93 protein-coding genes (1 of these 93 running past the window's edge) are annotated in these 115343 nt (G+C 67.5%); 18 read left to right on the top strand and 75 right to left on the bottom strand.

All coding sequences use genetic code 11. The features are described 5' to 3' along the window. The 7 genes in view from tsaD to ACFVJ3_RS10475 are tightly spaced (at most 50 nt apart) and all read right to left on the bottom strand, a layout consistent with a single transcriptional unit that may run on beyond the window. Nucleotides 1-64 carry the start of a tRNA (adenosine(37)-N6)-threonylcarbamoyltransferase complex transferase subunit TsaD gene (gene tsaD / locus ACFVJ3_RS10505; RefSeq protein WP_378451990.1) on the bottom strand. Its footprint begins 974 nt before the window's first position, so only the first 64 of its 1038 coding nucleotides appear in the window; its start codon is at nt 62-64; its stop codon lies beyond the left edge, outside the window. Next, entirely contained in the window at nt 61-540 is a 480-nt protein-coding gene (gene rimI / locus ACFVJ3_RS10500) for a ribosomal protein S18-alanine N-acetyltransferase (RefSeq protein ID WP_378451989.1), read from the bottom strand. Before rimI ends, tsaD begins: the two co-directional genes overlap by 4 nt. Beyond that, entirely contained in the window at nt 537-1196 is a 660-nt protein-coding gene (gene tsaB, locus ACFVJ3_RS10495; RefSeq protein WP_378451988.1) for a tRNA (adenosine(37)-N6)-threonylcarbamoyltransferase complex dimerization subunit type 1 TsaB, read from the bottom strand. The genes rimI and tsaB overlap by 4 nt, the downstream gene beginning before the upstream one ends. A 50-nt stretch (nt 1197-1246) precedes the next feature. Beyond that, nucleotides 1247-1735: a tRNA (adenosine(37)-N6)-threonylcarbamoyltransferase complex ATPase subunit type 1 TsaE gene (gene tsaE / locus ACFVJ3_RS10490; RefSeq protein ID WP_378451987.1), complete on the bottom strand. Its 489-nt coding sequence runs from the start codon at nt 1733-1735 to the stop codon at nt 1247-1249. Then, nucleotides 1725-2789, bottom strand: coding sequence for an alpha/beta fold hydrolase (locus tag ACFVJ3_RS10485; RefSeq protein WP_378451986.1), 1065 nt, complete (start codon nt 2787-2789; stop codon nt 1725-1727). Before ACFVJ3_RS10485 ends, tsaE begins: the two co-directional genes overlap by 11 nt. Nucleotides 2790-2792: 3 nt before the next feature. Further along, nucleotides 2793-3998 (bottom strand): alanine racemase, encoded by a 1206-nt coding sequence (alr, locus tag ACFVJ3_RS10480; RefSeq protein ID WP_378451985.1) that lies wholly within the window; start codon nt 3996-3998, stop codon nt 2793-2795. Between the two features lie 20 nt (nt 3999-4018). Continuing rightward, nucleotides 4019-5497 (bottom strand): NAD(P)H-hydrate dehydratase, encoded by a 1479-nt coding sequence (locus ACFVJ3_RS10475; protein WP_378451984.1) that lies wholly within the window; start codon nt 5495-5497, stop codon nt 4019-4021. Nucleotides 5498-5549: 52 nt separating this feature from the next. On the opposite strand from ACFVJ3_RS10475, the gene ACFVJ3_RS10470 reads away from it, so the two are divergent. Beyond that, nucleotides 5550-5924, top strand: coding sequence for a cupredoxin domain-containing protein (locus ACFVJ3_RS10470; RefSeq protein WP_378451983.1), 375 nt, complete (start codon nt 5550-5552; stop codon nt 5922-5924). Between the two features lie 33 nt (nt 5925-5957). Here ACFVJ3_RS10470 and glmS read toward each other — a convergent pair whose 3' ends face one another. Continuing rightward, a complete protein-coding gene (glmS, locus tag ACFVJ3_RS10465) occupies nt 5958-7820 on the bottom strand; it encodes a glutamine--fructose-6-phosphate transaminase (isomerizing) (protein WP_378451982.1) in 1863 nt (620 codons plus the stop codon). A 97-nt stretch (nt 7821-7917) separates the two neighbouring features. On the opposite strand from glmS, the gene ACFVJ3_RS10460 reads away from it, so the two are divergent. Beyond that, the gene (locus ACFVJ3_RS10460) at nt 7918-8754 is read left to right on the top strand and encodes a dienelactone hydrolase family protein (protein WP_037245016.1); all 837 of its coding nucleotides are present in this window, start codon (nt 7918-7920) and stop codon (nt 8752-8754) included. A gap of 9 nt (nt 8755-8763) precedes the next feature. Here ACFVJ3_RS10460 and ACFVJ3_RS10455 read toward each other — a convergent pair whose 3' ends face one another. The 8 genes from ACFVJ3_RS10455 to ddaH form a co-directional block, all read right to left on the bottom strand. Next, a complete protein-coding gene (locus ACFVJ3_RS10455; RefSeq protein WP_378451981.1) occupies nt 8764-8988 on the bottom strand; it encodes a hypothetical protein in 225 nt (74 codons plus the stop codon). Beyond that, nucleotides 8985-11141: a hypothetical protein gene (locus tag ACFVJ3_RS10450; protein WP_378451980.1), complete on the bottom strand. Its 2157-nt coding sequence runs from the start codon at nt 11139-11141 to the stop codon at nt 8985-8987. Before ACFVJ3_RS10450 ends, ACFVJ3_RS10455 begins: the two co-directional genes overlap by 4 nt. Continuing rightward, entirely contained in the window at nt 11138-11446 is a 309-nt protein-coding gene (locus ACFVJ3_RS10445; RefSeq protein WP_378451979.1) for a hypothetical protein, read from the bottom strand. Before ACFVJ3_RS10445 ends, ACFVJ3_RS10450 begins: the two co-directional genes overlap by 4 nt. 85 nt (nt 11447-11531) lie before the next feature. Next, entirely contained in the window at nt 11532-12869 is a 1338-nt protein-coding gene (gene glmM / locus ACFVJ3_RS10440) for a phosphoglucosamine mutase (protein ID WP_378451978.1), read from the bottom strand. A gap of 137 nt (nt 12870-13006) precedes the next feature. Next, nucleotides 13007-13543 (bottom strand): 30S ribosomal protein S9, encoded by a 537-nt coding sequence (rpsI, locus tag ACFVJ3_RS10435; RefSeq protein WP_005239729.1) that lies wholly within the window; start codon nt 13541-13543, stop codon nt 13007-13009. Then, nucleotides 13540-13983: a 50S ribosomal protein L13 gene (rplM, locus tag ACFVJ3_RS10430; protein WP_005239728.1), complete on the bottom strand. Its 444-nt coding sequence runs from the start codon at nt 13981-13983 to the stop codon at nt 13540-13542. The genes rpsI and rplM overlap by 4 nt, the downstream gene beginning before the upstream one ends. 168 nt (nt 13984-14151) lie before the next feature. After that, nucleotides 14152-15378, bottom strand: coding sequence for an ornithine--oxo-acid transaminase (rocD, locus tag ACFVJ3_RS10425; RefSeq protein ID WP_378451977.1), 1227 nt, complete (start codon nt 15376-15378; stop codon nt 14152-14154). 6 nt (nt 15379-15384) lie between these two features. Then, nucleotides 15385-16302, bottom strand: a complete 918-nt coding sequence (gene ddaH, locus ACFVJ3_RS10420) for a dimethylargininase (protein ID WP_378451976.1) — start codon at nt 16300-16302, stop codon at nt 15385-15387. Between the two features lie 81 nt (nt 16303-16383). Here ddaH and ACFVJ3_RS10415 point away from each other — a divergent pair, with 81 nt between their 5' ends. Continuing rightward, nucleotides 16384-16836 (top strand): Lrp/AsnC family transcriptional regulator, encoded by a 453-nt coding sequence (locus ACFVJ3_RS10415; RefSeq protein ID WP_005239716.1) that lies wholly within the window; start codon nt 16384-16386, stop codon nt 16834-16836. A 78-nt stretch (nt 16837-16914) separates the two neighbouring features. On the opposite strand, the gene ACFVJ3_RS10410 is transcribed toward ACFVJ3_RS10415, so the two are convergent. From ACFVJ3_RS10410 to eccCa, 4 genes are all read right to left on the bottom strand, one after another. Next, a complete protein-coding gene (locus tag ACFVJ3_RS10410; protein ID WP_005253873.1) occupies nt 16915-17202 on the bottom strand; it encodes a WXG100 family type VII secretion target in 288 nt (95 codons plus the stop codon). A 43-nt stretch (nt 17203-17245) separates the two neighbouring features. Further along, nucleotides 17246-17563: a WXG100 family type VII secretion target gene (locus ACFVJ3_RS10405; protein ID WP_025432240.1), complete on the bottom strand. Its 318-nt coding sequence runs from the start codon at nt 17561-17563 to the stop codon at nt 17246-17248. 131 nt (nt 17564-17694) lie between these two features. Continuing rightward, on the bottom strand, nt 17695-19104 hold the full coding sequence (locus ACFVJ3_RS10400; RefSeq protein WP_378451975.1) for a type VII secretion-associated protein: 1410 nt from the start codon (nt 19102-19104) through the stop codon (nt 17695-17697). Next, the gene (eccCa, locus tag ACFVJ3_RS10395; protein WP_378451974.1) at nt 19086-23087 is read right to left on the bottom strand and encodes a type VII secretion protein EccCa; all 4002 of its coding nucleotides are present in this window, start codon (nt 23085-23087) and stop codon (nt 19086-19088) included. Before eccCa ends, ACFVJ3_RS10400 begins: the two co-directional genes overlap by 19 nt. Nucleotides 23088-23371: 284 nt before the next feature. Here eccCa and eccD point away from each other — a divergent pair, with 284 nt between their 5' ends. Together eccD and mycP are read left to right on the top strand one after the other, a co-directional pair. After that, nucleotides 23372-24844, top strand: a complete 1473-nt coding sequence (gene eccD, locus ACFVJ3_RS10390) for a type VII secretion integral membrane protein EccD (RefSeq protein ID WP_378451973.1) — start codon at nt 23372-23374, stop codon at nt 24842-24844. After that, entirely contained in the window at nt 24841-26232 is a 1392-nt protein-coding gene (gene mycP / locus ACFVJ3_RS10385) for a type VII secretion-associated serine protease mycosin (protein ID WP_378451972.1), read from the top strand. Before eccD ends, mycP begins: the two co-directional genes overlap by 4 nt. A gap of 9 nt (nt 26233-26241) precedes the next feature. Here the strand turns inward: mycP and eccB are convergent, their stop codons facing one another. After that, the gene (gene eccB, locus ACFVJ3_RS10380) at nt 26242-27720 is read right to left on the bottom strand and encodes a type VII secretion protein EccB (protein ID WP_378451971.1); all 1479 of its coding nucleotides are present in this window, start codon (nt 27718-27720) and stop codon (nt 26242-26244) included. Nucleotides 27721-27832: 112 nt separating this feature from the next. Here eccB and eccE point away from each other — a divergent pair, with 112 nt between their 5' ends. Further along, nucleotides 27833-29479 carry a type VII secretion protein EccE gene (eccE, locus tag ACFVJ3_RS10375; protein ID WP_378451970.1) on the top strand — a complete coding sequence of 549 codons (1647 nt, stop codon included), beginning with the start codon at nt 27833-27835 and terminating at the stop codon, nt 29477-29479. Here the strand turns inward: eccE and ACFVJ3_RS10370 are convergent. From ACFVJ3_RS10370 to infA, 9 genes are all read right to left on the bottom strand, one after another. Further along, entirely contained in the window at nt 29476-30042 is a 567-nt protein-coding gene (locus tag ACFVJ3_RS10370) for an NADPH-dependent FMN reductase (RefSeq protein ID WP_378451969.1), read from the bottom strand. The genes eccE and ACFVJ3_RS10370 overlap by 4 nt on opposite strands. Before the next feature lie 82 nt (nt 30043-30124). After that, nucleotides 30125-30937 carry a tRNA pseudouridine(38-40) synthase TruA gene (gene truA, locus ACFVJ3_RS10365; protein ID WP_378451968.1) on the bottom strand — a complete coding sequence of 271 codons (813 nt, stop codon included), beginning with the start codon at nt 30935-30937 and terminating at the stop codon, nt 30125-30127. A gap of 86 nt (nt 30938-31023) precedes the next feature. Beyond that, nucleotides 31024-31587 (bottom strand): 50S ribosomal protein L17, encoded by a 564-nt coding sequence (rplQ, locus tag ACFVJ3_RS10360; RefSeq protein ID WP_378451967.1) that lies wholly within the window; start codon nt 31585-31587, stop codon nt 31024-31026. Between the two features lie 27 nt (nt 31588-31614). Continuing rightward, the gene (locus tag ACFVJ3_RS10355) at nt 31615-32676 is read right to left on the bottom strand and encodes a DNA-directed RNA polymerase subunit alpha (protein ID WP_005239684.1); all 1062 of its coding nucleotides are present in this window, start codon (nt 32674-32676) and stop codon (nt 31615-31617) included. A gap of 116 nt (nt 32677-32792) precedes the next feature. After that, nucleotides 32793-33398, bottom strand: coding sequence for a 30S ribosomal protein S4 (gene rpsD / locus ACFVJ3_RS10350; RefSeq protein ID WP_005239683.1), 606 nt, complete (start codon nt 33396-33398; stop codon nt 32793-32795). A gap of 22 nt (nt 33399-33420) precedes the next feature. After that, complete coding sequence (gene rpsK / locus ACFVJ3_RS10345; RefSeq protein WP_009479376.1) at nt 33421-33834, bottom strand: 30S ribosomal protein S11; 414 nt, start codon at nt 33832-33834, stop codon at nt 33421-33423. Next, a complete protein-coding gene (gene rpsM, locus ACFVJ3_RS10340; protein WP_005239677.1) occupies nt 33834-34208 on the bottom strand; it encodes a 30S ribosomal protein S13 in 375 nt (124 codons plus the stop codon). The genes rpsK and rpsM overlap by 1 nt, the downstream gene beginning before the upstream one ends. Nucleotides 34209-34428: 220 nt before the next feature. Continuing rightward, on the bottom strand, nt 34429-34542 hold the full coding sequence (rpmJ, locus tag ACFVJ3_RS10335; protein ID WP_003938068.1) for a 50S ribosomal protein L36: 114 nt from the start codon (nt 34540-34542) through the stop codon (nt 34429-34431). Nucleotides 34543-34629: 87 nt separating this feature from the next. Beyond that, nucleotides 34630-34851, bottom strand: a complete 222-nt coding sequence (gene infA / locus ACFVJ3_RS10330) for a translation initiation factor IF-1 (protein ID WP_003418601.1) — start codon at nt 34849-34851, stop codon at nt 34630-34632. A gap of 265 nt (nt 34852-35116) precedes the next feature. Here infA and dtd point away from each other — a divergent pair, with 265 nt between their 5' ends. Beyond that, nucleotides 35117-35554 (top strand): D-aminoacyl-tRNA deacylase, encoded by a 438-nt coding sequence (gene dtd / locus ACFVJ3_RS10325; protein WP_378451966.1) that lies wholly within the window; start codon nt 35117-35119, stop codon nt 35552-35554. Nucleotides 35555-35578: 24 nt separating this feature from the next. Here the strand turns inward: dtd and map are convergent, their stop codons facing one another. The 24 genes from map to rpsJ form a co-directional block, all read right to left on the bottom strand. Then, a complete protein-coding gene (gene map / locus ACFVJ3_RS10320; protein WP_378451965.1) occupies nt 35579-36373 on the bottom strand; it encodes a type I methionyl aminopeptidase in 795 nt (264 codons plus the stop codon). Next, nucleotides 36373-36918, bottom strand: coding sequence for an adenylate kinase (locus tag ACFVJ3_RS10315; protein WP_009479373.1), 546 nt, complete (start codon nt 36916-36918; stop codon nt 36373-36375). Before ACFVJ3_RS10315 ends, map begins: the two co-directional genes overlap by 1 nt. Continuing rightward, the gene (secY, locus tag ACFVJ3_RS10310; protein WP_378451964.1) at nt 36915-38228 is read right to left on the bottom strand and encodes a preprotein translocase subunit SecY; all 1314 of its coding nucleotides are present in this window, start codon (nt 38226-38228) and stop codon (nt 36915-36917) included. Before secY ends, ACFVJ3_RS10315 begins: the two co-directional genes overlap by 4 nt. Before the next feature lie 191 nt (nt 38229-38419). Then, nucleotides 38420-38863 (bottom strand): 50S ribosomal protein L15, encoded by a 444-nt coding sequence (gene rplO / locus ACFVJ3_RS10305; protein ID WP_378451963.1) that lies wholly within the window; start codon nt 38861-38863, stop codon nt 38420-38422. Nucleotides 38864-38865: 2 nt separating this feature from the next. Continuing rightward, nucleotides 38866-39045 carry a 50S ribosomal protein L30 gene (gene rpmD, locus ACFVJ3_RS10300; protein WP_378417741.1) on the bottom strand — a complete coding sequence of 60 codons (180 nt, stop codon included), beginning with the start codon at nt 39043-39045 and terminating at the stop codon, nt 38866-38868. Further along, nucleotides 39045-39701, bottom strand: coding sequence for a 30S ribosomal protein S5 (rpsE, locus tag ACFVJ3_RS10295; protein ID WP_280782636.1), 657 nt, complete (start codon nt 39699-39701; stop codon nt 39045-39047). The genes rpmD and rpsE overlap by 1 nt, the downstream gene beginning before the upstream one ends. A gap of 31 nt (nt 39702-39732) precedes the next feature. After that, the gene (gene rplR / locus ACFVJ3_RS10290) at nt 39733-40140 is read right to left on the bottom strand and encodes a 50S ribosomal protein L18 (protein ID WP_072945701.1); all 408 of its coding nucleotides are present in this window, start codon (nt 40138-40140) and stop codon (nt 39733-39735) included. A 1-nt stretch (nt 40141) separates the two neighbouring features. Continuing rightward, a complete protein-coding gene (gene rplF / locus ACFVJ3_RS10285; RefSeq protein ID WP_378451962.1) occupies nt 40142-40681 on the bottom strand; it encodes a 50S ribosomal protein L6 in 540 nt (179 codons plus the stop codon). 14 nt (nt 40682-40695) lie between these two features. Next, a complete protein-coding gene (gene rpsH, locus ACFVJ3_RS10280; protein WP_005239657.1) occupies nt 40696-41094 on the bottom strand; it encodes a 30S ribosomal protein S8 in 399 nt (132 codons plus the stop codon). 151 nt (nt 41095-41245) lie between these two features. Beyond that, nucleotides 41246-41431 carry a type Z 30S ribosomal protein S14 gene (locus ACFVJ3_RS10275; protein WP_005239644.1) on the bottom strand — a complete coding sequence of 62 codons (186 nt, stop codon included), beginning with the start codon at nt 41429-41431 and terminating at the stop codon, nt 41246-41248. Nucleotides 41432-41435: 4 nt separating this feature from the next. Then, the gene (rplE, locus tag ACFVJ3_RS10270) at nt 41436-42002 is read right to left on the bottom strand and encodes a 50S ribosomal protein L5 (protein ID WP_005239642.1); all 567 of its coding nucleotides are present in this window, start codon (nt 42000-42002) and stop codon (nt 41436-41438) included. A 1-nt stretch (nt 42003) separates the two neighbouring features. Then, a complete protein-coding gene (rplX, locus tag ACFVJ3_RS10265) occupies nt 42004-42321 on the bottom strand; it encodes a 50S ribosomal protein L24 (protein WP_005239640.1) in 318 nt (105 codons plus the stop codon). Next, the gene (rplN, locus tag ACFVJ3_RS10260; protein WP_005239639.1) at nt 42321-42689 is read right to left on the bottom strand and encodes a 50S ribosomal protein L14; all 369 of its coding nucleotides are present in this window, start codon (nt 42687-42689) and stop codon (nt 42321-42323) included. The genes rplX and rplN overlap by 1 nt, the downstream gene beginning before the upstream one ends. A gap of 170 nt (nt 42690-42859) precedes the next feature. After that, on the bottom strand, nt 42860-43141 hold the full coding sequence (gene rpsQ, locus ACFVJ3_RS10255) for a 30S ribosomal protein S17 (protein WP_005239638.1): 282 nt from the start codon (nt 43139-43141) through the stop codon (nt 42860-42862). Then, nucleotides 43138-43374: a 50S ribosomal protein L29 gene (gene rpmC, locus ACFVJ3_RS10250; protein ID WP_005239637.1), complete on the bottom strand. Its 237-nt coding sequence runs from the start codon at nt 43372-43374 to the stop codon at nt 43138-43140. Before rpmC ends, rpsQ begins: the two co-directional genes overlap by 4 nt. Continuing rightward, a complete protein-coding gene (gene rplP / locus ACFVJ3_RS10245) occupies nt 43374-43790 on the bottom strand; it encodes a 50S ribosomal protein L16 (protein WP_005239636.1) in 417 nt (138 codons plus the stop codon). The genes rpmC and rplP overlap by 1 nt, the downstream gene beginning before the upstream one ends. Before the next feature lie 3 nt (nt 43791-43793). Continuing rightward, complete coding sequence (rpsC, locus tag ACFVJ3_RS10240; protein WP_005239635.1) at nt 43794-44600, bottom strand: 30S ribosomal protein S3; 807 nt, start codon at nt 44598-44600, stop codon at nt 43794-43796. Continuing rightward, nucleotides 44600-45004, bottom strand: coding sequence for a 50S ribosomal protein L22 (rplV, locus tag ACFVJ3_RS10235; protein WP_005239634.1), 405 nt, complete (start codon nt 45002-45004; stop codon nt 44600-44602). Before rplV ends, rpsC begins: the two co-directional genes overlap by 1 nt. Continuing rightward, complete coding sequence (gene rpsS, locus ACFVJ3_RS10230) at nt 45001-45282, bottom strand: 30S ribosomal protein S19 (protein WP_003940820.1); 282 nt, start codon at nt 45280-45282, stop codon at nt 45001-45003. The genes rplV and rpsS overlap by 4 nt, the downstream gene beginning before the upstream one ends. A 13-nt stretch (nt 45283-45295) precedes the next feature. Continuing rightward, on the bottom strand, nt 45296-46132 hold the full coding sequence (gene rplB / locus ACFVJ3_RS10225; protein ID WP_005239633.1) for a 50S ribosomal protein L2: 837 nt from the start codon (nt 46130-46132) through the stop codon (nt 45296-45298). A 41-nt stretch (nt 46133-46173) separates the two neighbouring features. Continuing rightward, entirely contained in the window at nt 46174-46479 is a 306-nt protein-coding gene (gene rplW, locus ACFVJ3_RS10220) for a 50S ribosomal protein L23 (RefSeq protein WP_005239632.1), read from the bottom strand. Next, nucleotides 46476-47165 (bottom strand): 50S ribosomal protein L4, encoded by a 690-nt coding sequence (gene rplD / locus ACFVJ3_RS10215; RefSeq protein ID WP_378451961.1) that lies wholly within the window; start codon nt 47163-47165, stop codon nt 46476-46478. The genes rplW and rplD overlap by 4 nt, the downstream gene beginning before the upstream one ends. Beyond that, nucleotides 47162-47818: a 50S ribosomal protein L3 gene (gene rplC / locus ACFVJ3_RS10210; RefSeq protein WP_009479366.1), complete on the bottom strand. Its 657-nt coding sequence runs from the start codon at nt 47816-47818 to the stop codon at nt 47162-47164. Before rplC ends, rplD begins: the two co-directional genes overlap by 4 nt. A 20-nt stretch (nt 47819-47838) precedes the next feature. After that, nucleotides 47839-48144, bottom strand: coding sequence for a 30S ribosomal protein S10 (rpsJ, locus tag ACFVJ3_RS10205; protein WP_003938093.1), 306 nt, complete (start codon nt 48142-48144; stop codon nt 47839-47841). Between the two features lie 466 nt (nt 48145-48610). Between rpsJ and ACFVJ3_RS10200 the strand changes: the two genes are divergently transcribed. From ACFVJ3_RS10200 to ACFVJ3_RS10185, 4 genes are all read left to right on the top strand, one after another. Beyond that, entirely contained in the window at nt 48611-49087 is a 477-nt protein-coding gene (locus ACFVJ3_RS10200; RefSeq protein WP_378451960.1) for a hotdog fold domain-containing protein, read from the top strand. 288 nt (nt 49088-49375) lie between these two features. Next, nucleotides 49376-50344: an ATP-binding cassette domain-containing protein gene (locus tag ACFVJ3_RS10195; RefSeq protein ID WP_378451959.1), complete on the top strand. Its 969-nt coding sequence runs from the start codon at nt 49376-49378 to the stop codon at nt 50342-50344. Further along, nucleotides 50341-51156, top strand: a complete 816-nt coding sequence (locus ACFVJ3_RS10190) for an ABC transporter permease (protein WP_378451958.1) — start codon at nt 50341-50343, stop codon at nt 51154-51156. Before ACFVJ3_RS10195 ends, ACFVJ3_RS10190 begins: the two co-directional genes overlap by 4 nt. After that, a complete protein-coding gene (locus ACFVJ3_RS10185; protein ID WP_378451957.1) occupies nt 51153-52001 on the top strand; it encodes an ABC transporter permease in 849 nt (282 codons plus the stop codon). The genes ACFVJ3_RS10190 and ACFVJ3_RS10185 overlap by 4 nt, the downstream gene beginning before the upstream one ends. An 8-nt stretch (nt 52002-52009) precedes the next feature. Here the strand turns inward: ACFVJ3_RS10185 and ACFVJ3_RS10180 are convergent, their stop codons facing one another. From ACFVJ3_RS10180 to ACFVJ3_RS10125, 12 genes are all read right to left on the bottom strand, one after another. Continuing rightward, nucleotides 52010-53197, bottom strand: coding sequence for an MlaD family protein (locus tag ACFVJ3_RS10180; protein ID WP_378451956.1), 1188 nt, complete (start codon nt 53195-53197; stop codon nt 52010-52012). Next, nucleotides 53194-54231, bottom strand: coding sequence for an MCE family protein (locus tag ACFVJ3_RS10175; RefSeq protein WP_378451955.1), 1038 nt, complete (start codon nt 54229-54231; stop codon nt 53194-53196). Before ACFVJ3_RS10175 ends, ACFVJ3_RS10180 begins: the two co-directional genes overlap by 4 nt. Nucleotides 54232-54239: 8 nt before the next feature. Next, on the bottom strand, nt 54240-55331 hold the full coding sequence (locus ACFVJ3_RS10170) for an MCE family protein (protein WP_378451954.1): 1092 nt from the start codon (nt 55329-55331) through the stop codon (nt 54240-54242). Continuing rightward, nucleotides 55328-56368 carry an MCE family protein gene (locus ACFVJ3_RS10165; protein ID WP_378451953.1) on the bottom strand — a complete coding sequence of 347 codons (1041 nt, stop codon included), beginning with the start codon at nt 56366-56368 and terminating at the stop codon, nt 55328-55330. Before ACFVJ3_RS10165 ends, ACFVJ3_RS10170 begins: the two co-directional genes overlap by 4 nt. Continuing rightward, nucleotides 56365-57381: an MCE family protein gene (locus ACFVJ3_RS10160; protein WP_378451952.1), complete on the bottom strand. Its 1017-nt coding sequence runs from the start codon at nt 57379-57381 to the stop codon at nt 56365-56367. Before ACFVJ3_RS10160 ends, ACFVJ3_RS10165 begins: the two co-directional genes overlap by 4 nt. Then, complete coding sequence (locus ACFVJ3_RS10155; RefSeq protein WP_378451951.1) at nt 57378-58430, bottom strand: MCE family protein; 1053 nt, start codon at nt 58428-58430, stop codon at nt 57378-57380. Before ACFVJ3_RS10155 ends, ACFVJ3_RS10160 begins: the two co-directional genes overlap by 4 nt. After that, entirely contained in the window at nt 58430-59290 is an 861-nt protein-coding gene (locus ACFVJ3_RS10150) for an MlaE family ABC transporter permease (RefSeq protein WP_378451950.1), read from the bottom strand. Before ACFVJ3_RS10150 ends, ACFVJ3_RS10155 begins: the two co-directional genes overlap by 1 nt. Then, nucleotides 59290-60099 carry an MlaE family ABC transporter permease gene (locus ACFVJ3_RS10145; RefSeq protein ID WP_378451949.1) on the bottom strand — a complete coding sequence of 270 codons (810 nt, stop codon included), beginning with the start codon at nt 60097-60099 and terminating at the stop codon, nt 59290-59292. The genes ACFVJ3_RS10150 and ACFVJ3_RS10145 overlap by 1 nt, the downstream gene beginning before the upstream one ends. 64 nt (nt 60100-60163) lie before the next feature. Further along, the gene (gene fadD5, locus ACFVJ3_RS10140; RefSeq protein ID WP_378451948.1) at nt 60164-61756 is read right to left on the bottom strand and encodes a fatty-acid--CoA ligase FadD5; all 1593 of its coding nucleotides are present in this window, start codon (nt 61754-61756) and stop codon (nt 60164-60166) included. 126 nt (nt 61757-61882) lie between these two features. Next, on the bottom strand, nt 61883-62674 hold the full coding sequence (locus tag ACFVJ3_RS10135; protein WP_378451947.1) for an enoyl-CoA hydratase: 792 nt from the start codon (nt 62672-62674) through the stop codon (nt 61883-61885). Further along, on the bottom strand, nt 62671-63660 hold the full coding sequence (locus ACFVJ3_RS10130; RefSeq protein WP_378451946.1) for an NAD(P)H-dependent flavin oxidoreductase: 990 nt from the start codon (nt 63658-63660) through the stop codon (nt 62671-62673). Before ACFVJ3_RS10130 ends, ACFVJ3_RS10135 begins: the two co-directional genes overlap by 4 nt. Before the next feature lies 1 nt (nt 63661). Further along, nucleotides 63662-63817 (bottom strand): hypothetical protein, encoded by a 156-nt coding sequence (locus ACFVJ3_RS10125; protein ID WP_378451945.1) that lies wholly within the window; start codon nt 63815-63817, stop codon nt 63662-63664. Nucleotides 63818-64095: 278 nt separating this feature from the next. Between ACFVJ3_RS10125 and ACFVJ3_RS10120 the strand changes: the two genes are divergently transcribed. Then, a complete protein-coding gene (locus tag ACFVJ3_RS10120) occupies nt 64096-65328 on the top strand; it encodes a TetR/AcrR family transcriptional regulator (RefSeq protein ID WP_378451944.1) in 1233 nt (410 codons plus the stop codon). Between the two features lie 38 nt (nt 65329-65366). Here the strand turns inward: ACFVJ3_RS10120 and ACFVJ3_RS10115 are convergent, their stop codons facing one another. Next, nucleotides 65367-66299, bottom strand: coding sequence for an oxygenase MpaB family protein (locus tag ACFVJ3_RS10115; protein ID WP_378451943.1), 933 nt, complete (start codon nt 66297-66299; stop codon nt 65367-65369). 23 nt (nt 66300-66322) lie between these two features. Continuing rightward, nucleotides 66323-67855 (bottom strand): aldehyde dehydrogenase family protein, encoded by a 1533-nt coding sequence (locus ACFVJ3_RS10110; RefSeq protein ID WP_378451942.1) that lies wholly within the window; start codon nt 67853-67855, stop codon nt 66323-66325. Nucleotides 67856-68013: 158 nt separating this feature from the next. Here ACFVJ3_RS10110 and ACFVJ3_RS10105 point away from each other — a divergent pair, with 158 nt between their 5' ends. Then, nucleotides 68014-69156 (top strand): acyl-CoA dehydrogenase family protein, encoded by a 1143-nt coding sequence (locus ACFVJ3_RS10105; protein ID WP_378451941.1) that lies wholly within the window; start codon nt 68014-68016, stop codon nt 69154-69156. A 47-nt stretch (nt 69157-69203) separates the two neighbouring features. After that, complete coding sequence (locus tag ACFVJ3_RS10100; protein ID WP_378451940.1) at nt 69204-69899, top strand: GntR family transcriptional regulator; 696 nt, start codon at nt 69204-69206, stop codon at nt 69897-69899. Between the two features lie 27 nt (nt 69900-69926). Here the strand turns inward: ACFVJ3_RS10100 and ACFVJ3_RS10095 are convergent, their stop codons facing one another. After that, entirely contained in the window at nt 69927-70862 is a 936-nt protein-coding gene (locus ACFVJ3_RS10095) for an esterase/lipase family protein (protein ID WP_378451939.1), read from the bottom strand. A gap of 230 nt (nt 70863-71092) precedes the next feature. On the opposite strand from ACFVJ3_RS10095, the gene ACFVJ3_RS10090 reads away from it, so the two are divergent. From ACFVJ3_RS10090 to ACFVJ3_RS10075, 4 genes are read left to right on the top strand one after another with little or no spacing between them, the layout of a single operon-like run. Further along, nucleotides 71093-71530 (top strand): chorismate mutase family protein, encoded by a 438-nt coding sequence (locus ACFVJ3_RS10090; protein ID WP_378452076.1) that lies wholly within the window; start codon nt 71093-71095, stop codon nt 71528-71530. Next, the gene (gene pabB / locus ACFVJ3_RS10085; RefSeq protein WP_378451938.1) at nt 71530-73602 is read left to right on the top strand and encodes an aminodeoxychorismate synthase component I; all 2073 of its coding nucleotides are present in this window, start codon (nt 71530-71532) and stop codon (nt 73600-73602) included. The genes ACFVJ3_RS10090 and pabB overlap by 1 nt, the downstream gene beginning before the upstream one ends. Then, entirely contained in the window at nt 73599-74531 is a 933-nt protein-coding gene (locus tag ACFVJ3_RS10080; protein ID WP_378451937.1) for a prephenate dehydrogenase/arogenate dehydrogenase family protein, read from the top strand. Before pabB ends, ACFVJ3_RS10080 begins: the two co-directional genes overlap by 4 nt. Continuing rightward, entirely contained in the window at nt 74528-75487 is a 960-nt protein-coding gene (locus ACFVJ3_RS10075; protein WP_378451936.1) for a diiron oxygenase, read from the top strand. Before ACFVJ3_RS10080 ends, ACFVJ3_RS10075 begins: the two co-directional genes overlap by 4 nt. Nucleotides 75488-75549: 62 nt before the next feature. Here the strand turns inward: ACFVJ3_RS10075 and ACFVJ3_RS10070 are convergent, their stop codons facing one another. From ACFVJ3_RS10070 to ACFVJ3_RS10045, 6 genes are all read right to left on the bottom strand, one after another. Continuing rightward, nucleotides 75550-109281: a non-ribosomal peptide synthase/polyketide synthase gene (locus tag ACFVJ3_RS10070; RefSeq protein ID WP_378451935.1), complete on the bottom strand. Its 33732-nt coding sequence runs from the start codon at nt 109279-109281 to the stop codon at nt 75550-75552. 1334 nt (nt 109282-110615) lie between these two features. Further along, on the bottom strand, nt 110616-112559 hold the full coding sequence (locus ACFVJ3_RS10065) for an acetoacetate--CoA ligase (protein ID WP_378451934.1): 1944 nt from the start codon (nt 112557-112559) through the stop codon (nt 110616-110618). A gap of 48 nt (nt 112560-112607) precedes the next feature. Continuing rightward, entirely contained in the window at nt 112608-113453 is an 846-nt protein-coding gene (locus ACFVJ3_RS10060; RefSeq protein ID WP_378451933.1) for an HpcH/HpaI aldolase/citrate lyase family protein, read from the bottom strand. Beyond that, nucleotides 113450-113935, bottom strand: a complete 486-nt coding sequence (locus ACFVJ3_RS10055) for a MaoC family dehydratase (protein ID WP_378451932.1) — start codon at nt 113933-113935, stop codon at nt 113450-113452. The genes ACFVJ3_RS10060 and ACFVJ3_RS10055 overlap by 4 nt, the downstream gene beginning before the upstream one ends. Then, on the bottom strand, nt 113932-115092 hold the full coding sequence (locus ACFVJ3_RS10050; protein WP_378451931.1) for an acyl-CoA dehydrogenase family protein: 1161 nt from the start codon (nt 115090-115092) through the stop codon (nt 113932-113934). Before ACFVJ3_RS10050 ends, ACFVJ3_RS10055 begins: the two co-directional genes overlap by 4 nt. After that, the coding region (locus ACFVJ3_RS10045; RefSeq protein ID WP_378451930.1) for an acetyl-CoA carboxylase biotin carboxyl carrier protein subunit at nt 115089-115343 on the bottom strand (255 nt) is incomplete at its 5' end. The genes ACFVJ3_RS10050 and ACFVJ3_RS10045, both read right to left, overlap by 4 nt.

Here is a 115343-nt window from a genome sequence, read left to right as displayed (position 1 = left end):
CGGTCCATCGGACGATGCCGACTCCGGTCTCGTCACAAGAGCTTTCGATCCCCATGACGATCATTGCACCGGCTCCTCACCCGATCCGGGGCGACGCATCGTGAAGGCGTCCGCACCGCTCGGTTGGTAGTACTTCTTACGGGTTCCCACGATCTCGAATCCTTCACGTCGGTAGAGGGCGATCGCCGCGTCGTTGTCGGTTCGCACTTCGAGAAACACCGGGCCACCCCGGGTGTCGGCCACCCGGAGGAGCTCGTCGAGGAGGGCCCCGCCGATCCCCCGGCGCTGACACTCCGGATCCGTTCCGATCGTGTGTATCTCGGATTCGGGATGTGAACCGTTGCCCAGCAGGGCGATTCCGGCGTACCCGACGACGTGACCGGTCTCGTCCCGCGCCACGGTGTAGTGCACGTGCGGGGCGGCGAGTTCCGCCCTGAATGCGCCTGCGCTCCAGGGTCCGTCACCGGCGAAGAGGAGTGTCTCGAGCTCCGCGCACCGTTCGGCGTCGGCGACCGCCATCGGTTCGATGCGGAAGGTCATTTCTTCCGGTCCGCCAGTTCGACCGCGTCCGGACGCCGCAGGTAGAGCGGTACGAGCGCCGCCGGGGCGGTATCACTGAACAAGGCCTCCGCGGCCACCGCGACCAACCCTGCGGGCGACGGTGTTTCCACGGGCTCGACCGGCAGATCGAAGAAGTCGACGTGTGACGGCGACCCCGCCACCACCTCGGACGGCATCGGCTCGAGCTCGCGCGGCTTCACCACCGCGGGACCTTCCACCCGCACCCCTGCCGAGTATCGCGCCCAGTACACCTCACGCCGGCGCGCATCCGTGACGACGAGCAGATTCCGGTCACCGTCCACCTGTGCGGCGATGGCGTCGAGGCTGCACACGCCGTGGGCCGGAATACCGAGGGCGTCGGCGAACGCGGCGGCGGTGGCCATCCCCACGCGCAGTCCGGTGAACGGCCCGGGTCCGGCGCCGACCACCACCGCGTCGAGGTCCGCGGCGACGTGACCCGACTCGGTGAGGCACTCGAGGATGTGCGGGGTGAGCACTTCCGCGTGGGCGCGCGGGTTGACCGTCACGCGCACCGCGAGGGTGTCCACCGCCTCCACCGATGCGGAATCGGCCGAAACCCGGACGACTCCGGCGGTCACGGCAGGCGTGGACGTGTCGATGGCGAGAACAAGCACGGTAACTGAGGGTACTCGCACGTCAGAACCGCTCCCGACACCCGACCCCGTCAGGAAATCCACTCCCAGTGGGCGGTGCGGACGTCCGTCTCCGGTTCGCGGCGCAGGCGGACCCGCAGGTGACGATCGGCCAGCTGCTCGGCGATGCCCTCGCCCCATTCGACGACGACAACCGCTGCAGCCAGGTCGGTGTCGAGGTCGAGCGCGTCGAGCTCGTCGAGCGCGTGCGGGCCGCTTCCGCCCAGCCGGTACGCGTCCACGTGCACCATTCCGACCGGTGCGCCCCCGTCGGGTCGCGTGCCTGCCCGGTGCTCCCGCGCGATCACGAATGTGGGCGAAGTCACTCGCCCCTGCACGCCGAGCCCGGCTCCGATTCCCTTCGTCAGTGCGGTCTTCCCCGCACCGAGGGGTCCGTCGAGGACCACGAGATCACCGGCGACGAGCCCCCGGGCGAGGTCCCGGCCGAACTGCTCGGTGTCCTGAGCCGTCGGCAACACCACGGTCCCGCTCACGGGCAACACTCCCTCTTCAGCCGACATCGGACTGCTCACGCGACTCGTGCGTCGCCAGGCCACGATGCAGCACCCGGTCGACGGCGTCCGACACCACGGACGGGAACTCGAGCTGCACCAGATGGCCGGCCCCGCGCACCCGCACCAGTTCGGACTCCGGAAGGTCCGCTGCCAGTTTCCGGGAACTGCCGAACGGGATGATCATGTCGCTGTCCCCGCACACCACGACGGACGGGGTGTGCGCGATCGCCTCGAGTGACGCGGACTCGTCGTGCAATTCGAGTGTGCGCAGAAAGTTGACGATGGTCACCACCGACGTCCGGTCCAGCATGGAGTCGGAGAACTGGTGCAGCCGCGGACTCACGTCCGTGCCGTACGACGCCGCCCGCAGAATCGGGGTGATCAGGACGCGGGCCGCGCCGCGCGCGTGCTGGACCAGTTCGGGCGAGGTCCGGACGGCAAGCCGGAAGCCGTCGATGACCGGGTTCTGCAGGTTCCGCGTCAATCCGGTCTCGCTGAGACCCGCAGCGGCCGTGGCCACCAGGCACACGGCGACCACCCGTGACGCCACCAGTTCGGGCCGCTGCCCGGCGAAGGCCAGCACCGTCATCCCGCCCATCGAATGCCCCACGAGCACAACCGGTCCGGTGGGAGCCTTCGCCTCGATCACGGTCGCGAGATCGGCGCCCAGCTGAGCGATGGTGCAGCTCGCCGTGGACGGCACACCCGAATCGCCGTGCCCGCGTTGGTCGTAGAACACCATCCGCACGTCGTCGCCCCACCGCTCGGCGAGCTGGCGGCGCTGGAAATGCCACGACGTCATGTCCAGGCAGTAGCCGTGCACGAACACCGCCGTCACCGGCGCGTCCTCCGGGCCGACCTCGCGGACCGTGAGCGCGACGCCGTCCTCGGTGACCACGACGCTGCGCCGGTCCTGCGACATCAGGGTGAAGTCCTCGTCGCCGTAGATCTCGCGGCCGGGCCGGGTCGCGCTGCGCAGCGCGTTGACACCGGCAACCGAACCGAGCGCCAGCGCGCTCAGCACGCCGCCGACGAGCCCCAACCGCTTCGACAACCCCATGATCTAGGTGCCCGTTCCGCCGACGTAACTGCGGACCGTGCGTCCGCGGACCCCCGTCACCACCTCGTAGTGAATGGTGTCCAGCTCGTCGGCCCACGCCTGCGCGTTGGGCTCGCCGAGATCTCCGTTGCCGAAGAACACCGCGGTGTCCCCCTCCCGGACTCCGCCGCCGTCCGGTCCGAGATCCACGACCACCTGGTCCATGCACACACGCCCGATCCCCGGCCGTCGCTCCGAACCCAGCTGGACCTCGAATCGGCCGCTGAGCGAACGTGGGAGCCCGTCGGCGTACCCGAACGGCAGCAGCGCCACCGTCGTATCCCGTGGGGCCACCCACTGGTGCCCGTAGGACACGCCCTCACCTGCCGCCACGTTCTTCACCAGAGCCACCCTCGATCGCAGTGTCATCGCCGGGCGCAACCCGAACTGACCGAGTTCGGGAACGGGCGACAACCCATATATCGCGATTCCCGGGCGAACCATGTCAAACCGCAGGTCGGGACGGGTCAGGGTGGCCGCCGAATTGGACAGGTGCACCACTTCGGGGACCAGTCCCTGACGCTTGGCATCTGCGATCGCGCTGACCAGTCGATCGCGCTGGGAATCGATCCAGGCGTGGTGCGGCTCGTCGGCGTGGGCCAGATGCGAGAAGATCCCGCGCAGCCGCACCGAGCCCTCGACCTGCGCGCGCGCCAGATCGACGAGGACCTGCGCCAGCTCGTCGGGTGCCACCCCGTTGCGGTTCAGTCCGGTGTCGACCTTGATCGTGACGATCGCCGTGGTGCCGACGCTCCGGGCGGCAGCGACCACCGCGGCGAGGTGGCGGGGCGAGGAGACGCCGAGTTCGACACCGGCCGCGATCGCGGGGGCGAAATCGGCGTCGACGGTGTGCAGCCAGGCGAGGACGGGTGCGTCGATGCCCGCGCGGCGCAGAGTCAGCGCCTCCGACACCGTCGTCACGCCCAGTTCCGACGCTCCGGCGGCCAGCGCCGCGCGTGCCACGGGAACCGCGCCGTGGTTGTAGCCGTCCGCCTTCACGACGGCCATCATCGCCGCGTCCCGGGCGCTGTCGCGCAGGATGCGGACGTTGTGCGCAATCGCGTCCAGATCGACCACGGCTTCGGCCTGCGGTGCCGGCGCCGCCTGTGCGGGCGCTGCGGGTTCGCTGTGTCCGTGGTCGTCGGCCGGTACTGCTTCAGCAAGCGTCATATGTTCGATCCTGCCATTCACTATGAGGCCGGCATTTCCTCGGGTGACACCCCCGCACGGAGGACTCTGATCGACTCCCTGAGGTGTGCGAGCAGCGTCCCGGCGGAGATCGGTGCTGTTCCGCGCCCTGCGGAGAGGTCCGCGCCACCGCCTCGGGCCGCCAAGTTCGCGGCCAGCGAGTGTGCTCGCGCACCCACCGCGGCGGCCCGGGCCGGGGCGATGCCCGCGGCCATGAGTGAGCCGATGATCCCGGCGAGCACGTCGCCGGCCCCCGCGGTGGCGGACCACGACCCGCCCGCCTCGTTGACGAAGACCCGGCCCCCGGGTTCCGCGATCACCGTGGCCCGCCCCTTGAGCAACAGGTGAATATTCCAGTCCGCAGCGAGAGCGCGTGCCGACGCCACCCGGTCCGGACCCGGATCCTTCCCCGTCAGCCGGGCGAACTCCCCGGCGTGCGGGGTCAGCAGTGTCGCTGCGGTCCGCGAACGCACCAGGTCCGGGCCCTCGGCGAGCAGGGTCAGACCATCCGCGTCGACCAGCACGGGCACGTCGGAGTCGAGCACCGTCCGCAGTGTGCGACGGGCGGCGTCGTCGGTTCCCATACCCGGCCCGACCACCCACGACTGGACGCGTCCCGCCTTCGCGAGATCGGCGGTCGCGATCACCTCCGGCGAGTGCGCGAGCACCTCCTTCGTGCACGGCCCGGCGTAGCGCACCAGCCCCGACGTGGCCGTGACCGCGGCGCCCGTGCACAGCACACCGGCGCCCGGGTAGCCGTCACTGCCTGCGACCACCCCCACCACGCCCTGCGAGTACTTGTCGTCGTCCGCTCCCGGCACCGGCCACGCGGCACCCACGTCAGCGGCGTCGAGGGCGGCGATCCCGGCATCCCCGAGCGACAGTCCGATGTCCACGAGCTCGACTCGGCCGCAGTGCGCCGCGCCGAGCGCGTGGACCGGTTTGAGGGCACCGAATGCCACGGTGACGGCGGCGCGCACGGCGGGCCCGTCGACAGCCCCCGTGTCCGGGTCCACACCGCTCGGCAGGTCCGCCGACACGATCGGCGCCTCGATCCGGTCGACCAGCGCCGCAGCATCGGGTCGCAGTGGTCCCCTGCCGGAGATCCCTACGATCCCGTCGATCGCCAGATCGGGCAGGCCCAGCTCGTCGGAAGGCGCGGCCACCCGGCCACCGGCCTCGGTGAACGCCGCCAGCCCGGCCTCGTGCGCCTTCTCCGGTTTCAGCAGGACCGCGGTGGCCGCGACACCGCGCTTGCGTAGCATCGACGCCGCCCACAGCGCGTCCCCGCCGTTGTCCCCCGACCCCACCAGCACCGTGATCGTGCGACCGGCGACGCCCCCGGTCCGCGCTCGCAGCTCCGCCGCCACCACCGCGGCGAGTCCGTGCGCTGCGCGTCGCATCAGTGCGCCGTCGGGAAGAGACGCCAGCAACGGCGCCTCTGCGGCTCGAACCTCGTCAGCGGTGTAGTAGCCCCGCATGGGAACTCCTCGTCGAGAAGGGTCGGTACCGGGCCAGACTACGCTCGACGTCATGCGTGGACGTGGAAGCTCGTGGATCGCCGGAGTGGCTCTCGCCGCAAGCATTTCGATGGCGGGCGTCGTGTCCGGGTGCAGTTCGCCGGACACCGCGGCACCCGAGGCCCCGACCGGACCCGTCGTGCAGGTCGCGAACATGGCGTACGCGCCCGCGACGCTCACCGTCAAGGCCGGAGACACCGTCACCTGGAATTTCGACGACCGGGGTGTCACCCACGACGTAGTGGGCGTCGGCACCGCGAAGAGTGTGCTGCGGAGCCGGTTGATGCAGACCGGCACGTTCACGCACACGTTCACCGAACCGGGGACCTACGAATACACGTGTTCGCTGCACCCCGAGATGACGGGCACCGTCGTCGTCACGCCGTAGGGGCGCGGCCCTTCCACCCCCCTACGGTCGCTGCTATTCGACGGTGACGGACTTGGCGAGGTTCCGCGGCTTGTCGACGTCGTAGCCCCGGGTCTGCGCGACCTCCGCAGCGAACACCTGCAACGGCACCGTCGACAGCAGCGGCTGCAGCAGCGTCGGCGCCGCCGGGATCTCGATCAGGTGGTCGGCGAACGGACGCACGGCCTCGTCGCCCTCCTCCGCGATCACGACGGTCCGCGCACCGCGGGCCTGGATCTCCCGGATGTTGCTCAGCAGCTTCGAGTGCAGCACCGCGCGCCCCTTCGGCGACGGCATCACGATGATCACCGGCAGCCCGTCCTCGATCAACGCGATCGGCCCGTGCTTGAGCTCGCCGGCCGCGAAGCCCTCGGCGTGCATGTACGCCAGCTCCTTGAGCTTGAGCGCACCCTCGAGCGCCACCGGGTAGCCCACGTGGCGGCCCAGGAACAGCACCGTCGACGACGACGCCAGCTCCCGCGCCAGTGCCCGCACCGGCTCGACCGTCTCGAGGACCCGGCTCACCAGATCGGGCATGGCCTCGAGATCGGCGTACTCGCGTGCGACCTCGTCCGGGTACTTGGTGCCGCGGGCCTGGGCGAGGGCCAGGCCGACCAGGTAGTTCGCCGTGACCTGCGCGAGGAACGCCTTGGTCGACGCGACACCGATCTCCGGACCTGCCCGGGTGTAGAGGACGGCGTCGGCCTCGCGCGGAATCTGGGCGCCGTTCGTGTTGCACACCGCCAGCACCCGCGCCTTCTGGTCCTTGGCGTGGCGCACGGCCTCGAGGGTGTCTGCCGTCTCACCGGACTGCGAAATGGCCACGACCAGCGTCGACCGGTCCAGGACCGGGTCGCGGTAGCGGAACTCGCTGGCGAGCTCGACCTCGACGGGCAGCCGGGTCCAGTGCTCGATGGCGTACTTCGCGAGCAGCCCCGAGTGGTAGGCGCTGCCGCAGGCGACGACGAACACCTTGTCGACGTCGCGCAGCTCCTGATCCGACAGTCGCTGCTCGTCGAGAACGATCTTCCCGTCCGCGAAATGCCCCAGGAGGGTGTCCGCGACCGCGGCCGGCTGCTCTTCGATCTCCTTGAGCATGAAGTAGTCGTGGCCGCCCTTCTCGGCGGCAGCGAGATCCCAGTCGATGCGGAACGGGCGGCCCTGCGCCTCGGATCCGTCGAAGTTCAGAATCGAGTACCCGTCCGCCGTGATCACCACGACCTGGTCCTGCCCCAGCTCCACCGCGTCACGGGTGTGCTCGATGAACGCCGCGACATCGGACCCGAGGAACGTCTCTCCCTCGCCGACACCGATGACGAGGGGCGTCGAGCGACGCGCCGCGACGATGGTGTCGGGGTGATCCGAGTGCGTGAAGACGAGCGTGAACGCGCCCTCGAGCCTGCGCAGCACACTCAGCGCGCTCGCGACGAAGTCACCGGCCGTCTCGCCCGAGGCGTACGCCCGCGCGACGAGGTGCACCGCGACCTCGGTGTCGGTGTCGCTGGCGAAGTCGATTCCATCGTGCTCGAGTTCGGCCCGCAGCGGGGCGAAGTTCTCGATGATGCCGTTGTGCACGACCGCAACCGTGTTGCCCGCATCACGGTGCGGGTGCGCATTACGGTCGGTCGGCCTGCCGTGCGTGGCCCACCGCGTGTGACCGATCCCGGTGTTCCCGGTGAAGTGCTCGGCCCCGACCTCGTCGAGTTCGGCCTCGAGATTCGCGAGACGACCCGCCTTCCGCTCGACCGCCATGCCGCCGCGTCCGTCGAGCACGGCGATACCGGCAGAGTCGTATCCGCGGTACTCCATTCGCCGCAAGGCCTCCACCACAACAGTCAGAGCCTGCCGGTGGCCGACGTATCCCACGATTCCGCACATGGTTAATCAGGGTACTTGGACCTGGCGACGCGGCGAAGTCGGAGTGTGGGCCGCATCGGCTCTCTCGCCGGACCGCGAATCGGATAACGTTCTCCCCGTGGCGCCGAAACCGAAGACCCTGGCCCGTGAACTGTCCAAGCGAGGACCGCACCGCGTGCTGCGGGGTGACCTCGCACTCGCCGGACAGCCGGGCGTCGTATACACGCCCGAATCAGGCTTCAACCTGCCCGCCGTCGCGTTCGCGCACAGCTGGATGGCAGGTGCCGACCACTACCGGAAGACGCTCGAGCATCTGGCTTCGTGGGGAATCGTCGTGGCCGCCCCCAACAGTGAACGCGGTCCCGTGCCCTCCCACCTGGGCCTCGCCACCGACCTGCGGGCCACCCTCGATATCTGTGTGGGTGTCCGCCTCGGTCCCGGCCAGATCAGCGTGCAGCCCGACCGCGTCGCGTTCGCAGGACACGGGATGGGTGCGGGTGTGGCAGTGCTCGCCGCCGCGCAACGGGACGTGTCGGCGGTCGCCGCCCTGTTCCCGGCGCCGACCGCGCCGAAGGCCGAGAAGTATGCGTCCAAGATCACAGCGCCGGGTCTCGTCGTCGCCGGTGCCGACATCGACACCATGAACAGCAACGCCAAGGCGCTGGCCGAGGCATGGGGCGGGGAACACGTCCTGCGCGCCGTCAACGGCGCCAAGGAGTCCGGGCTCACCGAAGGACGCCGCCTCCTCGGTGCACTCGGCATCGGCGGTTCCGAGCGGAAGACCCAGCAGATCACGCGCGCGCTGCTCACCGGCTTCCTCCTCTATCACCTCACCGAGGACAAGAAATATGAGGTGTTCGCGAAGGCGGATGCCGAACTTCCCCACACCACGCTCGTCGATCCACACGAGGAGCACACCGACGCCGGCTTCGAGGGTGTGCTCCCGCACATCTGAGGTCGCCGGTCACACCAGCCAGCTGCGGGGACGATAGAACTCGTCGTCGTCGACTGTTGTCGGTCGCGGAGCCGCGGGCGGTGCCGCTGCAGCCTCGGGCCGGCCGCGGCCGGCCCGGCTTCCCGCGGCGTCCTCGTCTCTGGCTCTGCGCTCGTCGATCCGCTCCCGGAACATTTCGAGGTCGGCTCGCATCTGCGCCCGTTGTGCACGCAACTGCGCGGCTCGGTGGCTCACAGCGGCCCGGCCTCGGCCAACTCGGCACCGCTGTCGAATCCGGCAACGGGACCTGTCGCCAGTTCGGGTGCGGACCGCGGTTCGCCCAGCGGCGGGGGCTCGGGAACCGGCTCCTGCTGAACTGCCACCACCTGTGGTTGCGGGACGGCTGCGGCTTCTCCGGGCGCAAGGGCCGGTGTGTTTTCTCGGTCCGGCACGGCGCCCGCGGCAGGTCGGCCGGGCGTCGCTGCTTCTTCCGGTGGTGCGTCCGGAACGTCTTCGGCACCACCGCTGACCGGCGATTCCGGGGTCGGCGAGGCGGGTGCGCAGTCGGCATCGCCGGAGACTCCTTCGCCCGCAGCGGTTTCCGCCGTGATCTGCGGCAGACCGTCCGGGCCGATCACGACGCCGAAGCGGGCCGTCCCGCCCTGTCCGTCGCTCATCTCGAGATGAATCCCCTGACCGTCGGCATCGACGGCGAGCGTCCACGACTTTCCGTCGAGGTTCAGTTCGAGGCTCTTGTCGTGTGACGTGCCGCCCACCGACTCGCCGTCGTCCTCCCGCGGATCACCGAGTTCTTCGCCGAGGTCCTCGGTGTTCCGTTCCTCGTCGTCCCTGCCGGTGAGGGCCGAGACGGTGTCCTCGATCAACGGGCGAAGAATCGAACCGAGATCCGCCAGACCTCCCACGAGACTCTGACGCGCCAGATCACCCGGACCGGGAATGCTCCCGAGGCCCGGGGCAGTCGTCATCGGAGGCACGGTGACCATCGGAGGCACGGTGACCATCGGAGGCACGGTGACCATCGGAGGCGCAGGCGCAGGGGCAGGGGCAATCGGAGGCGCAGCGGACGTCGGAGGTGCGGTTGCCGGTGGTGCAGCGGACATCGGAGGCGCGGCGCTCATCGGACTGGTGGCCGCAGCGTCCCCATCACCGGCTCGAGGCGGGACGCACGCCGGGACGTCCGTCTCCGGTGCCGCGGCGGGCGCCGTCGGCGCGGCAGGTGCGAGAGCAGGCGCCGGCGCAGCGGCGGGGACGGTGCCGGCGTTTCGCACCTCGGGCGCCATCGGCGCGGGTGCCGGATCGGGAGTGTCCTCGGGACGAAAGCCGGGCTGCACCTCGATCGACCGCGCCTCGGCGACGATGGCGTCGTAGGCGGCGTGCACCGCTTCGGTGCAGTCCGCACACGCAGCGGTGAACTCCTGCCGCTTCTCCTCGTACACGTGTCGGAAGTTCGCGTCGAGCCAGTCCTTGGTAATTCCGGCGGCCCGCCGCACCACGTCGTCGCGGTCGAGCCGCCGGAGCGCGCCGGCGCCCCCGTCCTTGTACAGGCCGTTGACGTGCCGGTAGTCGTCGTCGGCGAGTTCGGGGAACCAGTAGGACGCGTCTTCCATGCCGTCCTTCGCGACGGAGTTGTCGCCGTCCTTGCCGTCGGCGTAGATCTGCGCGAGAACGTCGATCTGGGCCGCGCTGTACCCCCCGACCGTCGGCTGGTGCAGCGACACCACTTTGTACGCCTTGTTCGTCACCGCGGCGCTCAGCGTGAGGTTCGCCTCGAACAGCACCTCGGCGAGTCCGTGGAGCCGACCGATGGTGGCGTCCGCCTGGACGTTCTGTCGGTCGGCGGCGTCGATCGCTGCCGTGGCGGCGACTCCGCTCCACCCGGTTCGCACTGCGGCGATGCATCTCTCGTTCTCGTCGAGTTCGGTGCGGGCCGCGTCGAGGCTGCGTCCGAGGGTGTCGACGTCGCGGGCGAGCGTGTGCAGGCGCATCCCCCGCTCGGCGTCGAACCTCGCGTAGTAGTCGGTGAGTTCGCGAGACTCGTATCCCAGTTTTCTCGCAGCGGGGAGGAACAACTCGAAGAATTCGAGGCCCCGCGCGCCGAGATCGAGCATGTCGTCGGGAACATTGAGGGCATTCGGGCGCAGGTGCTCCCCCAGCGCGGTCCGGGATGTGTTCGCGGTCTGGGCGTCGCTGCCGTGCTCCAACAGTGCGGCGTACCGCTGGTCGGCGTACGGAGTCCGGTCACGCTTGTCGAGCCCGTACTCGTCGAAGTACGGCTGCCATGAAGCCTCGTCTTCCTCGCGGGAGGCGGCCCAGGCCTGGAGGAGTTGCTCTTTGTATTCGCGGCTCAGGGTCGGGTCGGCGATCAGCGATCTCGGATCCGTGGTCACCACCGCACCCCGTTCACGTCGGCGGTGACGTTTGCGTCCGTTCCCGAGTAGCGCGCCGCGGCGGCCCGGAACGCGTGCCCGAACGATTCCGCGTCCGTGGCCCACTGCCCGAGCGCGATCCCGATGACGCCGAGGGCGTCACGCACCGCGTCACCCTCCGCGGTGTAGTCGCGGCCCGCGTGCGCCCCGCCGAATTCCAGCCGGGCGGTCTCGGCGGCCTGCTGTCGCAGGATCTCAGCCGACCTCAGCAGCCTCGCGCCCGCGTCCGTCACCACCGCGACGTCCACCTCGAGCCCATCGCTCATTGCCCCACCCTCTCTTCGCGACCTACTGCATTAGACGCGACAGCGCACCGATCGGTTCCCCGGCCGATCGGTGCGCTGTGTCCGCTCACACGGAGGCGACCGTGCCCGCCAGTTCGTCGGCGAGCTTCCGAGCCACGTCGATGTCCGAAGCTTCGACCATCACGCGTACGAGTTGTTCGGTGCCCGACGGCCGCAGCAGTACCCGGCCGTTGTCGCCCAGGCTGCGCTCGGCGGCCACGACCGCGTCCAGCACGACCGGGGACGCGGCGACGGCGCGCTTGTCGGCGACCTTCACGTTGACCAGAACCTGCGGGAGCGTCGTCATCGCCGCCGCCAGATCCGCGATCGGCTGTCCGGTCTCCGCCATCCGGCCCATCAGCCGCAGTCCCGTCAGCACTCCGTCGCCGGTGGTGCCGAAGGCGGGGAACACGACGTGACCGGACTGTTCGCCGCCCAGGCTGAAGCCGCCGGACCGGAGCCCTTCGAGGACGTAGCGGTCACCGACGGCCGTGGTGACCAGCGAGATCCCGGCCTCGCGCATCGCGATGTGCAAACCGAGATTGCTCATGACCGTCGCGACGAGGGTGTTGTCCACCAGTTCGCCTGCGTCGCGCATACCGAGGGCGAGGACGGTCATGATGGCGTCGCCGTCGATAAGGGAACCGGCAGCATCGACGGCGAGGCATCGATCCGCATCCCCGTCGTGCGCGAGCCCCAGGTCGGCGCTGTGCTCGACGACCGCCTTCTGCAGGCTCTCGAGGTGCGTCGACCCGCAGTTCTCGTTGATGTTGAGTCCGTCGGGTTCGGCGTTGATCGCGACGACGGTGGCGCCGGCGGCCCGGTAGGCGGCGGGAGCGACCCCCGATGCCGCGCCGTGCGCACAGTCCACCACGACGGTCAGCCCGTCGAGGCTGTTGGGGAGGGCGGTGGCCAGGTGCTGCAGATACCGTTCCGCGGCGTCCGGCACCGTGCGGACACGTCCGATCCCCGCGCCGGTCGGCGCCCGCCGTGTCGTGGTTCCGGCAGCGACGGCCTCGATCCGGTCTTCCACCTCGTCGTCGAGTTTGTGCCCGCCGGCCGCGAAGATCTTGATGCCGTTGTCGGGCATGGGATTGTGCGAGGCGGAGATCATGACACCGAGAGCTGCGTCCAGCTCCGCGGTCAGGTAGGCCACCGCGGGTGTGGGCAGCACCCCGACGTTCAGAACGTCGACGCCGGCAGACGTCAGGCCCGCGACGACCGCCGCCTCGAGCATTTCACCGCTGGCTCTCGGGTCACGGCCGACCACAGCCGTCTTACGTCCCCCCGAACCCGGCGACGCCAGCACCGTCGCGGCGGCGGAGGCCACCTGCAACGCCAACTCGGCGGTCAGCTCGGTATTCGCGAGACCACGAACCCCATCCGTCCCGAACAATCGACCCACAGACCAGACCCCTCGCACCTAGGAAACCCACTACATCTCGGATAAAGCACGAGAGCAGGCGTCCGGTAACGATGGACGCCTGCTCTCGGGAAGAACAGGTGCCGAAGCCGACCCCGGAGGGCGGCTTCGGCGACACATCAGCGCTTCGAGTACTGAGATGCCTTGCGGGCCTTCTTCAGGCCGTACTTCTTGCGCTCGACAGCGCGGGCGTCACGGGTGAGGAAGCCGGCGCTCTTGAGAGCGGGACGGTCCTCGGGGGTGACCTCGATGAGCGCGCGGGCGATGGCGAGACGCAGTGCGCCGGCCTGTCCGGACGGTCCGCCACCGTGCAGCAGCGCCACGATGTCGAAGGACTCGGCACGCTCGACCGTGACCAGCGGAGCCTTGATCAGCTGCTGGTGCACCTTGTTCGGGAAGTAGTCCTCGATGGTGCGGCCGTTGAGCTTGAAGTCGCCCGAACCGGGGGTCAGACGGACGCGGACAACCGCTTCCTTACGACGACCGACGGTCTGGATGGGGCGATCGATCACGATCGGGGCCTGCGGCGCAGCAGCGGCCTCGATGTCCTCGGCGACCTCGGGCTCCTCGACGGACACGTACTCGTCCGCCGCGACCTCGACAGCCTCGGTGATCTCTTCGGGGTTGGACACGTTCTGCTCCTCCGGCGCCGTCACTGGGCCACCTGCTTGATCTCGAATGGCACCGGCTGCTGCGCGGCGTGGGGGTGGTTCGGGCCCGCGTAGACCTTCAGCTTGCTGCTGATGGCGCGACCCAGCTTGTTCTTGGGGAGCATGCCGACGATGGCCTTCTCCACGAGGCGGTCGGGGTTCTTGTCGAGAACCTCACCGACGGAGCGGGACTTCAGACCACCGGGGTGTCCGGAGTGGTGGTAGAGGAACTTGCCCTCACGCTTGTTGCCGCTGATGGCAACCTTCTCGGCGTTGATGATGACGACGAAGTCGCCGCCGTCAACGTGCGGTGCAAAGGTGGGCTTGTGCTTGCCGCGCAGCAAGTTGGCTGCCTGGACGGCAAGGCGGCCGAGCACCACGTCAGTGGCGTCGATGACGTGCCACGTGCGGGTCACATCTCCGGCCTTCGGGGTGTACGTAGACACAGAACTTCCTCGTCTTGTTCAATCCGCTGCTGGCCATTGCGTATCGTCGAGCGATTCCCGGCGGCCAGTTGAGACCCGAGAACCGCCAGCCACTGCGACACGAGGACACAGCGGCGCACGGCACGCCAACGGAGAACAATACCGGTCGGTGAGGCCCAGGGTCAAAACTCACTCGGCAAGCGCATCGGCGAGCTGTTCGACCGCCCACGTCAGCTCGTCCCGCTCGACCACCAGCGGCGGGGCGATACGGATCGTTCCTTCGTGCGCATCCTTCGCGAGGACCCTGCGAGCGAGGAGTCGCTCACAGATCGTTCGGGCGGACGGCATACCGTCGGCCAGCTGCACACCGGCCCACAGTCCGCGCCCACGCACCTCCGACACGTGGTCGGGCGGCAGTTGCGACAGCATGCTGTGCAGGTAGGCACCCAGATCACGGCTTCGCTGTTGATATTCACCGGTCTCGAGCAGGTCGACGACCGCGCTCCCGACCGCGCAGGCGAGGGGGTTGCCCCCGAACGTGCTCCCGTGTTGTCCGGGGCCGATCACCGCCATCACCGGCCAGTCCGCGACGACGGCGGAGACCGGCATCAGACCACCCCCGAGCGCCTTGCCCAAGACATACACGTCGGGGATCACGTTCTCGTGGTCGCATGCGAACGTGTCGCCGGTCCGCCCGAGCCCGCTCTGGATCTCGTCGGCGACCATCAGGATCCCCCGACGGGTGCAGATGTCCCGGACCGCCGCGAGGTACCCGGGCGGTGGCACCAGGACTCCGGCCTCCCCCTGGATCGGTTCGAGGAGCACCGCCACGGTGTTCTCGGTGACCGCCGCCTCGAGGGCGTCCGCATTCCCGTATTCGACCGACGCGAAGCCCGCCGGGAACGGACCGAATCCGGTGTACGCGTCCGGATCGGACGAGAACCCGACGATCGAGATGGTGCGACCGTGGAAGTTCCCGGCGCACGTGATCACCTCGGCACGCCCCGGTGCCACTCCCTTGACGTCGTAACCCCATTTGCGGGCCAGTTTCAGCGCGGTCTCCACGGCTTCGGCGCCCGTGTTCATCGGCAGCACGGCTTCCTTCCGGCACAGCCGGCTCAGGTCCTCGCAGAAGGACGCGAACCGATCGTGCTGGAAGGCGCGGCTGGTCAGAGTGAGCCGGCCGAGCTGTTCACGCGCCACCCGGACCAGGGTGGGGTGCGCGTGGCCGAAGTTGAGCGCCGAGTATCCGGCGAGTACGTCCAGGTAGTCGACGCCGTCGATTCCCTTCACCCACGAGCCCGCGCCCGACTCGATCACGACCGGCAGCGGCGAGTAGTTGTGTGCGCTGTGCTCGTCGGCCCTGCTCAGCTGCTCACGTGTGGCATCCGACACGGAAACGACACCGTCCGACATTGCTGGTCACCCCTGATCTTCCGCGACCCGGAGCCCGCGGAAACCGCGGAGCTCCAAAGTGCTGCACTTGATTCCACCACCGGATTTGAGGAACTCCGAATAGTCGACCGGCACCGGCTCGTACCCGCGGGCGGACAACTGGTCGGCAAGGTGCGAAGCCTGGACGGGTAGCACCACATTGGCGCCGTCGCTGACCAGGTTCAGTCCGAGCCAGTCGGTGTCCGTCTCGGCCGCGATCACCGCGTCGGGATACATCTGCGCGAGCAGAGCGCGACTGTCCGGCGAGAACGCCGCGGGCAGGTAGGCGATTGTCGAGTCGTCGAGCACTCCCAGCGCGGTGTTGAGGTGGTAGTAGCGGGGATTCACCAGGTTCAACGTGATCACCGGACGGCCGAGGTGCGCCGACGCCTCGGCGTGCGATCGCGGGTCGGACCGGAACCCGGTTCCAGCGAGGATCACGTCGCCGACGACGAGGAAGTCGCCCTCCCCCTCGTTCACGTACCGCGGCAGGGTGGGCCTGATCAATCCCTTGTCCCGGAACCACCGGAACACGTGTTCGGCCTCGGCCCGCCGCTCGGCGGACCGGTAACGGGCACCGAGCGCGACACCGTCGACGACGAGCCCGCTGTCGGTGACGAACACCATGTCCGGGAGCCCCTCGACAGGGTCGATCGTGAGGACCTCGTGTCCGAGTCGCCGGTAGGTGTCCGCAAGCGCGGACCACTGCGACATCGCACGATCCCGGTCCACGGGCTCCTCGGGACGCATCCAGTCGTTGATGGCATAGACGACGTCGAAATACGTGGGCGGGCACATCAGATAACTGCGCGGATAGGCCCGCCGGACCATGCGGGCGGCGTCGCCCCGCACCTCCACTGTCTCCTCGTACGGGTTCTCGGACTCGATACCAGCAGTGGGCGCCATCTCCACTCCCCCTCGATCGGTGTCGGTGAAATCAGTATCCACCCACCAAAAGTCCTGATCAATGCGCTAGCGTTCCATCACATGGATGATTCGTTGCGTCTGGACGGGCTCGATCGGCGGATCGTTGCGCGGCTGGAGCGCAACGCCCGGTCCAGCTTCGCCACTATCGGCGCCGAGGTCGGGCTGTCCGCACCCGCCGTGAAGCGTCGGGTCGATCGACTGGTCGAGTCCGGAGTGATCACCGGATTTCATGCGGCACTCGATCCGCGTGCTCTCGGCCACGGGGTCGAGGTCTTCGTCGAGTTGTATTGCAGTGGCCGCACCTCGGCCGTCGAGATCGCTCGGATCGTGTCCCGTCACACCGAGGTGCAGGAGGCGTACACCGTCACCGGCGATGCCAACGCCCTCCTCCGCGTCCGCACCACCGACACCGCACACCTCGAACGCACACTGGAGAACCTGCGGTCGGAGCCGGCCGTACTTCAGACCAAGAGCAGTGTCGTCCTCAGCCGGCTCATACCGCCCGCAGACTGATCCACTCGATCCACTGTCGGAGACCACAGTGCCCCAGCAACCGTGGACTGCTGGGGCACTCGACGTGTCACGCGAAGATCAGAGCCACGCCGTGGCGTTCCGGTCTTCCGCAGTCTGCATGTCGACGGCGCCGTCCTGGACGACCTTCGAGATCGTCTGCAGAACCTGGAGCAGATCCTCGTGAGAGCTGTCCCACTTCGCCTGCACAGCTTGGTAGTTCTCCCGCGCACCGCTCTCCCACTGCGCCACGAGCCCGTTGACGTAACCCCGGAGCTCGTCGTGCGTCTCGCGCAGCTTCGCTTCGTTCGACTTGATGTCGCTCGCCAGCGCCTGCAACTCGGCAAATCCGTACTTCAATGAAGACATTCGGTGCTCCCCTCGAGCTTCGTAATTGTTCTCGGCGCCGGCGTTAGATATCGAGCGATCCCGAAGCTCCGGCCGCATGGATCGCGTCCTGGTTGGCCTGCTCGGCGGCGTCGTATCCCTTGCCGTTCTCGCGGATCTTCACCGCAATCTCGTCCAGCGAGTCCTGCATTCGGCGCGCAGCATCTCCGTACCGAGCCATCAGCTCCATGAACGCCGTCTGAGCTCCACCCTGCCAGGCCGAAGAAGATTCCTCGCAACGGCCCTTCAGACTGTTGATCGTGCCCTGCAGCTGGCTGTTCACCGTCTGCACATGATTGGCCGCGACCTCCATCTGGCCGACATCGGTAACAACTCCCGCCATTGTGACTCCTTCTGTTCTCGGTGCGGCGGCCCCCTCTGGACTGCCCGAATTCACCCCTACACAAGATTGGACGTATCAACCGCCCAATCGGTTCCACCACGGTGGAAGATTTTCCGGCGGCGAGAACGGGGTCACCGAACGATCACCAGCGACCGCACGACTCCTTCGCACACGCTCTCGATCGACTCCCATTCCTCCGCCAGGAACTGACAGCCGACGCTCACCTGGAGATCACGCTCGACGAGTACGTGCCAACGCACCACGGAGCTCTCGTCGGGAAACTCGCTGTACGCGATGCCGGGTCGACCGCCGAACACGACATCGCGCTCGAGTTCCCCGAACAGCTCGGGACGGCCGCGCTGTGCAATCTTCGCCGCGAGCGTCGCCGCCACCTCGTCGTATCCGGCACCCTCTCGAACTGCGTTTTGCGTGATGATGATTCGCCTGTCGGCTCCGCCCGCAGGCACCAACTCCACCCGGGATCCGGAAGAAGACGACGCGGCGGGCGCCCGCTCCTTCCATCCGCTCGGCAGTGTCACGCGAATACCGCCCACCTCCAGGCCCCCCGCCGCGGTGGCGGAAGTGGTGGTCGTCGCCGAGATCCGGGTGGGCGTCGTGGTCGGCGCCGCCGGTGCCGCGCTCGCGTCCAGCGCGCGGACGGATTCGGTGCCGGTACCGGGCTCCCGAAGAGTGAAGACGAGAACAGCTCCGACGACGACGGCCAGTACCGCAGCGACCGCGAAGAATGTAGGCCGCGCGCTCCGCCGGCCACCGCGCTCCGTTCCCTGCAGTGCCGGTTCGAGCCAGTTCGCCTGCGGCACAGTCATCGCCGTCGGCTCGTCGGTAGCCTCGACCAGGCTGGACGCGAGTGCGCGCGCGATCTCTTCACCGGTGAGGATCCGGACGTCGGCGTTCGGGGACGCGGCGGCGATCACGGCGTCACGCATCGATGTACGCTCTTGCGAATCTCCGACGAGGAGGAGTATTCCGTCGACCGGCCGATCACCACGGGCTCGCGCACCGAGCTCCACGATCGCTGCCGCCCACTCGTCGATCCCTTCGTCGGCGCAGAGTGACGGATCGTGCTCGCATTCGACGACCCGGTATCCGCCGACCTCGCCGACCACGTAACTGGCCGTTGCACCCACGGTCCGGCTTTCGAGCACCATCCATCGGCCACCGGACACCGCGGCACCCTCGGCCGCCGCCACGGCAACGGGAACCAGCACCGTGTCGGCGGCAACGCGCGCACCCGCGGCGGACAGCACGCTCTGCCTCGCGGAACCCCACTCCGTCGGGTGGGACAGTACGGCCGTCGCGATCGGCGCCGCGTTCCCCGCACGGTCTGTTACAGACCGGAGCACCGCTTCCAAGGCATCGGACACCAAGAGAACTCCACCGTCGACGTCGACGTACTCGTCGTCGACGAAGCACAGCGGCGTCATCTCGTGAGCTGCCGTCGTCGCGCCCTGAGCGCAGGACCACATGCCGGATTCAGTGAGATGAATCGCGACCGACGACATCACAGCGGGGGCATCCACGCGAGCTGGATCAGGCCGGTACCCGCACGGTTGACCAGCGTTCCGCGCCCGGGAGGCATCGCACTCGGACGAACAGTGCCGATGAGATTGCCCTCCTCCCTGTTGCCACTCATCACGAGGCCCGTCGACTGCAGATCACGCAAGCGCGCGATGACCGGCTCGTACATTGCCCGTGCCGCACCGCCGGAGCGTCGCGCGATGATCAGGTGGAATCCGATGTCACGGGCGTGCGGCAGGAATTCGACAATCGCAGCGACCGCGTTTCCGCTCGAGGTCACGACGAGGTCGTAGTCGTCGATGACGACGAAGACTTCGGGCCCCGTCCACCAGGACCGGTCGCGCTGCTGCTGGCGATTGAAGCCGGGGCCCGGCATGCGCCCCTTCAGCAGGATCGCGAGATCCCTCATATTCGTCGTCAGCACGTCCTCGGACGGCGCGTACGAAGCCAGGTGCTCCGTCTCGACGACACCGAGCATCGTGCGCCGGTAGTCGCCGAGAATGATCTTCGCCTGTTTGCTCGTGTTCGACGCCATGATGCCCTCGCAGATGTTCCGCAGGAGCGTCGTCTTACCGCATTCACTGTCGCCGAACACCAGGAAGTGGGGCTGCTCGGCGAAGTTCAGGAACGTCGGAGCCAACTCGGCCTCGTCGAGCCCGATCGGAATCTGAAGACATGCCTGCGCCGGATCGAGGTAGGACGGCCACCCCCCGGCCGCATGGAGCACGTCGTCGCGGGCGATCTGTGCAGGCAGCATTCGCACTGCCGGAGCGGGCCGACCGTGTGACGCGGCGGCGATGGACGACACGGCCTGCGCCACACCGGATGCCAGGTCGGTCGGATCCGAGCTCCCGTCGACCCTCGGCAACCCGACGAGAAGATGCAGGCTGTCGCGGGTCATGCCGCGTCCGGGTCGGCCTTCGGGAACGAGTGCCGCGGTCTTGCGACCGAGGTCGGAATCCGAGGGATCACCGAGACGCAGCTCGATCCGCGTGCCGAGCTGATCCTTGAGCGCCGGCCGGACCTCGCCCCACCGTGAGGCGGTGAGCACGACGTGCACACCGTACGACAACCCCTGGGACGCAAGGTTGGTGATCTGCTGTTCGAGAGCCTCGAAGTCCTGACGAATGCTGCCGAAACCGTCGATCACCAGGAAGACGTCCCCGAACGGATCCTGCGCGACCCCGGCCGCCGCGCCGCCGCTGCCCGGGTCGGTTGCGCGTAGTCGCCGGAACTCGGCCATCGACTCGACCCCGAGTTCGCGGAAACGCTCCTCACGCTGACGCACGATGGTGTTCATCTCCGCGATGGTGCGACGCACCCGGTCGATGTCGAGGCGGTTGGCGACCGAGCCGACGTGCGGGAGTCCCGACAGTCCGGTGAGCGTGCCGCCACCGAAGTCGAGGCAGTAGAACTGCACCTGCTCCGCGGAGTGAGTGGCGGCCAACGACGTGACGAGCGTGCGGATCGCAGTCGACTTGCCCGACTGCGGTCCGCCCACCACCGCCATGTTTCCGGTGGACCCGGACAGATCCACGACCAGGGGGTCGCGCCTCTGGTCGTAGGGCCTGTCGATGATCCCGATCGATGTACGCAGCGAGCTCAGCGCGGGAACCGGTTCGGTGAGAACCGACCTCGGCAGCATCTGGTCGAGGCTCGGCGCGGCGTCGAGGGGTCGGAGCCATACCTCGTGGGCTCGCGGTCCGCGACCCTTGATCCGTTCCACCACGACGTCGATGGTGGTGCGGACCTCCGTCGGCTCCTCGGCCAGGTGGAGCGACTGTGGTTCGTCGAGGCTTTCGACGACGTCGACGGCGACCGGTGCAGCCGTGAAGATCTTGGGCCGCAGCTCGACAGCCGCCTCACCCGGCCGTCGGACGCTGTCTTCCCGTCCGCCCTCGTAGGTGCCGGACACGTACGAGGCCTGGAAGCGGACGATCTCCGCAGAATCGCACTTGAGGTATCCGGCGCCCGGGGTCGCGGGCAGGTGGTAGGCATCCGGAACGCCGAGCACCGTACGCGATTCGTTGGCCGAGAACGTCTTGAGACCGATGCGGTACGACAGGTGGCTGTCGAGCCCCCGCAGTTTGCCCTCTTCGAGCCTCTGACTTGCCAGCAGCAGGTGGATGTGCAGAGACCGACCGAGCCTGCCGATGGCGACGAAGAGGTCCGCGAACTCCGGCTGCTGACTGAGCAGTTCGGAGAATTCGTCGACGACGATGAACAATGCGGGCAGCGGGTCGAGGGCGGCGCCCGCCTGGCGCGCCTTTTCGTATTCGGTGACGTTCGCGAAGTTCCCGGAAGAGCGCAGGAGTTCCTGACGCCGGTTCATCTCACCGGCGAGGGCGTCCCGCATCCGGTCGACCATCGCGAGTTCCTCGGCCAGGTTGGTGATCACCGCGGCGACGTGCGGAGCCTCCTCGAGGCCGAGGAAGGTGGCGCCGCCCTTGAAATCGACGAGGACGAGGTTGAGCGCGTCGGGCGAATGCGTCGCGATCAGGCCGAGCACCAACGTCCGGAGGAACTCCGACTTACCCGAACCGGTCGCCCCGATACACAGACCGTGTGGCCCCATGCCGTTCTCGGCCGACTCCTTGAGGTCGATCTCGACGGGGTGGCCGTCCACTCCGACACCGATCGGGACCCGAAGCCGGTCGCGGCCGTGGCGGGGCAGCCACGCGTGATCCGGGTTGAGACGGCCGACGTCGCCGATCCCCAGCATCTGGCTCCACGTCTGCAACGGCTGGTCGTCGTCGCCCGCGTCCACTGCCGTCTGCGACGCCGTCCGGTACGGCGCGAGGCGCCGGGCCAGCGTTTCCGCCTGATGGGCGCTGACGAGGTCTGCTGTCGCGAACATCTCCACGCCGGCTCCGCTGCGGGCGCCTAGGGATCCGTCCTGCGCCACGAGCTGGAGTCCTCGTGTGGCCGTCAGTCGCGGGCAGAAGCCGCTGATGTCGAGAACGGAAACCGAGTCGACCCCACCGTCGGTGATCATCCCCGATTCGCCCTCGAGAATTCCACCGTCGACGACGATGACGAACTGTGGGACACCGGGGGCGGCGGGGGCATTGCGCGAGAATCGGTTTCGCATCGACAGTTGGGGACCGAGCGAAGATTCGAGTTCGAGGATCGAGCCGTAGATCATGCGGGAGGAACCGACACCGTCGGACGAATCCGGATGCTGCACGTGCGGCAGCCATTTGGCCCAGTCCCACTCGTGCTCGGTGTCGGGGCCGCACACGACCGCGACGAGGAGATTGTCCGGGCCGTGGAATGCGCACAACTGCATGAGCATCGACCGCACCAGGGACCGTGCCGTACCGCGTTCCCCTTCCACGGAGATGGCCGCGAAGCCGCGCAGCGACACCGCGGTGGGCAGATCCTGGACGACGGAGTGCGCGCGGACGAAGCGACGAAGCGACACCGCGGCAACCGGTTCCAGATCCTCTACCGGTCCGGTCTCCGGTGCGATCAGGCGGGTTGCGAGGCGCTGGCTTCCCCGGCCGACGCGCACATGGCAGTAGTCGGGGTCGGTGATGCGGCGCTCCCACATGCGCGCCGTGCCTGCGATGGTCCACAACAAACCGGGTTCGGGGTGACTCCAGTCGAGCGCCTTTCGCTGCTGCTCGGCTGTCTCGTCGACGTCGCGGCGCAACTGATCGAGGTAGCGCAGGTAGTCCTTGCGGTCTTCGTTGGCCTCCGCCGCTTTCGGGCCGCCACGGCCGCCACCGGCGAGCATGCCGAGCATCGACACCATCATCATGACGGGAAAGAGCATCGACATCGGATTGCGGGCCATACCCGACGAGAACATCAGGGCCATCATCCCGACCATCGCGACGACCATGACCACGGGAAGGAGCTTGGTCAGAAGGTTTCCCGGTACCAGGCGTGGAATCTCGGGCGGAGCCTGCAGGCTCACTTCGCCGCCCGGAATCCGCGGTACTTCCCGTCGCGCCTTGCGCACGAACCGAATAGTGCTCACTACTCGCCCCCCCATGACTACAACCGCCCCGAAAAAAACGTGCAGCCGATCCGATCCCGGAACTCCGGGTCGCCCCCCTGGGCTCGATCCGCGAAATCAGACACTAACCCATGGAGGGTGATCGGGCATATAGGAGGTCCGCGCCCTGCCGGACACTGGAGGCGGCGCCCGCCGTGTCGTAAGGTCACCGGTGATCAAATCGGATGACGATCTGTGAGCGGTCGTCGATCGGTGTCGTAACGGCGCAGATGGGGTTGTGCGTCGCAGAGTTGGGGGAAATCGCAGTGTCCATCACCCATGACGAAACGCGGGGATCCGCCTCGTCCACCCGTCCCGGTGCCGCAGCAGATCTCTGCCGGATCACCGTCCTGTCGACGCATTCGCAGGTCGACATGGCCGTGCCGTTCGGTGTGCCGCTGGCCATCCTCGTTCCGGGCATTGTCGACACCATCCGCACCCATCGCAGTACCAACGACTTCGACGACTCGCCCGAGCAGCACGAACCCAGCGAGTGGGTTCTCGCGAAGATCGGGCACTCGCCGCTCTCGACCACGTTGACGTTGCACGAGCACGGAATCCGCGACGGTGACCTCCTCGTGCTGCAGAGCGTGCACGCCACCGCGCCGCCGCCGCTGTTCGACGACATCATGTACAACGTGGCGATCGCCGACGCCGAGGGCGACCGTGAGTGGACCCGGGGTTCCGCACGGATCGTGGGCTCCGTCGCCGCGGTGCTCGGCACCGTCGTCGGATCGTTCGCGCTGCTCTGGTCCGGGGCGGGGACCGAAGGATTCCTGGGGGCGGGGTGTGCACTCGCGACGGCCTTACTGTTCCTGGTCGCCGGCGCGGTCACCGGTCGCATCTACGGCGACGCGCCAAGCTCCGTCGTCCTGAGCGGATGCTCGGTACCCCTCTCGTTCGCCGCGGGGATGCTTTTCGTGCCCGGCGATTTCGCCGCCCCGCACCTGCTCCTCGGACTCGTGCTTGCGGGCACCACCGCCGTCCTGGCGTTGCGGCTGGGCGGTGTCGGACTGCGACTGTTCACGGCCCTGTCGGTGACGTCCCTGTTCGGTTCGTTCGCCGCCCTCGTGGCGACGCTGTTCGACAATCCGATTTCTGCTGTCGGCGCTGGCGTCGTGGCGGCGGCGCTGGTCGGACTCGCCTTCTCGGCCCGTGTGTCGATACTGCTGGCCAAGCTTCCACTGCCTCCCGTCCCGGCGCCGGGGACCTCGGTCGATCCGTCCGAGGACGACCCGGACGACGAGGCGACAATGCCGTCGTTCGACTCTCTCGCACAGCGTGCGGCACGCGCCCGCAAGTACCTCACCGGCCTGGTCGGCGCGATGACAGCACTCGCCGTGGCCGGTGCCCTCGTCGCGGCACAACCCGGTGTGTACGGCGGAATCTTCTGGCCCGGGCTCTCTCTCGCCGTCGCCACCGCCGCCGTGCTGATGTTCCGGGGACGCACATACAGCAGCGCCGAGCAGGCGGTACCGCTGATCGCGGGCGGGGTGACGGTACTGGTTCTGCTGCTCACTGCCGTAGCCGTTGCCGTGCCCGACTTCGCGATCGCCTCGTTTGCCGTCGCGATCCTGTTCGCCGCCGGTGGGCTGGTGCTGGGAATCCTCGCCCCCCGCCAGACGTTCTCGCCCGTGATGCGACGGGTAGCCGAGCTCATCGATCTGGCGGTGATCGCGTCGATCGTTCCGCTGGTGTGCTGGGTGACCGGTCTCTACTCGCTGATGCGTGGACTGTGAGGCGCCGGCTCACTCGCGTCGTCCTGGCTACAGCGGTCGTGGCGGTCGCCGCCGCCGTGGGGCAGGGCGAGGCCGCTGCTGTGGTGCCCGCTCCCGTGGACGCCGGACTCATTCCACCGAAGGACAGCACGAAGGTCGAGAAACGCCGGCCGTGCAAAGATGCTGTGCGCGTGCCGGACGGCCCCGATGTTCCGGCGGCCCAGCGAGATCTCGACTTCCAATCGGTCTGGCCGATCAGCAGGGGTGCTGGTCAGCTCGTAGCGGTGATCGACACCGGCGTCTCACGGCACCCCCGTCTCCCCGGCCTCATGGACGGCGGCGACCTCGTGGGGACGGAGAGCGGGACGGTCGACTGCGACGCGCACGGCACGCTCGTCGCCGGGTTGATCGGCGCCGCGCAGGTTCCCGGTTCCGGTTTCTCCGGTGGTGCACCGGATTCCCGGATCCTGTCCATCCGGCAGACGAGTAGCGCGTACAACGCCGCGGGCCAGGCTGATCAGGTCGACAACGCGGGCAACTCGGTCGGCGGATACGGAAACGTTGCGACGATGGCGACGGCGATTCGGCGTGCGGCAGACATGGGCGCCACCGTCATCAACATCTCCGAGGTCGCGTGCAAGACCGCCGCCGAGGGAATCGGCGATGGCGACCGGTATCTGGGGTCGGCCGTGAAGTACGCCGTCACGGTGCACAACGTCGTAGTGGTCGCGGCGGCAGGGAACTTCGGTTCCGGAGAATGCAAGATTCAGAATCCGGCAGACGACCCCCTCCGTCCCGGCGCCGATCTGTGGGACTCCGTGAGCACCATCGCCAGTCCCGCCTGGTACGACGACTACGTTCTGACCGTCGGCTCCGTCGAGGCGAACGGATCCTCGAGCGACTTCAGCCTGGCCGGCCCGTGGGTGGACGTCGCAGCTCCGGGATCCGGTCTGACATCGCTGCACCCGACCAACGGCGATCTGACTGATACGACGTACGGCGCACAAGGCAACGCGGAGCCGGTGAAAGGAACGAGTTTCGCGGCCCCCTACGTCTCGGCGACCGTCGCGCTGGTCCGCTCTCGGTTCCCGCAACTGTCCGCACAGCAGGTCATGGCCCGGATCGAGGCCACGGCGCATGCGCCGGCCGAGGGGTGGAATCCGTCGGTCGGGCACGGGATCATCGATCCGCTGGCGGCGGTCACCGCCGATGTTCCACTCGACGGTGCCGCCGTCGATCAGTCGAATTCCGTCGCGATCGAGCCGCTCCCGGCCGCTGCTCCCCCGGATCATCGGCCGCGCGACGTCGCTGTCGCGGCAACAGGAACGCTGGGCGCGCTGCTCGTGCTCGGCGTGCTGGCGTCGTTCCCACTCCGCCGCCGGTTCCAGTCGGCGACCGATCGGAGCTGACCGAACCGCTCAGTTCGACCCTGCCGCGACAGCGGCCGGGGCGGCGTCCGGGGCAACCCCGTCGTGCGCGACGAGCGCCGACGACTTTCCGAGCGCCGGGCCCTGCGCCAGGAGGCCGAGAATTTGCCACGGCGCGAGAGGGCGGGCGCCGTCGACGCCCAATGCCTCGGCGGACTCTTTATCCGGAATACCGAACCGGACTCCCGTGTCCGCGAGGAAGAAGGTGCTGTCGCGTCGCGTGCTAGTCGGCTCGATGCCGGTCGACTGCACGAAACCGCTCGTGCCCGGCCGAACGTAGACCGAGTCCGCGTTATCGCCCGCGTCGTCCGCCTGGGCCAGCTGGACCGCGCGAGCGCCGTCGGGTATCGGGAGAGCGCGTCCCGCTACCAGGGACAGCTCGGCCGCCGGACCGCTCGAGCCCGACTCGTCCGGTGCGCGGAGGGGCTGCCAGGACAGGCAACTCACGGGGCTTTCTGCGGCATCGACGATCTTCGGCGCCGACTCCGGGAAGCTTTCCACCGCAATCTGTTCCACGGAAGGGATCCGGTTCATGGTGTCGGGCGTGATGCTCGACATCTCGGTGTCTCCGTGCGAGTCCGACAGGAAGATCAGGTTCGCGACCGCCGAGCTGATCTTCTGGATTCCGTCGCGGAGGACTACGTAATGCGTCGTCTCGGAGCCGATCAGCACCTGGAAGACGGATCCCACGACCTTGTCCTGCAACGGATACCGTGGGCTGCTCCCGGCCCCCGGGATGACGGGCGCCGCGAGAGGCGGCACCTCGGGGACGGCGTTGACGAAGCCCTTGCTCACCGGGCGTGCCCGGGTACCTTCGAGGCCCAGCGCCCGGGTGACCGCCGGATCGTCCAGGTCGATCCTGGCCCGCTTGCCGTCATAGATCAGGTACGACGCATCGGAAGTCGACGCGAGCAGCGCCTGATCTCCCGTGAGAGTCCTGCCGCCCTCGGAGCTCTCCGTCTCGCCGACGATGACCGATGTTGTGACGGAACGATTTCCGTCGGCTTCGATCGAGTCGCACACCGTCCACGGCGTCTTCGCCGCGGGGTCTCCCGCCGGCAGCGCGGACGGCGCGCCGGGGATCCCGACGAGGGCACCGCGGGGGCGGGTGTCGAGTTCGGATTCCTTGACGATCACGGGATCCTCGGACTTTCCGACGATGAGCCGGGCGGACGCGAGATTCAGGACGGGACGGAGGGTGTCGCCCATGACGACGAACATCGCGCCCGAATCCTTGCCGACGACGATCGACGCGTCGCCGATCTTGTCCTGCGGACGGAACAGCGCCAGCGCGGCGCACGCGGCGAGTCCGAGCGACGCGATCACGACCCCCACCGCGAGTGCGCGCGACTGCGACCGCATGGGGTCGTGCAACATTCGGACATCGCGACGCACCAGGGCGTGCTCCATCCGTCTGACCAGAAAGCGATACCCGTTGACCTGCCACCGGGTGGTGGGTGTTACAGCCATTGTTCCTCCCCCGTGCTGCACAGCGCTCGGGGTGACACAGTACAGTTCCATCGACAATCTTCACGGCGGACGGGTACGGGTCTGCTGGGTTCAGGTATTCGGGGGAGGAACCATGGACCGTTCGCGCGTCACACGTCGGCCGTCGTCTCTTCGGTTTTCGGCGACCGAGATGATCGTTGCGCAACTTCTGGGGGTGACCGGCGGGGTCGTGGCCTCGCTGTGCGGGCTGGTGTGGTGGGGCGCCGTCGTCGTCGCGGTCGTCGTCGCTCTCGCCGCGCTCGTCCGCGTGGGCGGCTGGTCGAGCCTGGACTGGGCCCGGACGTTCTGGCGATATTGCACCAAACCCGTTCGGACGCAGACCCGCACCGTCGGCTTCCAGGCACCGACAGGCCAGTCCGTCGGGCTTCGCTGGGACGGTGGCAGCGTGGTCGCCGTCGTCGAGGTCCTTCCACCCGCGGGGAGCCTCACGCAGATCACCCGGGACGGCTTCCAGACGACGCACGAACTCCCGACCGACGCGCTCGCCACGTGCCTTGTTCAGCACGACATCTCGCTGAGCGGAATCGACATCGTCAGCCACGGTTATCGCGCCGCGGCGGGCTCTCCCGCAACCGATGTGTACGACAGGCTGGTCGGCCCGCTCCCGGCGACGGCGACCCGGATGGTCTGGCTCGCTCTGCGATTCGACGCCACCGAGAGTGTCGCTGCCGTAGCTCGGCGCGGCGGCGGCGAGGAAGGTGCGTCGCGCGCGATCACGATCGCGGCAAGCCGCGTCGTGCGTGCACTGGCCGATTCCGGCTGCCGTGCGCGCATTCTCACCGCCCCGGAGATCGAATCTGCCGCGCTGCAGATCAGTCGGGGCGTCGATCCGAAGGCCTTCACGGAGACATGGAAGCATGCACCGCTGCCCGGAGTGTGCAACACCGGCTACGGCGTCGACCCGCGATACCTGACGCGAGACCTGCTCGCGAGGCTCTGGGTTCCGTCGAGCCTCGGCACGACCGTGACGATCCGGCTGCGCCCCAGCGGACACGACGGGCAGGTGAAGGTCGGTGCGGCCTGCCGGGTGACCACCCGGACGTTGCCCGAGCCGCTCACGATTCCCGGGCTCGTCTCGATGCAGGGCAGGCACCGGGACGGGCTGCTGTCCAATCTCCCGGTCGGGATGCCGGACCTCGACGACGTGATGCCGTTGACCGACATGTCCGTCGAGGACCTGCGTGCGCTGCAGTTACCCCCAGCGGGGTGCGGCCAACTCATCGGCTCCGACGATTACGGTCACGGAATCACCGCCCGCATCGCAGGTCCCGGCGTCGGCATGGTCTACGTGGCTGGTGAACTGTATCTCGCCCAGCAACTGGTGTTCCGCGCCGTCGCAACCGGCGCCCGAGTGCTCATTCACACCGATCGGCCCGACGCGTGGTCTTCGTTGATCGACTCCATCGCCACACCCGACCGGTTGCGCATCGCGGGCCACAATCCGCAGTCCGACAACAGGTTCAACACCGTCGTGTTCGACGGCGTCAACGCGCTGCCGCCCCGCGCCGGGGTCACCGCGATCTACCTCCACGGTGAACCGAGCCAGTGGCCCGGTGCCGAACCGGACCTGTCGATCGTCCAGCCGGATGCGCTGGGCGACCGCATTCTTCTGTCGACCGGAGGGACGAGCATCGAACTGATGCTGGTCACGATCTCCTCCGAGACGGCGTTCATCGGCCGGCCTCGCGCGGCCGAGTACCGGCCGGTCCACCAGTACTAGCCGGGGTACGGGGTGGTCCCGCGCTGAACACGGACCGCGTCGGCCCACCACGCCAGCTGCGCCAGCATGCGGTCCGCCGAGTCGATGGCGGCGCCGTCGGTCGTCTGCCCCTGGTCGTCGAATCGCTTGCGCACCCGGTGGAAACTCACGCTCTGCCGCACCGACACCATGTGCAATTCGGCCACCACCTGACGCAGCTGTTCGGTGGCTCGGAGTCCGCCGGCCAACCCGCCGTACGACACGAACCCGATGGGCTTCGAGCGCCATTCGTGTTTGACGCTGTCGAACGCGGTCTTCAGCGCCGCAGGGTAACCGTGGTTGTACTCGGAGGTGACGGCCACGAACCCGTCGGCTCGGCCCACTCGCTCCCGGAATTCGTCCGTCACCGGGGATGCGCCGAGATCCTGCGGCAACGGCGTATCGGCGAGATCGATGATGCCCACGTCCAGTCCCGGGTAGGCGCGAGCGCGTTCGGCGAACCAGCCGGCGACGACGGGAGCGATCCGACCCACTCTGACGGATCCGATGATGATCTCGATCCGGACGGGTGCGACTGCGGTCATGAACAGGCTCCTTCTCTTCCGGAGCCATCGTAGGTGCTGGTGCCTCCGCGACCGCGGTGGTGATCGACGCCGCGGGTTCCGATCAGTCGCCGCAGCAGCCGCCCGGCACGGTCCGAACGTCTCGGGTGATCTTGTTGCGTGCCGCCAGATCCGCGTCGTCCGGGTAGTCGACGCGCACCAGGGACAGTCCGTGCGCCGGGGCCACCAGGATCGAACTCGACCGCGACTTCTCGCGGAGGAGCCCTTCGATCCAGCCGAGGTCGCGACGACCCTCCCCCACGGCGAGAACCGCACCGACGAGACTGCGCACCATCGACCAGCAGAAGGCGTCGGCGCTGACGAAGGCCGTGAACACGTCGCCGTCGCGCTCCCAGTCGAAACGTTGGAGATCGCGGACAGTCGTGGCGCCTTCCCGGCGTTTGCAGAACGCCGCGAAGTCGTGCAGCCCCAAGAGCGTCGAAGACGCCAAGCGCATGAGTTCGAGGTCCAGGACCTTCGGATACGAGACGGTGTCCCGGGCTCGGAGCGGATCGGCGCCGTAGGCCGCCGACGTCAGGCGGTACTCGTAGTGCCTGCGCATCGCGGAGAACCGTGCATCGAAGTGTTCGGGAGCAAAGGCGATCTGCTTGATCCGCACGTCCTTCGGCAGGAACCGCGCGAGCCTGCGGACGAGCCGGGACGGGTCGTCAGGAAGGGCGTCGACCGGAACGTCGACGTGCGCCACCTGTCCGGTGGCGTGGACGCCGGCATCGGTGCGCCCCGCCACCGTGAGCTGCAGCGGCGTGCGCAGGACTGCGCCGAGCTTCTCCTCGATCTCCCCGCACACTGTGCGCAACGCGTTCTGGCGGGCCCACCCGGAGAATTCGGTTCCGTCGTAGGCGATGTCGAGGCGCAAGCGACGGGTCTCATACGAAACGGGCCCGCCGTCCCTCGGGGGGACGACGGGCTCGTTCGATTCAGCGTGTGCCGAAGCCAAGTGGACTAGTCCTTCTTGGCCTCTTCGGCCTCGGGAGCGTCGGCCGCGGTCTCGTCCTCGATGGCCTCGACGACGGCGTCAGCGTTCTCGACCTCGGCGTCGGTTGCCTCGGCCTCGACGGCCTCGACGACGTTCTCCTCGGCGGGAGCAGCAGCCGGCGCATCCTTCGATGCCTTCACGCGACGAGCGCGGTCGGCCTCGGAGGTGACGGTCTTCTCCTTGACGAGCTCGATGATCGCCATCGGCGCGTTGTCGCCCTTGCGGGGGACTGTCTTGATGATGCGGGTGTAGCCGCCGTCACGATCGGCGTAGAACGGGCCGATCTCCGCGAACAGGGTGTGCACGACATCCTTGTTGCGGATGACCTTCAGAACCTCGCGACGGTGAGCCAGGGTTCCGGCCTTGGCGTGCGTGACGAGCTTCTCGGCGTACGGGCGCAGGGCCTTGGCCTTGGACTCCGTGGTGGTGATGCGGCCGTGCTCGAAGAGCGCGGTAGCCAGATTGGCGAAGATCGCCTTCTGGTGCGAAGCCGACCCGCCGAAGCGAGCACCCTTCTTGGGCTTGGGCATGATGATCTCCTAGTAAAGGACCGTGAGCTACAGCTGTTCGGTCTCGGCGTAGTCCTCGGTGCCCTCGGCATCACCGAAGGAACCGGCGTCCGTGTCGCTCCACGTCCCGGTGGCGGCGTCGTAGCCGGCAACGGTGGTGGGATCGAAGGACGCGGGGCTGTCCTTGAGGGCCAGGCCGAGCGAATGCAGCTTGACCTTCACCTCGTCGATGGACTTCTGTCCGAAGTTGCGGATGTCGAGCAGATCGGACTCGGTACGGCCGACAAGCTCACCGACGGTGTGAACACCTTCGCGCTTGAGGCAGTTGTAGGAACGGACCGTCAGGTCCAGGTCCTCGATGGGCAGTCCGAACGAAGCAATGTGATCGGCCTCGGCGGGCGAGGGTCCGATCTCGATGCCTTCTGCTTCGACGTTCAGCTCACGGGCCAGGCCGAAGAGCTCAACCAGGGTCTTGCCCGCCGAAGCGAGCGCGTCCCGAGCGGTGATGGAGTTCTTGGTTTCCACATCGAGCACGAGCCGATCGAAGTCGGTGCGCTGCTCGACACGGGTGGCCTCCACCTTGTAGGTGACCTTGAGCACCGGCGAGTAGATCGAGTCGACCGGGATACGGCCGATCTCGGCGCCGGACGCCTTGTTCTGGACGGCGGGGACGTAGCCGCGACCGCGCTCGACGACGAGCTCGATCTCCAGCTTTCCCTTGTCGTTCAGGGTGGCGATGTGCAGATCCGGGTTGTTCACGGTGACGCCGGCCGGGGGCACGATGTCGCCTGCAGTCACAGCGCCGGGGCCCTGCTTGCGGACGTACATGGTGACCGGCTCGTCCTCTTCGGAGCTCACGACGAGGCCCTTGAGGTTCAGGATGATGTCGGTGACATCTTCCTTCACACCGGGAACTGTGGTGAACTCGTGCAGAACGCCGTCGATGCGGATGCTGGTGACAGCAGCGCCGGGAATCGACGAGAGCAGCGTGCGGCGGAGCGAGTTGCCGAGGGTATACCCGAAGCCTGGCTCGAGGGGCTCGATGACGAACTTCGAGCGGTTGTCAGCGATGACCTCTTCGGTCAGCGTGGGTCGCTGAGAAATGAGCATTGGAGTTCCTCCTGTACGGGCGTCCGCTATTTGACGCCCACGATGGGAAAGGCACTTCGTGCCCGTGCGCCTTTCCGGTAGTCGGAACTACCGGAAAGGCGCACGAGCCGTCAGGCCTACTTCGAGTAGTACTCGACGATGAGCTGTTCCTGCAGAGGAACGTCGATCTGCGCACGCTCGGGAAGCTGGTGAACCAGAACCCGGAGACGTCCGCCGACAACCTGCAGCCAACCCGGGATCGGGCGATCGCCCTGGGTCTCGCGCGCGACCTGGAAGGGAAGCGTCGACAGCGACTTGTCCTTGACATCGATGATGTCGTACTGCGAGACGCGGTAGCTGGGGATGTCGACCTTCTTGTTGTTCACAAGGAGGTGGCCGTGGGTGACCAGCTGACGGGCCTGGCGGCGGGTGCGAGCCAGTCCGGCGCGGTACACGACGTTGTCGAGACGCGACTCCAGGATGCGGAGCAGGTTCTCACCGGTCTTACCGGGGCGGTTGTTCGCCTCCTTGTAGTACAGGCGGAACTGCTTCTCCATGACGCCGTAGGTGAAGCGAGCCTTCTGCTTCTCCTGCAGCTGGAGCAGGTACTCGCTCTCCTTGATCCGCGCGCGGCCGTGCTGGCCCGGCGGGTAGGGACGACGCTCGAACGCCTGGTCGCCTCCAACGAGGTCGACGCGCAGACGACGCGACTTGCGGGTGATGGGTCCGGTATAACGTGCCATTTTTTTCTACCTATCCTTCCCGCTAGACCCGACGCCGCTTGGGCGGACGGCAGCCGTTGTGCGGCTGGGGGGTGACATCGGAGATGGTGCCGACCTCGAGGCCTGCAGCCTGAAGCGAGCGGATCGCGGTCTCACGGCCGGAGCCGGGGCCCTTGACGAAGACGTCGACCTTCTTGACGCCGTGCTCCTGCGCCTTGCGGGCTGCGTTCTCGGCGGCCAGCTGAGCGGCGAACGGGGTCGACTTACGCGAACCCTTGAAGCCGACGTGTCCCGAGGACGCCCAGGAAATCACGTTTCCGGCGGGGTCCGTGATGGACACGATGGTGTTGTTGAACGTGCTCTTGATGTGAGCGGCGCCGTGCGGGACGTTCTTCTTGTCCCTGCGACGCGCCTTCTGGGTCTTCTTCGGACCGGTGCCACGTGACTTGGGGGGCATTACTTCGCCTTCTTCTTGCCTGCAATGGTGCGCTTCGGACCCTTACGGGTGCGGGCGTTGGTCTTGGTGCGCTGACCACGCACGGGCAGACCACGACGGTGGCGCAGGCCCTGGTAGCAGCCGATCTCGATCTTGCGTCGGATGTCGGCCTGGACCTCGCGGCGAAGGTCACCCTCGACCTTCAGCGACTCCTCGATGTACTCGCGGAGCTTGGCCAGATCCTCGTCCGAGAGATCCTTGCTCCGCAGATCCGGGCTGACGCCGGTGGCGTCCAGGATCTCCTTGGAGCGGGTACGGCCGATGCCGTAGATGTAAGTAAGTGCGATCTCCATCCGCTTTTCACGGGGAAGATCGACACCTGCGAGTCGTGCCATGTCGGCATTCCTATCGGTGTGCGGAGGTCTGCTCCCAGTCCATCCCCTGTGCCTCTTCAAACGTCGGCGGTCTCGCGACCGACGATGCTTCAACTAACTCAGTGGGGCCCCGGCCTCCGTGCCGGGGGTGAACCAGTACCTGCTCGAGAGCCGTGGGTACTGGCTGGTGCTGGGAGGTCATCTTTGCTTGTTGCCAAGCAGATCCTCGAAAAGCGGAGATCTAGCCCTGACGCTGCTTGTGGCGCAGGTTCTCGCAGATCACCATGACCCGGCCGTTACGACGGATCACCTTGCACTTTTCGCAGATCTTCTTGACGCTCGGCTGAACCTTCACGTCTTCTGATCTCCTGTTTTGTGGCAGCCCACTACGCAGATCCGCAGCGGACGTACTTCTCCCCGACCTGGTCGGGCGGGGAAGCTTTTACTTGTACCGGTAAACGATGCGTCCGCGCGACAAGTCGTAGGGCGAGAGCTCTACGACAACGCGATCTTCCGGGAGGATGCGAATGTAGTGCTGACGCATCTTTCCGCTGATGTGGGCGAGAACTTTGTGGCCGTTCTCGAGCTCAATGCGGAACATCGCATTGGGCAGCGGCTCGACTACTCGTCCCTCGACCTCGATGGCCCCGTCTTTCTTAGCCATATCCTCCGCGATCCATGTTGTTTGGCGTGCTTATTGCATCTGTTTCCGTTACCGTGGCGCCCGATGGGTTCTTCGCCGGCCGAAACATGAACAATCCGGACCGAATCCGGCACTGGGCACGCAAACAACCGGCACGCATAGCGCACCGTTGATCCATGTTACGGGAAATTGCTCACCAGGCCAAATGCGGTCCCTGGCGGACCCGCCCGCCCGCGAGAATTCGACTTCCGAGACCCCACCTGCCACGACTCGAAGGATGGTGTGCGTGCGCGCCCTGGTACAGCGAGTGACGTCCGCGTCGGTCCGCGTCGACGGCGACGAGGTCGGACGGATCACTCCCCCGGCCGGCGGCCACGGGCTGCTCGTCCTGGTCGGTGTCACCCATACGGACGACGAGGCGAAGGCGGCTCTGCTCGCGAAGAAGGTGTGGACCATGCGCATCCTGGAGAACGAACAGTCGGCGTCCGACCTCGATGCCCCGGTGCTCGTCGCCAGTCAGTTCACGCTCATGGCGGACACCCGCCGGGGCCGGCGCCCGTCCTGGTCCGCCGCGGCGCCGAGGCCGGTGGCGGAACCACTGGTGGACGAGTTCACCAGCGCCCTACGCGAGCTGGGCGCGACCGTCGAGACCGGCGTGTTCGGCGAACACATGGAGATCAGCCTCGTCAACGACGGCCCGGTGACGCTGCTGATCGACGTGTAGGCCCGTACCCGAAGGCGGCGGCTACTACGGACGCAGGGTGAGGATGCGCGGCCCGTCCTCGGTGACGGCGACCGTGTGCTCCCAGTGCGCGGCACGGGTGCCGTCGGTGGTGACGACGGTCCAATCGTCCTCGAGGACAACGGTATCCGTGGTGCCGAGGGTCAGCATCGGTTCGATCGCCAGAACGGAGCCAACCACTAGTTGCGGCCCCTTGCCCGGAGCGCCCTCGTTGGCGAGGAACGGTTCCATGTGCATTTCCCGGCCGATGCCGTGACCGCCGTAGCCGTCGACGATGCCGTACTTGCGGTCGTGCGCGACCTCGGCGGCGCGGGTGCCGAGCTCGATGGCGTGGGAGATGTCGGTGAGGCGGTTGCCGGGAAGCATTGCCGCGATCCCCGCCTCCATGGACAGCCGAGTGGCCTCGCTGAGCTGCTGGTCCGCTTCGATGATGTCTCCGACACCGAAGGTCCACGCAGAGTCGCCGTGCCAGCCGTCGAGAATGGCGCCGCAGTCGATGGAGACGAGGTCTCCCTCGGCGAGAATGTCTTCCGCCGAGGGAATCCCGTGCACCACACGATCGTTCACGGACGAACAGATCGATCCACTGAACCCGTGGTAGCCCTTGAACGACGGCACGGCGCCGGCGTCGCGGATCACCGATTCCGCCACTTCGTCGAGTTCGAGCGTGCTCACACCCGGCTTCGCCGCCTCGCGGACCGCCACCAGAGCCGCACCGACGATGGCACCGGCGGCCGCCATCGCGTCGAGCTCGCCGGCGGTCCGGAACGGAACGACCTTGCGCTTACGCCCGAAGCCCATTACTTACCCAGCGCTGCCAGTGCGCGAGCGTTGACCTCGTCGACCTCGCCCAGGGCGTCGACGGTCACCAGCTGGTCCTTGTAGTAGTCCAGCAGCGGCGCGGTCTCCTCGCGGTACACCCGGAGGCGGTTGCGGATGACGTCTTCCTTGTCGTCGGCGCGGCCACGGGCCAGCATCCGCTCGACCACGACGTCCTCGTCGACGATGAAGGACAGCACTGCGTCGAGCTTGGTGTTCAGCTCGGCGAGGATCGCCTCGAGCGCCTGAGCCTGGTCGACGGTCCGGGGGAAGCCGTCCAGGAGGAATCCGTTGGCCGCGTCCGGTTCGCCGACGCGGGCCTTCACCATGTTGTTGGTGATCTCGCTGGGAACCAGGTCGCCGGCGTCCAGGTACTTCTTCGCCTCGAGGCCGAGAGGGGTGGCCTGGCCGATGTTCGCGCGGAACAGATCGCCCGTGGAGATGTGGGGGACGCCGAGCTTCTCGGACAGAATCGCGGCCTGGGTGCCCTTGCCTGCACCGGGAGGACCAAGGAGGACAAGTCTCACTTGAGGAACCCTTCGTAGTTACGTTGCATCAATTGACTTTCGATCTGCTTGACCGTGTCCAGGGCGACGCTGACGAGAATCAGCACAGCCGCACCACCGAAGATGCTGCTGGAGGTCTGGCTTCCGGACAGGAAGAAGTGGGGCAGAACCGCGATCAGGCCGAGGTAGATCGAGCCGGGAACGGTGATGCGGTTGAGCACGTAATTCAGGTAGTCCGCGGTGGGGCGACCCGGGCGGATACCGGGGATGAAGCCGCCGAACTTCTTCATCTCGTCGGCGCGCTCTTCCGGATTGAACGTGATCGCGACGTAGAAGAACACGAAGAACACGATCAGCGCGAAGTAGATGACGATGTACACCGGGTTGTTCGGATTTACCAGGTACTCGTTGATGATCCGCTGCCACCAACTGGGGTCGGCGGATGACGTGGCACCGGTGAGCTGTGCGATGAGGTTCGGCAGATACAGCAGCGACGACGCGAAGATGACCGGGATGATGCCGGCCTGGTTGACCTTGAGCGGCAGGTACGTCGACGAACCGCCGTACATCTTGCGGCCGACCATGCGCTTGGCGTACTGCACGGGAATGCGCCGCTGCCCCTGTTCGACGAAGACGACGCCGGCGATGATGGCGAGTGCCGCGACGCAGATGATCGCGAAGATCAGTCCCCCGCGGCTGTCCAGGATGGCCTTGCCCTCGGACGGCAGGCGGGACGCGATACCCGAGAAGATCAGCAGCGACATGCCGTTACCGACGCCGCGCTCGGTGATGACCTCACCGAACCACATGACGAGCGCAGCGCCGGCCGTCATCACCAGCACGATGATCACGAGACCGAAGATGCTCTTGTCGGCGATGATCTCTTCCTCGCAGCCCTGCAACAGCTGGCCACGCGAGGCGAGCGCCACGATGCCGGTGGCCTGCAGGATCGCCAGGGCGACCGACAGATAGCGCGTGTACTGCGTCATCTTCGCCTGGCCGGACTGGCCTTCCTTCCGGAGTTCCTCGAACTTCGGGATGACGACCGTCAACAGCTGGACGATGATGCTGGCCGTGATGTACGGCATGATGCCGATCGCGAACACGGACAGCTGGAGCAGTGCGCCGCCGGAGAACAGGTTGATCAGCGAGTAGATACCCGCGGAATCGCCGCCCGACAGCTGATCGACACAGGATCGGACGTTGGCGTAGTCGACGCCCGGCGACGGAATCACGGCGCCGATGCGATAAAGCGCGACGAGACCAAGCGCGATGAGGATCTTCCGCCTCAGGTCCGGGGTCCTGAGGGCCGAGACGAAGGCGGAAAGCAAAGATCCTCCTGGCACGACGGTGGGGAGACGAAGTCGAAAGCAGACTTGTCCGTGAATGAACTCTAGAACTCTAACAGTGGCAACTGAACGCGCAGTTGGGAGACCTGCGGCAGTGCTGCCCGTACAGCCGCAAATGGCCGCAGTACAGCGCGAGGCTGTACTGCGGCCATCTACTGGCTAGCGGTGATAGCTCACAGCTCGGTGGTCGTACCACCGGCAGCAGCGATCTTCTCCTTGGCGGAGCCGGTGAACTTGTCGACCGTCACCTGGACGGCGACAGTCAGATCGCCGTCACCGAGAACCTTGACGAGCTGGTTCTTGCGAACGGCACCCTTCGCAACGAGGTCCTCGACCGTGATCTGTCCACCCTCGGGGAACAGACGGGCGATGTCGCCGACGTTGACGACCTGGTACTCCGTGCGGAACGGGTTGGTGAAGCCCTTGAGCTTGGGCAGACGCATGTGCAGCGGCATCTGTCCACCCTCGAAGGCTGCGGGCACGTTCTTGCGGGCCTTGGTGCCCTTCGTGCCGCGACCGGCGGTCTTGCCGCGCTTGCCGCCTTCACCACGACCGACACGAATCTTGTTGGACTTGGCTCCGGGTGCGGGGCGCAGGTGATGCAATTTGATGGTCATGGTTAGACCTCCTCAACTGTGACGAGGTGGCGCACCACATTGATCAGACCGCGGTTCTGTGCGTTGTCCTCACGAACAACAGTCTGACGAATGCCCTTCAGGCCCAGCGTGCGCAGAGAGTTCTTCTGGTTCTGCTTGGTACCGATGGTGCTCTTGATCTGAGTGACCTTGAGGTCGGCCATTACTTCACGCTCCCAGCCTGTGCGCGTGCACGCAGCATGCCGGCGGGAGCCACGTCTTCGAGGGCGAGACCGCGGCGAGCCGCAACTTCCTCGGGACGCTGCAGGCCCTTGAGCGCAGCAACGGTCGCATGCACGACATTGATGGCGTTGTCGCTACCGAGCGACTTCGACAGGATGTCGTGGATACCGGCGCACTCCAGCACCGCACGCACCGCGCCACCGGCGATCACACCGGTACCTGCGCTGGCCGGACGCAGCATGACGACGCCCGCTGCGGCCTCACCCTGAATCGGGTGCGTGATGGTGCCACCGATCATCGGAACGCGGAAGAAGCTCTTGCGAGCCTCCTCGACACCCTTCTGGATGGCCGCAGGAACTTCCTTGGCCTTGCCGTAGCCGACGCCGACCAGTCCGTTGCCGTCGCCCACGATCACCAGAGCGGTGAAGCTGAAGCGACGACCACCCTTGACGACCTTCGACACGCGGTTGATTGTGACCACGCGCTCGATGTGGTTCGACTTCTCGGCCGACTGTCCGCCGCGACGATCGTCGCGACCGCCACCACGACGGTCGCCGCCGCCGCGGTTGTCCCCCGTGTTGGGGCCATTCTGTCCGGCGGGTCCGCTTCCGCCGTCACGCCTCTGACGTCCCGGCATCAGGCTGTCCTTCCGTTCGAAATGATGGTCATCAGAACTTCAACCCGCCTTCGCGAGCTGCGTCCGCCAAGGCCGCGATGCGACCGTGGTAGCCGTGTCCGCCGTGGTCGAAGACCACGGTCTCGACGCCGGCAGCCTTCGCGCGCTCGGCGATCAGCTGACCGACCTTTGCACTGAGGGCCTTCTTGTCGCCGTCCGCGGCCCGCACGTCGGCCTCGGTGGTCGACGCCGCGGCCAGGGTGTGGCCTGCGAGGTCGTCCACGAGCTGGACGTGGATGTGGCGCGAGGACCGGTTGACGACCAAGCGGGGACGCTCGGGCGTGCCGGAGACCTTCTTGCGGAGACGGAAGTGACGACGCACCTTCGACAGGCGACGCTTCGTGGACGCATCCTTGCCGAGCGGAACCCGCTTGGCTTTCTGGTTTGCAGTCTGGCTCATATCACTTACCCGTCTTTCCGACCTTGCGGCGGATCTGCTCACCCTCGTAACGCACGCCCTTGCCCTTGTACGGGTCCGGACGACGGAGACGGCGGATGTTGGCCGAGATCTGCCCGACCTGCTGCTTGTCGATGCCCGACACCGAGAACTTGGTGGGCGACTCGACCGCGAAGGTGATGCCTTCCGGAGCCTCGATCGGGACCGGGTGGCTGTAGCCGAGTGCGAACTCGAGGTCCTTGCCCTTGAGAGCCACGCGGTAACCGACGCCGTGGATCTCCATCTTGGTGGTGTAACCGTCGGTGACACCGGTGATGAGGTTCTGTACCAGGGTGCGAGACAGACCGTGCAGCGCGCGGCTACGACGCTCGTCGTCCGGACGGGTCACGCTGAGCGTGCCGTCGTCGTTCTTCGCAATGGCAATCGGCTCGGAGATCGTCAGGGCCAGCGAGCCCTTGGGGCCCTTGACCGTGACGGCCTGGCCGTCGATCGAGACGTCGACGCCGCCGGGGACGGTGACGGGAATCTTTCCAATACGCGACATTGTGGTGGCCTCCCTTACCAGACGTAGGCGAGGACTTCCCCGCCCACTCCTTGATTGGCCGCCTGGCGATCGGTGAGCAGGCCGGTGGACGTGGAAATGATCGCCACGCCGAGGCCGCCCAGAACCTTGGGCAGGTTGGTGGACTTCGCGTACACACGCAGACCGGGCTTGGAGACGCGGCGCACGCCGGCAAGGCTGCGCTCACGGCTCGGGCCGTACTTCAGGTCGACGATGAGGGTCTTGCCCACCTCGGCGTCTTCGGTGCGGTAGTCGGCGATGTAACCCTCGCGCTTGAGGATCTCGGCGATGTTCGCCTTGATCTTCGAGTGGGGCAACTTCACCTCATCGTGGTACGCCGTGTTGGCGTTGCGCAGACGCGTCAAGAAGTCTGCGATGGGGTCGGTCATGGTCATGAGGTTGACCTCTACCTTTCTCACAACGGTTCCCTCTGCCGTCTCCGGCGCAGGCCTATCGCGAAGTAGGTCTTACGTTTCCCGGTCCGAGGTTACGAACCGGAAGTCTGTGGGTGACGCCGCCGCCGAGGAGGCAGGCAGCGTCACCGGCTCACCAGGAGCTCTTGTGAACGCCGGGCAGCTCGCCGGCGTGCGCCATCTCACGGACGCAGATTCGGCACAGGCCGAACTTGCGGAACACCGAGTGCGGACGGCCGCAGCGCTGGCAGCGGGTGTAGGCGCGCACCGCGAACTTGGGCTTCTTGTTGGCCTTGTTGACCAATGCCTTCTTAGCCATTAGCTCAGTTCTCCTTGAACGGGAAGCCGAGGTGCTTCAGCAGGGCACGGCCTTCTTCGTTGTTGGTCGCGGTGGTCACCACGGTGATGTCCATGCCGCGCGGGCGGTCGATCTTGTCCACGTCGATCTCGTGGAACATCGACTGCTCGTTCAGGCCGAACGTGTAGTTGCCGTTGCCGTCGAACTGGTTGCCCGACAGGCCGCGGAAGTCCCTGATGCGGGGAAGCGCGACGGACACGAGACGGTCCAGGAACTCCCACATGCGGTCGCCACGCAGCGTGACGCGGGCACCGATCGGCATTCCCTCGCGAAGCTTGAACTGCGCGATGGACTTGCGTGCCTTGCGGATCTCGGGCTTCTGACCGGTGATCAGAGCGAGATCGTTGACGGCACCGTTGATCAGCTTGGCGTCGCGCGCGGCGTCGCCGACACCCATGTTGACGACGACCTTGACGACGCCGGGGATCTGCATCACGTTGGCGTAGTCGAACTCGGTGTTCAGCGCAGCCTTGATCTCCTCGCGGTAGCGAGTCTTCAGGCGCGGCTGGATCTTGTTCTCAGTGGAGGTCATGTCAGATGTCCTTCCCGTTCTTCCGGGAAATCCGAACGCGCTTGCCGGACTCTTCGTCGGTCCGGTAGCCCACGCGAGTGGGGTTGCCGTCCGAGTCGACGACCGCGACGTTGGAAACGTGGATCGGGGCTTCCTGCGTGACGATGCCGCCGGAGGAAGCTCCGCGCTCGTTCGCGGAAACCGCGGTGTGCTTCTTGATGCGGTTCACGCCTTCGACGAGGACCTTGTTGGTCGCGGGGTAGGCCTGGATGACCTTGCCCTTCGCGCCCTTGTCCTTGCCGGCGATGACCAGCACGGTGTCACCCTTGTGCACCTTCATCACAGCACCTCCGGGGCGAGCGAGACGATCTTCATGAACTTCTTCTCACGCAGCTCACGGCCGACGGGGCCGAAGATGCGGGTGCCACGGGGATCGTTGTCCGGCTTGATGAGGACGGCGGCGTTCTCGTCGAACTTGATGTACGACCCGTCCGGACGGCGACGTTCCTTGGTGGTACGGACGATGACGGCCTTGACGACCTCGCCCTTCTTGATGTTTCCACCCGGGATGGCGTCCTTGACGGTGGCGACGATGATGTCACCGATCCCGGCGTAGCGGCGAGACGAACCACCGAGAACGCGGATGCAGAGAATCTCCTTGGCACCCGTGTTGTCGGCGACGCGCAGCCGCGACTCCTGCTGAATCACTTACTTCTCCTTGACCTGGACTGTTGCACGGCAGATTTCCGACCCGACGTGCGCGGTCTGTACCCGTGCCCTGCGAGAGGGGCCGCCCGGGTGGGCGGCACAACGGTGGGGTTGCCGTGCGTCTGCCGCAAGGCAACCCCACCATCGTACTGGATACATTATTCGGATTCTTACTTGGCCTTCTCGAGGACCTCGACGAGACGCCAGTGCTTGGTCGCGGACAGCGGACGGGTCTCCATCAGCTGCACGCGGTCACCGATGCCTGCGACGCCGTTCTCGTCGTGCGCCTTCACCTTGCTGGTGCGCCGGATGATCTTGCCGTAGAGCGGGTGCTTGACCCGGTCCTCGAGCTCGACCACGATCGTCTTCTCCATTTTGTCGGAGACGACGTATCCGGTGCGGACCTTGCGGCTGCCGCGCTCTTCAGTGCTCACTGCTTTTTCCTCACTCATGCCGCGTCACCTGCGTCCGGACCAACGGCCAGCCCGAGCTCACGCTCACGCAGAACGGTGTAGATACGCGCGATCTCGTGACGAACGGTACGAAGTCGACGGTTGTTGTCCATCTGACCCGTGGCCATCTGGAAACGAAGGTTGAACAGCTCTTCCTTCGACTCACGAAGCCGGGTGACCAGCTCTTCTTCGGTGAGCTCGCGGAGCTCTGCGGCTGGGGTTCCAGTAGCCATCAGAACTGCTCCTCCCTTGTCACGATCCGGCACTTGCACGGGAGCTTGTGCATCGCGCGGCGCAGGGCCTCGCGAGCGATCTCCTCATTGGGGTAGCTCATCTCGAACATCACGCGACCGGGCTTGACGTTCGCGATCCACCACTCGGGCGAACCCTTACCGGAACCCATGCGGGTTTCGGCCGGCTTCTTGGTGAGGGGGCGATCCGGGAAGATGTTGATCCAGATCTTGCCGCCACGCTTGATGTGCCGGGTCATGGCGATACGAGCGGACTCGATCTGCCGGTTGGTGATGTAGGCCGGCTCGAGAGCCTGGATACCGTAGTCACCGAAGGTCACCTGGGTTCCACCCTTGGCGGCACCCGAACGGCTCGGATGGTGCTGCTTGCGGTGCTTGACCCGCCGTGGGATCAACATGCGTCAGCCCTCCTTCTGTTCAGTCGTAGCGGGTGCATCGGCGGTGGCGGTCGCTGCGCGGCCGGCCTCGGTGCTGGTCGCGGTGGTGCCGGTGGCACCGGAACGACGGGGACGGCTCGGACGCTCACGGCGCGGGCGGTCGCCTGCGGGAGCAGCCACGTTGGCGGCGAGCTCACGCTTGCCACCGACGATGTCGCCCTTGTAGATCCAGACCTTCACGCCGATGCGGCCGAAGGTGGTCTTGGCCTCGTAGAGGCCGTAGTCGATGTCCGCACGAAGCGTGTGCAGCGGCACACGGCCTTCGCGGTAGAACTCCGACCGGGACATCTCGGCGCCGCCGAGACGACCGGAGCACTGAACGCGGATTCCCTTGACGTTGGGCTGACGCATGGCCGACTGGATGGCCTTACGCATGGCGCGACGGAAGGCGACACGGTTCGAGAGCTGCTCGGCCACACCCTGTGCGACGAGCTGGGCCTCGGCCTCGGCGTTCTTGACCTCGAGGATGTTCAGCTGGACCTGCTTGCCGGTCAGCTTCTCGAGCTCGGAACGGATGCGATCGGCTTCGGCGCCGCGGCGGCCGATGACGATGCCCGGGCGAGCGGTGTGGATGTCCACACGCACACGGTCACGGGTGCGCTCGATCTCGACCTTCGCGATGCCCGCGCGCTCCATGCCGGTGGCGAGGAGCTTACGGATCGCGACGTCTTCCTTGACGTACTCCGCGTACTGCTTGTCTGCGTACCAGCGAGACTTCCAGTCGGTGGTGATGCCGAGGCGGAAGCCGTGCGGGTTGATTTTCTGGCCCACTACTGAGCACTTCCCTTCCGGCGATTACGGGTCGATGTTCCGGTCTTCGGCAGGCTCTCCACGATCACGGTGATGTGACTGGTGCGCTTGCGGATACGGAACGCACGTCCCTGTGCACGCGGCTGGAACCGCTTGAGGGTCGCGCCCTCGTCCACGAACGCCGTGGCAACGACAAGCGTGCTCGGGTCCAGGTCGAGGTTGTTCTCGGCGTTGGCTGCTGCGGAGGCGATCACCTTGGCGACCGGCTCGCTCGCTGCCTGCGGCGCGAACTTCAGGATGTTCAGGGCGTCTTCAACCGAACGCCCGCGGACCAGGTCCACAACACGACGCGCCTTCATCGGCGTGACGCGCACGTGGCGCGCTACTGCCTTGGCGGTCGGGTTGGCGGTTTCGGTGTTGCTCATCGCCTCTTCGCCTTCCGATCATCCTTGATGTGACCCTTGAACGTGCGGGTCGGTGCAAACTCTCCGAGCTTGTGTCCGACCATCGAGTCGGAAACGAACACGGGGACGTGCTTGCGGCCGTCGTGAACCGCAAACGTGTGGCCGATGAAGTCCGGGATGATCGTGGAACGACGGGACCAGGTCTTGATGACCTGCTTGGTTCCCTTTTCGTTCTGCACGTCCACCTTCGCGAGGAGGTGGTCATCGACGAACGGGCCCTTCTTGAGGCTGCGTGGCATCCTTCACTCCCTCCTAGCGCTTGTTCTTGCCGGTACGGCGACGACGGACAATGAGCTTGTCGCTCGCCTTGTTCTTGCGGGTGCGGCCCTCGGGCTTGCCCCACGGGCTGACCGGGTGGCGACCACCGGAGGTCTTACCCTCACCACCACCGTGCGGGTGGTCGACCGGGTTCATCACGACACCACGGACGGTCGGGCGCTTGCCCTTCCAGCGCATACGGCCGGCCTTGCCCCAGTTGATGTTCGACTGTTCGGCGTTGCCGACCTCACCGATCGAGGCGCGGCAGCGAACATCGACACGACGGATTTCGCCGGACGGCATACGCAGCGTGGCGTAGGTGCCTTCCTTACCGAGCAGCTGGATGCTGGATCCGGCCGAGCGGGCCATCTTGGCGCCGCCACCCGGGCGGAGTTCCACCGCGTGGATGGTGGTACCCGTCGGGATGTTGCGCAGGGGCAGGTTGTTGCCGGGCTTGATGTCGGCGCCTGCGCCGGACTCGACCGGAGCACCCTGAACCAGGCCCTTGGGGGCGATGATGTAGCGCTTCTCGCCGTCCGCGTAGTGCAGGAGGGCGATACGCGCGGTGCGGTTGGGGTCGTACTCGATGTGAGCGACCTTGGCCGGCACGCCGTCCTTGTCGTTGCGACGGAAATCGATCAGCCGGTAGGCGCGCTTGTGTCCGCCACCCTTGTGGCGGGTGGTGATACGACCGTGTGCGTTACGTCCACCGCGTCCGTGGAGCGGGCGAACCAGCGACTTCTCGGGGGTCGACCGAGTGATCTCGGCGAAGTCCGAGACGCTCGAGCCACGACGGCCCGGGGTAGTCGGCTTGTACTTACGGATTGCCATGAGTCTTCTCGTCCTCTATGTCTCGTCAAGTCCCGGGCGCTTTACGCGACCGGTCCTCCGAAGATCTCGATGGGCTTGCTGTCGGCCGAGAGGGTCACGAGCGCGCGCTTGGTGTCCTTGCGCTTGCCGTAACCGAACCGGGTCCGCTTGCGCTTGCCCTGACGGTTGGCGGTGTTGACGCTGGTCACGGTGACGCCGAAGATCTTCTCGACGGCAATCTTGATCTGCGTCTTGTTCGAGTCCGGGTGCACCAGGAAGGTGTAGGTGCCTTCCTCGATCAGTCCGTAGGACTTCTCGGAGATGACCGGGGCGAGCAGGATGTCGCGGGGATCGGCGATGGTGCTCACTTGCCCTCCTCCTTGTTCTCTTCCTGGGCGGTCTCGGCGGGCCCGTGGATGAACGAGTTCAGCGCCTCGACGCTGAACACGACGTCATCGCTGTTGAGCACGTCGTAGGTGTTGAGCTGGTCGGGTGCAATGGGGTGCACGCCGTCCAGGTTCTGCACGCTCTTCCAGGCCGCGATGTCCTCGCGTCCGACGACGAGCAGGACCTTCTTGCGGTCCGAGATCTCGCCGATGAAGGTGCGGGCGGACTTCGTGGACGGAGTCTGACCGGCAACCAGTTCGGTGATCACGTGGATGCGCTCGTTGCGGGCCCGGTCGGAGAGGGCTCCGCGCAGGGCGGCGGCCTTCATCTTCTTGGGGGTCCGCTGGCTGTAGTCGCGCGGCTGCGGGCCGTGGACGGTGCCACCGCCGGCGAACTGCGGCGCACGGGTCGAGCCCTGACGAGCGCGGCCGGTGCCCTTCTGGCGGTACGGCTTCTTGCCACCGCCGCGAACCTCGCCGCGGGTCTTGGTGGAGTGGGTTCCCTGACGTGCAGCAGCGAGCTGCGCGACGACAACCTGGTGGAGAAGCGCGATGTTGGCAGGCGCGTCGAAGATCTCCGCGGGGAGATCGACGGTGCCGTTGGTCTTGCCGCCGGCGACCTTGACGTCCAGCGTCAGCTTGGTCGTCGATGTCTCGGTGCTGGTCATGCTCGTGCACCACCCTTCACTGCACTCTTGACGATCACGAGGCCGCCCTTGCGGCCGGGGATCGCACCCTTGATCAGCAGCAGGCCGTTCTCGGCGTCCACCTTGTGAACGGAGAGGTTCTGCGTCGTGATGCGGTCGCTACCCATGCGGCCGGACATGCGCATGCCCTTGAACACGCGGCCCGGAGTGGCGCAACCACCGATGGAACCGGGGCGACGGTGCACGGCCTGCGCACCGTGCGATGCGCCCTGACCGGCGAAGCCGTGGCGCTTCATGGTTCCGGCGAAGCCCTTACCCTTGCTGGTTCCGGTGACGTCGACGTAGGCGCCGTCCTCGAAGACCTCGGCGGTAAGTTCCTGGCCGACCTCGTACTCCGAGGTGTCGGCAACGCGGAGCTCCACAACGTGGCGGCGCGGGGTGACGCCGGCCTTGGCGAACTGGCCGGAAGTCGGCTTGTTCACCTTGCGCGGGTCGATGGCGCCGAACGCGAGCTGCACGGCGCTGTAGCCGTCACGCTCTTCGGTACGAATCTGGGTCACGACGTTCGGTCCGGCCTTCACGACGGTGACCGGAACGACCCGGTTGTTCTCGTCGAAGACCTGGGTCATGCCGAGCTTGGTGCCCAGGATTCCCTTGATCTTGGTATCAGTCATTGTTTTTGTCTCCGCCGCGCTCACTGAATGTTCACGTCGACACTGGCCGGAAGGTCGATGCGCATGAGCGCGTCAACCGTCTTGGGCGTCGGGTCGAGAATGTCGATAAGCCGCTTGTGAGTACGCATCTCGAAGTGCTCGCGCGAGTCCTTGTACTTGTGCGGCGAACGGATGACGCAGTACACGTTCTTTTCGGTCGGCAACGGCACGGGTCCAACGACGCGGGCCCCGGTACGGGTCACCGTCTCGACGATCTTGCGCGCTGACGCGTCGATCGCCTCATGGTCGTAGGCCTTGAGCCTGATGCGGATCTTCTGTCCCGCCACGCTTAGTGTCCTTTTCTTGCCGCGTTTCGTAGTCCCACCCGAGTCGGGCCGAACTACCTCGTCTGCACAGTCCCTTACCTGGGCCGCAACTGTCCGAACGCTAGGCGACCGGGACACACCCGATCCGCTGCCGCTGTTCATCTGTCATGGTTCTCCGGTACACGCGGTCGGGCGTGTCGCCCTCCCACTCATTCTCCGACCCGGAACTTTTCAGCCATTCGGGCCGGGAACGCGCACCGGATGCACTCGAATTCGAGTGCCAGTAGGTACTGCTTCCGTCTTGCATGTGGCCGCGAGCAGGTCATTTGATCTACATCGCGACGTTTCACCCCACCTGTTTCGGGCCGCAAACGATCGCGTCCCAGACAAGGCAACCCGACCAGTATGCCGTACCGGGCGGAAGACTTCAAACCGGGCTCGATACCTCCCGCGCTCGTTCGAACTTACTATGAAGTAAGATAGGGGGATGACCACCTCGAGTCCCACGTTCGCCGCGTGGCAGAAGCTCCCCGACAACGCGCTCGGACACGCCCTCTTCTCCGTCGGCATGTGTCTGCGCGTCCCCTACTTCGGCTCAGTACTCCCCCGCGTCGTCGAGATGCGGCCGGGCCGTTGCGAAGTCCGCGCACCGAAGTGGTGGGGCGTCCGCAACCACCTGGGCACGTTCCACGCGATCGCGGCGTGCAACCTCGCCGAGGCCGCTATGGGCATGCTGTCCGAGGCGACCGTGCCGTCGACCCATCGGTGGATCCCGAAGTCGATGACGGTGGACTACCTCTCCAAGGCGAACGGAACGCTGCGCGCCGTCGCGGAACTGCCGGAGCTGCCGGACTTCGCCGCGATCACCGAGGGCACCGACGTGGTCGTGCCCGTGCGCATCTTCGACCGACAGGGAGTAGAGGTGGTACACGCCGACATCACGACGTGGGTCACGCCGCGGTAGAACGCGAAAGGCGCATGTCGAAGCTCACATTCGTTCCGGCGTTCGCGCTGGTGACCCGAATTGCCCTGTGGCACTTCCCCGGAGCCGGAACGTCGCGGCACCGCACGACCTTCCGGCCGGACGGGATCGGTTTCCGCCGTGGTCGCCGGGGTCGAAGTGGTACAAACGTCCGGGATTTATCGTGTACCTGTCTTTACGCGTTACAGAAGTTTTGCCCTCCCCTTCGTCGGGCGCGAAGGTGTTCCCCGGTCTGCCTTGATCGCCCTCTTCGCGTGACATACTCGGGACATGCCAGCACCTGACACGGCCGTTCTTGTCGAGGGAATCGAGAAATCCTTCGGTGACGTAGCAGCGTTGCGGGGTGTGAGCTTCGAGGTGCCCCGCGGCACGGTCCTGGGCATCCTGGGCCCCAACGGCGCAGGGAAGACCACCACCGTCAACGTGCTGTCGACTCTGCTGCGACCCGATGCGGGCCGCGCGTTCGTCGCCGGACACGACGTCGTCGAGGAGTCGGCGAACGTCCGTCGCAGCATCATGATGACGGGCCAGTACGCCGCCCTCGACGAGTCGCTGACCGGCCGCGAGAATCTGGTGCTCTTCGGCCGCCTGATGGGCCTGCCCAAGGCGTCCGCGAAATCGCGCGCGCAGGATCTTCTGACCCAGTTCGATCTGCTCGAAGCGGGAGACCGGAAGGTGTCCGGGTATTCCGGCGGTATGCGCCGGCGCGTCGACATCGCCTGTGGCCTGGTAATCCGCCCCGAGGTGGTGTTCCTCGACGAGCCCACCACCGGCCTCGACCCCCGCAGCCGTCAGGGCGTGTGGTCCCTCGTGTCCGCGCTGAAGCAGCAGGGCATCACGATCCTGCTGACCACGCAGTACCTCGAAGAGGCCGACCTGCTGAGCGACAACATCGTCGTCATCGACAAGGGCACCGTGATCGCCGAGGGCACGGCCGACGAACTGAAGGCCCGGACCGGCGGAAGCTACTGCGAGGTCGTCCCGGTGAGTCTCGACGACCTGCCGCGCGTCCGGGAGATCCTCACGAGCCTGTGCCCACCCGGCCGGGTCATCGAAGAAGGCACCGACCGGTTGTCGATTCCCGCCGAACACGGCGCCCAGACCCTCGCCGAGGTTCTGCGCCGCCTCGACCTCGCCGGGGTCACGCTCGCCGACATCGCCCTACGGCGCCCGTCCCTCGACGACGTCTTCCTCTCCCTCACCGGTCACGTCCGCGTCGACGAGAGCCTGCCGTCGTGACGGCGCCCGCCCAGCTCGGATTCGAGAGTGCCCTCGAGGGCAAGCACCGGCGGCCGCATCCGTCGACCGTCCAGCAGTGGATTGCGCTGTCCCAGCGGAACCTGCACACGATGTGGGTGTTCGGTCAGTTCTTCATCGCGGTGTTCGCTCCACTGATCTTCACGCTCGGTTTCTATCTGCCGCTGCGGCTGGTGATGAAGTTCCAGGGCATCGACTACGCACAGTTCGTCATGCCGATCATCGTCCTGCAGGCCATGGCGTTCACCGCGATCTCGGCGGCGCACCGCGGGGCCACCGAGGCGTCGAACGGCATGAATTCCCGGTTCCAGACAATGCCGGTCGGGGCGGCGGTCCCGCTGGCCTCGCGCATGACCGCCTCCCTCGTGCATTCGACGATCTCACTCGTCGCCGCGATCGGCTACGGATACGCGATCGGCTTCCGGTTCGCCGGCGGATTCGGGCTGACCGCGGCGTTCTGCGGGCTGGCGATGCTGATCGGGTTCACGCTCACGACGGGTGCCGACGCCCTCGGCACCCTGACCCGGAGTCCCGAGGTCACCAGTCAGGCGCTGACGCTCCCCCAGCTGATCCTCGGCATGTTCTCGTCCGGTTTCGTTCCGGTGACGCAGTTCCCGGAGTGGGCGCAGGGCTTCGTGCGGAATCAGCCCATCTCGCAGTTCTCCACGTCCATGCGTGCCATGACGGAAGGCACGATCACGTTCCAGCAGCTGACACCCACGCTGTTGTGGTGCGGAGGGCTGGCGCTGGTCTTCATTCCGTTGTCGATCTGGTCGAATGTGAGGCGCGGATGACCACCGAGTACCGATCCGACACACCGGCGACGGTGACATTCCCCGAGGTGCTCGAACCCCACCCGGAGAATTCCCTCGCCGCGCTCTTCTCGCACAGTCTGCTGCAGACCAGACGACTTCTGCTCCGCTGGGCGCGCGACCCGTACACCATGCTGCAGGCGATCGTGTACCCGTCGTTGATGTTGCTGATGTTCTGGGCGGTGCTCGGGATCTCGATCACCAAGGCCACCGGGGTCAACAGCGTCTTCGGGACCGTTCCGATGATCACGCTCGTCGGCGCGATGTTCGGATCCATCGCGGGCGGTCTGTCGCTGAAGAAGGAATGGGCGGACGGGCTCCTGAGCCGGTTCTGGGTGCTGCCCGTCCACCGCGCGTCGGGCCTGCTCAGCCGTCTCATGGCCGAATCCGTGCGGATCATGCTCACCACGGTGCTGATCATCGCCGTCGGTTTCGCCATCGGGTTCCGGTTCGATCAGGGCATTCTCGCCGGTATCGCATTGATGCTCCTGCCGCTGCTGTTCGGGGTGAGTTTCGCGACGATGGTGACCGCCCTCGCCGTCAACGCGGCGAAGGCGCCGCTCGTCGAACTCCTCTCCCTGCTGTGCACTCTCCTGCTGTTCTTCAACTCGGGATTCGTACCCACCGGCGCCTACCCCACCTGGCTTCAGCCGTTCGTGGAGAACCAGCCGATGTCGTGCGCGATCGACGCGATGAAGGGACTGTCGATGGGCGGACCCGTCGCGGAACCACTGCTCAAGACCGTCGCGTGGTCGCTCGCCGGGCTGCTGATCTTCACCTACCCGGCGGTGCGCGGCTATCGCCGGGCCGCGGGCAACCCGGCATAGAACTGCTCCTAGCGCGGGGTGTGCCCTGTCAGTGGGGGCTCGATCACCAGCGGATCGTCCGCGGCCGGGGGTCCATAGACGCCGCCGTTCCTCGTCGCGTTCTCCTGACCCAGGTCGTCCGGACGTGGAACGTTCACGGCGCCCCGCTGCTCCAGGTACTGCTGCGACTGACACGTCCAGTCCAGAGCGGGCTGACTCGGTTCCGCGTCGGTCACCAGACGACGCGGGGCGTCGTACACGCACATCGGCCCCTGCGTTCCGACCAAGAGAAGGTCGGCGAGTCCACCCTTCTCGATCGACGCGATCTTCGACAGCGCGCCGGGCATGATCGTCAGGCCGTAGTCGAGGGAGGGTGTGCGGTCACCGACGATCCGGGTGGGGAGAACCAGATTTGCCATCAAGGCGCTCAGTGAGTCCTGATTTCCCGACAGCAACGAGTCCAGGCTCGCCATCGTCTGGGGCGAGCGCACGAGCAGGTCGACGAGCGCGGAGTCGTGGGCCCGCAATTGCTCGAGGACGCTTCGGGCGGTACTCGCCGATTCCGGCAGAGCGGCGGTGAGGCCGTCCGCCGTGTCCAGGAGCGGCATGCCCTTGTTCACGATGGTCGACAGTGCGTCGGTGCGGGTTTCGAGTGTCCGGGCGATCTCGGCGGAACCGTCGAGCAGGTTCTGCAGGTCGGGTCCCGTGCCCCCGAAGGCGGTGCCGAACGTGTCGGCCAGCGAGGACAGTGCGGTGACGTCCATCGAGTTCACGAGGTCCGTGGTCTCGACGAGGGTCGCGTTGAGCGATCGCGGGATTCCCTTCTCCGGAACCTCGACGACGCCTCCGTCCGCGAGGTACGGCGGGTCCGCGCCGTCGGGCATGATGTCGAGCGCCTGGATGCCGATCGCGTTCTCGGTGGTGATCTTCGCGGTCGAACCGGCCGGCACCTGCGTACCGGGATGCAGTTCGATGCCGAGGACGACGCCCGTCCCTTCGGGGTTCACGTCGACGGAGCTGATCGTGCCCACTCCGACGCCGCGATAATTGACGGACGCTCCCTGGGCGAGGCCGGCGGCGTGGTCGAGCCGGGCACTCAGGTGAATGGGACTTCCGAACGTGTCCGGGCCGGTGACGTACCGCAGCCCGAACAACATCGCGGCGATCGAGATCACGAGGAACAGGACCAGCTGCGCCACGACGTGACGTGTCATCATCGGACGCCTCCGCCGAGTACCTCGGGCAGTGTGCGGGCTTCCGGCACCTCGAGCGGAGCCGATCCGGTGAGCAGCTTGGCGATGACCGCGGTGACGTCGAACGTTCCGTCGAACGTCGTGTAATCGCCGGGTGTGGCCGCGGCGAATCCACCGAGGAACGTCGCCACCGAATTCAATGTCGGCGCGAGTTGTGACTCGAACCCGTCGAGTGCCGTGAGCACGGCCCCCGCGTCGCTGATCTCGGCCGACAATTCGGATCCGGCGCTGCCGAGGACGTGTTGCGCCTCGCGGCTGAGACGGGACGCCTCTCCCATCAGCGCGATGATCTGATCTCGTTGCGACACCAGGAGATCCACCGCCGGCGCCAGGCCGGTCATCGCCCGGTCGAGGATCGGTTGCCCGGCAGCGAGTTCCGCCGCGAAGGCATTGGACGCCACCATCGCCCGGTCGAGTTCGTCCCGATGGTCGTCGACGACCCCCAGCGAGTCGTTCAGCATGTCCACCAGTTCCCGGACCTTGTCCGAGCGGCCCGTGAAGGCGACGGTCAATTCGTTCATGATGGCGTGCATCTGATCGATGCCGCTGCCGTTCAGCACGGTGGCCAGCGCCGCCAGCCCACTCTCGATGTCGGGACCGCGCGAGGTCCGGTCCAGTGGAATGGTGTCGCCCTCGCTCATCGGCACGCCCGTCGCGTCCCCGACGTCGAGTCGGACGAAGGGATTGCCGAGGGCGGTGGGCAATTCGATCCGGGCGGTCGCATCCCGCGGTATCGGGACGTCGTCGCGGATCCGCATCTCGATGTGAGCGGTGAAGTCCCGGGTCGACACGTCCGAGACGCGGCCCACCACTTCCTGACCCACTCGGACCTCGGCGCCCGGGACGACGCGATCGACTCCGTCGAACTGCGCAGAGATCTGATACGACGGACCGTCCGGCGAACGGCCCACCGACAGTTCCTGCAGGCTCAGCGAACACCCTGCGACCGGCAGCGCGACACCGACGATCAGCGCCGCCGTCAGCGACTTCGTTCTCATCCGGATCGTCATCGTCCTCCGACCATGAGTTCGCGCAGCCCGAACGGGTCGGACATGCTGGGCGGAAACTGAATCGGGTTGGTGATTCCCGCTCCGCGGCAGAGGATCGGATCGACTACCGCGCAGAGCGGGGACGTCGGCTCGGCCTGCGCCAGGTTCGTGGAGATGTTCAGCCGGATACGGGCACGCTGGTCCGGGGTGACCGCACGCTGGATGTTGTCGATCAGCAAGGGCACCAGATCCATGATCTCGGCGAGGTCGGTGTCGTGCCTCTGCAGCACTTCGCTCACTCCGGCGAGGTTGTCGATGCCGGCGGCGACGTCGCCGCCCCGGGCGGACACGAGTTGGTCGATCTGGTTCAGGAGCGCGGACAACTGGTTCACCGTGTCGCCGATCGCGAACTGCTGGCCGGCGAACTCGTCCCCGATCGCGGTGAGCGAACCGGCGAGTGAATCGACCTGCGCCTGACGCGACGAGATCGTGTTCACGAGCACCTCGAGGTTGTCGACAAGCGCGCCGACGTCCGCGCTGTTGCCTGCGATCACCGAACTCACCTGCGACAGTGTGCGGATGGCGTCGTTCATCGCGGGACCGAGGCCGTCCGTGGACGCGGCGGCAGCGGAGATCGCGGCGCCGGCGTCGCCTCCGTTCGGGCCGAGCGCCTTGACGACGGTGTCGACGCTGTCCATCAGCTGGTCCCAGGTGATGGGCGAATGACTACGTTCGGGTGGAATGGTCTGCCCACTCTCGAACACCGGGCCGCCGGTGTACGCGGGACCGAGTTCGACGAAGCGCTCACCGATCGCGGACGTCACCAGCACGTACGCGTTCACGCCCGCGGGGAGCACGACGTCCGACGCGACGGACATCGTGAGCATCACGGTCGCGCCCCTCGGCTCGACCGCCTCGACGGTGCCGACCGGGACCCCGAGCACCGAGACCTTGGTGCCGGGGAACACGCCGTTGACGTAGGCGAATTCGGAATGCACAACGGTGGACGACGTGCGGAAGATCAGCAGCCAGCCGGCCACGACGATCGCCACCACGAGGGCGAGCACGCCACCGATCCCGGCGGCCCTGCGCGCGACGCCCGCGTTCACGAGCACCCCGTGATCAGCCCGACGACGCAGAGCAGGTTGTCGGCGATGACTGCCGACGGCGCCGAGACGTCAGCCCAGTCGCCGGTCCCGGTCGCGTTCACGAGTGCCCTCGCGGCCGGCGCACCCGTGGTCAGGAGCGCGTCGAGGTTCGCGAGGTTGGCCTGCAGCCGGTCCGTCACCTGTCTCGCGTTGGCGAGCAGTGAATCCAGCTCGGCGGTGTTCTCGCCCAGGAACTGGGATGCCTGTGCGACGAGCGCCTGGAGATCGTCGACCATCTGGCGGATGGCCGCACGCCGGGTGGCGAGCGTGTTCATCACGACGTCCGCGTTACCGAGCAGGGTGGCGAGCTGATCCTGCTGACCGACCAGCACGTCCGTGAGTGTCCGCGAGCTGTCGAGCAGTTGCGTGACCTGATCGGCGTTCTTCGCCAGGATCGCGGACGCCGCACTCACACCCGCCAGTGCCTCCCGGTTCAGGTTCGCGTCCTGCGGCAACGTGTCCGTCACGACAGCGAGCATCTTCTGTAGTCCCCCGAGGTCGAGTTCGTCCGCCGTCTCGATCGCGGACGACCCGATGTCGTCGAGCGAGTACGGAACGCTGGTGCGGCGGAGTGGGATCACCCCGTCGTCCCCCAGATCTCCCGGCCCCGACGGCGCGACGTCCAGATATCGCTTGCCCAGGATGGTCGACAGCTTCACTCCCGCGGACGTCGTCGATCCGAGGTGACGCTCACCGTCGAGCCGGAAGTGCACGACCACGTGATCGCCTGCCAGGTCCACTGCGGTCACCCGGCCGGCGGGGACGCCCGCCACGTACACGTAGTCCGAATCGGTCAGGCCCGCAGCGTTCGCGAGTTCGGCCGTGTAGCCGTCCGTCCGGACGGCGAAGCTCACCCGCGGGATCACCAGAACAAGCGCGAGCGCCAGCGTTGCCGCGAGAACTCCTGCGATCCCGACGATCAGCGGGTTGACCGGCCGCACTCGCTGATTTCCGGCCAGCGAGTCCCAGACGTCGCGCACCTTCTCGGTGACACTCATTGGCAGTACCTCGAATGCAGGTCGGGACCGAGGACGCCTTCGCGACCGTCGACGTTGACGATGAAGGTGCACAGGTAGATGTTGAGCCACGAGCCGTACGAGCCCGAGCGGTCGACGGACGAGAAGAATTCCGGCATGGCCACCATCAGGTGATCGAATTCCGGGTTGGCGCCCAGCATTGCCCCCGTCAGTGACTGGAGCTGTTCCACGGTGCGGCTGAGCTCCGGGACGCGGCCGTCCACCATCTGCAGCGCCGACCGGCTCACCGCCGCACTCTGATCGAGGGTGTCCATGAGAACCTCGTTGTTCTCGGCGAGCATTCCGGTGAATTGGGTGAGGCGCTCGACGAGGTGGGACAGCTCGGGACCCCGCGCCGCCGCCGTTCCCACCACCACCTCGAGGTTTCGGATGAGATCGCCGATCAGCTGATCGTGATTCGCCAGGTTGCCGGTGACGTCCGCCACCCTGCGCAGCAGAGTTTCCATGCTCGTTTTCCTGCCGTCGAACACGGCGACAACTTCGGTGGCGAGTGCGTTGACCTGTTTCGGGTCGATGGCGTCGAACAGTGGCTTGAATCCGTTGAAGAGACTGGTGAGATCGAGTGCGGGGGACGTTCGGTCGAGCGGAATCGTGTCGCCATCCCCGAGCGTGCCCTCGCCCGACGGCCCGGGCGCGAGATCGAGATACCGGACCCCGAGCAGGTCGCCGTATCGGATGGCGACGGTGGTGTCGGCGGGAAGTTCCTGATCGCGCTGCACCTCGAAGTCCACCAGGGCGGTGGCACTCCCGGCGTCGCCATCGACGATGTCGATCGAATCGACACGTCCCACCCGCACACCGGCAATGGTGACGTCGCTGCCGGGGGTGACGCCCTGGGCGTCGGTGAACAACGCCTTGTACGTGACGGTCTTCCCCTCGACCGGCACCCGCAGAGTGTTCACCACGAGCACTGCCGAGAGGATGCCGAGGACTGCGAAGACCACCAGTTTGATTGCCGAGTTCCGGACGCTCATCCTCCGCCACCTCCCCCGCAGTTCGGTCCCTCCATGCCGGGATACTGCGGGCAGTCGGCCGACGTGTAGGGCCGCGGATTGGACAGGTCCGCGGCGACGCGGACCGCGAACTTGCCGGTGGAGAATACGGCGGCGCCGGCCTCGCCGAACGGGCCTGCCTCGTCGAGGGTGGCCCGCAGCAGATCGGACTTGCCGGCCAGGGTGCCCAGGGTCGGCGAGACGTTCAGGGCCACCGCGATCATGTTGTCCGCGTTCTGTTCCAGGACGTCGCCGGAGTTCCTCGACACGACGAGCGAGGCGGCGAGGAAACCGGTGAAGCTGTCGGTGTTCTCGACGAGGGTGTTCGACAGAGACACCGCGGCGTCCAAGGTGGCGAGGACGTCCGGTGCGGCCGCGGCCAGTTGCTCACTGATCCGGGCGATCTGCGGCGCCCGCTCCGCGACCGAATCCACGAGTGGCGCGGTCGACGTCGCGACCGTGTGGAGGCTGTCGATGGTGTGCCCCAGCTGCTCGCCGCGGCCGCGCAGCGCGTCGGCGACGGCGCTGAGTGCGGCCTGCATCTGCTCGGGCTTCACCCGCGACAGCATGTCGTAGACCTTCGAGTACAGGTCGTACATCTGGACGGTCTCGGCCGAGGTGTCGGGTTGCAGCCGCGCGCCGGCCTCGAGTCGGGCGCCGCCGGTTCCGGCGGTCGACACCAGCTCGACGGTCTGGTCGCCGAACAGCGTGCGGGGCACGACCCGCACCTGGACAGATGCCGGGATGTGACGCATCTGTTCCGGGCGGAGACTGATGTCCATGCCGGTCTCGTTCATTCCAGGGTCGACACTCGACACGGTTCCGACGGTCGCCCCCCTGTAGGACACCGTGGTGTGCGACTTCACTGCACCGGCGTCGGCCGGAAGCGACGCTGTCACCACCGGATCGGTGACGATCGCACCGGTGCCGAAACCGACCAGCAATGCCGATCCCAGGATCAGGACCGCCACTCCGATCACCCCCCGCACGGCGAGTGCGCCGTTGCCCGGACCACCCGGCCGGCCGCGCATCACGGCAACCCCAGGGCGGGAGCGGACGGGACGAGACCCCACAGCGAGAGCGTCAGCAGCAGATCGACGATGCCGATGGCGAGGATGCTGGTCCGCAACGCGCGTCCGGCCGCCCGGCCGACGCCCTCGGGCCCGCCGTACGCGTGGTACCCGTACGAGCAGTGGACGAGCGCGATGATCGTCGCGAACACAACGGCTTTGACGAACGAGTACACGACGTCGGTGGGGGTGAGCATGAGATGGAAGTAGTAGTCGTAGGTTCCGGCCGACTGCCCGCTGAACGTGACGATCACGAGCCGCGAAGCCAGGTACGACGACAGCAGGCCGACGACGTACAAGGGGACCACACAGATCAGGCACGAGACGAGCCGGGTGCTCGCGAGGAACGGCAGCGACCGGATCGCCATCGCATCCAGCGCACTGATCTCCTCCGAGATGCGCATGGCGCCGAGCTGGGCGGTGAACCCGGTTCCGACCTTCGCCGCGAGCGCGATGCTCGCGATCACGGGCGCCAGTTCGCGGGTGTTGAGGATCGCCGACAGAAGTCCGGACAGGGATCCCATGCCGAGCAGGTCCAGTCCGCGCAACCCCTCGATGCCCACCTGCGTCGCGGCGACGGCGGACATCGCGAAGACGACACCGATCGCGCCGCCACCGGCGAGCAGCGTGGCACCGCCGAAACTGATGTCGCCGATCTGACGCATGATGTGCCGCCAGTACTTCACGACCGCGAGGGGAACTCCGGCGATCACGCTGCCGTAGAACGTGAATTCCCGGCCCAGCCCCGTCATCAGGTCGAGGGGCTGGCGGGCCCGGGCCCGCACCCAGTGCACGGCGGGCCATCTGGTGCTCACGACCATCAGTAACCACCTACCGGGACGACGAGAACGGAATAGAGCTGACTGAGCACGGTGTTGACGATGAAGACCAGAATGAAGGCCAGGACCACGGCCTCGTTGACGGCGTCGGCGACACCGCTGGGCCCGCCCTTGGCGTGCAGCCCCTTGAAACTGGCGACGAGCGCCGACGTCACCGCGAACGCCATCGATTTGACGAGGGCGACCACGAAATCCGACAACCGCGTGTACTGGGACAGCGCGGTGAGAAAGCTTCCCGCCGAACTGTTCTGGACGATCACCTGGAAGAGGAAACAGGCCGACACTCCGACGGCGGTGACCATCGCGCAGAGTGCGACGCCGACAAGCACCGCCGCGAGCACTCGCGGGACCACGAGCCGCTCGATCACGTTGAGCCCGAGGACCTCCATGGCCTCGACCTCTTCGCGGATCGTCCGCGAACCGAGGTCGGCGCAGATCGCGGACCCTCCGACCCCGGCCAGCATCAGCGCGCAGACCAGGGCGGACGCCTGCCCGACGATCACGAACCCCACGACCGCCCCGGTGTACCCCTCGGCGCCGAGCTGACCGGCGAGGCTACCGATCGTGACGGCGATGAGGACTCCGATGGGGATCATCAACAGCAACGCGGGCGCCGACGTGACCGACGCGATCCGCCAGGCCTGGTCCAGCAGTTCGCGCCAGGCCAGCTTGCGCCGCACCAGAACTCGCACCGCGGCCACCGTAGTCGCGATCGAGAATCCGATGAGTGCGCCGACTTCGTTGGCGAAGTGACTCACGGGCCCTTTGGCGGGTGGCAACTCGAATGTCACGCGGTCCTCCCCCGGTGCCGGTCACCGCCGAGCGGCGACCGGCAACGAGATGTTCGAAACGGGGTCAGACGACCGCGACGCCGGTTGCGCCGTAGGCCTTTCGGAGCTCGCCTTTGACGACCTTGCCACTGGCGTTCCGGGGCAGTGCGTCGACGATCACGACGTCTTTCGGATGCTTGTATCGGGCAAGCTTGTCGTCGAGCCACGCCGCGAGTTCGTCGACGGTGAGGTCGGATCCATCGTCGTCGAGTGCGACGACGGCGACGGGCACCTCGGTCCACTTGGGATCGGGCCGGCCGACGACGGCGGCCTCCCGGATCCGCGGATGTCCGAACAGGACGTTCTCCACCTCGGCGCAGTAGATGTTCTCGCCACCGGAGATGATCATGTCTTTCTTCCTGTCGACGACGTAGACGAAACCTTCGTCGTCCTGCCGCACCAGATCTCCGGAGTGGAACCACCCACCGGCGAACGCGTCCGCCGTGGCGGCCGGATTCTGCCAGTACTCGAGCATCATCGTCGGTCCGCGGTAGACGATTTCACCGACGGTCCCGGGTGCGACGTCGTTCATGTCGTCGTCGACGACGCGCGTCTGGATCGTCGGGATCGGTTTGCCCACCGAGCCCAGCTTGCGGATCGCGTCGTCCCCGTCGAGGACGCAGGTGATGGGCGACATCTCGGTCTGCCCGAACACCGCGACGATGAGGGCCCGCGGGAACGTGTCCGCCATGGCGCGCAGCACCGTATCCGATGCGGGTGCCGCCCCCCAGCTGATGACGCGAAGGGCGAGATCGCGACCCCGGACGGTCGGGTCGGCACAGACGGCCTGCCACTGCACCGGCACGAGGAACACCGTCGTGATCCGCTCCTGCTCCCACACGTCGAGCATCTCGGTGGGGTTGAACGCCTTGAGCGGGTGAATCACCGTGGTACCGCCGAGCATCAGCATCGGGGCGACCGAACCGAGCGCGGCCACGTGGAACACGGGCGACGCGAGGAACCCGATGTCGTCACCGCTGTCGTAGCGCATCGCGCGGATACAGGTGATGGACTGTCCGACCATGTTCGAGTGCGACAGCACCGCCCCCTTCGGCGCACCCGTCGTTCCGGACGTGTAGAGAATCAGGGACGGTGTGTCCTCCGGCAGATCGACGGGTGCATGGGCCGGGCCGGCCTCCGACACGAGTTCTTCGTAACCGAGCACGTCGGCTCCGGTGTCGGCGCCGATGTTCACGACCAGGCTCAGTTCGGGAACGTCCTGACGCACCGCGGCGACCAGCGGCGCGAGCGCAGGCTCGGTGAACACTGCACGAGCCCCCGAGTCACGGGCGATGAACGCGACCTCGGGCGGGGTGAGCCGGAAGTTGACGGGGACCGCGATGGCACCGAGGGCATTGATGGCGAGCACCGCTTCGAAGAACTCGGTGCGGTTGAGGGTGAGCAGCAGAACACGGTCGCCGAAGTTCACACCGCGCCGGGACAGTGCGCCGGCCAGCGCCTCCGATCGGTCGTGCAATTCGCGCCAGGTCGTACTGTGGCCGAGAAAGCGGAACGCGGCCTGGTCGGGCTTCATCTCCGCGTGTGACGCAACCCAGTTGTTCCAGTGGTTGCGGCGGGATTGCAGTGGCTGCTCCAGCAGCTCGCTACGTGACGACATGTGGTGGTGGTCCCTTCGCTGTACTCGTGCCCGGCGCCCGTGTGCCAGTTCGGACCCGCACCGAGCTGTGACGAGTATTACAGATCTCGACGTCTATCGGAACAGTCTTGTTAACCGCAATTCGCATCAGCTCCGGAAGTTCGGAGCGCGTTTCGCGAGCATCGCGGTGACCCCTTCGACGAAGTCGGGGCCCTGCAGCAGTTCCTCCTGGCCCGCCTTCTCGCGGTCGAGTGAGGCGTCCAAAGCTGTCAGGGTCGCTGCGGTGAGTGCCCGCTTGGTGAGTTCGATGGCCCGCCTCGGACCACGAGCCAGCCGGGCCGCCACGGAATCGACGTGCGCGGCGAGTTCGTCCGGAGGGAGGACACCCGCGATCAGGCCCTCCCGCTCCGCCTCCGCGGCGGGCAGGCGCTCGCCGAGGAGAGCCATCCGGGTGGCCCGTGCCCGGCCGATGGACGCTGCGATCAGCGCGCTGGAACCGCCGTCGGGCATCAACCCGATGCTGACGAACGCGAGGAGTAGATAGGCATTCTCGGAGGCGTACGTCAGATCGGCGGCCAGAGCGATGGACGCCCCGACCCCCGCGGCCGCCCCGTTCACCTGCGCGATGACCGGAACCGGCAACTCGACGATGGCGCGAACCACCCGGTTGGCGGAGTCCATCACCACCTCTGCGGGCGCTTCCCGGCCTCCGGCCGCGGCGGCCGCCGCGAGGTCCGCTCCCGTGCTGAACGCCTTGCCCGCCCCCGCGATGACCACGACACGAACGGACGAGTCCGCGGCAGCTGCGGTGAGCACGTCGCCCAGCGCCGACATGTGTGCCAGGTCGAGGGCATTCATCCGGTCGGGCCGGTCAATCGTGATCCGGAGTATCCCGGCCTCGTTGACGACGCGCAGCCCGTCGACCGCCGGGGCGGTCACGACACCGCTCCGATACGCGAGTCGACCGTGCGCGCGAGCCGTCCGGTGATGATCGATTCCGCCTCCGCGACCATCCGGGTCACGAGTTCGCGCACGGTCGGGATGTCGTCGATCAGGCCCTGGCTCTGTCCCGCGGTCCAGATACCGGCGTCGAGATCACCCATTTCGAACACCGTGCGTCCCCGGGCTCCGGCGACGAGATGCTGGATGTCGGCGAATTCACATCCACGGGACTCGATGTCGACCACCTCGGCGCTGACCGCGTTGGTCGCGACGCGGGCGGTGTTGCGAAGGGACCGGAAGATGAGTTCGGTGTCGCGTTCGGTGTGGGCGACGATCTGTTCCTTGACGGCGTGTGCCACCGGGGATTCGACGGTGCACATGAATCGGGTGCCCATGTTCACGCCGTCGGCGCCGAGTGCGAGCGCTGCAACGAGACCGCGCGCGTCCGCGATACCGCCGGACGCGATCACGGGGACCGTGAGCTTTCCGGTGGCGGCCGGGATCAGGATCAGGCCCGCGACGTCGTCCTCACCGGGGTGGCCTGCGCATTCGAAGCCGTCGATGCTGACCGCGTCGACGCCCACCCGTTCCGCCTTCACCGCATGCCGCACGCTCGTGCATTTGTGGATCACTTTGATCCCCGCGTCCTTCAGGTGCGGGAGGTGGTCCACCGGATTGGAGCCGGCGGTCTCGACGATGCCGATTCCGGAATCGATGATCGCCTGGCGGTACTCCGCGTACGGCGGCGGGTTGATCGACGGGAGGATGGTGAGATTCACGCCGAACGGCTTGTCGGTGAGCTCCCGGGTGCGGGCGATCTCCGCGACGAGATCTTCGGGTGTCGGCTGGGTGAGCGCGGTGAGAAATCCGAGCGCCCCCGAATTCGCGACGGCCGCTACGAGTTCGGCTCGGCCGACCCACATCATGCCGCCCTGGACGATCGGGTGGTCGACACCGAACGCCTCGGTGAATTTCGTCCTCATGTCAGTTCACCCCGTCGAACGTGCCGCCTGCGGCGGCCTTGTCCAGCAGCAGTCGCGGCGGGAGGAATCGGTCGCCGGAACCGACATCGCCTCGTCCACGAGGGGTTCTGATCACGTCGAAGATCAACGTCTGCCCGCCCTGCCGGGTTGCACTCATGATCCAGCTACCTCCGATGGTTCGAAATGTGACATCCAGGAGCGCACGACCGTCGAGAGACCGCGGCCACATGCGAATTACGGTTAACTTATTGTGTGCGTTCCTGACGTGTCAATCCCCCCATGACACATCCGTAGCCAGATTCACCGGCATTTTCCAAGAATGTGGCGTGATGCTTTCTCCGCACGCGCCCCTCAGCCGACCCGGCGATGCGAAAGTCTCGGTTAAGATGATGGCCGGTTAAACTGGCAGATGACTGCCGAATACTGGAGGTAACCGTGGCTCGGACCAGCACGGCGGCCGGTGCCGCCACCGAGCGGCCGATCCGCCGTCGCCCGAAGAATCGCAAGGCTCAGATCGCGAACGTCGCGGCCGAGGCCTTCAGCGAGCGCGGCTACCACGCGGTCGGCGTCGACGAGATCGCTGCCACCATCGGAATCTCGGGTCCCGCCCTCTACCGGCACTACCCCAACAAGTACGCCCTGTTCGTGCACGCCGCCACCACGACTGCCGACGCACTGAAGGCAGCCGCGGACAGCGCACGGGGGGGCGTCGCCGACCTCGAGCCCGGAGACCGACTCGACCATCTGATCTCCGCGCTCGTCGCAATCAGCATCGAGAACCGCAAGGTCGCCGGGCTCTACCGCTGGGAGGGCCGGTACCTCGAGGCCGACGATCGCACGCGCATCCGCGACGTCTTCGTTCACGTCACCCAGTGCGTGGCAGGTCCCCTGCGGGAACTGCGCCCCGAACTCACACCCGCCGACGCGACGACGCTGGGGGCGTCGACACTGAGCGTGATGGCGAGCATCAGCGCACATCGCACGACCCTCGCGACGCGCCGACTCGACGCACTTCTGAAGTCTGCATGTGAATCGATCCTGCGCGCCACACTGCCGCCCGCCGTCCCGACCGAAGGAAGGATCGCAGGCGTAGGTGCGGTACGCGGCCTGGCGGTGACGTCCAAGCGCGAGTTGCTGATCAACGAGGCTGTGAAGATCTTCGACCGGCACGGCTACCACGACTCGAGCATCGAAGAAATCGGCGCCGCGGCCGGCATCAACGCGTCGAGCGTGTACCGCCACTTCCCCAGCAAGGCAGACCTTCTCGCGGCGGTGTTCTATCGCGCGTCCGACCGGCTGGCCGTGGCCACCTCGGCGGCGCTGTCCACCGCCACCGGCCCCGAGGATGCGCTCCGCAAACTCGCGGAGTCCTACCTGGAACTCTCGTTCGGGAACCCGGAGGTGCTGTCGGTGTACTTCGCGGAGATCGGGAACCTCCCGAAGAACGAGCGGACCAGTCTCCGCAACGTGCAGCGCCTGCACGTCGAGGAGTGGGTCCACCTGATGACCGCCGTGCGCTCCGAACTCTCGGCTCCGGAGGCACGGTTCCTGGTACACGCAGCGCTGGGGCTGGTTCTCGACATCGGCCGACTGGTCCACTTCGACACCCGCGAGGAGTCGCGTGCGCGTCTCCACACCCTGATGACGGCGGTACTGCTGGGCGACTGAGGCCGTGTCTGTGGACGAATCGCCCAGGGACACAGCCGTCATGCCGCCCGTCGACGGGCTCCGCGGTGATTGTCGTTGTCCGCTCCCAGATCACGGGGACGGTAGCCCTTCGGATATCCGGGGTAGCTCCGGTTGCGCCGATCCCGTGCAGCCTTGGACTCCCTGCGGGGCGGCAGGAAGCGCACGAACCTCGCACGGATCCCCAGCGCACGGCGGGACGCGTTCTGCAGCCAGGTCGGGGCGGCGGGAAACCCGAACGCCGACAGCATCATCGGGTCGAGGAGGGCGAAGACCCCCTGCGCGACGAGCGGCCGCAGTGGCGCCGGAAACCAGGAACAGAACAGCTTCAGCGTGTAGGTGCCGACGCGATGATTGTCGTCGGTGTACCGGAAATGCCTCCGCTCGTAGTCGACCTTGAACCGGTAGAAGTCCTCGAAGCTTTCGGGAATGTTCTTGATTCCCATTCGGATTCCCACCTGACGGTAGAAGTGGAAACACGCGAGACGCTCGTTCGGGGTCAGCCGCCGCCACCCGAAGCGGTCGATCCAGTCGATCGGCTCGTAGATGAAGGTGGTCAGAACGTACAGCATGTCGTCGTTGTCGATGTCGTACTTGCCGTGCATGCGGTTCACGACGCGCAGCGATTCGACGCCGCGCTCGGAGTCGTAGCCGTGTTCGACGAGTTCGGCCATCAGCAGTGCGGTGTCGTCGTACCGTTTCTGCGGCCGTTTCTCGAACTCACCGGTGCGCTGCAGCAGTTCCGAAATGGTGGGGACGCAGTACGTCCGGAACAGCGCGAACTCGAGGGACCGCTGGTAGTCCCATGGAAACTCGTAGCCGGCCGTGATCCTATGGATCTCCTGGTGATCCCGGACCGGGTCGAGTTCCTCGATGCGCCGCTGCCAGCCGTGCCTGCCCCGCGAAACCCCGCCCGGCGCGCCGGTGTCGGCGCGCTTGGTCTTCATCAGCATGTGGATACCCTCCTGCCGTGTGATCAGCGTCCGTGCCGGTTCTTCAACATCCAGGCCGAGATCTTCATGTCCCGCGACTTGCGCTGCATGGTGAGCAGGTTCAGCGGAGCCGCGAACTTCTGCCGGGCGATGGATTTGACCCGGCTGAATTCACGCAGACCGTCCGCGCCGTGGATGCGGCCGAAGCCCGAATCTCCGACCCCGCCGAACGGCAGTGCCGCCACGCCGGCGAACCCGAGCACCGAACCGATCGTCACGACACCGACCCTGAGCTTCCCCGCAGCCTGCATCGCCTTCGTCGCATCCTTGGTGAAGATGGACGCGCCGAGCCCGAACGAGGTGCCGTTGGCCTTCGTGACCGCTTCGTCGAGGCTGGCGACCTTGTTGATGACGACTGTGGGGCCGAACGTCTCCTCGCGGATCGCGGTGCTGTCCTCGGGAACGCCGGTCAGCACGATCGGCCCGACGTAGCCGTCCTTGATGGAGTCCAATCCGCCGACCACCGCGGAGCCGCCCTTGTCGAGCGCGTCCTGGACGTGGCCGCGGACGACGTCGGACTGGCTGGTCAGCGTCATCGGACCGTAGGCGGCGTCCCCAGGGCCGGGGCGCAGGACCTTCGACTTCTCGGCGACCAGCCGGACGAACTCGTCGTAGACCGAGTCGACGACGTAGATGCGCTCGACGCCGGCGCACGTCTGTCCGGCGTTGCCCATCGCGCCGAACACCGCGAAGCCGGCCGCCTCGTCGAGGTTCGCGTCGGCGTCGACGAGCATGGCGTCCTTGCCGCCCGCCTCGACGACGAGGGGGGTCAGCGTTTCGGCGCACGCGGCCATGACGCGCTTGCCGGTGGCGGCAGATCCGGTGAAGGCGATCTTGTCGACCCCGGCCGAGACGAGGGCCGCGCCGGTCGACCCGTCTCCGGTGACCACCTGCAGCACGGGTTGGTTGGGGACGAGCGCCTTCCACTTGTCGGCGAGCCACACCGCGACCCCGGGGGTCAGCTCGCTGGGTTTGAAGACGACGGTGTTGCCCGCCGCCAGCGCATAGGAGATCGACCCCATCGGGGTGTACACGGGGTAGTTCCACGGCCCGATGACACCGACCACACCCATCGGCTCGTATCCGACGCTGCTGGCCTGGTTCGCACTGACCAGTCCCGACGGCACCTTCCGCCGCTTCAGGACCTTGCCCGCGTTCTTCGCGGCCCAGTCGAGATGTTCGATGGCGAGCATCACTTCGAGGAGCGCGTCGTCGTACGGCTTGCCGGTTTCGGCGGCGACGAGCGCGGCGAGCTGCTCGCCGTCCCGGGCCATCGACTTCTTCCAGTCGAGGAGCCATTGCTTGCGGCCGTCGAACCCGAGAGCGTTCCACCACTGCGCGGCCGCGCGGGCCGCATCGACGGCGTCGCGCACCTCCTGCTCCTCCTGGATCGGGTACTCGGCCAGGACGTTGCCGTTGCGCGGGTCCAGGGACGCGAACGTCTTCGGCGCCTGCTCAGTCCGGGCTGCGGACTGCTCGCCGGCCGTCGTCTCGGTCGTCTCCGCCTGCTGTGGCATGGTCGATGTCCTCCCTCGAGATCACATCAAATATATGTGATGTGATGTAATGTAGTGGACATCACAGTATGCGGCTGACCCGATCGCGGCAAGCCCCACACAGTCACCTCCGGCCGACCGATTCGCCGGCCGAATCAACCATGAGGAGTCCCCCGGACATGAGCGTCGAATTCACCAGTGAACAGAAGGACTTCGCGGCGGCGATCGCCGATTTCTGCAAGCGCGAGAGCGGCACCCGCGAGCAGCGCGACAGGCTGACGAATCACGGCGAGCACAACCACAATCAGGACCTCTACGAGAAGATGGCGAAGCTGGGCTGGCTGGGCATCACCATTCCCGAGGAGTACGACGGCTCGGCCGCCAGCCACGTCGACATGTGCATCCTGCTCGAGGAGGCCGCCAAGGGGATGGCACCCATCGGCGGCATCGGTCCCACCCTGATCACGGGCGGCGCCTACGCGAAGTTCGGAACCGACGCCCAGAAGGACGTCGTGCTGCGCGGCATCGTGGCAGGCCGGTCACAGTCAATCTCGATGTCCGAGCCGGAAGCCGGTTCCGACGTCGGCAACCTCAGCACCCGCGCGGAGAAGACCGCCGACGGCTGGGTGATCAACGGCCAGAAGACGTGGTGCTCCAACGCGCACTTCGCCGACAACATCCTGCTCGTGGCCCGCACCGGGCGCGGCGACGGCAAGCACGAAGGCCTCACGATGTTCCACGTCCCGGCGGATACCGCCGGGCTGAAGATCAGCGGCATCGACACGATGGGTGGCAAGGAGGTCAACGATCTCTACTTCACCGATTGCGTCCTGCCCGAGGACGCGGTGGTGGGCGAGGTCGGCAACGGCTGGCGCCAGCTGATGACCGGCCTGAACTTCGAACGCCTGATCCTCGCCGCCATGATGCTCGGCACCGCGCAGCGTGCGTTCGCCGACACCCTCGACTTCGTCACCCAGCGCAAGCAGTTCGGGCGCCCCGTCGGATCGTTCCAGGCGCTGCGCCACCGCATCGCCGATCTCGCGACAGAGATCGAGTGCTGCAAGCTGCTCGTCTACAGCGTCGCCAAGGACGTCGACGCGAACCCGGACAAGATACTGGCCCGCGAGGCGTCGATGGCCAAACTGAAGGTCACGGAGACGGCAAAGAAGGTCGCGCTCGAGGGCATGCAAATGATGGGCGGGTACGGCTACGCCACCGAGTTCGACATGGAGAAGCACGTCCGCTCCACCATCGTCTCGAGCATCTACGGCGGTACCAACGAGATTCAGCGCGACATCATCGGCAAGACCTACGGCTTGTAATCACCCCCTGCGGTTTATGCTGGTTTGCCGCATCGAAGGAGTTCTCCATGGCATCGCCCTCCGTGTCACGATCCCCAGCGGGCCGCACCCTGCGCCGCCGACCCCAGTTGTCGGACGACGTCGCCGTGCACGTCCGCAACCTGATCATGTCCGGGGGCGTTCGCCCGGGTGACTTCATCCGGCTCGACGAGACCGCGGCGGACCTGGGGGTCAGCGTCACACCCGTCCGTGAGGCGCTCCTGACCCTGCGCGGCGAGGGACTCGTCGAACTGGTTCCCCACCGCGGGTACGTGGTCGCACCGCTCAGCCGGGACGACATCCACGACCTCTTCTGGCTGCAGGGGCAGATCGCCGAGGAACTCGCGGTCCGTGCGAGTCGGTCGGCCACCCCGGAGGCCGTGGAGGAGCTGACCGCGATCAACGAGAAGCTGCGACGCGCCGTCGAGGACGGCGACGCCGACCGCATCGAAGATCTCGAGTTCTCGTTCCACCGGGTCATCAACCGGCTGGCCGACGCGAGCAAACTGTCGTGGTTCCTGCTCAGCGCCACCCGGTACACCCCGGTGCAGTTCTATTCGTCCGATCCGGCGTGGGGCGAGTCAGCGGTCGAGAGCCATCGCCGTCTCGTCGCCGCCCTCGCCGACGGGAAGGCCGACGTGGTAGGTGCGGAGAACAAGGCCCACTTCATCGACGGCGCCCAGCGACTGGTCGCGCATCTCGACGAGGTCGGCATCTGGGACTGACCCGCACCACCGATCCCCGGCGCCCGGTCAGCACGGTGCGGGGTTGCGCGCTCCGTAGGTGGGGTCCAGCGCCCGCTGGATGATGTACACGGCGCGCGGATCGGTGGTCAGCTGGTTGTGTTCGGCCGTGTTCGCGTCGCAGCCGTCCTGGAGCCAGATGTTGTGCACGACGGCCCCCGGACCGGCCGTCAGGAACGTGTTCTCCGGCGGGGTCGACACGGTGTCGCTGCGACTGGCGACCACCGTGTACTCGATGCCCGGGTCGGTGTCGCCGCCCGCGTTGAGGAGCTGCAGGAAGGGCGAGCCCACCATCTGCTGGATGTAGGACGGTCCGACCGCGACACCGGCGAGCGTCATGACCGGCACACCCAGTGCCTGCGCGACCGCACCGAGCGACTGGACGTCCCCGAAGCTGGTGCCGTGGTTGGTGGCACCGAGCGTGACGAGCGAATGCACCTTGTTCAGCGCGGGGTTCGTGCGGTCGGCGCCGCCGTCGAACCGCAGGTACTGGCGGGACACCGTGCCACCGAGCGAATGCCCGATCATGTCGACCTGCGAAGCGCCGGTGGTGGTGCGGACCTGGTCGACGAATCCGGCGAGCTGCTGAGCAGACTCCGCGATGTCGGCGCCGCCGAACATGCGCATCATGTTGCCCTCGGTCAGACCGGCGACCTGTCCGTAGTTGAGGGCGAAGACGCAGTAGCCCTCCGCGGTGAGCGCCGGAGCGAGGTCCTTCCACGTTCCCAACATGCCGGTCCAGGTGCCGTGCACCAGCACGACGGGACGCGGATGTGCCGCGGTTGGCCTACAGCTCCAGTCGTTCGCCCCGGGAAGCACTGACGAATCGACCACGGGCGCGGGTTCCGCTTCCACGGGATCCGCTGCCGCTGGTGCCGCAGCGCACAGCATCACGATGCCTGCCAGTACGAACAACAGAGCCCTACCGGCCGACGATATACGCATATTCCTCGTATCCTGAGTTAGCGGAAATAGACTTCAGGTTACGTTAGCCAACCGTCCATCAAAGTCTCAACCTGAGATCGAGACTCCGGGGGTGATAACCCACCTGGTTCGTATTCGGCCGATCGAACACAGCCCTCCCGGCCATCCGGAAGGCTCATGGAAACGAACCACCAACGACACACGATAGTCGGGATGAGAAAGCTACTGCCGATCGAGTGAGTGGGGCGACTATGTACTTCTCCGTAGGACAGCGGAACGGCGACGATTCCGGAGAGCATTCTGACGCCTCGGCGCAGCAGGCACTCGAGGGGCTGCGCGCAGAACTCGACGCAGTAGACGCGACCTTGCTCGAAGCAGTCCGGCAGCGCTTGGAAGTGTGCCTGCGCATCGGCGAACTGAAGCGACGCGAGCACATCGCCATGATGCAGCCCGGCCGGATCCACATCGTCCACGAGCGGGCGCGACAGTACGCGGACAGCCACTCACTGTCCCCGGAGTTCTTCGATGCGCTCTACGACCTTCTCATCGCCGAGACCTGCAGACTCGAGGACCTCGTGATCAACACGGAGCCCGCAGACGAGGGCCCCCACCACAACGGACACCACGACCACCGTGACAACCACCACGTTCGTCACAGTTCCGTGCCCTCTGCGAATGTCGAGTCGTGATGAGTACCCGGACGCTCTTGGTCGACAACTACGATTCCTTCACCTACAACTTGTTCACCCTGCTGGCCGAGGTGAACGGTGAACCCCCCACGGTCGTGCACAACGATGTGGAGTGGGATTCGATCCCCTGGTCCGACTTCGACAACATCGTCATCTCCCCCGGCCCCGGACGCCCGGAGCGGCAACGAGACTTCGGGATCAGTGCACGCATCATCACGGAGACCGAACTCCCCGTCCTCGGTGTGTGCCTCGGTCATCAGGGACTGTGCCAGCTGTTCGGGGGCAGTGTGGTTCTCGCCCCCGAACCGATGCACGGTCGCGTGTCCCTCGTCGAACACGACGGATCCGAACTGTTCGCCGGCATTCCGTCACCGTTCCCGACGGTCCGCTATCACTCGCTGATCGTCGAGGACCTCCCCGAGGACCTCGAGACCACCGCCTGGACCGCCGACGGCCTGCTGATGGGCGTCCGCCACCGCACCCGCCCGCTGTGGGGCGTCCAGTTCCACCCCGAATCGATCAGCACCGCGTTCGGTCACGAACTGCTCGCGAACTTTCGCGACCTCACCCAGACGCATTCCGGGACACCCACGCACGGTTCCATGCTCAGAATCCCGATTCCCCACGCGCCGTATGTGGTCCAGCAGGTGCGCGTCGACCACGAAGTCGATCCCCGCACCACATTCGAGGACCTCTTCGCGTCCGGGCCCAACGCGTTCTGGCTGGACGGGACGTCGGCATCGGAACCGACTTCGCGATTCACCATCATGGGTAATTGTTCCGGCCCTCGCGCCGAGTACATCACGTACGACGTCAGCGAATCGATCGTCCGAATCACGCGCGAGGGGTTGCCGGTCGAACAGGTGCACGCACCGTTCTTCGACTACCTCGAGCGGCAACTGCAGGCCCGGTCGGTGCCCGGCCTCCCGGGTGTGCCGTTCGGCCTCGGCTATGTGGGGTACCTCGGCTATGAACTGAAGGCCGAGACCGGCGGCACGGCGACCCACAAGTCGCCCACCCCCGACGCCGCGCTGGTGTTCGCCGACCGCGCCGTCGTCATCGACCATTCGGGCGAGCGCACCTACGCGCTGTGCCTGAGCGATCACCAGGACGATCCCGAGTTGCGCCGCTGGCTCGACGAGATGGAGGTGGCGCTGCATCGGCTGGCCGAGCCGGACAACGCGCCGTCCGCGGTGTCGCCGATCCGGAAGCCGGAGTCCGCCGAACTCGCCCTGCGCCACGAGCACGACAAATACCTGGAACACATCGCGACCTCGCTCGGAGAGATCCGGACCGGCGAGTCCTACGAGGTGTGCCTGACCAACATGGCGACGGTGGACCAGTCGATCGATCCCCTGCACACGTTCGAGTTGCTGCGCTCCATCAGCCCCACCCCGTACAGCGCGTACCTCCAGTTCGCCGGACTGTCGGTTCTCAGCGCCTCACCCGAACGGTTCCTCAGGATCGGTGCGGACCGGGTGGTGGAGTCCAAACCCATCAAGGGGACGCGCCCGCGCGGCGCCACCCCGGCCAAGGATGCGGCGCTGCGGCAGGACCTGCTCGACAGCGAGAAGGACCGCGCGGAGAACCTCATGATCGTCGATCTGACGCGCAACGATCTGGCCCGGGTGTGCGTCCCCGGATCGGTACACGTTCCCAAACTCTTCGACGTCGAGACGTACGCGGCCGTGCATCAACTCGTGTCGACCGTGCGCGGGACCCTCAGCGCCGATGCCTCCGTCGTCGAGTGTGTTCGTGCCGCCTTCCCGGGCGGATCGATGACGGGCGCGCCGAAGATCCGGACCATGGAGATCATCGACCGGCTCGAGTCCGGGCCGCGCGGTGTGTATTCCGGTTCCATCGGCTACTTCTCTCTGACGGGGACGGCCGACCTGTCGATCGTCATCCGCACGATCGTCGCCACGGACACCGAGGTGACGTTCGGTATCGGTGGTGCGATCACGGCACTCTCCGACCCGGAGGAGGAGTTCGACGAGGCGATGGTCAAGGCCGCCACCATGTTGCGGGCCCTGACCGTGACGGCAGACCGGCCGAACGAGATCGGGCCGTGAACGTCCCGGCCGCATCCGCCCGGACCGTCGCGCTGATCGGCGGTTCCGGCGATGTCGGCCGGATGCTGGCGGCTCGGCTGCGTGCCGACGGAAACACGGTGCGCACCATCGACATCCGATTCACCGACCGGTCCGACGCGGATCAGGTGAAGGGCGACGTCACCGACCCGTCCCCCGAGCTGCGGGCGGTGGTGAACGCTGCCGATGCGGTGATCCTGGCGATCCCCGAAAGCATCGCGCTGGCGGCGATTCCGTTCGTCGTCGCCGAGTTGCCCGAACACGCCCTGCTGGTCGACACGCTGTCCGTGAAGTCCCGATTCGACGCCGCCCTGCGTGACAGTGCGCTGCGCAACGGCGCGGTGGGCATCAACCCGATGTTCGCGCCTTCCCTCGGACCGGAGGGCCGCCCCGTCGCGGCGGTGACCTACCGACACAGCCGTGAGGTCGAGTGGTTCTTGTCGGTGCTGTCCGGCTGGGGGTCGCCGGTGGTCCGCCTGGACGCCGAACACCACGACCGGCTCACGGCAGCGACCCAGGCACTGACACACGCCGGCGTCCTCGCCTTCGGCCTCGCGCTCGCCGAACTCGGTGTCGACGGCGCCGAACTCACCGCGGTGGGGGCCCCTCCCCATCTCGTGTCGCTCGCGCTCCTCGCGCGGGTCGGCGGCGGCGTCCCGGAGGTCTACCGGGACATCCAGGCGGGAAATCCCTTCGCGGGCGAGGCCCGCCGCGCGCTCGCCGCGGCGCTGACCACTCTCACGGAAACCGTCGAGCAGGGCTCGGAGGAGGATTTCGCCTCACTCATGTCCCGCTCGACATCGGCTCTCGGCGACCGGAGCGAACCCCTCGCCCGGCTGTGTGCCGACCTCTTCACCGACCTCGTTCACAGACAGCCGCAGTCGTGGGACAGGAACGGAGATTCGTCATGACGACCCAGAAGACTCCCTCGCTCCCGGAGTACGACCCGGCGGATCCGGTGGAGAGCGCCGTGGTGACCCGGCTCGCCCGGAACTGGGGACAGCGGGCCACCGTGAAGAAGCCGGAACCGGACCTCGACGCGCTGTTCGACCTCGACAAGCAGGACTACCCGAACGAGTTGCTGCCCTTCGCCGATCACGATCGGTTCCTCTGCATGCACGAGGAGCAGCGGAACCGGCTCCGGGCGTGGGCCTGGATCGCCTTCAACAAGAACGTCATGGACATCGAGCAGTACGTCGTCAATCCCGGGTTCGACCTCGTCGCGCACGACGCCCTGGACACCGGACTGGGAGACACGTTCGCCGTGGCTGTCCACCAGGCGATGGTCGACGAGCAGTACCACACCCTCATGCACCTGAACGCGAGCGCGGTCACGCGCAGGCAACGCGGTTGGGCGATGCCGAACAACGCCCTGCCCGACGTCCTGACGTTGCGCCGTCAACGTGCGGCGACTGCCGATGCCGCCGACCCGAGGAAGCGGGCGATCACGACGTTCGCCTTCATGACGGTGGCCGAGATCTCGATCAGCTCCTACCTCGACCTGATTTCCGAGAACGACGTCATCCAGCCGGTCAACCGGGCGACGGTACGTCTCCACAACCGCGACGAGTACTGTCACGCCTCGATCGCCGACGACATCGCCGGCGTCGTCTACGACACCCTGAGCCCCGACGACCGCCGCCATTTCCTGGACGGGCTCGTCGACGCGATGACCGCATTCAGCAGCAACGACTACTCGACGTGGCACACCATTGTCGGACTCATGGACTTGGGCGGCGGTCAGGCGATGATCGACGACGCCGAACACGACACCCGCCGATCCGCACTGGTCCAGGATTTCGGTGGCATCCACAAACTGTGCAAGCACCTCGGCGTCGCAGGCGAGATGTCCTTCGACTGGACCTGACTCCGCGGCGACGGGGCCACGTGGTGGGAAGGCTCGGAGCCTTCCCACCACGGGCCGCGAGATCAGCGCCCGGAACGCTCCTCGGCCTGAGCCACGAGCGCGGTCAGCGCGGCCACCCAGAACTCCCCGAACCGCTCCACTTCCGGCGTCGAGAGGATGCCGGGCGGGAACGACATGAACGCCGACAACTGCAGGCCCTCCGCGGTTTCCGAGATCACCGACTGGATGTCGAGAACGGCCTGGGCGGGCATCGCGCTCTTCTCGAATCCACCCGAGACCGGGGATTCGAAATCGGGCAGCCAATCGAGTCCGCGTACGGCCTCGGGGACCTCGGCCGCGCTGACGCGTCCGATGTAGTTGAACACGATCTGCGGTTCCGACCAGTTCCTCATGGCCGCCGATGTGTCGGGGTTCAGGTACCGGAGCAACCCGTATCCGATTCCCCGGTCCGGGATCGCGCTCAGCTGATCCCGGACCGCGTGCACGGCGTCCGCCGCGCCCGCGCCGCCCCGCAGGGCGTCGGCGATGTCGACCCCGGCGAGATCGAGGCGTGCCGGGTACATCGTGGTGAACCAGCCGACCGTCCGGGACAGATCGGCACCCGGCACCGTGGACTCTTCCCGTCCGTGGCCCTCGAGGGTGACCACCGTCGACGACGCCTCGACTCCGCGGTCGCGGCGCCAGGCGGCCACCGCCAACGCGAGAGCTGCCGCGAGGACGTCGCCGATCTCACCGTCGAGCGCACCCGGCGTGCCACCCAGCAGTGCCTCGGTGACCGGTGCGGGAACATCCACCCGGGTCCGTTCCAGCGTGCTGATCAGATCGGTTCCCAGGTCCAGCTCACGCGATCCGAGCAGCGGATCCGGGCCGGTCAGCATGTGTTCCCACACCTCGAGTTCGGCCACCCGCTCCGGCTTCGCGGCCGCCTCCAGCAGACCGTCGGTCCAGCGCCGCAGCGACGTTCCGACCGGCTCGAGTGACGGCGACGCGCCGGCGGCGATCTGGGCGCCCGCGGTCGCGAAGTCCGGCACCAGGATCCGCCACGACACGGAGTCGATGACGAGGTGGTGCGGCAACACGAGGAGCCGGCCGCGCCGATCCGCCTCGGCGGGGTCGAACCAGACGAACTGGAGCATCGACCCGGTGCGCGGATCGAGGCGATCCAGCGCCGCGTCGAAGGTGGCACTCGCGACCGCGTCGAATTCCGGCGAACCGGGCTCGTCGCCGGCCGCGATCTCCACCCGCTGCACGGTGGCGTCGATGTCGACGCTGCCCGCGGGTGCGATCTCGAGCGCATCCTCGACGCCGGACGTGACCAGGGTCGACCGCAGCACGTCATGCTTGTCGACCACCGCGGTGATCGTCGCGATCACCTGCTCGCGTTCGATCCCGGCGGGCAGTGTCAGCAACAACGGCATGACGAACCGGTCGAAGTCGCCGCCACGCTCGACCATCTTGCGGGCGACCGGGGTGAGCGGCACCGTTCCGACGCCACCACCCTCGTACTCCTGCAGTGCGGCCGCCGCGGACTCGCCCGAATCGGCTACCGCGGCCAGCTCGGCAACGGTGCGCCGCTCGAACACATCTCGCGCGGTGAAGTGGATACCGGCCGAACGTGCCCGCGCCACCAACTGGATGGACACGATGCTGTCGCCGCCGAGCTCGAAGAACGAATCGTCGATTCCGACGCTCTCCCGGCCGAGCAGCTCGCCGAACACGGTCACGAGTGCACGTTCGGTGTCGGTGCGCGGCGCCCGGAAATCGGCCGCCGATGCGAAGTCCGGCACCGGCAGCGCGCGGCGGTCGAGCTTGCCGCTGGTCCCCAGCGGAAGTTCGGCGAGCACCATCACGGAATCCGGAATCATGTACTCGGGCAGCGATTCCGCGACGAACCCGTTCAGCGCCGCCGAGTCGAGAGCCGCATCCGGCTTCGGCACGACGTAGGCGACGAGCCGCGCACCCACCTCGCTGTTGTCGACGATCACGGCGGCCTGCGCCACGTCGCGATACCGGACGAATGCCTCCTCGACCTCGCCGAGCTCGATGCGCAGTCCGCGCACCTTCACCTGGAAGTCGGTGCGGCCCACGAACTCGAGGACGCCGTTCTCGTTCCACCGGACGAGGTCGCCGGTGCGGTACATCCGCGCACCCGAAGCGCCGAACGGGTCTGCGACGAACCGTTCCGCACTCAGTGCGGAACTGTTGACGTATCCGCGAGCGAGTTGCGCGCCGTCGAGGTACAGCTCACCGGGAACACCGATCGGCGCCGGGTTCAGATGAGCGTCGAGCACGTAGGCCCGTGTGTTCCAGGCCGGCGACCCGATCGGCGCGATCGTCGCCGTTCCCGACCGCTCCACCACGTGGGCCGTCGAGTTGATGGTCACCTCGGTCGGGCCGTACAGGTTCACCAATTCCGCGGAGCCGAGACCGGCGACCCGCTCGGCCGCCGACTGCGGCAGCGGCTCACCGCCCGCGAAGACCAGGCGCAGCGAACCGCACCGGTCGGCCGTCGCGGCGTCGAGGAACATGGTCAGCACGGACGGGACGAACTGGATGACCGTCACCGCTTCGGTGCCCACGGTCGCTGCCATGTACTCGGGGTCGCGGTGACCGTCCGGCGACGCGATCACGAGCGTGCCACCGACCACCAACGGCAGGAACAGCTCCCACACCGAGGCGTCGAACGTGAACGGCGTCTTCTGCAGTACCACGTCCTGCGCGCCGATGCCGTAGACGTCTCGCATCCACGCCAGCTGGTTCGCCAGCGCCGAATGTGGAATCGCCACGCCCTTCGGGCGTCCCGTCGAACCCGACGTGTACAGCGCGTAGGCCATGTTGTCCGGGCGCAACTCGGCGAGCCGCTCGGAATCCTCGACCGGGCCGTCCGCGTACTCGGACAGGTCGAAGTCCTCGACCAGGTACACCGGCACGTCCACGTCGAGATTCGCGATGTCGTCGGCCAGGCTCAGCACACACGTCGGCTTGGCTCTGTCCACCACGTACGACGTGCGGTCCGCCGGGTGCTCCGGGTCGATCGGCACGTACGCGCCACCCGCCGCGTGGACGGCGTAGAGGCTGACCACCATGTCGAGCGAGCGTCGCATCGCGATGCCCACCACCGAGTCCGGCCCCACCCCGATCGACATCAGATGCCGCGCCAGACGATTCACCCGCGCGTCGAACTCGGCGTAGGTGAGGCGCACATGGTCGGCCACCACCGCCGTTCGATCCGGTGTGCGGGCAACCTGGGCGCCGAACATCGACACCACGGATTCGTCGGCGACGTCGTGTCCCGAGTCGTTCCACCCGGACAGGACGAGTTCGCGTTCGTCGCCGGTCAGCAGATCGAGATCGCCCACCAGCGTGGAACTGCCGGCCGCGATGGTCTGCAGGATCCGGTTCAGCCGGGACCCGAGCCGCTCGACGGTGTCGGCGCCGAACACGTCCGGGAGGTATTTCAGGACCAGTTGCAGCTCGCTGTCCGATTGGGCCAGCAGGCTCAGCGGGTAGTGCGAGGCATCGCTGATCTGCACCCCGGCGACCCGGAGCCCGTCGATGTCGCTGTCCTCGGTGAGACCTGCGCGGTCCACCGGGTACGACTCGAACACCGTCAACGTGTCGAACAGCCCACCGATTCCGGCGATCTGCTGGATCTCCGGAAGACCGATGTGATGGTGGTCGAACAACGTCGACTGTTCCGCCTGCAGCCGCTCGAGCAGTCCGAGGAGCGACTCACGGGGATCGATACGCACCCGGATCGGGATGGTGTTGATGAACAGGCCCACCATGGACTCGATGCCTGCGACCTCCGGCGGGCGACCCGACACGGTGGCGCCGAAGACGACGTCGTCCGAGGCCGTCATGCGGGCCAGCAGCAGACCCCACGCAGCCTGGACGATCGTGTTCATCGTCAGACCACGGTCCCGGGCGATGCGCGCCAGGTTCTCGCTCACCACCTCACCGAGGTGCAGCGCGAACTCGGCCGGCTCGGGACGGTCCTCGCTGCTCGGTGCCGGGGCCAGGACGGTCGGACCGTCCAGCCCCGCCAGTGCGTGTGCCCAGGCGCTGCGCGATGCGTCGGTATCGCGTTCGGACAGCCAGCCGAGGAAGTCGCGGTAGCCACGCACGCGCGGCAGCACCGAACCGTCACCGCGGGTCGCGTACAGCACCAGCAGGTCCTTCATCAGCAACGGCATCGACCATCCGTCGAGCAGGATGTGGTGGTTGCTGATGGAGAACCGGTAGCTGTTCTCACCCGTGCGGATCAGCAGGAACCGCATCAGGGGCGGACGACTCATGTCGAACCGCGCCGAACGATGGTCGCTCAGAACGGAACTCATCCGCTCCTCGCGTTCGGCCCCGGACAGACCGGAGAGGTCGAGCTCTTCCCACGGCAGTGCGACGCGGTCGACGACCACCTGGACCGCGGTCCCCGAATCGTCGGGGACGAACGCGGTGCGCAGGTTCGCGTGGCGTGCGATCAGCGCCTCCGCCGCGCCGCGGAGCCGGCCGGTGTCGACGGCGCCCTGGAAGTCCAGCACCACCTGAGCGGTGTAGACGTCCACCGCGTCCTCGGCGAGAACGGAATGGAAGAACATTCCGGACTGCAGGGGGGCGAGCGGCCACACGTCGGTGGCGTCGGGGTAGCGCCGTTCGAGCGCCTCGAGGTCGTCCTGCGTGACAGTCACAAGCGGAACGTCGGACGGGGTGAGACCGCCGCCGTTCGGCCCGGAGGCGTGCTCGGCCAGCGCGGTCGCCGCGGCGTGCCACAGTTCGGCAAGCTCCCACACGTCCGCCTCGTCGAGAATCTCGGTGACGAACGCGATCTTGGCCTCGATCTGGGGGCCGGACGCCGTCTCCGACGTCACCGCGTTGATGCTGAGCACCGCCGGTGCCACCATGTCGTCGTCCATGGCACCGCCGAACTCACCCGAATCGGTGTCCGGGATCCAGCCGAGATCCCGGATCTCGGCGGGCAGATCCACCGAGCCCGCGCGACCGAGGTAGTTGAACCCGATCTGCGGAGTCGGCAACGATGCCAGGGCCGGAGTGGTCTCCTCGTTCAGGTAGCGAAGCAGCCCGTAGCCGATGCCCTTGTCGGGCACGGCAAGCAACTGTTCCTTGACAGCCTTCAGCGCCGCGCCGGTCGACGTCCCGCCGTCGAACGCGTCGGCGAGATCGGCCCGGGAGACGTCCAGCCGCACCGGGTACAGGCTCGTGAACCAGCCCACCGTGCGGGAGAGGTCGGCACCGGGCACGGTCGCCTCTTCCCTGCCGTGTCCCTCGAGGTTGATCAGCACCGAGCGATCCTCGGTCCCGTTGCGGAGTTCACGCCAGCGGGCGACCGCGAGAGCGAGAGCCGCGAGCAGGCCGTCGTTGACACCACCGTTCACGGACTGCGGGATCGTGGTGAGCAGCGCCTGCGTCACCTGCGTCGAGAACGTCATGCTCAGGCGGTCGGTCCGGGCGATCACGTCGCGTGCGGGATCGAACGCACGCTGTCCGATCAGCGGATCCGTGCCCGCGAGCATCCCGCGCCAGAAGTCGAGTTCCGCCACGCGGTGCGGCGACTTCGCCTCCTCGACCAGACCGTGCGCCCACGCACGGACCGAGGAGCCGACCGGTTCGAGCTGCGCCGGCTGTCCCGCCGTGATCTGCGAGCCCGCGGTCGCGAAGTCCGGCAACAGCACTCGCCAGGACACACCGTCGACGACGAGGTGATGCGCGAGCACCAGCAGCCGGCCGCTCTGCCCCGGCAACGACGCCGCGGGAGCGAACCACACGAACTGCGTCATCCGGCCCGACGCCGGATCCAGCCGTTCCGCCGCCCGGTCGAGAGCCGCGCGTGCCAGGCTCTCGAATCCATCCGTTCCCGGCTTGTCGGTGAACTCGATCTGCTCGATCAGGTCGTCCGCACCGAATGCCTCTTCGGTGGGGAGGGCCTCGAACGCCCAGTCGTCCCCGGTCCGGGTGAGCCGGGATCGGAGGATGTCGTGGCGTTCCAGGACCGCATCCACCGTGGCCACCAGCTGATCCCGTGTGACCGCGGGCGGGGTGGTCAGCAGAACGGCCTGCGAGAACTTCTCGAAGGTCCCTGCCGTCTCCACCAGCCAGTGCGCGATGGGCGTGAGCGGAATCGAACCGACCCCGCCGCCCGGCAGTTCCTCGAGCTTCACCGAGTCGACGTCGGTGGCCCAGGCGGCCACGTCGGCCAGCGCCGAGACGGTCTTGCGCTCGAAGACGTCCCGCGCCGTGAACAGCACCCCGGCGTTCTTCGCGCGGGTCGTCAGCTGGATGGACACGATGCTGTCGCCGCCGAGGGCGAAGAACGAGTCGTCGACACTGACGCGGTCCACACCGAGCACCTGCGCGAACACGTCGGCGATGGCCTTCTCCATCGGCGTCGACGGCGCGCAGTACTCGCCGGCTGCCGACACGAACTGAGGCTCGGGAAGCGCCCTGCGATCGAGCTTTCCGGCGGGCGTCAGCGGCACCGAATCGATCGCCATGATCGACGACGGCACCATGTACCCGGGCAGGGCCTCGGACACGAACGCCGACAGTTCCGCGACGTCGATCGACGCGCCCGCAGCCGGCATCACGTACGACACCAGCACGGTCTGACCGGTCTGCTCGCGGTGATGGCCCAGCGTGACCGCGAAGTCGACGCTGGGGTGGCTGCCGAGTTCGGCGTCGATCTCGCCGAGTTCGATACGGAACCCGCGGACCTTCACCTGGAAGTCGGACCGGCCGACGTAGTCGAGGACGAGGTCGCCGGTCTCCCCGTCGTACACCCAGCGGACGACGTCGCCGGTGCGGTAGAGCCGCTCACCGGGACCGTCGAACGGGTTGGCGACGAATCGCTCCGCCGTCAGGGCGAACCGGTTGTGATAGCCGCGCGCCACGCTCGGGCCCGCCACGTACAGCTCACCCGCGACCCCCACCGGGACCGGCGTGAGCCGGGAGTCGAGCACGACCACGTCCACGCCCCGGGTGGGACCACCGATGGTGACCGACTGATCCGCCTTCATCGGGTTGCTCGACGTGCTCCAGATCGTCGCCTCGGACGGGCCGTACAGGTTGAACATGCGCCGGCCCGGTGCCCACTTCTGCATGAGTTCCGGCGGGCAGGCCTCGCCGGCCACCGACAGCACCTCGATGCCTTCCAACCCGGCCGGGTCGACCGTGGTCAGGGCCGCGGGCGTGATGAACGCGTGCGTGACCTTCTGCTTCTTCAGCAACCGGGCGAGTTCGTCGCCGCCGTACACGACGCCGGACGCGATGACCATCGTCGACGCGGCGGCCACGGCATGCAGCAACTCGAACACGGACGCGTCGAAGCTCGGCGAGGCGAAGTGCAGCACCCGCGACTGCGGGGTGAGCCGGAGCCGCTCGACCTGCTCGGTCGTGACGTTCGCCAGGCCGGTGTGGGTGACGACGACGCCCTTCGGCAGACCCGTCGACCCCGACGTGTAGATGACGTACGCCGCGTCGTCGACCCGCGTCGGACGGATGCGGTCGGCGTCGGTGACGGCCTCGGACGACACGGACGCGCAGTCGCCGTCCATCTCGTCCTCACCGAGCACCAGCCACCGCACGGTGTCGGGCAGCTCGCCGACGTGGGCGCCGGTGGTGAGACCGACCTCCACGCGAGAGTCCGTGACCATGTGCAGGATCCGGTCGAACGGGTAGCTCGGGTCGACGGGCACGAACGCGGCGCCGGTCTTCGCGACCGCCCAGATGGACAGGATGGATTCGACGGAACGCGTCAGCGCCAGCGCGACGAAGTCGTCGGCCCCGATGCCCCTGCCGATCAGGACGCGGGCGAGTCGGTTGGAGCGCTCGTCGAGTTCACGGTAGGTAACCTGCTCGTCGCCGCACACGACGGCGACGGCGTCGGGGTCCACCGCCGCGGCGGTGGCGAGGATGCTCGCCAGGAGCTCGGGTGTGGCGCTGTCGGCGCCGCGCACGGGTGCGAGCACCGCGTGCTCGTTCTCGCTCAGGACGTCGATGTCCCCGATCAGCACGGAGGCGTCGGTAGTGATCGCTTCGAGGATGCGCTGGAAACGGAACGCGAACGACGCAATCGTGCGTTCGTCGAACAGGTCCGTCGCGTAGGTGAAGACGCCCCGCATCGGCGCGTTCCCGTCCGCGTCGGCTGCGTCGGCGAGCGTGAGCTGCAGATCGAACTTCGCGGCGCTGATCCCACCGTCGAGCCCCTCGACCGTCAGACCGGGAAGTTCCAGGTGTGCCTGCTCGATGTTCTGGAACGCGAGAGCCACCTGGAAGAGCGGCGAGAACGCCGTCGAGCGTTCCGGCTGGAGGATCTCGACCAGCCGCTCGAACGGCACGTCGGTGTGCGTGAACGCACCGAGGTCGCGCTGACGCACCTGCGCGAGGAGGTCGGAGAACGTCGCGTCGACGTCGACCTGGGCGCGCAACACCAGCGTGTTGACGAACATGCCGACCAGGTCGTCGAGCGCGGCCTCGCCGCGGCCCTCGATCGCGGTACCCACCGCGATGTCGTCCGTGGCACTCAGCCGAGCGAGCAGCACCGACAGTGCCGCGTGCGCGACCATGAACAGCGACGCATTGTGCTCGCGTGCCAGCGCCCCGAGCCGCTCGCGCAGTTCCGTGTCGATCTCGAAGTCGAAGTTCGCGCCGCGCATCGACTGCGCGGGCGGCCGCGGCCGGTCCGTCGGCAACGGCAGCACGTCCGGCAGACCGCTGAGCGTGGTCCGCCAGTAGTCGATCTGCTTGGTGGCCAGCGAATCCGACGCGTTCTCGTCGCCGAGCAACTCGTGCTGCCAGAGCGAGAAGTCCGCGTACTGGATGTCGAGCGGAGCCCAGGCAGGTTCGGAACCGGCGGCGCGGGCGCTGTAGGCGATCACCACGTCGCGCGCCAGCGGTGCCGTCGAGGCGCCGTCGGACGAGATGTGGTGGACCACGATGACCAACACGTGCTGCTCGGCGTCGATCCGCAGGAGACGCGCGCGGACCGGGACGGCCTGCGCGACGTCGAAACCGGCGGTGACCAGAGAGATCACGCGCGCACGCAGGGCGTTCTCGTCGGCGACGTTCTCCACGTCCAGAGAGGTGAAACTCCGGGCCCGCGACAACACGACCTGGCCCGGACCGTCTCCGGTGTCGGGGTACGTCGTGCGCAGCGTCTCGTGCCGTTCGACGACGTCGCCGAGTGCCCGTTCGAGCGCAGAAACGTCGAGGTGGCCCGTCAGCTTGATCGCCAGCGGAATGTTGTACGCCGCCGACGCCGTGTCGAACTGGTTGATGAACCACATACGGGACTGTGCCGGGGACAGCGGAATCCGGGCCGGACGCGGCTGCGGCACCAGCGCCGGCCGGTTCGCGCCGGCCGAGTCGGACTGCTCGGCGCGAGCCGACAGCGCGATCACCGTCGGGGCCTCGAACAGTTCACGCACACCGATCGACGTGTCGAGCGCGGCGTTGACGCGGGCGACCACGCGCGTCGCGACCAGCGAGTTGCCGCCGAGGTCGAAGAAGCTCATGTCCACGCTGACCCGCTCGTGACCGAGCACGTCCGCGAACACGCCCGCGACGATCTCCTCGACGGGGGTACGCGGAGCCTTGTAATGGTCCACGGCGCCACCGAACTCGGGTTCGGGGAGCGCCTTGCGATCGAGCTTGCCGTTGATGTTCAGCGGCAGCGCATCGAGGGTGATCAGCGCGGACGGCACCATGTACCCCGGCACCGACCGGCCGGCGAACGTGAGAACGTCGGCTTCGTCGACGGAGTCGCCCTGCTCCGGCACCACGTAGCCGACGAGCCGGTCCCCGGTGTGACGGTCGTGGTGGACCACGACGACGGCCTGCGCCACCGACGGGTGCGCCACGAGCGCCCGCTCGATCTCGCCGAGTTCGATCCGGAAACCGCGGACCTTGACCTGGAAGTCGCTCCGGCCGACATAGTCGAGGTTACCGTCGCGGTTCCATCGCACCAGGTCACCGGTGCGGTACATCCGCTGTCCGGCCTCGCCGAACGGGTTGGCGACGAACCGTTCCGCGGTGAGGTCGTGGCGGCCGAAGTAACCGCGCGCCAACTGCTCGCCCGCGAGATAGAGCTCACCTGTGACGCCGGCGGGAACTGGGTGCAGACGCGAATCGAGAACGTAGGTCTGCGTGTTCCATTCGGGCCTGCCGATCGGGACCGAACCGTCGCGCTCGTCGCCGCACCGGTAGTGGGTGACGCTGACGGCGGCCTCGGTGGGGCCGTACAGGTTGAAGATCTCCGCGTCGGAGACGTCGCGGAACCGGAGCATCGTGTCGGCGGGCAGTGCCTCACCGATGCAGAGCACACGTGTCAACGACACCAGCTGGGCCGGCTCCGCCACCGCGACGAACGCCGACAGCAGCGAAGGCACGAAGTGCACGGTCGAGACCTGCTGCTCCGCAACGAGTGCGGCCAGATACGACGGGTCGCGGTGGCCGTCCGGTGTGGCGACGACCAGACGTGCGCCCGCGGTCAGCGCCCACCAGAACTCCCACACCGACAGGTCGAACGTCGCCGCCGTCTTGAGCAGCACCGAATCCTCGGCGGTGAGCGGGTATTCCGCCTGCTTCCACCGCAATTGGTTCGCGATCGCACGGTGCGCGATCGCCACACCCTTCGGGCGACCGGTCGAACCGGATGTGTAGATCACGTACGCGGCGTTCTCCGGCAGCAGCGGTGCGATCCGCTCCGAGTCGGTGAGCGGAGACGGGTCGATCCCGCCCAGATCGAGTTCGTCGAGGAGGAGGTAGTCGACGCCACCCGGCAGTCCCCCGACGACGGCGCGGGTCGCCAGGACACAGACGGGTTGCGCGCTCTCCAGCACGTACGCGGTGCGCTCGGCCGGATGGTCCGGGTCGATCGGCAGGTACGCGCCGCCGGCCGCGGCGATCGCGTACATGCCGACCAGCAGTTCCACCGAACGCGAAATCGCCAGGCCGACCACGGTTTCCGGGCCGACCCCGCGGCCGACGAGGTGCCGGGCCAACCGGTTGACCCGCGCCGAGAAATCGGCGTACGTCAGCGACTCGCCCTCGAACACGAGAGCGGTGACGTCCGGATTCTCCGCGGCGGCGGACGCGAACATGTCCGCGAGCGTCGTATCCGGCAGGGCCCGCGCGGTGTCGTTCCATCCGGACACCACGAGCGTGCGCTCGTCGCCGCCGGCGAGAGGTAGGTCGCCGACCGCGGTTCGCGGAGAATCCACCGCGGCGGCCAGGACGCGGCGGAACATGTCCGCGAAACGCTTGACAGTGGCGGCGTCGAACAGGTCGGTGGCGAACGTGAACACGCCCGACATCTGCTCACCCTCGGGGCTGTCCCCCAAGATCAGATGCAGGTCGAACTGTGCGGTGTCACCCTCGACCTCGAGCGGTGTGACCGTGAGGTCGGGCAGTTCCAGCTCGGCCTTGGTCATGTTCTGGAACGAGTAGCCCACTTGGAAGATCGGGTGGTGGGCCATCGACCGCGCCGGGTTCAGGACCTCGACCAGGCGCTCGAACGGTACGTCGGCGTGCGAGAACGCCTCGAGGTCGGCCTCGCGGGCGCGGTCGAGGATCTCGTCGAACGTCTGCTGCCCGTCGACCTGCACCCGCAGTGCGAGGGTGTTGACGAACATGCCGACGACGTCGTCGAGTTCGCGCTCGCCGCGGCCTGCGATCGGGGTACCCACCGAGACGTCCTCGGTGCCGGACACACGGCTGAGCAGCACCGCGAACGCGGCATGCACGGCCATGAACACGCTGGCGTTGTGCCTGCGGGCCAGTGCTGCCAGACCGCGGTGCACCTCGGCGTCGATGGTGAAGTCGATCCGCGACCCGCGCAGGGACTGCACAGGCGGTCGTGGCCGGTCCACCGGCAGCTCGAGGAGGTCGGGCACGCCAGCCAGCGTCTTCTTCCAGAAGGCCAGCTGGGCGGCGATCAGGCTGTCGGGGTCGTCCTCGCTGCCGAGGAGTTCACGCTGCCAGATCGCGTAGTCCGCATACTGCACCGGGAGCGGAGCGAAGCCGGGTTCCCGGCCTGCCGCCCGGGACGCGTACGCCACCATGACGTCACGCACGAAGGGAGCCGTGGATTCGCCGTCCGTGGACACATGGTGCACGACTAACGCAAGCACGTAGTCCTGCGGTCCGACCTCGAACAGTAGTGTCCGGATCGGCGGGACGTCGGCGGTGACGTCGAATCCGGCAGTGACCATCCCGACCAACTGCTCGCGCAGTTCGTCGTCCGACACCGCAGCGGGCGTCAGGTCCAGCCGGACCTGGTCGGCGGGGAGGATCACCTGGTGCGGGCCCTCCGGCGAGTCCGGGTAGATCGTGCGCAGCGACTCGTGCCGGTCGAGCACGTCGAGCACGGCGGACTGCAGCGCGTCCACGTCCAGCGCACCGGTCAACCGGACCGCGAGCGGAATGTTGTAGGCGGACGAGTCCGGGTCGAAGCGGTTGATGAACCACATCCGGGACTGTGCCAGCGACAACGGGACGAAGGCAGACCTCTCCCGCGGCGCGAGAACGGGCCGCGGTCGGACGTTCTCGTCGGGGGTGCCGATGCGGGCGGCGAGGCCCGCGACCGTCGGTGCCTCGAACAGTTCCCGCACCCCGATTCGGCGACCGAAGACCTGGCCGGCCCTGGACACGACACGGGTGGCGCTCAGCGAGTTTCCGCCGAGGTCGAAGAAGCTGTCGTCGACACTGACCTGCTCGAGCCCGAGCACCGCGGCGAAGATGCCTGCGATCGTCTCTTCCGCCGGCGTCGTCGGGGCACGGAACTCCGCCCCCGCGGTGACGAACTCGGGTTCGGGCAGCCGCGCGCGATCCAGCTTGCCGATGCCTGTCAGCGGGATCTCGTCGAGAAGGATCACAACGGACGGCACCATGTACGGCGGAAGCGTCTCGCCGACAACCGACTTCAGCGATTCCGGATCGACCGTCGCACCGTCGGCGGGCAGGACGTACGACACGAGGGTCGTCAGCCCGGCCGGGTTCTCGCGACCCACGGTCACGGCGAACTCGACGTCCACCTGCGCGGCCAGGGCGGCGTCGATCTCACCGAGTTCGACGCGGAACCCGCGGACCTTCACCTGGAAGTCGGACCGGCCGACGTACTCCACCCGATGTCCGTCCGCCCAGCGCACGACGTCGCCGGTGCGGTACATGCGCGCGCCGGGTTCGCCGAACGGGTTGGCCACGAACCGCTCCGCCGTGACCGACGGACGGTTGTGGTAGCCGCGGGTCACCGACGGACCGCAGATGTAGAGCTCCCCGGGAACTCCCTCCGGCACCGGACGCAACCGCGAATCGAGGATGAGGGATTCGACGCCACGCAGCGGCGAACCGATCGTCACCCGCTCACCGGCCACCATCGGTTCGGTGATGGTGACGATGACCGTGGTCTCGGTCGGACCGTACGCGTTGCGCATCTCGCGGCCGGGAGCCCACCGGGCCACGAGTTCCGGTGTGCAGGTGTCGCCGCCGACCACGACGGACGTGACGGAGTCGAGCCCGTCGGGGTCGACGGTCATCAGCGCGGTCGGTGTCATGACCACGTTGTTGACCCGCTCACGGCGGATCAGGTCGGCGAGTTCGTCGCCGCCGTAGACGTCCGCGGGCGAGATCACCAGGGTGGCGCCCGCGCTGAACGCGGCGAGCATCTCCCCGACCGACGTGTCGAAGCTCGGCGACGCCACGTGCAGGAATCGGGAGTCCGGTGACACGACGTAGTGCTCGCGCACCTCGCGGGTGAGGTTCGCCAGACCGCGGTGGGTGACCACCACGCCCTTGGGCTTCCCCGTCGAACCCGAGGTGTAGATGAGATACGCCGGGTGGTCGACCGTCAGCGCGCGTCGCAGATCCGAATCCTCCACCGCGACCGCACTGCGGGCACCGATCTCCTCGGCCGCCGCCGTCTCGTCGAGGACGATCCACGGCACCGTGCCGGGAAGGTCGTCGTGGTGGCGGGCGACCGTCAGTCCGAGGACCGCCGCCGAATCGGACAGCATCTCGCCGACCCGCTCGAACGGAAGCTTCGGGTCGACGGGCAGGTAGGCGCCGCCGGCCTTGGCAATCGACCAGATCCCGAGGATGGATTCGACGGAACGCGTGATCGCCAGTGCGACATAGTTCTCCGGCCCCACGCCCCGGTCGATCAGGACGCGCGCCAGCTGATTCGACCGCTCGTCGAGTTCCCGGTACGTGACCTCGCGTCCCTCGAAGGACACCGCGACCGACTCGGGTGAGATCTCGACACCCGAACGCAGCAGTTCGGGCAGTGTGTGCGGCTCGATCGACTGCGGTCCGCGTACGGGTGCGATCGCGGTCTTCTCCGCGGCGTCGAGGATCTCGATGTCGCCGAGGACCACGTCGCGGTCGGCCGACACGGCATGGAGGATCCGGCCGAACCGGTCCGCGAAGCTCAGGACGGTCTGCTCGTCGAAGATGTCGGTCGAGTAGTTGAACGTCGCGGCGATACCCGCGGCGGACCCGTCGACGTAGCGCTCGCCGACACTGAGCTGGAGATCGAATTTCGCGACCTCGAGCGGCGCGTCGAGCGCGGAGATCTCGAGACCCGGGAACTCCATCCGGACCGACTCGTTGTTGTCGAACGACAACGCCACCTGGAACAGCGGCTGGTGCGCCGTCGACCGCGGGACGTCGAGTACCTCGACGAGACGCTCGAACGGAACGTCGCTGTGGCTGAACGCATTCAGATCGGTGGCGCGCACCTGTGCCAGCAGGTCGGCGAAGGTGTCGTCGGGGCGCACCGACGCGCGGAGCACGAGGGTGTTGACGAACATGCCGACGAGCCTGTCGAGTTCCTGCTCGCCGCGGCCGGCGACCGGCGTGCCGATCGCGACGTCCGTCTGCGACGACAGCCGCTCGAGCAGGACCGCGAGCGCGGCGTGCACGACCATGAAGAGGGTCGAGTTCGTTTCCTGGGCGATCGCGAGCAGCCCACGGTGGGTCTGCGCGTCGATCGTGAACCGGGCCGACGCGCCGCGCAGCGACTGCACGGGCGGCCGGGGCCGGTCGGTCGGCAACTCGAGCACCTCGGGGAGCCCGCCGAGCGCCTGCTGCCAGTAGCCGAGCTGGCGGGCGACCAGCGATTCGGGGTCTGACTCGTCACCGAGCGACTCACGCTGCCACAGCGCGTAATCGGCGTACTGTACGGGCAGCGGTTCCCAGCCGGGAGCACTGCCGGCGGCACGCGCCGCGTAGGCGGTCATGATGTCGGTGAACAGGGGCGCCAGCGACGCACCGTCGGCCGAGATGTGGTGCACGACCATCATCAGGATGTGGTCGGTGGGGTTAACCTCGAAGCACGCGACCCGCACCGGCACCGTCTCGGTGACGTCGAATGCGGTGGAGCCGAGTTCACGCAACCGCGCGTACAGGTCCTGCTCGTCGGCGACCGGGGTCGGGGTCAGGTCGGACACCACGTCGGCTGCGGGCAGCACGACCTGGTGCGCGTCCTCGTCGCCGACCGGGAAGACCGTCCGCAGCGACTCGTGCCGCTCCACGACGTCCGCCCACGCCGAATTCAGCGCCGCCGGGTCGATCGAGCCGGTCAACCGCACCGCCAGCGGCAGGTTGTAAGCCGGGGAGGACGGATCGAACTGGTTGACGAACCACATCCGCTGCTGGGCCAGCGACAGCGGGATGCGGTCGGGCCGCGGACGGGCGACGAGCGTGGGACGCTGTTCGACGGTCCCCGAGGTCGCCTCGAGCAGTGCCGCGAGTTCCGCGACGGTCGGATTTTCGAAGCATTCCCGCACCGAGAGGTGCACGCCGAGTGCGACCCTGAGCCGGGCCGTGAGCCTCGTCGCGCTGATGGAGTTGCCACCGAGGTCGAAGAACGAGTCGACGGCACCGACGCGTTCGACGCCGAGCACGTCGCCGAACACCCCTGCGACGATCTCCTCGACCGGGGTGCGGGGTGCGACGTATTCGGCCCCGGACGTGACGAAGTCGGGTTCGGGAAGTGCGCCACGGTTCAACTTCCCGGTGGCACCGAGCGGGAAGCTGTCCAGGACGAGGATCCGGGCGGGCACCATGTACGCGGGCAGCGTCTCCGCTGCCGCGTCCAGCACCGACGCGGTGTCGATCATCGCACCGGCCACCGGGATCACGTAGCCCACCAGGTTCTCGCCGGTGGCCTCGCTGCGGTGCACGACGACCACGGCCTGCGCCACCGACGGGTACGCGAGAAGCGCCGACTCGACCTCGCCGAGCTCGAGCCGCTGTCCGCGGAGCTTGACCTGGAAATCGCGGCGCCCGATGTACTCGACGATGCCGTCGGCTCGCTTGCGGACGATGTCGCCGGTGCGGTACATCCGCTGTCCGGCCGTGCCGAACGGGTTCGCCACGAACCGGTCCGACGTCAGGTCGCTTCGGCCGACGTAGCCGCGGGCAAGCTGGATGCCGGCGAGGTACAGCTCGCCGTGCACGCCCGCGGGGACGGGACGCAGCCGCGAGTCGAGGACGTACAGCTGGGTGTTCCACACGGGCGCACCGATCGGCACGGTCGTGCGGTCCGCTTCGGTGCACTCCCAGTAGGTGACGTCGACCGCTGCCTCCGTCGGACCGTACAGGTTGTGCAGCGCTGCGGAGGAGAAGTCCCGGAACGAGTCGGCGGAGGCAGGCGGAAGGGCTTCACCACTGCAGAACACCTGACGCAGCGAACCGCACAGCGCGGCGTCCGCACCTGCGGTGAACACGGCCAGCATGGACGGCACGAAGTGCATCGTGGTCACGCTGTGCTCGGCGATCGCCTTGGAGAGGTACGCCGGGTCGCGGTGCCCGTCCGGGATCGCGACAACGAGCTTGGCCCCGACCCCGAGTGGCCAGAACAGTTCCCACACGGACACGTCGAACGTGACGGGGGTCTTCTGCAGGACTACGTCCGTGGAATCCATCGGGTATGTGTCCTGCATCCACAGCAACCGGTTGACGATCGCCCGGTGACTGACCGCGACGCCCTTCGGCTTGCCGGTCGATCCGGACGTGTAGATCACGTAGGCGGCCGAATCCGGACGGACCGGTGCCCCGCGCTCGTCGTCGGTGATCGGACCGTCGGGGTGCCCGGAGAGGTCGACGGTGTCCACCTCGATCTGCGGCACGTCCGTCTCGGCACCCCGATCGGCCGACGAGGTCAGCACACAGACCGGGGACGCGCTGTCGATCACGTACCCGGTGCGCGCCACCGGATGATCCGGGTCGAGCGGCACGTACGCGGCGCCCGTCTTCTCGATCGCGTAGATCGCGATCATCATCTCGAGGGAACGCCGCAGGGCGACCGCGACCCGGGACTCCGGACCGACACCCTTCGCGAGCAATTCCCGTGCCACGCGGTTGGTCTGGGCATCGAACTCGGCATACGTCAGCGCGTCGTCGCCGAACACCAGCGCAACCGCGTCCGGCGTGCGCGCCACCTGCTCGTCGAACAGGTCGACGAGGGTCCGCCGCTCCGCCGCGGTCGCGGACGTCGCCGACGTCGCGTCGGCGATCACACCGGCGAGGACACCGGCGAACGTGTCGGCGAAGCCTTCGCCCGACGAGCCGTCGAGCAGTCCGGGCAGCAGGGTGGACAGGGCCACCGTGACCGCGGCCTCCGGGCCAACGCCCACACCGGCGAGCGTGCGCGCGAGCTCCGCTGACTTGTCCCGCAACTGCACATACGTGACATCGGTGCCGTTGTGCGACAGCGCGATTCCGTCCGGGTTGATCGACGCCGCACCGTCGAGGAGTTCGGGCAGCGACTGGGTGGCCGCCAGCTCCTCCGAGATCGAGTGCGACATCAGGGACTGCGCCGCCTCGTCCGGCACCGCCAGTCCGGCCTTCTCGTCCTCGGTCAGGATGTCGATGTCGCCGACGACGGCGTCCGCATCGGCCGTGACGGCCTCGAGCACACGAACGAAGCGATCGGCGAAACCGCGGACCGTCGACTCGTCGAAGAGGTCGGTGGCGTAGGAGAACCAGCCCCGCATGCCGTTCGCGACCGAGCCTTCGTCGAACCGTTCCTCGACGGCGACACCGAGATCGGTCTTGCTCGTCGTGAGTCCGCTCTCGAGGACCTCGACGGTCAGCCCGGCGAGCTCGAGCTTCGGCCGTTCGAGGTTCTGGAAGCTCAGCATCACCTGCGCGAGCGGCGCGTACGCGGCGGTGCGCGACGGACGGAGCACCTCGACGATCTGCTCGAACGGCACATCGGCGTTGCCGAATGCATTCAGATCGACCTCACGTGCCTGCGTAAGCAGCGTGCTGAAGCGGGCGTTCTGGTCGACATCGGTGCGCAGCACGAGCGTGTTGACGAACATACCGACGAGATCGTCGAGCGCGCGGTCACCGCGGCCCGCGACAGGGGTGCTGACGGAGATGTCGCTGGTGTTGCTCAGTCGTCCCAGCAGCACGGCGAGTGCGGTGTGCACCACCATGAACAGCGACGCCTGGTGGGTCTGCGCGAGTTCGTTCAGCGACCGGTGCACGTCCTGCCCGATCTCGAACTCGATCAGTCCGCCCTGCGGGCTCCGGACAGCCGGGCGCGACCGGTCGGCAGGGAGGTCGAGGACCTCCGGTGCATCGCCGAGCGCGTGCGTCCAGTACGCGATCTGCTTGCCCGCGAGCGACTCCGGGTCGTCCTCGGAGCCGATGAGATTCCGCTGCCACAGGGCGAAGTCCGGGTACTGCACGGGCAGCGGCGAGAAGCGGGGCTCCTCCCCCTGCACGCGAGCGCCGTAGGCGCCGAACAGGTCCCGTGCGAGCGGGGCCATCGACGAGCCGTCCGCCGAGATGTGGTGGACCACGACCACGAGGACGTGGTCGCCTTCCCCGAGTTCGAACAGGGCGGCGCGAACCGGCACGTCGGCGGTGACGTCGAAGCCGGCCGATGCCAGTGCGACGACCTGCTCCCGCAGTTCCTGCTCGTCGGCCACGCGGACGACGTCGAGCCCGGACTTCGTGTCGGATGCGGACAGGACGACCTGGTAGGGGCCGTCGACGGAATCCGGGTACACCGTGCGCAGCGACTCGTGCCGCGCAACGACGTCGGCGATCGCCGAGCGCAGCGCGTCGGCGTCCAGGGCGCCGGTGAGCCGCAGCGCCAACGGGATGTTGTACTCGGCCGATTCGGGATCGAACCGGTTGGCGTACCACATGCGCTGCTGTGCCAGCGACAGCGGCAGACGGTCCGGACGCGGTCCGGCGGTGACGGGTGGACGGGAGCCGCCGTCCACACCGAGATCTTCCAGCCTGCGGGCCAGCTGCGCCACCGTGGGGGCCTCGAAGATCTCGCGCACCGGAGCGTCGATGCCGACGGCCTCGTTGATCCGCGCCATCACGCGGGTGGCGGCGAGCGAGTTGCCGCCGAGCGTAAAGAAGGAGTCGTCGGCACCGACCACGTCGACACCGAGGACCTCCGCGAACACCGCGGCGACCCGCTGTTCGAGAGCGGTTCCCGCGGCACGGAACTCACGGTCCTCCGCCAGGAACTCGGGCGCGGGCAGGGCCCGGCGGTCGAGCTTGCCCACCGGGGTGAGCGGGATGGCGTCGAGGATCACGATCGTCGACGGCACCATGTACGCGGGCACGAACTCGCCCACGAAGTCCAGCACCCGGGTGACGTCGACCTCGGCGCCCGGCACCGGGAGCACGTACGACACGAGGACCGAATCCCCGGTCGGTCCGGGCAGCACGGACGTCGTGGCGAAGTCGACGGCGGGGTGCTTGGCGAGCACCGCGTCGATTTCGCCGAGTTCGATGCGGAATCCGCGGACCTTCACCTGCTGGTCCGAGCGGCCGACGTAGTCGACGGTCAGCGCGCCGTCCGCGTCCTTCGTCCAGCGCACGACGTCGCCGGTGCGGTACATCCGGTCGCCCGGCTCACCGTACGGGTTCGCGACGAAGCGTCCCGCGGTCAGCGACGTGCGCCGGTGGTAGCCGCGGGCGAGTCCGAGGCCCGACAGATAGAGATCACCTGCGATACCGACCGGAACGGGGCGGAGTCGATCGTCGAGGACCAGCGCGCTGGTGCCGCGGATCGGACCACCGATCGTGACCGGACCGTCGGCGGCCATCGGGTCGCTGATGTTGGTCATGATCGTGGTCTCGGTGGGACCGTATCCGTTGAACAGCGAACGTCCGGATGCCCAGCGGGCCGCGAGTTCCGCCGGGACGGCCTCGCCGCCGGCGACGACGAACTGGAAGTCGTCCAGCCCGGACGGATCCACCGACGCCAGCGCCGAAGGCGTGACGAAGCCGTGCGTGACGCGGTGCTCGCGCAGGAAATTCGCGAACTCGGGTCCGCCGTACACGTCGGTGGGAGCGATCACCATGGTCGCGCCGGCGCCGACCGCGAGCAGCAGTTCGAGGACCGACGCGTCGAAGCTCGGCGACGCGAAATGCAGCGTCCGCGAGTCCGTCGTCACCTGGTAACGCTCACGCTGTTCGGCCGCGAAGTTGGCGAGGCCCCGGTGGGTCACGACGACGCCCTTGGGCTGCCCGGTAGTGCCGGACGTGTAGATCACGTACGCGCTGTTGGCCGGTGTCACCGCCGTGCGACGCTCCGCCTCCGCGACGGGAGCCGTGGAGTACCGCGCGGAGGCGTTCTCGAACGCTTCGCTGTCGAGGACCAGCCAGTCGACGTCCGCCGGAAGCCGGCCGACCTCGGAGCTCACGGAAAGCCCGAGCGACACACCGGAATCGGTGACCATGTGCGCAATGCGCTCGTCCGGGTAGCGGGGGTCGATCGGCACGTATGCGCCGCCGCTCTTGGCGACGGCCCAGATGCCGACGATGGACGCGATCGAGCGGGTGATGCCGAGCCCGACGAATGTCTCCGCGTCGACTCCGCGCTCGATCAGGATGCGCGCCACACGGTTCGAGCGCTCGTCCAGCTCCCGGTAGGTGATGCTGTCGCCGCCCGAGACGATCGCGGCCCCGTCGGGGTTCGCGGCGACCGCCGCGGACAGCAGTTCGACGAGTGTCGTGGGCGGTGTGCCCTCGATACCGCGGACCGGTGTCAGTTCCGCTGTCTCCTCGGCGTCGAGGATGGGGATGTCCCCTACCGCGATGTCGGTTCCGCCGCCTGCGACGGCGGCGAGGATCCGCACGAAACGATCCGCGAAGCCCTGCACGGTCTCCGCGTCGAAGATCTCGGTGGCGAACCCGAGAACACCGGTGATCCCGGTGGGCGCACCCTCGTCCGACCACAGTTCGCGCAGGTCGACGGTGAGGTCGAACTTGCTGAACTCGACGTCCACGGCACCGGGTGTCGCCTCGAGTCCGGCGAACTCGAGCGACGGGATGCCGTTGACCTGATGGGTCAGCACGACCTGGAACAGCGGCGAGTACGCCGTGGACCGGGTCGGCTTCAGGGCGTCCACCAACTGCTCGAACGGGACGTCCTGGTTGCTGAACGCGGCGAGGTCCTGGGTGCGGACCTGTTCGAGCAGTTCGGCGAAGGACGCTGCCGGCTCGACCTCGGTCCGCAGCACCAGCGTGTTGACGAACATGCCGACGAGGTTCTCGAGCGCCTCGGCACCGCGACCGGCCACGGCGGTGCCGATGGCGATGTCGGTGCTCGAACTGAGCCGCGCCAGCAGCACGGACAGCGACGCGTGCAGCACCATGAACAGTGACACGTTGTGTGCGCGCGCGACCTCACCGAGACGACGGTGGATGTCCTCGTCGACGGAGAAGCCGACTGAGGCACCGGCCATCGACCGCACCGTCGGGCGGAGCCGGTCGGTGGGGAGGGCCAGGACGTCGGGCACACCCGCGAGGGTCTTCGACCAGAAGTCGATCTGCGCCGCGGCCAGGGAATCGGGGTCGTCCTCGGAACCGAGCACGTCCCGCTGCCACAGCGCGTAGTCGGCGTACTGGACGGGCAGCGCCGGCCACGTGGGCTGCGTCCCGTCCTGACGGGCCGCGTAGGCCGTCATGACGTCGCGGGCCAGCGGCAGCGTGGACGCACCGTCGGACGCGATGTGGTGCATGACCAGCACCAGGACGTGGTCGGTCGCGTCGACCCGGAACAGGCGGGCCCGGACCGGGATCGTGTCGGTGACGTCGAAGCCGGTGGAACCGAACTCGAACATCAGGTCCCGCAGGCCCTCCTCGCGGACGTCGACCGGCTCGAGAGCGAGGTCGATGCCGGCGGCGGGCAGGATCACCTGGTGCGCACCGGAATCGGAGTCCGGGAACACGGTCCGCAGCACCTCGTGCCGCGCGACGACGTCGGAGAGCGCCGCAGCCAGGGCTGCGACGTCCAGCTCGCCGCGCAGTCGCACGGTGAGCGGAACGTTGTACGCCGGCGACGACGGATCGAAACGGTTGAGGAACCACATCCGCTGCTGCGCCAGCGACAGCGGCAATTCCCGGGGGCGTTCCCCCGCGACGAGCGCAGGCCGGTTCGAGCCGTTGTGGGCCCGGTCCTCGACGAGCTTCGCGAGGGTCGCAACGGTCGGAGCGTCGAACAGATCGCGGATCCCGACCTCGGTGCCGGTCGCGGACGTGACGCGGGCTGCGACGCGGGTGGCGCTGAGCGAGTTGCCGCCGAGCTCGAAGAAAGACTCTTCGACACTCACCCGCGTCGCGGAGATCACGTCACCGAAGATTCCGGCGACGACCTCCTCGAGCGGGGTCCTCGGTGCGACGAATTCCACGGTGCTCGTGGCGAATACCGGCTCGGGCAGGGCCTTGCGGTCGATCTTGAGGTTCGCGGTGAGTGGCATCTCGTCGAGAACCATCAATGTGTCGGGGATCATGTGCGACGGCAAGACACGTTGCAGGTCGTCCAGGGTCGCATCGGAGTCGAGTTCTACGCCTGCCGCCGCGGTGACGTAGCCGACGAGCCGGGGTCCCTGCTCGCTCTCGTGCACGACGACTACGGACTGCAGCACGTCGCTATTCGCGGTGAGCGCCGACTCGATCTCCCCCAGTTCGATCCGCAGCCCCCGGATCTTCACCTGGAAGTCGCTGCGGCCGACGAAGACCAGCTGGCCGTGATCACGCTCACGGACCAGGTCGCCGGTCCGGTAGAGGCGGGTGCCGGCGTTCCCGAACGGGTTCGCGACGAAGCGGGATGCCGTAATCCCAGTCATGCCGCCGTATCCACGAGCGAGCACGATGCCGCCGATGTAAAGCTCACCGGTCACTCCGGGCGGAACGGGGCGCAGCCGGCCATCGAGCACATGGTACTCGACCCCTTCGAAGGCCGCACCAAACGGCACCGGCCACTGCTCGGCATCCGTTGAGGAGAGGTCGACCTCGTAGGAGGAGTCGGTGGCCGACGCCTCGGTCGGCCCGTAGGTGTTGATCAGACGGGTGTGCGTCCCGATCAGCGCGGAGCAGGCGGAGGGGCGGAGCTGTTCGCCGCCGACGACCACGATGTCCAGCTTGCCGAGGACCCCTTCCGTGTCGAGGTCGCTCAGGACCTCGAAGGCGCTGGGCGCCATGTTCGCGATCTGCACATCGCCGGCGCCGATCTGCCGGAGGATTGGTAGCGGGTCGAAGCCGGGCTCCGCAAGATGCATGACGCCGCCGTACGCGACCGACACCCAGATGTTCTTCTGGGTCTGGTCGAACAACGGCGAGTTGGCGACGAGGACACCAGTACCCTCGGTGAAATCCAGGGCGTGACGATACCACTGATAGGTGTTGGATACACCAATCATGGGCACCATCGTCGGCTTCGGCCGGCCGGTCGAACCCGAGGTCGAGATGACATAGGCCAGGCGGGAACCCGCTTCGGAGTCCGACCACGGGTCGTGCGCGAAGTCGCTCCCGTCGTGTGCGGCGAGCCGCTCGATCGTGTCGGCGTCGTCGACGACGATCGCGGCGTCGAGGACGGCGTTGCCGAACGGCGCCTCGTTCAGGCCACTCCACGAGCTGGTGACGACCACGGCGCGGGTACCACTGTCCTCGATCAGCCCGACGATCCGGTCGAGGCCCCAGTCCTGGTCGAACGGCGAGTATGCGGCGCCCAGCTTCCAGGTGGCGATCATGCCGACCACCCACTCGAGCGACCGCGGGACGATCAGTGCCACAACGTCGTCGGGGCCGACCCCCTGCGCGCCGAGTGCACGGGCCAGCTGATTGGCGCGTCGATTGAGTTCGTCCCTGGTGGTCGTGACCCCACCCGCGACGACTGCTGGCGCATCGGGTTCGCGTTCCACCGACTCCTGCCAGCGCGCCATGAACCGCTCGAGCGGCCACCCCGCAGGGTCGGGCATCTCGGACTCCAACGGCGCCGTCGCAACGATTTCCGGTGCGGGCGCGGCGATCTCGATGTCGCCGACGAGGGCGTGCGCATCGGCGATGACCTGATCGAGTATGGTGCCGAAGCCGTCCTTCCCGTCCTTCGACGGCGGGGCCATCATGATCGTGGGAACCAGACCGGACAGCACGACGGAGACGATCGCGTCGGGACCCATGCCGCGCTCCGACAGCGGCGCGGACATCAAGCGAAGCCGCTCGTCGAACTCGCGGTACGTGACCTGCATGCCGTCGTGAGCGACCGCGACGGCGTCGGGAGCGACCTCGACCGCAGCAGCCAGAAGCTGCGGGAGCTCGCGAACAGTCATCGTGCGGGCGGGCCTGACAGGGCTCAACTTTGCTCTTTCACGTTCGGTGAGAATATCGATGTCACCCACGGCGACATCGGGGTCGGTGACGACGGCCTCGAGGATCCGGACGAACCTTTCGGAGATCCGTTCCGCGGTGCTCCGCTCGAACAGGTCGGTGGCGAACGTGAACCGGCCACCGAGGCCCGCCGGTTCACCCGACTCGTCGGCCTTCTCGGTGATCGTCAACGTGAGGTCGTACTTGGCGCCCTGCGCCATGTCCTCGATCACGCGCACGGTCAGCCCGGGCAGTTCGAGCGCGTCCATCCGGTTGTTCTGGAACGACAGCATCACCTGGAACAGCGGCGAGTACGCCGCCGAGCGCCGGATCCGCAGTGCCTCCACGATCTTCTCGAACGGCACGTCGGAATTGCCGAACGCCGCCAGGTCGCCTTCGCGGACCCGTTCGACGAGACCGGCGAACGAATCGCCCGGCCGCACGTGGGTGCGCAGGACCAGGGTGTTGACGAACATGCCCACCAGGTCGTCGAGCGCCTGATCGCTGCGTGCGGCGAGCGGTGTGCCGACGGTGATGTCGTCGCTGCTGCTCAGCCGCGACAGCAGCGTCGTCAACGCCGCGTGCGTCACCATGAAGAGCGAGGCGCCGCGTTCCTTGCCGACCGCTTCGAGGCCGCGCCGCAGCTCGGGGGTGATCGCGAAGTCTATCGAATCGCCCCGCATCGACTGCCTGGCCGGGCGTGCGTGGTCCAGCGGGAGGTCGATGAGCTCGGGTGCCCCAGCGAGGGTGTCGGCCCAGTGGGCGATCTGCTTGCCCGCGAGCGACTGGGTGTCGGCGGGGTCGCCGAGGACCTCGCGCTGCCACAGTGCGAAGTCGGGGTACTGCACCGGCAGCGGCTGCCACAGCGGAGCCGCACCGGCGGTGCGCGCGCTGTACGCGACCATGACGTCGCGCGCGAGCGGCGACATCGACGCACCGTCGGCGCAGATGTGGTGCACGACGAGGACGAGCAGGAACTCGCTCTCGCTCGTGGCGAACAACCGGATCCGCAGCGGGGGCGCGACCGTGACGTCGAATCCCTCGGTGGCGAACTCGGTGAGGGCCGTGTGAAGTTCGGCTTCGGTCACCGGAACGGGCGTCAAGTCGAGCGGAACCTGCTCGATGTCGACGACCTGCTGGTACGGGCCGTCGCCGGAGTCGGGGAACACGGTCCGCAGCGACTCGTGCCTCGCGAGCACATCCGACACAGCCGACGACATCGCGTCGATGTCGAGCGAACCGGACAGACGCACGGCGAGCGGGATGTTGTACGCCGAGGATGCTGTGTCGAACCGGTTCATCAGCCACATGCTCTGCTGAGCCATCGACAGCGGAACCCGCTCGGGGCGCGGCCGCGCGACGAGGACCGGCCGGTCGGAGCCCATGCCTGCCTGCTCGGCCACCTTCAGGGCGAGCCGTTCCACGGTCGGCGCCTCGAACAACTCGCGCACACCCAGACGGGTACCCGCGGCAGCGTTGAGCCGGGCGACAGCCTTCGTCGCCACGAGCGAGTTTCCTCCGAGGTCGAAGAACGACTCGGCGACACTGATCTTCGTGAGCCCGAGCACGTCGGCGAGGACACCGGCGACCAGTTCTTCGGTCGGCGTACGCGGCTCGATCATCTCGCCCTGCAGGGCGTCGAAGTCGGGCTCGGGCAGAGCCCTCCGGTCGAGTTTCCCTGCGGTGGTGAGCGGGATCTCGTCGAGGACGACGACCGCGCTCGGCACCATGTGCGCCGGAAGCATGTCGCCGACGAAATGCGTCACCTCGGCGACGTCCAGCGAGGCGCCCGCGGTCGGCAGCACGTACGACACGAGCGCGGTCGAACCCGACGGCATCGACGTGCCGAGAGTGGCCGCGAATTCGAGGTCCGGGTGCTTGACCAGAACGGCGTCGATCTCGCCGAGTTCGATCCGGAAACCACGGACCTTCACCTGGAAGTCACTGCGGCCGACGTACTCCACGCCGTAACCGGCGCGGTGCCCGTGGTCGACGACGAACCGGACGACGTCGCCCGTGCGGTACATCCGGCTGCCGCTGCCGCCGAACGGGTTCGCGACGAATCGTTCGGCGGTGAGGCCGAGACGGTCGTGGTAGCCGCGAGCGAGACCGGGGCCCGCGATGTACAACTCCCCCGCCACGCCGACGGGTACCGGGCGCAGCAGTTCGTCGAGAACGTAGACGGTGACACCGCAGACGGGACCGCCGATCTCGATCCGGCTCCCGGGCACCAGCAGGTTGCTGACGTTGCTCATGACGGTGGCCTCGGTGGGTCCGTAGCCGTTGTACATCCGGCGACCCGGCGCCCAGCGTTCCACCAGTTCCGGCGGGCACGCCTCGCCGCCGACCACGACGACCTCGAGCCGGTCGAGTCCGGCCTGCTCCACCGACGCGAGCGCGGCGGGCGTGACGAAGGCGTGGGTGACCTCGTTGTCCGCGAGGAAGTTTCGGAGTTCCTCGCCGCCGTACAGGTCTGCGGGGGCGACGATCATCGTCGCGCCGCAGCCGAAGGCGAGCAGCAGTTCGAGGACGGACGCGTCGAAGCTCGGGGACGCGAAGTGCAGGGTCCGCGCCGACGGGCTCACCCCGTAGTGGGTGCGCTGCTCGGCGGAGAAGTTGGCCAGACCGGTGTGGGTGACGACGACGCCCTTGGGCAGACCGGTGGTACCGGACGTGTAGATCATGTACGCCGGGTGCTCGAGCTGCACCGACGCGGTCCGCTCGGAATCGGTGACCGGATCCGCCGACTTCGGGGCGCACAGCGCGTCGCACTCGGAGGAGTCGAGGGCGAGCCATTCGACGTCCGAGGGAAGGGTGTCCCGCTGGGCGGCCACGGTCAGGCCGAGAATCGCACCGGAATCGGCGACCATGTGTGCGATGCGCTCGGACGGGTAGCGGGGGTCGACGGGCACGAAGGTGCCGCCGGCCTTGGCCACGGCCCACGTTCCGATCACCGAGTGCAGCGAGCGTGTCATCCCGAGCGCTACAGACGTTTCCGGTCCCACACCGCGATCGACGAGAACCCGGGCGAGCCGGTTCGAGCGCGCGTCGAGTTCCGCGTAGGTCAGCGATTCGCCGTCCGCGACCAGCGCGGTGCGCTCGCCGTTCTCGGCCGCGGTCGCGGCGAGGATCTCCGGCAGCGACAGCGGTGCGGCGGCGTCGGTGCCGTGCGCCGCCAGCAGGGACGCGCGCTCTCCGGGAGCGAGGATGTCGATGTCCGCGACGAGCGTGTCGACGTCCCCGGACAGCGCACCGAGCACGCGGACAACCCGCTCCATGATCTCCTCGACCTCGGCGGCCTCGAAGATCTCGGGAAGGAACTTGGCCGTCAGGTGCAGCCGCGGGTCGGTCATCGCGACGATCGCCAGCGGGTAGTGCGTGGCGTCGTTGGACGTCACGTCGAGAACGCGGAGACCCTCGATGTCGCTGCTCTTCGTGAGCGCCTCACGGTCGAGCGGGTAGGACTCGTAGACCATCAGCGTGTCGAACAGCGCGCCGAGGCCGAGTCCCTGCTGGATGTCGGTGAGCCCGACGTGATGGTGATCGAGCAACTCGGTCTGCTCGTGCTGGATGCGGTCGAGCAGGGTGCGGACGGCGTCGCCGGCCCGGACACGGACCCGCACGGGCAGGGTGTTGATGAAGAGCCCGAGCATGGACTCGATGCCGGGCACCTGCGGCGGACGACCCGAGACGGTGGTGCCGAACACCACGTCGTCCCGTCCGGTCAGCCTGCCCAGCACGATTCCCCACGCGGCCTGGACGAGGGTGTTCATGGTGACGCCGAGTTCGCGCGAGCGCGCGGTCATGTCGGCGAGCAGGTCGTCCGGCAGGTCGATCACCAGCTCACCGGGGGTGAGCGTCGGGGCGGTCTCCGCGTGCGCGGGTGCGAGGAGGGTGGGCTCCTCGATACCGCGCAGGGCCTTCGTCCACGCGGCCACGGGCACCTGCGGGTCCTGCGCGGACAGCCACTCGAGGTAGCTGCGGTACGGACGCGGCTGCGGCAGTGCCAGCGCGTCGCCGTCCACCGCGTACAGGGTCAGCAGATCCTGGATGAGGATCGGCAGCGACCAGCCGTCGAGGAGGATGTGGTGGTTGGTGAGGGCGAACCGGTAGTGGTCCTCGCCCGTCTCGACCAGCAGGAACCGCACGAGAGGCGGCGCGGTCATGTCGAACCGGTCGGTCCGGTTCGCGAGCATCAGCGCCTCGAGTTCGGCAGCACGGTCGGACTCGGACGCAGCCGAGAGGTCGACGTGCGTCCACGGCACGTCCACCCGGTCGACGACCACCTGCATGCCGGTGCCGTCGTCGCCCGCGACGAACGCGGTGCGCAGGTTGGGGTGCCTCGCGACGAGTGACTCCGCGGCACGGCGGAGACGGTCGGTGTCGACGGATCCGCCCAGGTCCATCTCGAGCTGGGTGGTGTACACGTCGGTGGCGGTACCGGCCAGCGACGCGTGGAACAGCAAGCCCACCTGCAGCGGGGCCAGCGACCAGACGTCGGCGAGCGCGGGGTAGTCGCTCTCGAGGGTGTCGATCCGGCTCTGACTCAGGGACACGAGGTCGAGGTCCGACGGCGTCCGGCCACCGGCTCCGGGCCGCTTCGTGTGTTCGACGAGCCCTTCGAGCGCGCGTGTCCACAGGCCGGTGAGCTCGGTGACCTCGGCATCGGTGAGAACGCCCTGGGGGAAGTCGACGGTGGCCGAAAGCCGCTGTTCTCCTTCGACATCCACGATCATCGCGTTGATGTCGAGGGCGAAGTGCACCGGCATCTCGCTGTTGCGGGTACCGGTCAGCTCCATCGTGTCGGTGTCGGGCACCCAGCCCGCCGCCCGGAACGCGTCGGGGATCTCGCCCACCGACACGCGACCGAGGTAGTTGAAACTGATCTGCGGGCTCGGCAACGCGGCGAGTACCGCGCGGGTCTCGGCGTTGAGGAATCGCAGCATTCCGTAGCCGATGCCGTGCTCGGGCACCCGGGCGAGTTGTTCCTTCACCGACTTGACGGCCCGGCCTGCGGCCGCACCGCCGGCGAGGGCGTCGCGCACGTCGACGCCGGGCGCCGACAACCGGACCGGGAACATGCTGGTGAACCAGCCGACCGTGCGGGAGAGGTCGGCGCCGGGCAGGACCGTCTCCTCGCGGCCGTGACCTTCGAGGTGCACGAGGGTCGAGGTTTCGGTGACGCCGCGTTCCGCGCGCCAGGCCGCGACGGCCAGGGCGAGGGCGGTGAGGAGACCGTCGTTGACGCCGCCGTGGAAGGCGCGCGGCACGTCGGTCAGCAGACCGTCCGTGACGTCGGCCGGGACCTCCAGGCGGACGCGGCCGGTGGTCGAGACCGTGTCGCGGCCGTCGAGGGCCCGCGAACCGATCAGTGGGTCCGCACCGTCGAGGGTGGTGCGCCAGTAGTCGAGTTCGGCCACGCGGCGGGCGCTCCGGGCGCTGTCGGCGAGGCCGTGCGCCCAGCGGCGGACCGAGGTGCCGACCGCCGGAAGCAGAGGGTCGGCCCCGGCGGCGATCTGCGCCCACGCGGATGCGAAGTCGGGCACCAGCACTCGCCAGGACACCCCGTCCACGGCGAGGTGGTGGATCACGACGAGCAGTCGTCCCGACTGCGGGGCGCTCTCGCCCTCCCCGCCGTCGCTGTCTTCGCCGTCCCGCGGTGCGAGATCCCCGGAGTCCTCTGCGGGCGCGAACCAGACGAAACGCACCACGCTGCCGGTCGCCGGGTCCAACGTGTCCACCGTGCGCTCGAGGGCGTGCGCGGCGAGCGCCTCGAACGAGTCGGTGCCGGGTCCCTCGCTGAACTCGACGCGATCGAGGAGCCGGTCGACGTCGACGGAGCCGATCGGTGCGACCTCCAGCGACCATCCGGCCGGAGAGTCGGTGCGGCGCAACGACGAACGCAGAGCGTCGTGGCGGTCGACGACGGCCGCCAGCGTGCGCACCAGGCGGTCGCGCTCCACCTTCGGCGGCAGGGCCAGGAGAATGGACTGGGAGAAGCGATGGAAGTCGCCGCCCAGCTCCGTCATCCAGTGCACGACCGGTGTCAGCGGCATCGTGCCGATACCGGCGCCCGGCAGTTCCTCGAGGACGTGCACCGTCGCCGATTCGGATGCCGACTTCGCGACCTCGGCGAGCGAGGCCACGGTCTTGCGCTCGAAGACGTCGCGGGCCGTGAACAGGACACCGGCTTCCTTCGCGCGGGACACCAGCTGGATCGAGACGATGCTGTCGCCACCGAGCGCGAAGAACGAGTCGCCGACACTGACCCGAGGCAGACCCAGAACCTCGGCGAACAGTCCTGCGATCGACTCCTCCATGGTGCTGCGAGGGGCCACGTACTCACTGGACTCCGCCGCGAACGTGGGTTCGGGCAGGGCATTCCGGTCGAGTTTGCCGCTCGCGCCGACCGGCATCTCGGCGATCACTACGACGGCGTCGGGAACCATGTACGAGGGCACCGCGCGGCCGACGTGGACCGTCAGATCCTCGACGTCCAGCGCCGAACCGGGTTCGGGGACGACGTAACCGACGAGCCGCTGCCCCAGGGAACTGTCGTGCACGACCGCAACCGACTGCGCCACATGGGGATACGAGGACATCGCGGCCTCGATCTCGCCCAGTTCGATCCGCAGGCCGCGCACCTTCACCTGGAAGTCGGTGCGACCGAGGTACTCGATGCTGCCGTCGACGCGCCACTTGACGAGGTCGCCGGTGCGGTAAAGACAGGTTCCCGCGACGCCGAAAGGATTGGCCACGAAGCGTTCTGCCGTGAGCTCCGGCCTGCCCTCGTAGCCGCGTGCGACCTGGGCGCCGGCGAGGTAGAGCTCGCCCGCGGATCCGATGGGAGCGGGCCGGAGGTGGCCGTCGAGCACGTACGCCTCTGTATTCCACACCGGGGTGCCGATGGGGATCGTGTGGAGGGTTTCCCGATCCACTTCGCCTGCGGTGGCGTGCACGGTGAACTCGGTGGGGCCGTACAGGTTATGCAACCCGGCATCGGACTTCGCACGGAACGCTTCGGCGACGGCAGGCGGAAATGCCTCCCCCGCAACGAGAACGACGCGCAGGCTGACGAGCTGTTCGCGGTCCGCCTCGGCGACGAACACCGACAGCATCGACGGGACGAACGACGTCGCCGTGACCTTCTCGCGCGCGATCATGTCGGCGAGATAGGCGGGATCGCGATGCCCCTCGGGCGAGGCGATCACCAGGCGCGACCCGGAGGCGAGTGCGGCGAACAGTTCCCACACCGACACGTCGAACGTCGTCGGGGTCTTCTGCAGCACGACATCGTTCGCATCGAGCCCGTAGCGCGACGCGATCCACGTGACCTGGTTCAGGACCGAAGCGTGGCTCACCGCCACACCCTTCGGACGTCCGGTGGACCCGGACGTGTAGATGACGTAGGCCGGGTTGGCCGGCCGCAGATCCGCGGCCCGTTCGTCGTCCCGGATCGTGCCTGCCGGGACGCCGCTCAGATCCAGGGTGTCGATCTCCACGACGTCCTGAGCGGCGGGGAGGACGAGGCCGTCCCGCGCGACCGTGAGGATGCACAGCGGGCGGGCACTCTCGAGCACGTACGCCGTGCGCTCGGCGGGGTGGTCGGGGTCGAGGGGCACGTACGCGCCGCCCGCCTTGACGACGGCGAACATCGCGACCATGGAATCGAGCGAGCGGCGGATCGCGAGGGCGACCCTCGTCTCCGGACCCACTCCCCTGCCGATCAGCGTCCGGGCGAGACGGTTGACCCGCGCATCGAACTCGGCGTACGTGAGCTCCTCGCCGTCGAAGACGAGTGCCGTCGCGTCGGGTGTGCGCCCGACCTGGGCGTCGAACAGGTCGACGACGGTTCCCGTCGGCGGGGACACGACATCGCCGTTCCACCCGGTCACGACCTGTCCGCGTTCCTCCTCGCTCATCGCGGCCAGATCCGACACCGAAGCGTCGTCGCCGGCGCCGAGGAAGCGCTCGAAGAAGTCGAAGAAGCGGCTGTGGTGACGGTCCAGCTCGTCCGCGGAGTACAGGTTGGGGTTGGCCTCGAAGTCGATGTGGATCTTGCTGCCTGCCACACCCTGGTAGATGTTCAGCGAGAGATCTTCGACCGGTCCGGTGGTGAGGACGTTCTGGTGTCCGGTGACCGTCCCCAGCTTGATCTCGCTGTGGAACATCATGATGTTGATCGAGGGACCGAAGAAGCCACGCTGCCCCTGGGACGCTCCGGCGTCCCGGCGGATGTCTTCGTGCCGGTACCGCTGGCGGCGCAGGGCGCCGGTCAGCTCGATCTGGACGCTCTTGACCAGCTCGGGGACGGTCATTTCCGGGGTGATCTGCAGTCTGAGCGGAACGATGTTCGACACCATCCCGCCGGAGCGGCGCAACGTGGCGGTGGTGCGCGCCGAGACCGGGAGACTGAGGACGACGTCCGTCCGGTCGGTCATGTGGGCCAGGTACGCGGCGAATGCGGCCACCACGATGGGCGCGGAGCTGGCGTTGCTGCCGCCGAGAGCCTCGTCGAGAAGGGTGGCGGTGGACTCGGGCAGGGCCTCGGAGGAGAGCCGCGCGAACTTTCCCACCATCGCCGCGCGACCGACGAGGCTCGGGGCCTCGGGCAGGTGCGCGGTGCGTTCGGCCCAGTATTCGCGATCCTTCGCGAACCGCTCGGAGTTTCGGTACCGCTGCTCGTCCTCGACGATCCGGACCAGGTCCTCGGCGCGGCAGGCCGGCGGCTCGGTGCCCTCGACCAGCGCGGTGTAGATCTCGGCGATGCGTGCGATCAGCGCCATCGCGCCGAAACCGTCGAGCGCGATGTGATGGATGCGGCAGAACCAGAAGTAGTGATTCTCTCCGACGTGGAGCAGGTAGACCACGACGAGGCGGTCCTCGAGGAGGTCGACAGGGGCGCTGTAATTGGCCCGCATCCACTTCTCGGCGGCGACCACGGAATCGCCCTCGCCGCGGAGGTCGACGTAGGTGATGGCGTCGTCGAGGGACTTGTCGACGTACTGGTAGGGCATCCCCTCGATCTCTACGAGGCGGAGGAAGCCGGAGCCGAACTCCCGGCCGGTACGGACCGTGGCCTCGGTCAGCAGGTCGAGGTCGATGTCGCCGCGAAGCTCGATGTACTGGGCGATGGTGAGAGGAACGTCGCCCATCGCGTGTTGCGCGAACCAGATGCCTCGCTGCGCAGCCGAGAGCGGAAACGCCCCTTCCGGAGCACCGCTACTACCCGCTGCTTGTCCCGACCCCAAGGGTTACTCCGTTCTCGAACGCGTGGCGACTGCCGCCTGTGTCTTTGGTGATTCGTAGCTCTCGGTCCCACGGACTGCGTCGTGAGCCGGTCTTCCGATGAACGCCATCACATGAACGGGCCTTGCCGGTTCGAAGCTTCTCGCGGAGCGGGGACGTGCCGGGCATGGGACGCCCTGCGCTGATCGAAGAGTTCCACCACACTCGGAGTCCATGTCAGACGATCGTCCGAAACCCGATTGCCTGCGACGCTGAACACTCCAAGGCCCTTACATCCCGAACTACTTGCGGTGAGCGGGTTCATCCGTGGCTCCGTTCTCTCATCGATCCAACAAGCGGCCACCCAATCGGTGCTCGTCATCCTCCGAGTCGAGAGCCGAGTCTACGGCGCTGGTGAAGGAGCGAAACATGGTCGCGATCATTGCTTCGGCCTCCTCTCGCTCGGTGGTGACAATTTCGGTTCGTACGGCTCCGCGGCAACGCCGGGAATTACATCGGTGTCACATCCACTAGCGTTACCGGTGAAGCTGTGACGTACCCAACCCTCGATACTTCCAGAACCAGGCCTGAATTCGATCTTCGACGCGCACATATTCAACAGGCCGAACCACATTCCGGGCACTGCGTCCAGCCAGAACGCGGATACCGTACCGAGAGTCGGAATTTCGCTAGGTGTACAACTGTCGTATCCAGGTTCATGTCCCGCCTCCCGACTGTTATCCGTGCACGGTGCAGCCGATCTGATGATCGACTGCGGCGTTGAACACTCCCTGCCCCCCATGACCGCAGTTTTGCCAACCACCGTGTCTACCAAAGCCCCGCGCAGGTCTCAAAACGAAGAACTCCCGGGGTTGCACGCAGGGAATAACCGACCAGGTCCGTCGCACATCCGCATCGAACGACGACCTGGACGTCCGCCCATTGCCGCGTGAGCATCCGGGCGCCGTCAGATCGCCCGCTGACCTGCCACGAGGACGCGGAAGCACGTCCCCCGGCGAGGAGACGCGAACCGACGACAACTCTCTGCATCCCAGCATCTGGAACACCCTCCCGGGGTGCGGCACTATCGATGTCCGATTAGTCGCGATCGCTGCGGCGCGGCCGATCGCAGGCAGACGGGAGATTTCTCACATTCGCCGACACGGGACCGGCGGGGCGCTCGTCCCTACCGGAGGATAACCAAAGTAAGACTAACCTAATTGTCGTCGCACAACGACACTGCCATCGACCGACTCACTGCTCAGCGTCCGTACCGTGCGAACCAGTCGAGCAGGCCGGGGTCGTCGACGGCGCTGCGGTCCACCGCGCGCCGCGCGTCTGCACCCTGGAAAATGCGCTTGAGAGGCACCTCGAGTTTCTTGCCGGTCCGGGTGTGCGGGATGCCGGGCGCCTCGATGATGTCGTCGGGCACATGCCGGGGAGAGGCCTGCTCACGAATCGCTCCGCGGATACGCTGCTTCAGCGCGTCGTCGAGTTCCACCCCCTCCGACAGGACCACGAACAGTGGCATCCAGTATCCGCCGTCCGCCAGATCGACACCGACGACGAGCGCTTCGGCAACTTCCGGCAGCTTCTCCACCACCTGGTAGATGTCGGCGCTACCCATCCGAATTCCGTTGCGATTCAATGTGGAATCGGACCTCCCGTGCATCAGCACGGTCCCGCGATCGGTGATCGTGATCCAGTCGCCGTGCCGCCACACTCCGGGAAACACGTCGAAATACGCGGCGCGGTAACGCTTTCCGTCCGGATCGTTCCAGAACGACACCGGCATGGACGGCATCGGCGCTGTGACGACCAGTTCACCCACCTCGCCTCGCACCGGTTGCCCCGACTCGTCGAACGCGTCGACGGCGACGCCCAGGCACGGGGCGGACAGCTCCCCCGGCCAGACCGGCACGTTCCGCGCTCCCCCGACGAACGCCGACACCACGTCGGTCCCACCGGTGATCGACACGACGGGAACGCGGCGACCGACGTTCTCGGACAACCACAGTGACGACGCCGCCGGCAGCGTGGACCCCGTCACCCCCACCGCCCGGAGTGCGCTCAGATCGTGCTCGCGCACGGGGACGACACCCGCCTTGTCGCACGCGAGGACATAGCCGGGACTCGTGCCGACCACGGTCACCCCCAGACGTGACACCAAGTCCCACAATGCATCCGGCGTCGGATATGACGGACTTCCGTCGTAGCAGACGATGGTGGCCCCCACCAGCAGGCCCGCCGTCTGGAAGTTCCACATCATCCAACTGGGACTGGTGTACCAGAAGAGGGTGTCGTCGCGGCCGATGTCGAGTTGGAGCGCGAGCGATTTCACGTGTTCGAGCAGAACACCGCCGTGACCGTGCACGATGCCCTTCGGCAAACCCGTGGTTCCTGAGGAGAACACCACCCACAACGGGTGGTCGAACGGGACGGCGACAGGCTCCAGTGCGTCGCCCCGGCCGGTGGCCTCCGCCCAGGTGAGGGTGCCGTCGATAGCCGCGTCCGGATCGAGATGCGGCACGACCACCATCAGGGCCAGCGACGACAATCCGCCGCGCAGGTCGGCCGCTGCCGCGAGCCGATCGTGTTCCTTACCCCCGAACCGGTAGCCGTCCGCGGTGATCAACGCTTTCGGTTCCAGTTGACCCAGCCGATCGAGCGCGGCCGGCGCAGAGTAGTCCTGTCCGCACGCGGCCCACACGGCACCGAGCGACGCCGTGGCGAGGAACGCGACGACGGCCTCGGGAATGTTGGGGAGGTAGCCGACGACGCGATCACCGACGCCGACTCCGTGCTCGCGGAGAGTCGCGGCGAGGCCCGCCACCGCAGACCGCAACTCGTCCCACCCGACGGAGATGTCGGTGGCGCCCTCCCCCGCGTACAGGATCGCCGGTGTTCCGGGTCGGGCGTTCCGGAAGACGTGGTCGACGTAGTTGAGCGCCGCCCCGGGGAACCAGACGGCACCCGGCATCGCGCCGTCCGCGAGGGCCGGTCCGGGGTCGGTGGCGGACCGGATCTCGAAGTAGTCCCACACGTCCTGCCAGAACGCCGACGGGTCGGCGACCGACCAGCGCCACAGCGACCGGTAGTCGTCGACCCGGACGCTGTGACGCCGTGCGACGAACCGGGCGAAGTCGGTGACGACCGCGTCGCGCACGTCGGATTCGGTAGGCACCCATTGCGGATCGGCGGTCATGGGCACCATCTTCCCCGAGAGCGCGGCCGTTCCGCGCTCTTTCGCCGCCTACCGCGGGGACTCGGACGTGCTTTTCCCCTTCGAATCGACCTGTGAACGGCGCAGGATCGCCTCGGCGTGACGCAGGACCGGCGCGTCCACCATCTTTCCCTCGAACGCGAACACTCCGCGCTCGTCGGCGACGGCGGCGAGAACCCGCGTCGCCCAGTCGACGTCCTCGTCGGACGGCGCGTACGCCTCCCGGATCACCCCGACCTGGCTGGGATGGATGCCGACCTTGATGTCGAATCCGACAGCGACGGCGTCGACTGCCTCGGCGCGCAACCCACCCGGGTCCTTGATGTCGAGATAGACGGAATCCAGGGCGAGCCGGTGATATGCCTTGGCGGCCAGCAGTGTCGACGACCGCACGTGGGTGGCGACGTCACGGTAGCTGCCGTCCTCGCGGCGACTGGAGTTGCCGCCCATCGCCGCCACGAGATCTTCGGCTCCCCACATCACGCCGATCGTGCTCGCCGCCAGCGCGATCTCGCTCACCGCGAGCGCACCGAGAGGCGACTCGACGAGGGCGATCACCTCACGCGGCGCCAACGACAGCACCTGGTCGGCGGACTCGCACTTGGCCAGCATCAGCCTCGTGTAACGGGTGCCGTCGAGTGCCAGCAGATCGCGCTCGTGGTCCTCGGTTCCGACCGGATTGACCCGCACCACCGTGCGATCCGGATCCAGCGGGGTGTCGATCAGGGCGACCCGCGCCGCTTCCTTGTCCGCGCGCGCCACCCCGTCCTCGAGGTCGAGGATCACGACGTCGGCTGCCGCAGCCGCTTTCGCATACCGTTCGGGCCGGTCGGCAGGGCAGAACAACCAGGCGGGCCCGGGCAGTTCCCAGCTCACGACGGCTTCTTCTGGACGAGGGTCTTGCGGACCGCGATCGCCACCACGTCGCCGTTCTGGTTGCGGCCGGTGTGCTCGAGCGTGACGATGCCCTCGCCGGGCCTACTCTTCGACTCGCGCTTGTCCACGATCTTCGTCTCCGCGTAGAGCGTGTCGCCGTGGAACAGCGGCTTCGGGAAACTGATCTCCGAGAACCCCAGATTCGCGACGATCGTCCCCTGCGTCAGTTGCGCCACCGACAACCCGACCAGCGTCGAGAGGGTGAACATCGAGTTGACGAGGCGCTCACCGAACTGGGTGTTCTCGCTGTACGCGGCGTCCAGGTGCAGTGCCTGGGTGTTCATCGTCTGCGTCGTGAAGAGGACGTTGTCGGCCTCGGTGACGGTCCGGCCGGGACGGTGCTCGTACACCGCTCCCAGCTCGAACTCCTCGAACCACAGGCCCCGCTGAATGATTCGCTTCGGTTCGGTCGTGGCGGTCACAGGCCCGCCTCCCGCGCGATCAGCATCAGCTGCACCTCGGTGGTGCCCTCGCCGATCTCCAGGATCTTGCTGTCGCGGTAGTGCCGCGCGACGGTGTACTCGTTCATGAATCCGTAGCCGCCGTGGATCTGGGTGGCGTCCCGGGCGTTGTCCATCGCGGCCTCGGAGGCGACGAGCTTGGCGATGGCTGCCTGCTTCTTGAACGGCTTGCCCGACAACATCCGGGCGGCGGCGTCGTAGTACGCCGTGCGTGCGGTGTGGGCACGCGCCTCCATGCGGGCGATCTTGAACGCGATGGCCTGGTTGTGTCCGATGGGCCGTCCGAAGGCCTCACGTTCCTTGGCGTACTTGATCGACTCGTCGACACAGCCCTGGGCGGCGCCGACGGCGAGCGCGGCGATGGCGATGCGACCCTCGTCGAGGATCCGCAGGAAGTTCGCGTACCCGCGGCCACGCTCGCCGAGCAGATTCTCCTCGGGAACGCGCACGTCCGAGAACGTGAGCGGGTGGGTGTCGGAGGCGTTCCAGCCGACCTTGTTGTACGCCGGCTCAGCGGTGAAGCCCGGCGTCGACGTCGGCACGAGGATGGTGGAGATCTCCTTCTTGCCGTCCTTCACACCGGTCACCGCGGTGACGGTGACGAGCTTGGTGATGTCGGTGCCGGAGTTGGTGATGAACTGCTTGTTGCCGTTGATGATCCATTCACCGCTGTCGAACTTCGCGGTGGTCTTCGTCCCGCCGGCATCGCTTCCGGCCCCGGGCTCGGTGAGCCCGAACGCGGCCAGGCTCTTGCCGCTCGTCAGCTGCGGCAGCCACTCCTGCTTCTGCTCCTCGTTGCCGAACCGGTAGATCGGCATCGCACCCAGCGACACGCCTGCTTCCAGGGTGATCGCGACACTCTGATCGACCTTGCCCAGCTCTTCGAGTGCCAGGCAGAGGGCGAAGTAGTCGCCGCCCATTCCGCCGTACTCCTCGGGGAACGGCAGGCCGAACAGGCCCATGTCGGCCATTCCCGACACCACCTCGTACGGGAACGTGTGGTTGGCGTCGTGTTCCGCCGCGACCGGTGCCACCACGTTCTTGGCGAAATCGGCGACCGTCTTCGCCAACTGCTGGTACTCGTCGGGAAGCTGGCCGGTGGCAAGGAATTCGGTCATGACGCGTCTTCTTTCGTGTCGATGGTGTCGGTGTGCGGAGTGACTCGTGCGAGCAGCTGGTCGACCATCACCTGGTCACCGGGTGCGACGAGGATGTCGACGACGCCGTCGACGGGGGCGGTGAGTGAGTGCTCCATCTTCATCGCCTCGACCACTACAAGCGTCTGGCCGGCGGTGACGTGGGCACCAGCCTCGGCGCCGACGGCGATGACGGATCCGGGCATGGGGCTGGTGATCTCGGCCTCACCGGC

This window comes from Rhodococcus sp. NPDC127593 (assembly GCF_042671975.1).
Taxonomy (GTDB): Bacteria; Actinomycetota; Actinomycetes; order Mycobacteriales; family Mycobacteriaceae; genus Rhodococcus_F.
This window is presented reverse-complemented; position numbering and strand designations above follow the sequence as displayed.

Bases quoted from the DNA above. Each gene is read 5' to 3' on its own strand.
- rpsD (WP_005239683.1), bottom strand. From the start codon at position 33,398: ATGGCACGTTATACCGGACCCATCACCCGCAAGTCGCGTCGTCTGCGC.
- eccB (WP_378451971.1), bottom strand. From the start codon at position 27,720: ATGGCTGTAACACCCACCACCCGGTGGCAGGTCAACGGGTATCGCTTT.
- rpmC (WP_005239637.1), bottom strand. From the start codon at position 43,374: ATGGCTACTGGAACCCCAGCCGCAGAGCTCCGCGAGCTCACCGAAGAA.
- ACFVJ3_RS10475 (WP_378451984.1), bottom strand. From the start codon at position 5,497: ATGCGGGGCTACTACACCGCTGACGAGGTTCGAGCCGCAGAGGCGCCG.
- ACFVJ3_RS10125 (WP_378451945.1), bottom strand. From the start codon at position 63,817: ATGAGTGCAACCCGGCAGGGCGGGCAGACGTTGATCTTCGACGTGATC.
- fadD5 (WP_378451948.1), bottom strand. From the start codon at position 61,756: ATGTCGTCACGTAGCGAGCTGCTGGAGCAGCCACTGCAATCCCGCCGC.
- ACFVJ3_RS10075 (WP_378451936.1), top strand. From the start codon at position 74,528: ATGACGACCCAGAAGACTCCCTCGCTCCCGGAGTACGACCCGGCGGAT.
- rpsQ (WP_005239638.1), bottom strand. From the start codon at position 43,141: ATGAGTGAGGAAAAAGCAGTGAGCACTGAAGAGCGCGGCAGCCGCAAG.
- ACFVJ3_RS10195 (WP_378451959.1), top strand. From the start codon at position 49,376: ATGCCAGCACCTGACACGGCCGTTCTTGTCGAGGGAATCGAGAAATCC.
- ACFVJ3_RS10485 (WP_378451986.1), bottom strand. From the start codon at position 2,789: ATGGGGTTGTCGAAGCGGTTGGGGCTCGTCGGCGGCGTGCTGAGCGCG.
- rplR (WP_072945701.1), bottom strand. From the start codon at position 40,140: ATGAGCCAGACTGCAAACCAGAAAGCCAAGCGGGTTCCGCTCGGCAAG.
- alr (WP_378451985.1), bottom strand. From the start codon at position 3,998: ATGACGCTTGCTGAAGCAGTACCGGCCGACGACCACGGACACAGCGAA.
- rpsE (WP_280782636.1), bottom strand. From the start codon at position 39,701: ATGCCGGGACGTCAGAGGCGTGACGGCGGAAGCGGACCCGCCGGACAG.
- rocD (WP_378451977.1), bottom strand. From the start codon at position 15,378: ATGTCGGACGGTGTCGTTTCCGTGTCGGATGCCACACGTGAGCAGCTG.
- rplE (WP_005239642.1), bottom strand. From the start codon at position 42,002: ATGACCTCCACTGAGAACAAGATCCAGCCGCGCCTGAAGACTCGCTAC.
- rplC (WP_009479366.1), bottom strand. From the start codon at position 47,818: ATGACTGATACCAAGATCAAGGGAATCCTGGGCACCAAGCTCGGCATG.
- ACFVJ3_RS10370 (WP_378451969.1), bottom strand. From the start codon at position 30,042: ATGACCGCAGTCGCACCCGTCCGGATCGAGATCATCATCGGATCCGTC.
- map (WP_378451965.1), bottom strand. From the start codon at position 36,373: ATGGGCTTCGGGCGTAAGCGCAAGGTCGTTCCGTTCCGGACCGCCGGC.
- ACFVJ3_RS10095 (WP_378451939.1), bottom strand. From the start codon at position 70,862: ATGCGTATATCGTCGGCCGGTAGGGCTCTGTTGTTCGTACTGGCAGGC.
- ACFVJ3_RS10090 (WP_378452076.1), top strand. From the start codon at position 71,093: ATGTACTTCTCCGTAGGACAGCGGAACGGCGACGATTCCGGAGAGCAT.
- ACFVJ3_RS10185 (WP_378451957.1), top strand. From the start codon at position 51,153: ATGACCACCGAGTACCGATCCGACACACCGGCGACGGTGACATTCCCC.
- rplB (WP_005239633.1), bottom strand. From the start codon at position 46,132: ATGGCAATCCGTAAGTACAAGCCGACTACCCCGGGCCGTCGTGGCTCG.
- ACFVJ3_RS10410 (WP_005253873.1), bottom strand. From the start codon at position 17,202: ATGTCTTCATTGAAGTACGGATTTGCCGAGTTGCAGGCGCTGGCGAGC.
- rplD (WP_378451961.1), bottom strand. From the start codon at position 47,165: ATGACCAGCACCGAGACATCGACGACCAAGCTGACGCTGGACGTCAAG.
- ACFVJ3_RS10065 (WP_378451934.1), bottom strand. From the start codon at position 112,559: ATGACCGCCGATCCGCAATGGGTGCCTACCGAATCCGACGTGCGCGAC.
- infA (WP_003418601.1), bottom strand. From the start codon at position 34,851: ATGGCTAAGAAAGACGGGGCCATCGAGGTCGAGGGACGAGTAGTCGAG.
- ACFVJ3_RS10470 (WP_378451983.1), top strand. From the start codon at position 5,550: ATGCGTGGACGTGGAAGCTCGTGGATCGCCGGAGTGGCTCTCGCCGCA.
- ddaH (WP_378451976.1), bottom strand. From the start codon at position 16,302: ATGGCGCCCACTGCTGGTATCGAGTCCGAGAACCCGTACGAGGAGACA.
- ACFVJ3_RS10070 (WP_378451935.1), bottom strand. From the start codon at position 109,281: ATGGGCGACGTTCCTCTCACCATCGCCCAGTACATCGAGCTTCGCGGC.
- ACFVJ3_RS10155 (WP_378451951.1), bottom strand. From the start codon at position 58,430: ATGCGCGGCCGGCCGGGTGGTCCGGGCAACGGCGCACTCGCCGTGCGG.
- eccE (WP_378451970.1), top strand. From the start codon at position 27,833: ATGGACCGTTCGCGCGTCACACGTCGGCCGTCGTCTCTTCGGTTTTCG.
- ACFVJ3_RS10200 (WP_378451960.1), top strand. From the start codon at position 48,611: ATGACCACCTCGAGTCCCACGTTCGCCGCGTGGCAGAAGCTCCCCGAC.
- ACFVJ3_RS10130 (WP_378451946.1), bottom strand. From the start codon at position 63,660: ATGAGGACGAAATTCACCGAGGCGTTCGGTGTCGACCACCCGATCGTC.
- rplP (WP_005239636.1), bottom strand. From the start codon at position 43,790: ATGTTGATCCCACGGCGGGTCAAGCACCGCAAGCAGCACCATCCGAGC.
- rpsK (WP_009479376.1), bottom strand. From the start codon at position 33,834: ATGCCCCCCAAGTCACGTGGCACCGGTCCGAAGAAGACCCAGAAGGCG.
- ACFVJ3_RS10275 (WP_005239644.1), bottom strand. From the start codon at position 41,431: ATGGCTAAGAAGGCATTGGTCAACAAGGCCAACAAGAAGCCCAAGTTC.
- rplV (WP_005239634.1), bottom strand. From the start codon at position 45,004: ATGAGCAACACCGAAACCGCCAACCCGACCGCCAAGGCAGTAGCGCGC.
- ACFVJ3_RS10110 (WP_378451942.1), bottom strand. From the start codon at position 67,855: ATGCCACAGCAGGCGGAGACGACCGAGACGACGGCCGGCGAGCAGTCC.
- rpsS (WP_003940820.1), bottom strand. From the start codon at position 45,282: ATGCCACGCAGCCTCAAGAAGGGCCCGTTCGTCGATGACCACCTCCTC.
- pabB (WP_378451938.1), top strand. From the start codon at position 71,530: ATGAGTACCCGGACGCTCTTGGTCGACAACTACGATTCCTTCACCTAC.
- tsaE (WP_378451987.1), bottom strand. From the start codon at position 1,735: ATGTCGGCTGAAGAGGGAGTGTTGCCCGTGAGCGGGACCGTGGTGTTG.
- ACFVJ3_RS10100 (WP_378451940.1), top strand. From the start codon at position 69,204: ATGGCATCGCCCTCCGTGTCACGATCCCCAGCGGGCCGCACCCTGCGC.
- rimI (WP_378451989.1), bottom strand. From the start codon at position 540: ATGACCTTCCGCATCGAACCGATGGCGGTCGCCGACGCCGAACGGTGC.
- glmS (WP_378451982.1), bottom strand. From the start codon at position 7,820: ATGTGCGGAATCGTGGGATACGTCGGCCACCGGCAGGCTCTGACTGTT.
- rplQ (WP_378451967.1), bottom strand. From the start codon at position 31,587: ATGCCCAAGCCCAAGAAGGGTGCTCGCTTCGGCGGGTCGGCTTCGCAC.
- ACFVJ3_RS10415 (WP_005239716.1), top strand. From the start codon at position 16,384: ATGGATGATTCGTTGCGTCTGGACGGGCTCGATCGGCGGATCGTTGCG.
- ACFVJ3_RS10150 (WP_378451950.1), bottom strand. From the start codon at position 59,290: ATGGTCGTGAGCACCAGATGGCCCGCCGTGCACTGGGTGCGGGCCCGG.
- ACFVJ3_RS10165 (WP_378451953.1), bottom strand. From the start codon at position 56,368: ATGAGTGTCACCGAGAAGGTGCGCGACGTCTGGGACTCGCTGGCCGGA.
- ACFVJ3_RS10405 (WP_025432240.1), bottom strand. From the start codon at position 17,563: ATGGCGGGAGTTGTTACCGATGTCGGCCAGATGGAGGTCGCGGCCAAT.
- ACFVJ3_RS10105 (WP_378451941.1), top strand. From the start codon at position 68,014: ATGAGCGTCGAATTCACCAGTGAACAGAAGGACTTCGCGGCGGCGATC.
- rpsM (WP_005239677.1), bottom strand. From the start codon at position 34,208: ATGGCACGACTCGCAGGTGTCGATCTTCCCCGTGAAAAGCGGATGGAG.
- ACFVJ3_RS10355 (WP_005239684.1), bottom strand. From the start codon at position 32,676: ATGCTCATTTCTCAGCGACCCACGCTGACCGAAGAGGTCATCGCTGAC.
- rplO (WP_378451963.1), bottom strand. From the start codon at position 38,863: ATGACCATCAAATTGCATCACCTGCGCCCCGCACCCGGAGCCAAGTCC.
- ACFVJ3_RS10115 (WP_378451943.1), bottom strand. From the start codon at position 66,299: ATGCTGATGAAGACCAAGCGCGCCGACACCGGCGCGCCGGGCGGGGTT.
- ACFVJ3_RS10050 (WP_378451931.1), bottom strand. From the start codon at position 115,092: ATGACCGAATTCCTTGCCACCGGCCAGCTTCCCGACGAGTACCAGCAG.
- rplX (WP_005239640.1), bottom strand. From the start codon at position 42,321: ATGAAGGTGCACAAGGGTGACACCGTGCTGGTCATCGCCGGCAAGGAC.
- ACFVJ3_RS10180 (WP_378451956.1), bottom strand. From the start codon at position 53,197: ATGATGACACGTCACGTCGTGGCGCAGCTGGTCCTGTTCCTCGTGATC.
- rplF (WP_378451962.1), bottom strand. From the start codon at position 40,681: ATGTCGCGTATTGGAAAGATTCCCGTCACCGTCCCCGGCGGCGTCGAC.
- rpmD (WP_378417741.1), bottom strand. From the start codon at position 39,045: ATGGCCGACCTCAAGGTCACTCAGATCAAGAGCACCATCGGTACCAAG.
- rpsH (WP_005239657.1), bottom strand. From the start codon at position 41,094: ATGACCATGACCGACCCCATCGCAGACTTCTTGACGCGTCTGCGCAAC.
- ACFVJ3_RS10445 (WP_378451979.1), bottom strand. From the start codon at position 11,446: ATGAGCGATGGGCTCGAGGTGGACGTCGCGGTGGTGACGGACGCGGGC.
- ACFVJ3_RS10175 (WP_378451955.1), bottom strand. From the start codon at position 54,231: ATGAGAACGAAGTCGCTGACGGCGGCGCTGATCGTCGGTGTCGCGCTG.
- ACFVJ3_RS10160 (WP_378451952.1), bottom strand. From the start codon at position 57,381: ATGAGCGTCCGGAACTCGGCAATCAAACTGGTGGTCTTCGCAGTCCTC.